This is a genomic window from Oceanobacillus sojae (assembly GCF_007991515.1).
GTDB lineage: Bacteria > Bacillota > Bacilli > Bacillales > Amphibacillaceae > Oceanobacillus > Oceanobacillus sojae.
In genome coordinates, this window is record NZ_BJYM01000017.1 from 1 (window position 1) to 109,856 (window position 109,856).

General features: G+C 37.0%; 101 protein-coding genes and 2 pseudogenes. 34 read left to right on the plus strand and 69 right to left on the minus strand.

The window, feature by feature from the left end; all coding sequences use genetic code 11:
- Positions 1-326: 326 nt before the first annotated feature.
- The 6 genes from OSO01_RS17890 to OSO01_RS17915 all read right to left on the minus strand — a co-directional run bounded on the left by OSO01_RS17890 (position 327) and on the right by OSO01_RS17915 (position 10,148).
- Positions 327-2,321, minus strand: a complete 1,995-nt coding sequence (locus OSO01_RS17890) for a methyl-accepting chemotaxis protein (RefSeq protein WP_147211819.1) — start codon at positions 2,319-2,321, stop codon at positions 327-329.
- Positions 2,322-2,562: 241 nt separating this feature from the next.
- Positions 2,563-4,002, minus strand: a complete 1,440-nt coding sequence (locus tag OSO01_RS17895) for a YfcC family protein (RefSeq protein WP_147211820.1) — start codon at positions 4,000-4,002, stop codon at positions 2,563-2,565.
- Positions 4,003-4,118: 116 nt separating this feature from the next.
- A complete protein-coding gene (locus OSO01_RS17900) occupies positions 4,119-5,270 on the minus strand; it encodes a M20 family metallopeptidase (protein ID WP_147211821.1) in 1,152 nt (383 codons plus the stop codon).
- A 221-nt stretch (positions 5,271-5,491) separates the two neighbouring features.
- Complete coding sequence (locus tag OSO01_RS17905; protein WP_147211906.1) at positions 5,492-7,399, minus strand: PTS fructose transporter subunit IIABC; 1,908 nt, start codon at positions 7,397-7,399, stop codon at positions 5,492-5,494.
- Positions 7,400-7,420: 21 nt separating this feature from the next.
- The gene (locus tag OSO01_RS17910) at positions 7,421-8,290 is read right to left on the minus strand and encodes a ketose-bisphosphate aldolase (protein ID WP_147211822.1); all 870 of its coding nucleotides are present in this window, start codon (positions 8,288-8,290) and stop codon (positions 7,421-7,423) included.
- Positions 8,291-8,306: 16 nt separating this feature from the next.
- Positions 8,307-10,148 (minus strand): BglG family transcription antiterminator, encoded by a 1,842-nt coding sequence (locus tag OSO01_RS17915; RefSeq protein ID WP_147211823.1) that lies wholly within the window; start codon positions 10,146-10,148, stop codon positions 8,307-8,309.
- Positions 10,149-10,523: 375 nt separating this feature from the next.
- Between OSO01_RS17915 and OSO01_RS17920 the strand changes: the two genes are divergently transcribed.
- Positions 10,524-11,111 carry a LysE family transporter gene (locus tag OSO01_RS17920; RefSeq protein ID WP_147211824.1) on the plus strand — a complete coding sequence of 196 codons (588 nt, stop codon included), beginning with the start codon at positions 10,524-10,526 and terminating at the stop codon, positions 11,109-11,111.
- A gap of 174 nt (positions 11,112-11,285) precedes the next feature.
- Here OSO01_RS17920 and OSO01_RS17925 read toward each other — a convergent pair whose 3' ends face one another.
- The 9 genes from OSO01_RS17925 to OSO01_RS17965 all read right to left on the minus strand — a co-directional run bounded on the left by OSO01_RS17925 (position 11,286) and on the right by OSO01_RS17965 (position 20,320).
- Positions 11,286-11,927, minus strand: a complete 642-nt coding sequence (locus tag OSO01_RS17925; protein WP_147211825.1) for a class II aldolase/adducin family protein — start codon at positions 11,925-11,927, stop codon at positions 11,286-11,288.
- A 22-nt stretch (positions 11,928-11,949) separates the two neighbouring features.
- Positions 11,950-13,224: a TRAP transporter large permease gene (locus OSO01_RS17930; protein WP_147211826.1), complete on the minus strand. Its 1,275-nt coding sequence runs from the start codon at positions 13,222-13,224 to the stop codon at positions 11,950-11,952.
- Positions 13,221-13,712 carry a TRAP transporter small permease gene (locus OSO01_RS17935; RefSeq protein WP_147211827.1) on the minus strand — a complete coding sequence of 164 codons (492 nt, stop codon included), beginning with the start codon at positions 13,710-13,712 and terminating at the stop codon, positions 13,221-13,223. The genes OSO01_RS17930 and OSO01_RS17935 overlap by 4 nt, the downstream gene beginning before the upstream one ends.
- 5 nt (positions 13,713-13,717) lie before the next feature.
- Positions 13,718-14,707, minus strand: coding sequence for a TRAP transporter substrate-binding protein (locus tag OSO01_RS17940; protein WP_147211828.1), 990 nt, complete (start codon positions 14,705-14,707; stop codon positions 13,718-13,720).
- 10 nt (positions 14,708-14,717) lie between these two features.
- Complete coding sequence (locus OSO01_RS17945; protein WP_147211829.1) at positions 14,718-15,746, minus strand: zinc-dependent alcohol dehydrogenase; 1,029 nt, start codon at positions 15,744-15,746, stop codon at positions 14,718-14,720.
- Between the two features lie 27 nt (positions 15,747-15,773).
- The gene (locus OSO01_RS17950) at positions 15,774-16,394 is read right to left on the minus strand and encodes a GntR family transcriptional regulator (protein ID WP_147211907.1); all 621 of its coding nucleotides are present in this window, start codon (positions 16,392-16,394) and stop codon (positions 15,774-15,776) included.
- 24 nt (positions 16,395-16,418) lie between these two features.
- The gene (locus OSO01_RS17955; protein ID WP_246145211.1) at positions 16,419-17,765 is read right to left on the minus strand and encodes a four-carbon acid sugar kinase family protein; all 1,347 of its coding nucleotides are present in this window, start codon (positions 17,763-17,765) and stop codon (positions 16,419-16,421) included.
- A gap of 499 nt (positions 17,766-18,264) precedes the next feature.
- Complete coding sequence (locus OSO01_RS17960) at positions 18,265-19,206, minus strand: nucleoside hydrolase (protein ID WP_147211831.1); 942 nt, start codon at positions 19,204-19,206, stop codon at positions 18,265-18,267.
- A 115-nt stretch (positions 19,207-19,321) separates the two neighbouring features.
- The gene (locus OSO01_RS17965) at positions 19,322-20,320 is read right to left on the minus strand and encodes a LacI family DNA-binding transcriptional regulator (protein ID WP_147211832.1); all 999 of its coding nucleotides are present in this window, start codon (positions 20,318-20,320) and stop codon (positions 19,322-19,324) included.
- Between the two features lie 369 nt (positions 20,321-20,689).
- On the opposite strand from OSO01_RS17965, the gene OSO01_RS17970 reads away from it, so the two are divergent.
- The gene (locus tag OSO01_RS17970; RefSeq protein WP_147211908.1) at positions 20,690-21,931 is read left to right on the plus strand and encodes an MFS transporter; all 1,242 of its coding nucleotides are present in this window, start codon (positions 20,690-20,692) and stop codon (positions 21,929-21,931) included.
- Positions 21,906-23,402, plus strand: coding sequence for a glycoside hydrolase family 32 protein (locus OSO01_RS17975; protein WP_186813696.1), 1,497 nt, complete (start codon positions 21,906-21,908; stop codon positions 23,400-23,402). Before OSO01_RS17970 ends, OSO01_RS17975 begins: the two co-directional genes overlap by 26 nt.
- A 227-nt stretch (positions 23,403-23,629) precedes the next feature.
- On the opposite strand, the gene OSO01_RS17980 is transcribed toward OSO01_RS17975, so the two are convergent.
- The 8 genes from OSO01_RS17980 to OSO01_RS18015 form a co-directional block, all read right to left on the minus strand.
- Positions 23,630-25,213, minus strand: coding sequence for a BCCT family transporter (locus tag OSO01_RS17980; RefSeq protein WP_147211834.1), 1,584 nt, complete (start codon positions 25,211-25,213; stop codon positions 23,630-23,632).
- 386 nt (positions 25,214-25,599) lie between these two features.
- Positions 25,600-26,316 (minus strand): GntR family transcriptional regulator, encoded by a 717-nt coding sequence (locus OSO01_RS17985; RefSeq protein WP_147211835.1) that lies wholly within the window; start codon positions 26,314-26,316, stop codon positions 25,600-25,602.
- Between the two features lie 222 nt (positions 26,317-26,538).
- Positions 26,539-27,903 carry a hypothetical protein gene (locus OSO01_RS17990; RefSeq protein ID WP_147211836.1) on the minus strand — a complete coding sequence of 455 codons (1,365 nt, stop codon included), beginning with the start codon at positions 27,901-27,903 and terminating at the stop codon, positions 26,539-26,541.
- A gap of 95 nt (positions 27,904-27,998) precedes the next feature.
- Positions 27,999-29,351, minus strand: coding sequence for a PTS ascorbate transporter subunit IIC (ulaA, locus tag OSO01_RS17995; RefSeq protein WP_147211837.1), 1,353 nt, complete (start codon positions 29,349-29,351; stop codon positions 27,999-28,001).
- A 62-nt stretch (positions 29,352-29,413) separates the two neighbouring features.
- On the minus strand, positions 29,414-29,689 hold the full coding sequence (locus OSO01_RS18000; RefSeq protein ID WP_147211838.1) for a PTS sugar transporter subunit IIB: 276 nt from the start codon (positions 29,687-29,689) through the stop codon (positions 29,414-29,416).
- A gap of 23 nt (positions 29,690-29,712) precedes the next feature.
- The gene (locus OSO01_RS18005) at positions 29,713-30,447 is read right to left on the minus strand and encodes a sugar isomerase domain-containing protein (protein ID WP_147211839.1); all 735 of its coding nucleotides are present in this window, start codon (positions 30,445-30,447) and stop codon (positions 29,713-29,715) included.
- Positions 30,448-30,450: 3 nt separating this feature from the next.
- Positions 30,451-30,903 carry a PTS sugar transporter subunit IIA gene (locus OSO01_RS18010; RefSeq protein WP_186813697.1) on the minus strand — a complete coding sequence of 151 codons (453 nt, stop codon included), beginning with the start codon at positions 30,901-30,903 and terminating at the stop codon, positions 30,451-30,453.
- Between the two features lie 365 nt (positions 30,904-31,268).
- Positions 31,269-32,132: an oxidoreductase gene (locus OSO01_RS18015; protein ID WP_147211841.1), complete on the minus strand. Its 864-nt coding sequence runs from the start codon at positions 32,130-32,132 to the stop codon at positions 31,269-31,271.
- Between the two features lie 124 nt (positions 32,133-32,256).
- On the opposite strand from OSO01_RS18015, the gene panB reads away from it, so the two are divergent.
- From panB to panD, 3 genes are read left to right on the plus strand one after another with little or no spacing between them, the layout of a single operon-like run.
- Positions 32,257-33,048, plus strand: a complete 792-nt coding sequence (gene panB, locus OSO01_RS18020) for a 3-methyl-2-oxobutanoate hydroxymethyltransferase (RefSeq protein WP_147211909.1) — start codon at positions 32,257-32,259, stop codon at positions 33,046-33,048.
- Complete coding sequence (panC, locus tag OSO01_RS18025) at positions 33,045-33,905, plus strand: pantoate--beta-alanine ligase (protein WP_147211842.1); 861 nt, start codon at positions 33,045-33,047, stop codon at positions 33,903-33,905. The genes panB and panC overlap by 4 nt, the downstream gene beginning before the upstream one ends.
- Positions 33,898-34,281 carry an aspartate 1-decarboxylase gene (gene panD, locus OSO01_RS18030; protein ID WP_147211843.1) on the plus strand — a complete coding sequence of 128 codons (384 nt, stop codon included), beginning with the start codon at positions 33,898-33,900 and terminating at the stop codon, positions 34,279-34,281. Before panC ends, panD begins: the two co-directional genes overlap by 8 nt.
- Before the next feature lie 97 nt (positions 34,282-34,378).
- On the opposite strand, the gene OSO01_RS18035 is transcribed toward panD, so the two are convergent.
- The 3 genes from OSO01_RS18035 to OSO01_RS18045 form a co-directional block, all read right to left on the minus strand.
- On the minus strand, positions 34,379-36,256 hold the full coding sequence (locus OSO01_RS18035; protein WP_147211844.1) for a beta-glucoside-specific PTS transporter subunit IIABC: 1,878 nt from the start codon (positions 36,254-36,256) through the stop codon (positions 34,379-34,381).
- Between the two features lie 36 nt (positions 36,257-36,292).
- Positions 36,293-37,708 (minus strand): glycoside hydrolase family 1 protein, encoded by a 1,416-nt coding sequence (locus OSO01_RS18040; RefSeq protein ID WP_147211845.1) that lies wholly within the window; start codon positions 37,706-37,708, stop codon positions 36,293-36,295.
- Positions 37,709-37,997: 289 nt separating this feature from the next.
- Positions 37,998-39,902: a BglG family transcription antiterminator gene (locus OSO01_RS18045; RefSeq protein WP_147211846.1), complete on the minus strand. Its 1,905-nt coding sequence runs from the start codon at positions 39,900-39,902 to the stop codon at positions 37,998-38,000.
- Positions 39,903-40,169: 267 nt separating this feature from the next.
- Between OSO01_RS18045 and OSO01_RS18050 the strand changes: the two genes are divergently transcribed.
- Together OSO01_RS18050 and OSO01_RS18055 are read left to right on the plus strand one after the other, a co-directional pair.
- Entirely contained in the window at positions 40,170-40,544 is a 375-nt protein-coding gene (locus tag OSO01_RS18050) for a YbaN family protein (RefSeq protein WP_147211847.1), read from the plus strand.
- 118 nt (positions 40,545-40,662) lie between these two features.
- Positions 40,663-41,115: pseudogene (locus OSO01_RS18055) on the plus strand (DUF2269 family protein).
- A gap of 75 nt (positions 41,116-41,190) precedes the next feature.
- Here the strand turns inward: OSO01_RS18055 and OSO01_RS18060 are convergent.
- Both OSO01_RS18060 and OSO01_RS18065 read right to left on the minus strand, forming a co-directional pair.
- Positions 41,191-41,931 carry a hypothetical protein gene (locus OSO01_RS18060; RefSeq protein ID WP_147211848.1) on the minus strand — a complete coding sequence of 247 codons (741 nt, stop codon included), beginning with the start codon at positions 41,929-41,931 and terminating at the stop codon, positions 41,191-41,193.
- A gap of 218 nt (positions 41,932-42,149) precedes the next feature.
- Entirely contained in the window at positions 42,150-42,458 is a 309-nt protein-coding gene (locus OSO01_RS18065) for a hypothetical protein (protein WP_147211849.1), read from the minus strand.
- A 336-nt stretch (positions 42,459-42,794) separates the two neighbouring features.
- On the opposite strand from OSO01_RS18065, the gene OSO01_RS18070 reads away from it, so the two are divergent.
- Positions 42,795-43,085, plus strand: a complete 291-nt coding sequence (locus OSO01_RS18070) for a hypothetical protein (protein WP_147211850.1) — start codon at positions 42,795-42,797, stop codon at positions 43,083-43,085.
- A 109-nt stretch (positions 43,086-43,194) separates the two neighbouring features.
- On the opposite strand, the pseudogene OSO01_RS18075 reads toward OSO01_RS18070, so the two are convergent.
- Both OSO01_RS18075 and OSO01_RS18080 read right to left on the minus strand, forming a co-directional pair.
- Positions 43,195-43,429: pseudogene (locus OSO01_RS18075) on the minus strand (cation:dicarboxylate symporter family transporter); the annotation flags it as partial.
- Positions 43,430-43,743: 314 nt separating this feature from the next.
- Positions 43,744-44,520 (minus strand): MurR/RpiR family transcriptional regulator, encoded by a 777-nt coding sequence (locus tag OSO01_RS18080; protein ID WP_147211851.1) that lies wholly within the window; start codon positions 44,518-44,520, stop codon positions 43,744-43,746.
- A 116-nt stretch (positions 44,521-44,636) separates the two neighbouring features.
- Between OSO01_RS18080 and pfkB the strand changes: the two genes are divergently transcribed.
- From pfkB to OSO01_RS18105, 5 genes are all read left to right on the plus strand, one after another.
- A complete protein-coding gene (pfkB, locus tag OSO01_RS18085; protein WP_147211852.1) occupies positions 44,637-45,557 on the plus strand; it encodes a 1-phosphofructokinase in 921 nt (306 codons plus the stop codon).
- A 17-nt stretch (positions 45,558-45,574) separates the two neighbouring features.
- Positions 45,575-47,473, plus strand: coding sequence for a fructose-specific PTS transporter subunit EIIC (locus OSO01_RS18090; RefSeq protein WP_186813698.1), 1,899 nt, complete (start codon positions 45,575-45,577; stop codon positions 47,471-47,473).
- Positions 47,470-48,408, plus strand: a complete 939-nt coding sequence (gene lacD, locus OSO01_RS18095; protein ID WP_147211853.1) for a tagatose-bisphosphate aldolase — start codon at positions 47,470-47,472, stop codon at positions 48,406-48,408. The genes OSO01_RS18090 and lacD overlap by 4 nt, the downstream gene beginning before the upstream one ends.
- Positions 48,409-48,538: 130 nt before the next feature.
- Entirely contained in the window at positions 48,539-49,036 is a 498-nt protein-coding gene (locus tag OSO01_RS18100) for a hypothetical protein (protein ID WP_147211854.1), read from the plus strand.
- Between the two features lie 90 nt (positions 49,037-49,126).
- Positions 49,127-49,558, plus strand: a complete 432-nt coding sequence (locus tag OSO01_RS18105) for a (deoxy)nucleoside triphosphate pyrophosphohydrolase (protein WP_147211855.1) — start codon at positions 49,127-49,129, stop codon at positions 49,556-49,558.
- Positions 49,559-49,651: 93 nt separating this feature from the next.
- On the opposite strand, the gene OSO01_RS18110 is transcribed toward OSO01_RS18105, so the two are convergent.
- From OSO01_RS18110 to OSO01_RS18145, 8 genes are all read right to left on the minus strand, one after another.
- The gene (locus OSO01_RS18110; RefSeq protein WP_147211856.1) at positions 49,652-50,530 is read right to left on the minus strand and encodes a hypothetical protein; all 879 of its coding nucleotides are present in this window, start codon (positions 50,528-50,530) and stop codon (positions 49,652-49,654) included.
- A 259-nt stretch (positions 50,531-50,789) separates the two neighbouring features.
- Positions 50,790-51,635 (minus strand): SDR family oxidoreductase, encoded by an 846-nt coding sequence (locus OSO01_RS18115; RefSeq protein WP_147211857.1) that lies wholly within the window; start codon positions 51,633-51,635, stop codon positions 50,790-50,792.
- Positions 51,636-51,638: 3 nt separating this feature from the next.
- Complete coding sequence (gene uxuA / locus OSO01_RS18120; RefSeq protein ID WP_147211858.1) at positions 51,639-52,712, minus strand: mannonate dehydratase; 1,074 nt, start codon at positions 52,710-52,712, stop codon at positions 51,639-51,641.
- 19 nt (positions 52,713-52,731) lie between these two features.
- Positions 52,732-53,748, minus strand: a complete 1,017-nt coding sequence (locus OSO01_RS18125; protein ID WP_147211859.1) for a zinc-binding alcohol dehydrogenase family protein — start codon at positions 53,746-53,748, stop codon at positions 52,732-52,734.
- Between the two features lie 16 nt (positions 53,749-53,764).
- On the minus strand, positions 53,765-55,039 hold the full coding sequence (locus OSO01_RS18130) for a TRAP transporter large permease (RefSeq protein WP_147211860.1): 1,275 nt from the start codon (positions 55,037-55,039) through the stop codon (positions 53,765-53,767).
- Complete coding sequence (locus OSO01_RS18135; protein ID WP_246145213.1) at positions 55,036-55,512, minus strand: TRAP transporter small permease; 477 nt, start codon at positions 55,510-55,512, stop codon at positions 55,036-55,038. Before OSO01_RS18135 ends, OSO01_RS18130 begins: the two co-directional genes overlap by 4 nt.
- Before the next feature lie 5 nt (positions 55,513-55,517).
- Positions 55,518-56,534 carry a TRAP transporter substrate-binding protein gene (locus OSO01_RS18140; RefSeq protein ID WP_147211862.1) on the minus strand — a complete coding sequence of 339 codons (1,017 nt, stop codon included), beginning with the start codon at positions 56,532-56,534 and terminating at the stop codon, positions 55,518-55,520.
- A gap of 28 nt (positions 56,535-56,562) precedes the next feature.
- A complete protein-coding gene (locus OSO01_RS18145) occupies positions 56,563-57,237 on the minus strand; it encodes a GntR family transcriptional regulator (RefSeq protein ID WP_147211863.1) in 675 nt (224 codons plus the stop codon).
- Positions 57,238-57,331: 94 nt separating this feature from the next.
- Here OSO01_RS18145 and allD point away from each other — a divergent pair, with 94 nt between their 5' ends.
- Positions 57,332-58,342: an ureidoglycolate dehydrogenase gene (allD, locus tag OSO01_RS18150; protein ID WP_147211864.1), complete on the plus strand. Its 1,011-nt coding sequence runs from the start codon at positions 57,332-57,334 to the stop codon at positions 58,340-58,342.
- 169 nt (positions 58,343-58,511) lie between these two features.
- Here the strand turns inward: allD and OSO01_RS23775 are convergent, their stop codons facing one another.
- From OSO01_RS23775 to OSO01_RS24170, 3 genes are all read right to left on the minus strand, one after another.
- Positions 58,512-58,955, minus strand: coding sequence for an MFS transporter (locus tag OSO01_RS23775; protein WP_246145215.1), 444 nt, complete (start codon positions 58,953-58,955; stop codon positions 58,512-58,514).
- An 8-nt stretch (positions 58,956-58,963) separates the two neighbouring features.
- Positions 58,964-59,533: an MFS transporter gene (locus OSO01_RS23780; protein ID WP_246145216.1), complete on the minus strand. Its 570-nt coding sequence runs from the start codon at positions 59,531-59,533 to the stop codon at positions 58,964-58,966.
- Positions 59,534-59,723: 190 nt separating this feature from the next.
- On the minus strand, positions 59,724-59,849 hold the full coding sequence (locus OSO01_RS24170; protein WP_443093869.1) for a hypothetical protein: 126 nt from the start codon (positions 59,847-59,849) through the stop codon (positions 59,724-59,726).
- Positions 59,850-60,141: 292 nt separating this feature from the next.
- On the opposite strand from OSO01_RS24170, the gene OSO01_RS18160 reads away from it, so the two are divergent.
- Complete coding sequence (locus OSO01_RS18160; protein ID WP_147211911.1) at positions 60,142-61,104, plus strand: L-lactate dehydrogenase; 963 nt, start codon at positions 60,142-60,144, stop codon at positions 61,102-61,104.
- A gap of 64 nt (positions 61,105-61,168) precedes the next feature.
- Here OSO01_RS18160 and OSO01_RS18165 read toward each other — a convergent pair whose 3' ends face one another.
- The 3 genes from OSO01_RS18165 to OSO01_RS18175 form a co-directional block, all read right to left on the minus strand.
- The gene (locus tag OSO01_RS18165) at positions 61,169-62,599 is read right to left on the minus strand and encodes a four-carbon acid sugar kinase family protein (protein WP_147211912.1); all 1,431 of its coding nucleotides are present in this window, start codon (positions 62,597-62,599) and stop codon (positions 61,169-61,171) included.
- 10 nt (positions 62,600-62,609) lie between these two features.
- Positions 62,610-63,512: a 2-hydroxy-3-oxopropionate reductase gene (gene garR, locus OSO01_RS18170; protein WP_147211865.1), complete on the minus strand. Its 903-nt coding sequence runs from the start codon at positions 63,510-63,512 to the stop codon at positions 62,610-62,612.
- A 72-nt stretch (positions 63,513-63,584) separates the two neighbouring features.
- On the minus strand, positions 63,585-64,961 hold the full coding sequence (locus tag OSO01_RS18175) for a GntP family permease (RefSeq protein ID WP_147211866.1): 1,377 nt from the start codon (positions 64,959-64,961) through the stop codon (positions 63,585-63,587).
- Positions 64,962-65,619: 658 nt separating this feature from the next.
- Here OSO01_RS18175 and OSO01_RS18180 point away from each other — a divergent pair.
- A complete protein-coding gene (locus OSO01_RS18180; RefSeq protein WP_147211867.1) occupies positions 65,620-67,413 on the plus strand; it encodes a discoidin domain-containing protein in 1,794 nt (597 codons plus the stop codon).
- A 249-nt stretch (positions 67,414-67,662) separates the two neighbouring features.
- Positions 67,663-68,280: a GntR family transcriptional regulator gene (locus OSO01_RS18185; protein WP_147211868.1), complete on the plus strand. Its 618-nt coding sequence runs from the start codon at positions 67,663-67,665 to the stop codon at positions 68,278-68,280.
- A gap of 101 nt (positions 68,281-68,381) precedes the next feature.
- Here OSO01_RS18185 and OSO01_RS18190 read toward each other — a convergent pair whose 3' ends face one another.
- From OSO01_RS18190 to OSO01_RS18250, 13 genes are all read right to left on the minus strand, one after another.
- Positions 68,382-69,149, minus strand: a complete 768-nt coding sequence (locus OSO01_RS18190) for a 2OG-Fe dioxygenase family protein (protein WP_147211869.1) — start codon at positions 69,147-69,149, stop codon at positions 68,382-68,384.
- Positions 69,150-69,420: 271 nt separating this feature from the next.
- Positions 69,421-70,044 carry a class II aldolase/adducin family protein gene (locus OSO01_RS18195; RefSeq protein WP_246145220.1) on the minus strand — a complete coding sequence of 208 codons (624 nt, stop codon included), beginning with the start codon at positions 70,042-70,044 and terminating at the stop codon, positions 69,421-69,423.
- A gap of 33 nt (positions 70,045-70,077) precedes the next feature.
- Positions 70,078-71,100 carry a zinc-dependent alcohol dehydrogenase gene (locus tag OSO01_RS18200; RefSeq protein WP_186813700.1) on the minus strand — a complete coding sequence of 341 codons (1,023 nt, stop codon included), beginning with the start codon at positions 71,098-71,100 and terminating at the stop codon, positions 70,078-70,080.
- A gap of 59 nt (positions 71,101-71,159) precedes the next feature.
- On the minus strand, positions 71,160-72,608 hold the full coding sequence (locus OSO01_RS18205) for a PTS galactitol transporter subunit IIC (RefSeq protein ID WP_147211871.1): 1,449 nt from the start codon (positions 72,606-72,608) through the stop codon (positions 71,160-71,162).
- Between the two features lie 6 nt (positions 72,609-72,614).
- On the minus strand, positions 72,615-72,902 hold the full coding sequence (locus OSO01_RS18210; RefSeq protein WP_186813701.1) for a PTS sugar transporter subunit IIB: 288 nt from the start codon (positions 72,900-72,902) through the stop codon (positions 72,615-72,617).
- A 20-nt stretch (positions 72,903-72,922) separates the two neighbouring features.
- Positions 72,923-73,384: a PTS sugar transporter subunit IIA gene (locus tag OSO01_RS18215; RefSeq protein ID WP_156986151.1), complete on the minus strand. Its 462-nt coding sequence runs from the start codon at positions 73,382-73,384 to the stop codon at positions 72,923-72,925.
- A gap of 84 nt (positions 73,385-73,468) precedes the next feature.
- A complete protein-coding gene (locus OSO01_RS18220) occupies positions 73,469-74,206 on the minus strand; it encodes a GntR family transcriptional regulator (protein ID WP_147211874.1) in 738 nt (245 codons plus the stop codon).
- A 225-nt stretch (positions 74,207-74,431) separates the two neighbouring features.
- The gene (locus tag OSO01_RS18225) at positions 74,432-74,785 is read right to left on the minus strand and encodes a PTS glucitol/sorbitol transporter subunit IIA (RefSeq protein WP_147211875.1); all 354 of its coding nucleotides are present in this window, start codon (positions 74,783-74,785) and stop codon (positions 74,432-74,434) included.
- 44 nt (positions 74,786-74,829) lie between these two features.
- Positions 74,830-75,864: a PTS glucitol/sorbitol transporter subunit IIB gene (gene srlE, locus OSO01_RS18230; RefSeq protein ID WP_147211876.1), complete on the minus strand. Its 1,035-nt coding sequence runs from the start codon at positions 75,862-75,864 to the stop codon at positions 74,830-74,832.
- Between the two features lie 9 nt (positions 75,865-75,873).
- Positions 75,874-76,425 (minus strand): PTS glucitol/sorbitol transporter subunit IIC, encoded by a 552-nt coding sequence (gene srlA, locus OSO01_RS18235; RefSeq protein WP_147211877.1) that lies wholly within the window; start codon positions 76,423-76,425, stop codon positions 75,874-75,876.
- Positions 76,409-76,882 (minus strand): transcriptional regulator GutM, encoded by a 474-nt coding sequence (locus tag OSO01_RS18240; protein ID WP_147211878.1) that lies wholly within the window; start codon positions 76,880-76,882, stop codon positions 76,409-76,411. Before OSO01_RS18240 ends, srlA begins: the two co-directional genes overlap by 17 nt.
- Before the next feature lie 3 nt (positions 76,883-76,885).
- Positions 76,886-78,769 (minus strand): BglG family transcription antiterminator, encoded by a 1,884-nt coding sequence (locus tag OSO01_RS18245; protein WP_147211879.1) that lies wholly within the window; start codon positions 78,767-78,769, stop codon positions 76,886-76,888.
- Positions 78,770-78,796: 27 nt separating this feature from the next.
- Positions 78,797-79,594, minus strand: coding sequence for an SDR family oxidoreductase (locus OSO01_RS18250; RefSeq protein WP_147211880.1), 798 nt, complete (start codon positions 79,592-79,594; stop codon positions 78,797-78,799).
- A gap of 176 nt (positions 79,595-79,770) precedes the next feature.
- On the opposite strand from OSO01_RS18250, the gene OSO01_RS18255 reads away from it, so the two are divergent.
- Positions 79,771-80,208: a pyridoxamine 5'-phosphate oxidase family protein gene (locus OSO01_RS18255; protein ID WP_147211881.1), complete on the plus strand. Its 438-nt coding sequence runs from the start codon at positions 79,771-79,773 to the stop codon at positions 80,206-80,208.
- A gap of 82 nt (positions 80,209-80,290) precedes the next feature.
- Here the strand turns inward: OSO01_RS18255 and OSO01_RS18260 are convergent, their stop codons facing one another.
- Together OSO01_RS18260 and OSO01_RS18265 are read right to left on the minus strand one after the other, a co-directional pair.
- Positions 80,291-80,623 (minus strand): YflT domain-containing protein, encoded by a 333-nt coding sequence (locus OSO01_RS18260; RefSeq protein ID WP_147211882.1) that lies wholly within the window; start codon positions 80,621-80,623, stop codon positions 80,291-80,293.
- 167 nt (positions 80,624-80,790) lie between these two features.
- Positions 80,791-81,633, minus strand: coding sequence for an aldo/keto reductase (locus tag OSO01_RS18265; protein ID WP_147211883.1), 843 nt, complete (start codon positions 81,631-81,633; stop codon positions 80,791-80,793).
- Positions 81,634-82,196: 563 nt separating this feature from the next.
- Between OSO01_RS18265 and OSO01_RS18270 the strand changes: the two genes are divergently transcribed.
- The 6 genes from OSO01_RS18270 to OSO01_RS18295 all read left to right on the plus strand — a co-directional run bounded on the left by OSO01_RS18270 (position 82,197) and on the right by OSO01_RS18295 (position 88,969).
- Positions 82,197-84,983 carry a sigma 54-interacting transcriptional regulator gene (locus OSO01_RS18270; protein WP_186813702.1) on the plus strand — a complete coding sequence of 929 codons (2,787 nt, stop codon included), beginning with the start codon at positions 82,197-82,199 and terminating at the stop codon, positions 84,981-84,983.
- Between the two features lie 113 nt (positions 84,984-85,096).
- On the plus strand, positions 85,097-85,510 hold the full coding sequence (locus OSO01_RS18275) for a PTS sugar transporter subunit IIA (RefSeq protein WP_147211885.1): 414 nt from the start codon (positions 85,097-85,099) through the stop codon (positions 85,508-85,510).
- Positions 85,511-85,619: 109 nt separating this feature from the next.
- Positions 85,620-86,120, plus strand: a complete 501-nt coding sequence (locus OSO01_RS18280; protein WP_147211886.1) for a PTS sugar transporter subunit IIB — start codon at positions 85,620-85,622, stop codon at positions 86,118-86,120.
- Positions 86,121-86,147: 27 nt separating this feature from the next.
- Complete coding sequence (locus OSO01_RS18285) at positions 86,148-86,897, plus strand: PTS mannose/fructose/sorbose/N-acetylgalactosamine transporter subunit IIC (protein ID WP_147211887.1); 750 nt, start codon at positions 86,148-86,150, stop codon at positions 86,895-86,897.
- Position 86,898: 1 nt separating this feature from the next.
- A complete protein-coding gene (locus tag OSO01_RS18290) occupies positions 86,899-87,756 on the plus strand; it encodes a PTS system mannose/fructose/sorbose family transporter subunit IID (RefSeq protein WP_147211888.1) in 858 nt (285 codons plus the stop codon).
- A gap of 25 nt (positions 87,757-87,781) precedes the next feature.
- Positions 87,782-88,969 (plus strand): amidohydrolase, encoded by a 1,188-nt coding sequence (locus tag OSO01_RS18295; protein ID WP_147211889.1) that lies wholly within the window; start codon positions 87,782-87,784, stop codon positions 88,967-88,969.
- A 156-nt stretch (positions 88,970-89,125) separates the two neighbouring features.
- Here OSO01_RS18295 and OSO01_RS18300 read toward each other — a convergent pair whose 3' ends face one another.
- The 8 genes from OSO01_RS18300 to OSO01_RS18335 form a co-directional block, all read right to left on the minus strand.
- A complete protein-coding gene (locus tag OSO01_RS18300) occupies positions 89,126-90,136 on the minus strand; it encodes a TolB family protein (RefSeq protein ID WP_147211890.1) in 1,011 nt (336 codons plus the stop codon).
- Positions 90,137-90,140: 4 nt separating this feature from the next.
- Positions 90,141-91,013: a permease prefix domain 1-containing protein gene (locus OSO01_RS18305; RefSeq protein ID WP_147211891.1), complete on the minus strand. Its 873-nt coding sequence runs from the start codon at positions 91,011-91,013 to the stop codon at positions 90,141-90,143.
- Positions 91,010-91,333 (minus strand): PadR family transcriptional regulator, encoded by a 324-nt coding sequence (locus OSO01_RS18310; protein WP_077602564.1) that lies wholly within the window; start codon positions 91,331-91,333, stop codon positions 91,010-91,012. Before OSO01_RS18310 ends, OSO01_RS18305 begins: the two co-directional genes overlap by 4 nt.
- Before the next feature lie 183 nt (positions 91,334-91,516).
- On the minus strand, positions 91,517-92,776 hold the full coding sequence (locus OSO01_RS18315; protein WP_147211892.1) for an NCS2 family permease: 1,260 nt from the start codon (positions 92,774-92,776) through the stop codon (positions 91,517-91,519).
- Between the two features lie 150 nt (positions 92,777-92,926).
- Entirely contained in the window at positions 92,927-94,246 is a 1,320-nt protein-coding gene (locus OSO01_RS18320) for a PTS sugar transporter subunit IIC (protein WP_147211893.1), read from the minus strand.
- Positions 94,247-94,248: 2 nt separating this feature from the next.
- Entirely contained in the window at positions 94,249-94,545 is a 297-nt protein-coding gene (locus OSO01_RS18325) for a PTS sugar transporter subunit IIB (protein WP_147211894.1), read from the minus strand.
- A 4-nt stretch (positions 94,546-94,549) separates the two neighbouring features.
- Complete coding sequence (locus OSO01_RS18330; protein ID WP_147211914.1) at positions 94,550-95,947, minus strand: glycoside hydrolase family 1 protein; 1,398 nt, start codon at positions 95,945-95,947, stop codon at positions 94,550-94,552.
- Positions 95,947-96,279, minus strand: coding sequence for a PTS sugar transporter subunit IIA (locus OSO01_RS18335; protein WP_147211895.1), 333 nt, complete (start codon positions 96,277-96,279; stop codon positions 95,947-95,949). Before OSO01_RS18335 ends, OSO01_RS18330 begins: the two co-directional genes overlap by 1 nt.
- A 372-nt stretch (positions 96,280-96,651) precedes the next feature.
- Here OSO01_RS18335 and OSO01_RS18340 point away from each other — a divergent pair, with 372 nt between their 5' ends.
- From OSO01_RS18340 to OSO01_RS18355, 4 genes are all read left to right on the plus strand, one after another.
- The gene (locus OSO01_RS18340; protein ID WP_186813703.1) at positions 96,652-98,550 is read left to right on the plus strand and encodes a BglG family transcription antiterminator; all 1,899 of its coding nucleotides are present in this window, start codon (positions 96,652-96,654) and stop codon (positions 98,548-98,550) included.
- Between the two features lie 182 nt (positions 98,551-98,732).
- A complete protein-coding gene (locus OSO01_RS18345) occupies positions 98,733-99,557 on the plus strand; it encodes a MurR/RpiR family transcriptional regulator (RefSeq protein ID WP_147211897.1) in 825 nt (274 codons plus the stop codon).
- A gap of 121 nt (positions 99,558-99,678) precedes the next feature.
- Complete coding sequence (locus OSO01_RS18350) at positions 99,679-100,701, plus strand: Gfo/Idh/MocA family oxidoreductase (RefSeq protein WP_246145219.1); 1,023 nt, start codon at positions 99,679-99,681, stop codon at positions 100,699-100,701.
- Between the two features lie 21 nt (positions 100,702-100,722).
- Positions 100,723-101,706 carry a Gfo/Idh/MocA family protein gene (locus OSO01_RS18355; protein WP_147211898.1) on the plus strand — a complete coding sequence of 328 codons (984 nt, stop codon included), beginning with the start codon at positions 100,723-100,725 and terminating at the stop codon, positions 101,704-101,706.
- Between the two features lie 53 nt (positions 101,707-101,759).
- Here the strand turns inward: OSO01_RS18355 and OSO01_RS18360 are convergent, their stop codons facing one another.
- Positions 101,760-103,652, minus strand: coding sequence for a BglG family transcription antiterminator (locus OSO01_RS18360; RefSeq protein ID WP_147211899.1), 1,893 nt, complete (start codon positions 103,650-103,652; stop codon positions 101,760-101,762).
- Positions 103,653-103,853: 201 nt separating this feature from the next.
- Here OSO01_RS18360 and OSO01_RS18365 point away from each other — a divergent pair, with 201 nt between their 5' ends.
- From OSO01_RS18365 to OSO01_RS18380, 4 genes are all read left to right on the plus strand, one after another.
- On the plus strand, positions 103,854-104,192 hold the full coding sequence (locus OSO01_RS18365) for a PTS sugar transporter subunit IIB (protein ID WP_147211900.1): 339 nt from the start codon (positions 103,854-103,856) through the stop codon (positions 104,190-104,192).
- A gap of 350 nt (positions 104,193-104,542) precedes the next feature.
- Complete coding sequence (locus OSO01_RS18370) at positions 104,543-105,787, plus strand: PTS transporter subunit EIIC (RefSeq protein ID WP_147211901.1); 1,245 nt, start codon at positions 104,543-104,545, stop codon at positions 105,785-105,787.
- A gap of 42 nt (positions 105,788-105,829) precedes the next feature.
- The gene (locus OSO01_RS18375) at positions 105,830-106,183 is read left to right on the plus strand and encodes a PTS sugar transporter subunit IIA (RefSeq protein WP_147211902.1); all 354 of its coding nucleotides are present in this window, start codon (positions 105,830-105,832) and stop codon (positions 106,181-106,183) included.
- A 49-nt stretch (positions 106,184-106,232) separates the two neighbouring features.
- Entirely contained in the window at positions 106,233-107,699 is a 1,467-nt protein-coding gene (locus tag OSO01_RS18380; protein ID WP_147211903.1) for a glycoside hydrolase family 1 protein, read from the plus strand.
- A 154-nt stretch (positions 107,700-107,853) separates the two neighbouring features.
- Here OSO01_RS18380 and OSO01_RS18385 read toward each other — a convergent pair whose 3' ends face one another.
- Positions 107,854-108,750, minus strand: a complete 897-nt coding sequence (locus OSO01_RS18385; protein ID WP_147211904.1) for a macrolide 2'-phosphotransferase — start codon at positions 108,748-108,750, stop codon at positions 107,854-107,856.
- Between the two features lie 348 nt (positions 108,751-109,098).
- Between OSO01_RS18385 and OSO01_RS18390 the strand changes: the two genes are divergently transcribed.
- The gene (locus tag OSO01_RS18390; RefSeq protein ID WP_147211905.1) at positions 109,099-109,473 is read left to right on the plus strand and encodes a DUF956 family protein; all 375 of its coding nucleotides are present in this window, start codon (positions 109,099-109,101) and stop codon (positions 109,471-109,473) included.
- The last annotated feature ends 383 nt before the right edge of the window (positions 109,474-109,856 follow it).

Sequence of the window (109,856 nt, forward strand, 5' to 3'; positions counted from 1 at the left end):
GTTGGTTTAAAATAAATTAGAAAAATATCGAATCGCTATTGAACTTTTCTTTTAATTTTTAGGTCTATTACTGGTACATAAACCTATCATTTAACGTGGGTGTTTGCAGAGGGAAGATAAAGAGATCCAAGCGAAAATTTTTGTTGCAATGTAACACTTGCTACGTAACAGTTCTTTTTTACAGCATCACTTTATCAGGTCCATCTGCCTAAACATCTTTTTACACAAATTAATCGGATAGAAAGGAAATCATTCTCCTCTCTATCCGATTAGAAATAAAAAGTTTTTAAAAGATGCAATCAATATTTCACTGCACGAATGGATTATTAACGATCAGACAGCTTAAAGTTTTCTACCAGCTGCTGTAGATCTTCTGCAACACTAGTCAGATCTGAAGCTGAGTTTGCAATCTCCTCCATGGAAGCAAGCTGCTGTTGTGTAGATGCAGAAACATTTTCTGTTTCCTGCGATACAGCATCCCCAATGGACCCCACCTCTTCAAATGTATTCGTAAAATGTTTTGTTGTAGCTGCGATTTCTTGAATTCCAGCATTAACCTGCATAATTTGATTTGTTATCGAATCTACATAGCCTGTTATATTCGTGAACGATTTATCTGCATTATTGGCGATACTGATTCCTTTTTCTACTTCATCCGTTGCAGCTTTCATGGCATTTACAGTATTCGTTGTTTCATTTTGAATTGCATTAATCATATCTTTTATCTGTTCTGCAGAATCAGAAGATTTCTCAGCTAATTTCCGAACTTCATCTGCCACAACAGCAAATCCTTTCCCATGCTCTCCCGCTCTTGCTGCTTCTATCGTCGCGTTTAAGGCAAGTAAATTCGTCTGCTCTGATATATCTGTAATAACGTCAATAATATTACTTATCTGAGCCGACTGGTTACCAAGCCCTTGAATATTATTGGACAGTTCATACGTATTTTTCTTGATGTACTCCATTTGATCAATAGTAGTACTTAATGCAGTGTTCCCTTCTTTTACCGCCGTCATCGCATCTGTTGCTGTATCTGAAACCTGATTAGAGCTGGATTCAATATTATAGATGGACTCCGTCATTTCCTGTGCCAGCTTTGAACTGTGTGTAATGCTGGTATTAAGACTATTCATTCCTTCAGCAGCTTCCTGCATGGAGGCAGAAATTTGTTCTGTAGCAGACGTGTTCTGGTCTGTGCTTGCATTTAGTTCCTCTGCAGAAGAAGCTAAATGATTTGATTTATCTCTAACCTGCTGAATGATCCCATTTAAATTCTCACGCATTTTATTAAACGAAAGCGCTAAAGTCCCTATTTCATCTTTTCGATCTAAATTCACGCTGACACTTAAGTCTCCCTGACTCATTGTATTACTTGCATCAGCTAAATGATTAATAGGTTTAGAAATAGAACGAATGATAAATACAATTAATACCGTACCTAAAATAAGAGCAATAATAATAACAAATACAGTCGTATTTAAAATTGGGCTGACATTTTCAGCTATCTCACTATCAAACATCGTTCCCGCAATTTTCCAACCTGTTATCTCACTGGTATCAAATGCTAATTGCTTTTGATCACCTTCGAAGCTGTAATTGGATTGCCCTGTCTCCGATTCATATAATTTATCAAAAAATGCTTCTGATGCTTCTGTCCCAGCCTCCATATCAGGATGACTAATATATTTATGATCTCCGTCCAACAGGAATAAATAACCATTTTTACCGATAGTGACTGAATTGATAATATCCGTAAGACTTCCGAGCTCCAGGTTAACCGCAACAACGCCGTTATTATCTGCGGCAGCTTTTGCGATGGTAACCACCACTTGATTAGAGGAGGCAGAAACATATGGATCCGTTACAATGATTTCACCTTTTTCTTCCATCGCCTGCTGATACCATGGTCTTTCTCTCGGATCATAGTCAGGTGGATTTTGAAATGATGTAGGATAATTCATAAATTCTCCTGTTTCCGTCCCTACATAGGTTTGTTCAAAAGCAACATCCTTAGCATTTTGTATATCTTCTAAAATTTTGCTTGTTGCTGCATCCTTATTATTTTCAATGTCGGTTGTTGAAATGGCTGTCGATAAATATTCAATGTTATCCATCTGATCATTCATAAATTGGTCGATCGTCTGTCGCATAATTTCTACATTTTTCTGAGTAGAATCCAGCATACTATCCTCTATATTAGATTTTGCACTTTGATAGGAAATAGTCCCAATAGCTATGCTAGGTAATAATAATATAATTAAAAATGATACAATTAGCCTATTTCTTAAACTTAATGATTTTGTTTTTTCTCTCTTTCCCAATCTTGTATCCTCCTAGTATGTATATAAATAGTCACAAATTTTATATCGGTCAAAAGTATCATTACTTTAAGAGAGAATCATAAAGTAAAAATAATCAAATAAATAAAATAATTTAAAAATACTGAGTTACCCTTTAGCTGAGGCTTCATTAATTTAATAAGAAATAACCTCCCGTTTTTCTCTGCAAACAAAAAAATTCCTTTCTGTAATCAGAAAGGAATTTTTTTGTTTGCTATTTTAGTTAAACCGTCCAAATAAACATATGGACAATCGTAAGAATAATGCCTCCAACAAGATAAGACAGAAGAATCAACGGAATAACCCACCGGAACCAGGTTGTCCATGGAATTTTAGCAATCGCTAAGGAAGCCATCAAAACTCCGGATGTTGGAGTAATCGCATTTGATATCCCATCACCCAACTGGAATGCCATTACCGCTGTCTGTCTGCTCACTCCCGTAAGATCTGATAATGGTGTCATAATTGGCATTGTTAAAGCAGCCTGTCCACTTCCAGACGGAACTAAAAAGTTAAGAGCACTCTGGAATGCATACATTCCTATTGCAGAAAAAGCAGTAGGAAGCTGGCTTACCAGACTGGATGCAGCAAATAAAATTGTATCAATTGTATTACTTTCCTCTAAAACAACAAGAATTCCATATGCAAAACCGACAACCAGCGCTCCGACAAGAAGCTCTTTACAGCCGTCAATAAAGGAACCGGCAATTTCATTTACACGCAGCTTACCGACAAAGCCGGCGATAATCCCCATAATTAAGAAAAGAGAAGCTATCTCCATAATAAACCAGTCAAAATAGATGACTCCAATTGCTAAAATAATAATTGTGGCTACCAATAATCCAATAATAATAGCTTGTCTGCCAGTCAATTTTGTATAATGTCCATCTAAGGAATCATCAAAATTTCTTTGCTTATCAATCTTGTACATTAAACTTTTCTCTGGGTTTTTCTTTACTTTTTTCGCATAAATCATGACAAACGCTATACTAAATGTAACAAAGATAGCCCACATCACAAGACGGACACCCATTCCAGAGAATGTCGGTAACTCGGCAATCCCTTGAGCTACTCCAACAGTAAATGGATTCATAAATGAAGCTGTAAATCCTGCACATGAACCGACAATAACCATCCCCGCACCAACTAAGGAATCAAACCCTAATTTCATCGCTAAAGGCACCAGAATCATAATAAATGGAATTGTCTCCTCTGACATTCCAAATGTTCCCCCGCCTAGAGCAAAGAGTGTCATTACTACAGGAATCAAGTAAATTTCCCGATTCGCCATTTTCATTGATAAATTCGCAAGTCCTGTTTCAATGGCTTTCGTTGCATTTAAAATTCCAAAAGCTCCGCCGACAATAAAGATAAAGAAAATAATATCAGCGCTTTGTGTCATCCCCTTATGAATCGTTTGAAAGATTTCAAAAAATCCAGTTGGACTTCCTTCTGCTTCATGATATGTATCGTTAATAACAACCGTTCTCTCTGTGTCATTGACAATGGTTGTTTCTCGTTCGTACTCTCCAGCTGGAATAAAGTATGTCAATATTGCTGTAATAATAATCAGTCCAAACATGAGAGCAAAAACATGCGGAAATTCCCATTTTTTCTTTTTCGGCTCTTGTGTACTTCCCGCTGTATTAACATTTTCGCTCATGGTAACATCTCCTTTTTCAGTTTTTGAAAAGCTTTTACAATAAAAAACAGGCAGTTTACAACTTTTAATTAAAGAAATAAACTACCTGTTACGATGAGATACCCTCTCGTTTTTACTTACTGATTTTCAAATTCTTCTTTAATCGCATGTAGTAAATCTTTGTTGACTATAATGTCGTATCCTGTATGTGCCAATGATAGAACTGCATCATGAATCGCTGCTTCTCCATCTGGCGTTATGGTTTTTTCTGCAAATTCTGTTGTGTGGAAAACAAGTCCCGGCTCATTTAAACCGGCATATGGATGAATAGATGGAACAACCTGACTAACATTTCCCATATCCGCAGATCCTGTTGCCGGAACAGCTGGATAAACAGGGTTGGCACTATACGACTTCATATGCCTGGTAAATGTATCTGATAGAGCCTGGTTGGTAATCATATTATCGTAGCTCAGCTCATAGTTGGAAATTTCTACAGAAGCCCCTGTCATCAAGCAGGCTCCTTCAGCAATATTTCTGACCTTCGCGCCCAGCTCATCCACTAATTTCCGCTCATTAGCACGAATGTAAAATTGTGCTGTAGCTTCTGCTGGTACAATTCCCGCTGCTTCTCCGCCTTTTGTAATAATCCCATGAATTCTCACATCATCTGGAACATGTTCACGAAGTGCATTTATTCCATTAAATAATTGAATCACTGCGTCTAATGCATTAATTCCTTTTTCTGGAGACGCTGCTGCATGCGCTGCCTTACCAGTAAAGTCAAATTGAAGAGCATCCATTGCCAGCATCGGACCACTTTCCGAAGATACGTCGGCACCATGCACCATCATTGCTACATCAATATCGTCAAAAGTACCCTGCTCGCTCATCGGTACTTTCGCACCGCTCGTTTCTTCTGCAGGTGTGCCTAAGACAACTACTTTCCCGCCAATTTCATCTACATGCTGACGCAGAATCACCCCTGCTCCAACAGCAAATGTAGCAATTAAATTATGTCCGCAGCCGTGTCCAATTCCTGGCAGCGCATCATACTCTGCCAAATAAGCAATAGTTGGCCCCGGCTTACCGCTTGTATACTCTGCACGAAAAGCAGTCGGGCGATCAACGATACCTGTTTCTACTTCAAAATCATAGGATTTTAAATATTTAACCAGTAACTTCATGGATTCAAATTCCTGATCTCCCAGTTCTGGATTTTCATATAATTGATTACTGATTTGAATCAGCTCATTCTGAATAGCTTCATAGTTTTTTTCTAATGACATTTGCTGATAAACCTCCTAATTCTGATATATCATTCTATCATAAATGTATTTTTATACTAAATTCATGCAAATTTATGCGTTGTTTTGAATTATAACATAGATTATTTAAGAATGGGAGAAGCATCACATCAGCTAAATTTATATTATATATTACCCCAAAACAAAAAAGTTAAGCAACTTATTCTAGACCAGCCGCTTAACTCTTTCTAAATATATTAATATTAAAAAATGGAGCTCATTTCTTTCCCTTTTTTTCTATCTTCCTCTGATAAAGGTTTCTTCAAAAATCCTAAAATACAACAGGTAATAATGGAACCTAATAAAATACATCCAATATACAATAAAGGTTTATTACTTGCTATCGGTATTACAAAAATACCTCCATGTGGCGCCTTTAAAGAGATATCCAGTGCCATACAGATGCCTCCACCTATAGCGGCTCCAATAATATTCGCTGGTATAACTCTTAAAGGATCTGCTGCAGCAAACGGTATGGCTCCTTCTGTGATAAAGCTGGCCCCAAGTACATAACTGGCTTTTCCTGCTTCTCTTTCCGGGCCGGTAAATCTATTTTTAAAAATCGTCGTTGCCAAAGCAATTCCAATTGGTGGAACCATTCCACCAACCATTAATGCAGCTGAAGGCTCAAAAATATTAGCTGCAAACATCGCTAAACCAAAAGCAGACGCAGTTTTATTGATGGGGCCTCCCATATCAGAAGCCATCATTCCTGCCAGCAGAGCACCCAGAATAGCAGCATTAACTCCTGTTAAACCTCTTAACCAGCCCTCTAAAAATTCATTTAGTGCTGACATCGGGGTATTTAAAACGAAAAACATAAAAGCTCCGACGATTAATGTACTTAGTAAAGGTACAACTAATATAGAAATCAATCCTTGGAATGATTTCGGAACTTTTCTCATAGACTTGGCAATAAATTTTGCAGCAAAGCCCCCTACAAAACCGGCGATCATTCCTCCAAGGAATCCCGCATCTCCTATATTCGCCATCATTCCACCAATCATTGCAGGTGCTAATCCCAGTTTACCTGCAATACTATAGCCAATGAATCCTGCTAAAATCGGAACCATTAATGCAAAGGCAGCGTCTCCTCCAACCTGGCTAAAGAAATGAGCAAATATGTTATACTGCTCACTTTCAGGGTCTGCGGCATAAATTCCAAACATAAAGGATATCGCTATAAATATTCCGCCTACAACCACGAATGGAATCATGTAAGAAACACCGCTCATAATATGTTTATAAAATTGCAGGCCGCCTTTTTCTTCAGAAGCTTCTTCTTTCTCTTCTTTTACTTCTGCAGAATCTCTGTTTATCTCTTTTATATTATAAGATAGCGCCTGATCAATTAGTTCGTCAGCGTGATTAATCGCTTTTTTCACAGGTACATCTACATATTTCTTCCCTTTGAATCCAGATGTGTCCACGTTCACGTCATGTGCAACCACAATAGCATCTGCATTTTGAATATCTTTGGCAGTCAACCTGTTTTCAGGACCATTTGCACCATTTGTTTGTATTTTTGCTTTCATTCCCCGTTTTCGGGCTGCCTCTTTTAACGCCTCTGCCGCCATATACGTATGTGCAATCCCTGTCATACACCCTGTAATTCCAATTAAATATTTATCGCTGTCATTTTTTTCTATATTTTCACTCTTTTTTTGTTTCTCATATTCCTCTATAACACTAACAATTTCATCGGTAGACAGAGCAACCAGCAGCTTCGCTCTAAAGGTTTCATCCATCAGGAAAGTTGAAAGTCTGGATAACAATTCCAGATGATCATCAGAAGCATTCTCAGGTGCTGCAATCATAAATATAAGATTAGTATGCTGCCCTCCATAATCAATTCCTTCTAATGTTCTTCCAAATATAATAGCAGGCTTTGAGATTGTTTTGCTTTTAGCATGAGGAATCGCAACACTATACCCAACAGCTGTAGAAATTTCACTTTCTCTTTTATAGATAGCCTGCTTAAATTCTTCCGGATTACTAGTAAGCTTGTTGTCAGCTAATCTTCCCACTAATTCATTGATCACTTCATCCTGATTTTTTCCTTTTAAATTTAAAATAATATTTTCTTTTGTGAGAATATCAATAAATTCCATTGCTCTCCCTCGCTCTGCCATTTATTTAAAATAAAGATGCGCATGATTTGTTGAATTAAATAAATCCATTTTTTTCTTTACCACTTCTTTTGCTGCGTTACGAGCACTCGGCATAATTACATCCGGTTCATATGCACCTTGATTTTCCGTTAAAAAGCTGCGCATTTCTTGGAAGAAGGCATTTTTCATATCGGTTGAAAGATTAATTTTTGAAACCCCGTGAAGATAGGTCTGCGAAATTTCCTCATCTTTATTGTCACTTCCTCCATGAAGAACCAAGGGAATATTAACTTGCTGATGAATTTCTTGAAGTAAATCTAATTTTAATTCTGGTTTACCAGCATGTTTATATTGCCCATGAGAAGTTCCAATAGCAACAGCCAGCGTATCGACTCCAGTCTCCTCAACAAATATCTTTGCATCCTGAGGATCGGTATATAAGATTTCGTCTGCACCGCCTTCTGAGCTGTTATCATTCGATCCGATAGTTCCTAATTCCGCCTCTACAGATACATTGACAGCATGCGCCAGCTGCACCACTTCTTTCGTAATCGCTATATTGTCTTCAAAGGAAGCATGAGAAGCATCTATCATCACAGAGGTAAAACCATTTCTGATAGCCCGCATGACATCTTGAACAGAAGCCCCGTGGTCTAAATGAATAGCTACCGGTATAGAGGTGCGCTGACAAATCTCTCTTACGTAAGCTGTAAATTCATCTCCCAGCAGTTCAATTTCGTTTGGATGAATCTGTATAATAGCAGGTGCATTCTTTTCTTCCGCCGCCTCAATCACTACTCTTACAAACTCACTATTGGCCACATTATAAGACCCTACTGCAAACTGATTTTCATATGCTGTTTTTAATAAATCTTTCATATTTAATAACATCATCATCACTCCTCATTTAAATTTGATTCCAACAATGTATGAATTCTTCCTTTGTTTCCATTTGAACTAGCTTCATAACATCTTTTATATTTTTCGTTTTCTGGAAAAATTCCGTAAAAATATATTCATTTCTTTCCACATCATCAGATGGTAAATAAATAATAATCAATTGAACCAGTTCATTTCCCCATTCAATCGCTTTCTGATTTATTCCAATAATGACTTCTTCTTTATATTCCTGCATTTCAAAATAGGGATGCGGAATAGCTACTAAATTCCCGATAGAGGTATAAGACATTTTTTCTCTTTTCATAACCGCTTCAATAAACTGTCCCCGTTGATTGCTTTGTAGAAGATTTTGGATCGCTTGCTCCGGGTTATTTTCGTTTATCCAAAAAATATTGGCACGTTCTATGATAGAGTGTTGAGATTCAAGAAAAAATCGGATCTTTTTTATTTCCCCATTATGAAGCCCGTTTTGAATCATAATAATGTCTTTTTTGGTCTTTGGAGTAAACGCTAAATCGATGCCGATATACAAACAATTTTCATGAAAAGTATAATCCTGAGAGCATTTCTCTATTTTATAAATTTCCAATTCATTAAAATAGGTTGCTATTTTGGATGAGAGCAGCTTTGTACGCTCATAATTTCTGCTATATAAAATGATTGTCTTTATTCTTTTCTTATCCTGAGCTTCGAAAATATTTTGAATATGATAAGCTAAATAAGCTATTTCACTGTCATGAATTTCAACATTAAATTCCTTTTCAATCTTCAATGCAATATTCGAAGCAATGCTAAATGAGAAAAAATACTCTGATTTCGTTTCCTTTACAAAAGGATTATAAATAAGCAGGTTATGGGATACCGGGTAAATAATTCGATAAATATGATTCAAAATATTACTTTTAAATTTCTTTTGAGAATAGGTTGGTACTTGGTAAGCTTGCTCTATATTCAATAAAATCTGCTCAATTTTCTTTACAGTCTGCAAATCTTTGTTTTCTACTCCAGGTTCTTCTAAATCTAAGTGCAGCGACATTAAATAATTGGTTAAGTAAATACGTTCACTTTCTGAAGCGATTACATATTGAAGAATGCCGTTACAAAAAGCACTTGCCACTTCAAATTCTTTAAAATCTTTAAAATCCATTTCCTCACTTAATTCAATAACAACATGATTGCCGCTTTCAATTCGTGAGATCATAATAATCAATTGGACTGACATTTTTTTATACATTAAAAATTCTAAGTTTAAGTCATATTTTATATTAATTTCCTCTACCAGGTTTAAAATGCTTTCTATTACATCCTCATCAACCCAATTACAGAAGTTCTTTGTTAAAAAGTCTTTATAGACCTCCTTCTTTATAGAAATAGAAGTGAAAAGATTCTCCAGTAAAACACGTTTTTGTATTTCTGTGCCCACCAGCATAATACCTTTAAATACCTTTGTATCTATTGAAACATCAATCCCCAGCTTATCCATATTCATTGTCAATTTCTGAATTCTGCTGCGAATGGTTTGAGGTGAATAAAAGAATTTATCCGCAATTTCATCGTAAGTAGTATAATCATCTCTAGTCATCAGAAATTGAACAATTTCAAAATCCAGCAATGTCTCTTCCAGCTCTGCTTCATTGACTATCAGCATATTTATATCTTCCGTTTGAAGCTTATAGCCTTCTGAGGAAGAGACAATAGAAATTTGATTAGACTTCTCATTAATCTCCTTGATATAATTTCGAATCGTTCGATCTGTCACCCCAATAGCCTCAGCAATTTGGACAGCAGGGACATACTCCTGTTCCTGATTTGATAGAAAGTTAATTAGTTGATTGTGTTTCTTACTCACCTTAATCCCAACCTTCCTATGCATCTAATTTATAATATAATTTAAGCAATCGCTATATTAGGTAAATTTCCTCCCCTATAGGAAATTTATTCTGTAGGCGCTTTCATACAGAAATGGATTTTGTTAGGATTTCATTATATTAAATATATTTACATATAAGAGAAAAATTCTAATATAAAAGAGATACTCTTTTGTATTTTATTTCCCATAATCCGAACCAGTCAGATACATAAGAAAAGCCAAGCCCCTGTAGAAAAGACTCGGCTTTTTTCTTATGTGTTTTTTCCTTACATGAATAAATAAAAGCTGCGTTCTCAGCTTTATTTCATGTATAATAAACGTTATTCTGAATTATTCAAAAGGAGATTTACACCAATGCCAATTTCTGCTTTCCTCACATTTGTTTTTATCAGCAGTTTTACACCTGGCCCAAATAATTTTATGGCTATTTCTTTTGCAAATCGCTATGGGTTTCGAAATACGCTTTCCTTTTGTATTGGTGTTGGCTCAGGTTTCTGTCTGATTGCTTTAATTTGCAGTTTTTTTAATCGGGCTTTAATTGAAATTTTGCCTTTCATTGAAACACCATTAAAATTTTTGGGTGTTTTCTACATGTTATACCTTGCCTTTAAAACATTCACCAGTTCAGGAAACAGCGGAGAGCCTCCCACAAAAGCACATAAGAATTTATTTGTCGTCGGCACATTGATGCAATTTATTAATCCAAAAGCAATTTTATATGGTATTGCAGTTGTATCTACGTTCCTGCTGCCTTATTACAGCTCCTATTCAAGCTATATACTCTTTTGCCTTTTTCTTGGCATTGTAGGTATTTTCAGTTCTGTTACTTGGAGCTTATTTGGCTCAGTACTTCAAAATTTTTTATCCCGTTATCAGACTATATTTAATATTGTTATGGGCTTATTACTTGTTTATAGTGCTTTTTCTATTTTGATGACTTGAGTAATTGATACACACGCAATAATTTTAAAACTAAGTAAATACTCAAGAATTGTTTCAATCGTTTATATCAGTGAATAGATCGTTATACAAAAAGACCATACCTCTATAGAAGTTTTTTAAAGCACGAGTTTCACTCCACCTTTAAAAGTTACTTCATAACGAGGTATGGTTATTTTATTGCCATTTACGAAGGGGTTTATAACCTGAATGATGAAGGAAGTCATACACTGTTTCTTCACTTAATCCATTCATGTTAATATTCTTTTCTAAAGCTGTAACATGCATTCGAGCTGTATACTCTAATGTCTGTAAAGCTGTACGGGCTTCTTTTAGACTTGTATCACAGACAATTATTCCATGATTCTCCAATAAGAATACATTGGAATCCTTTGCTCTTTCTTTAACTGCCTGTGCTAATTCTTTACTGCCCGGATGATAAAACGGAATCCTTACAATTCTTTCAAGATAATACATCGACTCCACAAAATAATTCGATGGTAAATTTAGATCAGAATTTGCAATTAATGTACTGTAAAAAGGAGAAGCATGTAAAACTGCATTTATTTCTGGCCTTTCTTCATAAATCCCTTCGTGCATCAGATACTCTTTGGAAGGCTTTTCTCCGGCTATCTGATTGCCATCTTTGCATAATGAAAAGCTGCCCATATCCAATTCTCCCAAGTACGTACCAGTAGCTGAAATGATATAACCATTTTCCTCCCTCGCACTGATATTTCCTGCTGTACCCCAAGCCAGATCTTTATCCATCATAAACTTTCCTGTCATTTGCAGTTCCTTTAATATTTGTTTATTCATTCTCTGTCATCCTCTCCTCTATTTATTTCATCCATTCCACAACACTCATTGTTAATCCAGGAATAAAAGTAACTATAAGTAAACAGATCAGTATAGCTATATAAAATGGCACAAGGCTTCTTGTTAATCTGTCTATACGAAGATGAGCTATCTTAGATACAACAAATAGGTTCAGTCCTAATGGTGGCGTAACCATCCCAATCGCAAGTGTGACAATCATTACAATACCGAAATGAACCGAATTAATTCCAAGCTCTGCAGCTACCGGAACAAGTATAGGCGCTAAAATAATAATAGAAGCATTTGTTTCCATAAACATTCCAACGATTAATAACAACAGGATAACAATTCCTAAGAATATCATTGGATTGTCAGAAATAGAGGTTATGAACCCAGCTACCTGCTGTGGAATATTTTCAATCGTTAAAATCCAGCTGAACAGTCCTGCTGTAGAAAGAATCAGCATAAGTGTAGCAGTAGTTAAAGACGCTTGTGTTAAGATTGCTTTAATATTCTCTTTCGTAATTGCCCGATAGAATACAACACTCACAATAAATGCATAAGCTACCGCTACCCCAGCGGCTTCCGTTGCAGTAAAAATACCACTATAAATTCCACCTAATATAATAACTGGCATAATTAAGGCCGGAATTGCTTCAACAAATGCTTTCCAAATTTCTTTTGCTGATTTTTTTGGTTCCTTTGAGTAATTTCTCTTTTTTGCAAGGATATATACTGTAATAACCAAGCCAATTCCAATTATTACCCCGGGAACCATTCCAGCAACAAATAGGTCTCCTATAGAAGCGCCTACAGCTGTACCATAAAGAATCAACGGAATACTTGGAGGCATAATAATGCCAAGTGTTCCTGAAATAGATTGAACGCCGCCAGCAAATTCTTTTTCGTAGCCTCTTTTTATCATCGCAGGGATTAAAATCGCACCGAGTGCAGCTGTTGCTGCTACACTTGATCCAGTAATGGCAGCAAAAAACATTGTGGTTACAACAGTTACAATAGCCAGACCGCCTGATACATGCCCTGTAGCAGCATTTGCCAAATTAATTAATCTTTGTGATATTCCCCCATGCTCCATCAAAGATCCAGCCAGTATAAATAGAGGAATGGCAAGTAATGGAAATGAGTCCAGAGAAACAAATGCTCTTTGTGCCAAGGCAAGTAATGGAATATCTCCCGCTACTAAAAGTGCTAAACTAGATGAAATCCCCAATGAAATGGCGACTGGAACGCCAATTAAAAATAACAAGAGTAAAGATACAACTAAAACAAAAATCATTGGACATCACCTTCCACGCTTTTTTTATCCGGATCTATTCCTGCTGCAATAATATTAAAGAACATCAAAAGTGAACCTATAGGCATAGCAGCATAAGCCCAAGCCATAGAATACTGTAAAGTTGGCGTAGACTGATCAATTACCAGATAAGTCAGATGTATCCCAAAGTACGCTAATGCTAAGCAAAAAATCGCACTTATCCATAAAACAAGTTTTTCCAGTTTTTCTCTTGTTTTTGGGCTTGAAACCTCTAAAAGAAAATCAATTGCAATATGCTGATTGTTACGAAAAGCAAGACCAGATCCTAAAAATACAATATAGATCATTAAATATTTTGCTAACTCTTCTGTCCAACTGAGAGGAATATTGATAATAAAACGAGTTGTTACCTGTAATACGACTAATATAGCCAGAATAATCAGCAATACTGCCACCAGATACTTCACACCACTATTTATTTTGTCTATTGTTTTAATATACTTATTCATAAGCTTTACTCCCTCATACTCTGTATGGTGTCATATAGCTCTCTCCCATACTTATCAGCTAATTTTTCGTTAATATCCTGCACTGCCTCTCTAAATAGCTCCTGATCAACTTCGATAATTTCTACATCGGCATCCAGCATGGCTTGAATAGCTGCTTCCTCCTCCTGAAAAACCAAATCATTTTGGTAGTTTCTAGCCTCTTCAGCTGCTTCCAAAACAGCTTCACTTTCTGCTTCCGTCAGTTCTTCAAATGTTTTATCGCTCATTAAAAGCTGCACATACCCAAATACATGATCTGTCATCACAAGATAATTTTGTACCTCTTGGATGCGGGCACTGGCAGTAAACTCTATTGGATTTTCTTGAGCATCTATTACTCCCGTTTGCAAAGAGGAATAGACTTCCCCAAAATTCATCGGCGTTGGACTGGCTCCCATTGCTTTCCATCCTTCTACAGATGCTTCAATGTTAGGTACACGAATTTTTTGTCCTCTTAAATCTTCCGGACTCTCTACCAATTTATTCGTGGTTAATTCTCTAGGTCCACGCAACCAAAATTCCAGTCCTCTGACTCCCGTCTCTTCTAACATATCATCCTGCAAACGCTTACCTTCATCGCCATAAACAAACTCTTCCAGGTGATCTAAATCGTGAAATAAATAAGGTAATTCCAAAATAGAATATGGTTCATAAAAATTGGACATAACCCCTGCTACTAATGCAAAATCTACTGTGCCTATCTGCATCCCTTCCACCAGGTCACGGTCTTCTCCCAAAGTAGAGCTTGGATAAACCTCTACTTTGACAGAGCCATTTGTTTTTTCTTCGACCAGCTCAGCAAATTTCAATGATCCTTTATGCCAAGCATTAGATTCATTTTGGATATGTCCAAGCCGTAATACTTTTGTTTCTTTTCCATCAGCAGTTCCCTGATTACAAGCAGCTAGAAAAAAGGCCGTTATTAATAAGAGTAAAAATACTATTTTTGATTTCATTTTCATCCTCCTATTCAAAAGAAATAAGAACTTTCACAGAATTATCCAGCTTTTTGTCGACCATCTTAAATCCTTTTCCAGCCTCTTCGTAATGTAATTTATGTGAAATAACCTTGTCGACACCAAATTCACCTTTTGTGATAATTTCCAGAGCCTTCTCCGAATCGGGACGATTGTATGTCATACAGCCGACTACTTCTTTTTCGTTTTGCTGCAGCTGCTCAATATCAATTTCCTGTTGACCATGAAACATAGCTACAGTTACTACACGGCCACCTTTTTTTAATAAATTCAACGCATCATTCACAATCCCGGGAACTCCGGCAGTAATGAAAACTTTATCAAATGAACCCTTATCCAGTACCTCTTTTGCTTCATTAACCCAGTTTTGTTTCTCTTTAATATTAATTACACTGGAAGCCCCCATTTCTTTTGCTTTTTCTAAAGAATATTCAAGTACATCCGTAACAACAACGTTTTCTACACCTCTATCTTTAACAGCAATAAGCGTTAAGAGGCCAATGGGACCAGCTCCTAAAATAGCGACTCTGTCTGTTTGCTGTACTTCTCCCTTATAGGCAGCATGCACACCAACTGCCAAAGGCTCTACAAGCACTCCTTCATCATACGTAACTGTATCAGGCAAAGGAAGAACCTGAGCTTCAGGCGCAATAAAGTACTCTGCCATTGTCCCCAGCCAATCTCCCATCCCCGGTGCTAAACGATTATCAGAGTAATTAACATTCCCTGTCATAATTCCTTCACTTTCTCCTGTGCCTATTTGAGGTTCAACAGTAACCCGGTCTCCCACCTTAAAACGAGTTACCTTCTCCCCTACTTCTACTACCTCTCCAGCAACTTCATGCCCAATAATAACTGGAGGCTTCCTAAAAGGATGCAACCCTTTATATGTGTGAATATCCGAGCCGCAAATTCCTGCTACCGATACTTTGATTTGAACCTCATTTTCCTTTAATTCTGGTAATGTTGCTTCTTTAACAACTACTTTCTCTGCATCATCTACAAATACCGCCTTCATGATTCTCTCTCCCTATTCCAAACTCATCTATTGGAAATAAATCATTTTTGAATCTATCAAATGATCTCTCATCAATTCTGAGCTTCGTTTATCTTTTGCTTTAAGTGCTTCCAGGATTTCCATATGCTCCTGATAGAACTTTCTTACTCTTCCTGGATCTTTCTTTAAATGACGTAACGTAATTCTTCGCAAATGGTCTTGATAGTTTAATAAAATCTTAGTAATCTCCGTATTGCCGGCAAATTCACTAATCGCTAAGTGAAATTCATGATCCAGTGTTGCGAATAAGCTGACATCCTCTTCTTCTGCCGCTTTCTCCGTAGCATAAACAATCTCTTCTAATTCATTACATTGTTCTTTTGTTATGCGTTTATAAATCTCATTACAATTAAAAGTTTCTAAAGCAACCCGCAGATTATAAATATCATTAATTCTTTCAATGGATATATCATTCACAATAATTCCTTGCTTTGAAGAAACTGTTACAAATCCTTCTGATTCTAATCGAACCAGCGCATTTTTTATAGGTGTTTTACTCATTCCCAAATCATCTATTAGTGTTCTTTCTGACAGAAATCTTCCGGGTTCATAGTTTTCTTCTAATATTCTTTCTTTAATTTTCTGATAAGCAACATCTTTTAATAACATAATTACGCTCATTCCCTTAGTTTATTAAGAGCCGGACTGATAGACTTTCTCAAAGAATTGCGGCCCGCCTAACTGACCACTCTTCAATGCAATCTCTAGTCCATCAAATTTAGGTCTCTCTGAATATGCTAAACATAAAGGGGCACCTGGCGCAATAGAATCCAGCACTTCCAGTCCAAAAATATCTAAATTAGATGTAACAAACCCTGAAGTATCGCCCCCAGATATAATTAACCTCTTAATCTCTATCTGGTCTAAAACCTTCTTGGTCCACTCTCCTAATTTCCTTCCGATGTAAATCCCTGTATCTTCGCTAGAAATACCTTCTTCCAGTAAATGCTGTTTTGTTTTTTCAATTATAGGATCATCTGGTCCTTTGGCTGTATAAATAATTACCTTTTTCTTAAGCTCTATTTTCTTCACTATATTCCCCATGAATTCTTCAGCTTTTTCCTCATCAGTAAATAATTCATAAGGTATTTGTTCTAAATGAAAGCCAGCCTCCTCTGCATTCTCCAGCTGCTGCTTTGTCACTTCAGATACACTGCCGGAAACAGAGAATATTTTCTCTATCTTGGAGGGTGCTATGTCCTTTTCTGCTCGAGAAGCTACTTGATTCCTTTTCATTGCATCTCCCAAAGCATATTCAATGCCTGAGGACCCTAATAGAAATTGTGTATCTGTTCCCTTCATTTTCCAAAGTACTTGAGATACCTTCTCCATATGAATATCGTTTAGTGCATCAAACAATACAATATTATCCTCTTCAGCATGCTTCTCAATGATTTCTGATACATTCTGCTCTTCCAAGTCTAAGATACTGACTTTATCTATCTGCTGCTCTGTCTGTTTCTGCAAATGCACAGCTAAATCAGCTTCATCCATCGGGGTTACTGGATGTCTGGACATTACTGGATGTCTGTCCAGGCGATATACTTTATCCTGAAAAGCAGCAAAATGGTTCCCAAATATTGTATATCTCCCTAACATTGGAGCTGCTACTAATAAAGGGAAATTGCCTTTATTAAAATAATTCCGGGCAAGATCACCGGCAAAACCGATACTTCCTACGTCTGGTGATGAATCAAAGGTAGAACAAACCTTATAATGAACAAAATACGGATTTATTTTTTGAAAAAAATCATAAACAGGAACTAATTCTTTTTCCATGCCATTTCTATTTTTCGCGCGGGCAGTCCCCGCTACTCCAACGCAATCAACACCCTGGAAACGCTCCATCATCTTTTCATTTGGTATTTTTAAAAATAAAATTGTTTTTAAGCCATATTGATCCAGTGCTTCCATTGCATCTGTTGATCCAGTAAAATCGTCTCCATAAAAACCTAATATCAATCTCTTCAAGTATTCCACCTCCTAAAATCTAACATAGATCTAAGTTGAATCTAAAAAAGATACTATCATTGCTATTTTATTTTGTCAACGCTTTCTTCAAATATATTTTATAACTATTAGAAGCAAACTTGATAAAGACTAAATTTTATTCTATAAAACCTCACTTTTTTCTTTATCAGACTATATTATATAATTCTAATTATTTGAAGATATTATAAGATAATAGAAATATCATGCGTATTATGCTAATTAAGTATATTTCTTAAATTATATGAACATTTTTTATATCTTTAATGTCCGGAATTGCATCGTCTTCTCTCTTTAGTACAATAACAAGTAAGACAATACATAAGAGCGAGGAGAGTTATTATGAAAAGAGGGATTCTATTTATTTTAGGCTTCTTACTTGGAGCGTTGATTTATGTCTGGTTTCTTTATTAGAGTGAAATTTTTTCTGACACACAAAAAACCAAGTCTTCCTAAAAAAAAGACTTGGTTTTTATCATACATATTTACTTTATTTCTCCTGTCTTGCCAAATTCGTAATGTAATCAAAAAAATCATCACGATTAACTTCATAAACAAATTGTACAGGGCGTCCGGACTCTGAAATCTCGGTTTTCCCCTGACTGGCTCCGTTTGGATGCACAATGCTTTTGACCTCTTGCTTCTTTACCAGTTCCGGCTTTCCAACTGTCGCTGTTGTCAATACATCCCATAAAAAGTAAGTGGAGTTCGTTTGAAAATGCACAAGCGGAGGAACCATTGCATAGCACTGTCCAAGAAAATCTATTCCGATATCGCGGCGTTCAGCAGCCCATCTGTCTCTGACATCGATTGTCAATGGAACCATATTCGTGCTTTCCAAAGCAATTAAATCAATTTCAATCGAACTATCCCAAACGGTTTTCACTGCTTCCGGGTCCCAAAAAGCATTCCATTCCGCAGTCCCATCATGCTCCGGCTCCTCAACATTGCCATTTTCCAGAAATGTTCCACCCATCCAGATAAGCTTTTCAATTTTCTGTTCAATATCCGGGGCGATTTCCAATGCTCTTGCCAGGTCTGTTAAGGGGCCGACAAATACAAGTGTTATTTTCTCATCACTCTTACGAAGAACCTTTACCAGGTGCTCGTGTGCAGCTTCTTCCGCAAGCTTTGCTTCTATCTTTCCAGACTCATTTAGTATAGGCAGAGCATCTACAAAGAAAGCGTGCATCCGCCAATCTTTTGGAAATGGATTTTTCCCGCGGGAAGTGGATGCAGCAACCTCTATATTCTGCCCTTTTCCAAAACGGTCAATAATTTTACGGCTTGCATAAACAGCCGGCTCCAAATAACAGTCTGCTGGAATAACCCCGACCCCTGCTAAATTGATATCCTCCATTTGCAACAACAAAAACAGCGAGATTAAATCATCTACACCGCCATCATGGTTTAAATATACTTTCTTTTTCATGGATAAACTCCTCTTTTCTTTTAAAATCGCCATACACAGGGCGCTTCATATATTTATAACTCTCAAAAGATTATTGAATGTTGGCCCCACATTCCTTTACTAACAACCATCAAGCTTATGATTTTTTATAATTAGAGCTTGTCCGTTCAATTAATACAGGATCTAACTTGATATTAACTTTTTCTGTGGATACTTCATTTTCAATACGATTGAGAAGAACCTCAAGCGTCGTCTTCACCATATCTTCAATCGGTTGATGAATACTGGAAATTCCCATTATTTTTGAAAGGTATGTATCATCAAAACCAATTAAACTGATATCTTCAGGTATTCGAATCTTTCTTTCCTGGGCCATTTCTAAAAATTCCAAAGCCACCAGATCATTCCCGGCAAAAATACACGTGAAATCAAGCTGCTCTTTCTTCTCTTTTAAGTATGATTCAATATCCTGCCGGATTAAATAATTGTTTGTAGAAGCCTCTTCAACGCGGATAAAATTGTTCAAATCAAAATCGAAACCATTTTCGTACAATACACTTTTATACCCTAAAAATTTATCATCGAGTGCAGTGCCAATAAACCCAAATTTTGTATGACCTGCATGTATAAATTTCTCAGCAGCAATTTTCCCTGCCTGCATATGATCAAGGCCAACGCTATCCAAAGATTGATGGTTCTGTGTAATGATTACTGTTGGGATACCAAGTTTATTCATTCGTTGTAAGTTGTACTCACCCGTAGGTATACAAATTACTCCATCCGCCTGACGAGCTATAAAATTTTGAATACTTTCCCATTCTGTGATTGGGTTATGTTTAGAGTTATGCAGGAGAATACTATATCCTAGTTTTCTCGCTTCGGATTCCAGCACATCAACCAGCTCTACAAAATAAGGATTGTACGTTTCTGTAACGCACACACCAATAATTTTGGATTGGCTTCTTTTCAAAGTTTGTGCAGCACTATTCGGAATATACCCTACATCTTCTATAACCTTAAGGACCCGTTTTGCTGCATCTTCATTAACTTTTTCATTCCCGTTAATAACACGCGAGACAGTAGATTGTGAAACTTTTGCCAGTTTAGCAATTTCTTTCATTGTCAATTTAGCCATAGCAGACTCCTTCCCTTTTCGTGAATTCGTATTCTCGTAAATGAATTATTTATTCGTATAGAGTCTTCAAAATAAAATCTTTTTATAATAATAAATCCCTAAATCATTCCTCTCTAATATAGCAACACAAGGCAGTTAAGCTCAATGAAAACACAAATTCAAGCGAGAAATCGTTTTCTAAAATCATTGACTTACTATTTTTCGAGGAATATAATAAATAACATCGTTTATGAATACGTATTCTCGTTATATTCACAAAGGAGGTTATAAAGACGTTTTAACTTTATTTGTTTCGCTTTTCCAATTCATAAACCATCCCTTTTACAATATTATTTTACTACATTTAGAGAATAGGTGATAACAATGCATATGTTTAAAAATAAAAATTACTGGTTTTCATCCGGCTATTTATTTCTTTTCTTTATTACATGGTCAGTTTGGTGGTCTTTTTATTCCATTTGGTTAAACGGGACGCTCGGTTTAACGGGGTCTCAGACAGGCACCGTTTTTTCAATCAATTCCTTTCTGTCATTGATATTTATGCTCCTATACGGTGTTATTCAGGATAAAATCGGCACCAAGAAACATTTAATCTGGTTTCAGAGTATTTTTCTAATCGGAACAGGGCCGTTTATCATTTATGTATACGAACCGCTCCTGCAGTCAAACTTTACGCTCGGTGCTATTCTAGGCGGTATTTATTTTGGAGCCGGTTTCATTGCAGGGGTTGCGTTCCTTGAATCATACGCCGAGAAACTAAGCCGGAAATTCAAATTCGAATATGGGACATCAAGAATGTGGGGATCCATTGGATACGCATGTGCTACTCTAACTGCTGGATTATTGCTCAGCATTAACCCTCATCTTAATTTCTGGATTGCTTCTGTTGCAGGGATTGGCTTCTTTCTTCTAAACTGCTTCTTTAAAGTCGATGTAAATGAAGTAGAGGAAGATAAAACAGCAAGCTTACGCATAAAGGATATTGTTTCCATTGTTAAAGTGAAAAAGTTCTGGTATTTTGTTTTATTTCTTTTTGGAACTGCTTGTATTTACACGATTTATGATGTTCAGCTGTTTCCAGTTTATTTCACACAGCATTTCACCGATACAGAAATCGGATATCAAGTATTTGGGTATTTAAATTCATTCCAGGTTTTTCTTGAATCAGCCATGCTGTTTGCAGCACCCTTTATTGTTAATAAAGTCGGAGCGAAGCAATCATTGATTTTAGCTGGTGTTATTATGGGTACTCGTATTATAGGCTCTGCACTTGTCGACAGTACTATTGCTATTTCTTTGATCAAGCTTCTTCACGGGATTGAACTGCCTATCCTGCTCATTGCTATTTTTAAATATATTGCACTCAATTTTGATCAAAGGCTTTCTGCTACAATTTACCTGATTGGTTTTAAAATATCAGGTGAAATCGGTGTTATTGCTTTTTCGTCTGTAATTGGCAAGCTTTACGACAGCACTGGTTTTATAACGACATTTTTTGTCCTTGGCACAATTGTTTATATTTTCACAGTTGCTGCTATCTTCTTCTTAAGTAATCACAAATCAAAACGAAATGAGGTTATTCCATATGAAACAGCCGAAGACACACAATGAACAGCTTTTACTCGCTAATCAATCAGTAGCAAATTCAAAAGACGAGTTAAAAGATGCTTCATATCGTCTCAACTATCATTTTATGGCTCCTGTAGGTTGGTTAAATGACCCTAACGGCCTTATCCAACATAATGGGATTTACCATTTATTTTACCAGTTCAACCCGTATAGCTTTCACTGGGGGCCGATGCACTGGGGACATGCCACAAGCACAGATCTTGTTCACTGGAACCATGAACCAGTTGCCTTAGCCCCATCTGAAGCCTATGAGTATGATGAAACCAAAAGCGAAATGGGGTGTTTCTCCGGCTCTGCAGTAATGAACGGCGATGTCATGACGCTGTTTTACACAGGTCATCTAGAAGGAAAAGAAAATAAGGAAGTACAGGCTATTGCAACTTCAACAGACGGGATACATTTCACAAAACATCCTGCAAATCCAGTTATCAGTGAAAGTCCTGAAGGTTTAAGCAATGAATTCCGGGACCCGAAAGTATGGAAACACGGAAAATTCTGGTATATGGTTGTGGGAACAGCCATAGATAAGGATGGAGCAATTGTACTATACAAATCCAGCAATCTTACGGAATGGGAATATGTAGGCATTGCTGCGAAAAGTGACGGCACTCAGGGTGATATGTGGGAATGTCCAGATCTATTTCCGCTTGGCAATAAGTATGTATTGATTACATCTCCAATGAATATGGATAATGGAAAAAGTACAGTTATGACAGGCAGTATGGATTATGAAAAAGGAATTTTCACACCCGAATCACAGCGGGAAATTGACTATGGAATTGACTTCTATGCTGCACAGACTTTTGAGGACGAGAAAGGACGGCGTATCCTTATTTCCTGGATGGATTTTCCTTTTACAGAATTCCCATCCAAAGCTGATAAGTGGTCCGGCGCAATGACAATCCCTCGCGAGCTCACATTGGGTGAGGACGGATTCGTACGCTCCCATCCGGTTCAGGAACTAAATACACTCCGGGATATCCATAAACATTATGATAAACTTATGCTATCAAAGGATGATACTTATAATCTTAATTCCAATGTTTATTTCAAACACAGCTATGAGCTGAAATGCAAATGGACATTACCAGAAATTGAAAAAGGCGGAAAAGTCGGCTTGCGTCTACGTCAATCAAAGGATGGATCTGAGCAGACAAATGTTTTCTATGACTCAGCAACGAATGAAATAATTGTCGATACAACAAATGCAGGAGAACTTTCACATAAAGCTGTTAATAAAGCACCCTTGCGTACTAAAAATAACGAAATTGCACTTCATGTGTTTGTCGATACATGCTCTGTTGAGGTATTTGTAAACGATGGTGAAGCAACTCTCTCCACAAGAATTTATCCAGATCTCGCAAGCAATGGCATAGAGTTATATACAGAAGAAATGGAAGCGATGGTAGAATATACTGATATTTGGTCGCTTAAAAATACCGGGATTTCATAAGATGAAATTTAAATCAATAAATGAGGTTTTATGGACCATTATCTATGCTAAAAATAGCTATGTATTATTGTAAGAAAAAAGCAGAATAACTGATTTACTTGATACTAAAAAAATGAAACGGATCTTTCATAACGGGCGAACTAATTTCGCTCCCGCTTATGAAAGATCCGTATTATTATAACAAGCATAATTTTATGCGCCCTGTCTTTCTTTACAATTCACGCTTATCAATCGGTCTGCTTTTCAGCAGAATACCTTGCTTTCCGAACATTTTTTACCCAGGCCCGATCTTCGTCCATCATTTTTTTAGCAGCATAAACCGTTAGAACCTGAATAATAATAATTGGTATCCCCATTAATCCCGATAGCACTTCCAGCGGAGAAAGGCCTCCTACACTCATAAGCGTCAGAGCAAGCACTGTAATCAAAACTGCCACTAAGATCCTTAACGATTTATAAGGGGCAGATTTCGTCATATCCTGATTAGACATATAGGTTGCTACGGTATAAGTTGTTGAATCTAATGTAGTAATTAAGAAAACCGTCGCAATAATCGTAAATAAGATGATAGTTAATGCCGGTAATGGCAACGAACTCAAAATAGCAGGAATCGATTGCTCCAAGCCTTGATTTTGAACAATATCCAGAACCGGCACTGCATCTGTCACCTGCCTGTGAACACTTAGTCCTCCAAGGACACCTGTCGCAATCCAGGATAATAGTGTAGGCGCCAATAGATACGTTAAAATCATTTCTTTAATCGTTCTGCCTTTGGATACGATCGCTGCAAAAACACCGTGAAGCATCGCCCAGGTTGCATTGTAAGCAAACCAAAAGACGGTATGGCTTTCAATATGTGTACTGCCCTCCATATCAAGTGAATTAGTATACAGAGAAAAGTTCATATAATTAGTGATTAAATAACGTACGGAATCAGAAAAGAAATTCATAATAAAGATTCCTGGCCCAATTACAAGAATAAGGAGAGCAAAAGCTCCTGCAAGATACATATTCAATGTACTTAACCGTTTGATTCCTTTATCAATCCCCACATAAGCACTGATGGAAAACCCTAAAACCCACACTAATGTAACAATCACAGTAAATGGAAATGTCACCTCAATATTCAATATATCCGCCAGATTATACGTAACAATCGGTGTACCAAGACCTAAGGTCACTGCGGCTCCAGCTAAAATACTGACTAAGAAAAGGATATCAAGAATAACCCCGCCTATTCCGTCTGTAAACTTGTCACCGAATATAACGCGGCACGCCTCTGAAATACGCATTTTTGGTTTCTTTCGGACATACAAAAGATATCCCATCGCCGGAGCTACCATAACAAAGACGGCAAAGGTCTGAAAGGTCCATAAAAACATGCTGTAGGAATTCCCGGCAAGAATTGCTTCCATTGATCCTGCTTCCAATCCAAATGGCGGATCATTTGCAACCTCACTCCATTGCGTCAGACCCGTCCGCATGATAGTTGAACCAAGGCCCATCGCAACTAAAATAGATGCATATTCAAACAAGTTGTACCTTGGTTTCTTTGCCGGATCTCCTAAAACTACTTTCCCATACTTAGAAAATGAGAAATACACTGCGGCTATAACGATTAAAAGGGCATACCATAAATAACCCCATTTAAAGGAATCTACTAATGTATTAAAAATACTGTCCAATAATTCCTTAGATTCACTTGTATACACTGCAAATAGAGCACTAAAGATTGCTATAATCACAATAGAAGGAATAACAATGCTTTTCTCCACCAAGCTTTTTTTCTTCTGTCGTCCTGGCGCTTCCATTTTAAGCTCTCCTTTCTCTACTACCTGATTAAAAAAATAGATATTAATATTACACATGTTTTTTACACCTACTAATACCACAGAAGAAAAGTTATAAAACATCGGAGAGATAGAAGCACACTGCAATCAACATATTTTTATGGATGGCTATCTGTGATTAAATTTTACATTTATCTTCCATATTAAATGTTATTTACGAAAATATGTACCAGCTCACTATAGTCAGACAATATAGAAATCATTTTACAATCAGGCGTCCTTAAAGATAAATAATAAAAAAGGATTCAGACAAATATCAAATCTTTAACTTGATATTTGTCTGAATCTCCTTTTAACGTCATGTTCTTATATAATTTATTTCTTTATATTATTCTAATTTAAAAATGTTATGTCAATTCTACTATATAGTCAAACTTATCTCCACGCGCAATACCCAGTGTATATCCAATCAGATACTCATTATGATAAGCATATCGTTTAATCATCATTGCTGACTGATTAGAAGGTAATTGAAAATGCTTCGCTTCTTCTTCACGTAATGTAGTGGCTTTAAAGCTTTCAATTGCCTTTGTAACTCCAAGCGAATAGTCCTCTATAAAAATTTGGTACATCGATCTTGACTCTAAATCTTCTTTTGAGAGGTTTGGAAAAAACTTTTTCGGCAAATAAGTTGTCTCATAAAGCAAGGGCTCATCATCGGCAAGTTGCAGCCGGACCACTTTAATAACTATTTCGAAGGGAGAAATTTTTAATTTACTTGCCAGCCGGTCATCTACGACTGTCTCTTCAAAATTCAAGACAACTGTAGAGGGAACCTTTCCATTCTTTTTCATCTCTTCTGTGAAACTATAAAGTTTTACAAGATGCTGATTATAGCGTTTTGATGATACAAACGTTCCTGCACCATGCACCTTATAAATATATCCTTCTCTTTCCAATTCTTGCAAGGCCTGACGCACAGTGATTCTGCTCAGCTTATAAATTTCACATAGCTCCCGTTCCGGAGGCAGTCTTTCTCCTTCAAGATAATAACTTTCATCTATTTTTTTTATTAAATCCTCCATTAATTGTAAATAAAGAGGCAATCTATTATTTTTATCCATTACTTCATATCTTCCCTGCACATATATTCTTTATCCATGAAATACATACATGAATAAAGGAGGTTAATAAAATACTGCTAAATTACTGCGATTATATCATAGGAAAGAATAGATATATATGGCTTATTCCAGAACCAGCAATAAAAATTCGCAGTTATTAAATCCAGAACCAGCACACTGCCTATAACCAACTACTATTTCCTTCTCTCTAAAACAGTCTTGTTATTCAGATTCATCCTGCCCAGGAACAAATAGCTTTACATCGTCTATTACCGCAGAACCTTCATAATAATTAATATGAGGTATACCCAACAGAAAATAATCTGGATAAGCAGAATCCTCGGGCCATTGTTCAACAGAATAGCTGCCATGAGGACCTTCAAAAGTTAATGTAGAATTGAACTCTCCATTATATTCTTCTGACGTATTATTGTAGTGCCAAATTGGCCTTCCATCTTCAATAAAATCTCTTTCATATCTAAATGTTTGCTGACCAACATGCTTGAAGTTGCCGGACATCTCCATTACATAGCTGTTATCTGTACGTTCTATTGCGAATGTATAAGATTCTTCCGGCATAAGCTCAGGCTGTATTTCTGCATTGGAAATAATAGAGTATTCTGTATCACTATCATAGAAAGAACCACATTCTGTTTCAAACATAAACGAATTATAGCCAATAGATTCATCTCTAAACGTATCACCTGCAAAAAAGATTCCATTAATTGCATTATTGGAACTTTGTTCATCTGCCTGACTGTATAATTCACCGTTTTTGGGATTACAAACAGCATAATCACTATTCCAGGATGAACTAACATTATATGCATCCATTCCAACTTTACGATGATTATGGATAAAAACATTATTATGTGGAGCCGGATTCTCATAATCCATAATGGACAAGAAATAATATCCATTTTCTTTCGTAACATCTCCAAAGTTCGTATTAAGATGACTGGATTCTCCCGAGAAATCTCCTTGACGCTTCCATGGGAAATTCGATTTTCTCTCATCGATTGTATATCCATTGTGTTTATCATCATAATCAAAGGTTCCGTCTCGCTTTCCTCCATAATCTATTCCTTTTAAAATATATTCGACACGATATTGAGATGGCAGTGCTTCTGTTGATCGAATAATCAAACCAGAATCAAAGCTGGTAGACAGTTCAGCAGCTTGTTGGCCGTCCTTACTTACATTAGTCAATGAAGCTTCCGTATCGGGCTGACCATCTCTATCATAATCCCGAACAGCAAATTCAGCTGTCAGCCACCCATCTTTACCAAAGCTGACCCTTTTCCTCAATAAATCAAAGCTTTCCAGCTGCTTCTCAAAATCAACTCCACCTTGAATTTGAAAAAATTCCCCATCGTCATCTAAATGATCTACATGCCAAGGGCTATTATCTCCATAATTGTCTATTTCCCATGGTATGTCATCAAATGATAATAAATCTTGAAAATCTTCATGGTACATCAACTTCCATCCATCTTTTTCTTCTGCAGCTGCAATTTTGCTATCTATAAAAGTAAAAAACAGCAAAAATACCAACCCTGTAAAGAAAATCTTTCGTTTACGAATCATGTAAGTTGTTCCTCCTTTAAAAAGTTTTTACTTACTATAAGGGAGCACTCTTAATTAAAGATTAATTCTGTATATTGAAATCACATTGAACTTATTTATTTAATAGATGCCTGCTTCTTTTTATAAAAAATACTTAACAGGACTAATGCAATCACCGCTAATATAAATCCTGGAATCGGTATTTTCAAAGTAAAGAACAATTTAATTAGTGCGAGGACAATAATACCATCTGGAACCAGGAAGGCCAGACCTTCTACTCCATAAATATCTAATCCAAATAAAGGATAGAAAAGTGCAACTGGTATTGTCAGGATGATACCATATACACATCCAGATACCATTGCTCCTCTTCTGCCTCCCATGGCATTCCCAAATATACCTGCAATACCTCCTGTAAAGAATCCACCAATAATTGATGGCAGAGGAACAATTGTGCCAAATAGTATGGAAATAAACATTCCAATGACCATACCTATGATAGAAAAGATGAACCCTAACATCAGCGCATTCGGTGCATATGGAAAGAAAATAGGTACATCCAGAGCAGGCTTAGCTCCAGGGACAAGCTTTAAAGCAATCCCTCTAAAAGCAGGAACAATTTCACCAAGAAACATTCTGACACCTTGTAATAGAACAAGTACTCCCGCAGCAAATCCTAGAGCATTTAGTGTACTAAACACAAGATAGTTCTGTCCGTCAGATAATGGATTCACTATTTCCGGTCCTGCAAATAAAGCAGTAATAATATAAATCACAAACATAACAATTGATACGGAAACTGCTGTATCTTTAAAAAAGCTTAATTTCTCCGGCATCTTAATCGATTCACTATCATGCGCTTTATTCCCTGCCGCTTTCCCAACCAAAGCGGATAACACGACCCCAGTTGTTGTCAGATGTCCATAGGCTACTTTATCATTACCTGTGATTTTTCGGACAATGGGTTGTGCAATTGCCGGCAATAATACTAATGTCATTCCATGAATCAATGATCCAAAAATAATTCCATTTGTTTCAGATACACCTAGGTCGTAGAAAGCCCAAGCCAGCGCCCCTGCCAAAATCCACATCATATGTCCGGTTAAAAAAATATACTTAAAAGGTGTAATACGAGCCAACAACACATTTGTTAAAAAACCAAATAATAAAATAAAAGATGTCATTCTCCCAATAGCTGTTACGGAGTCAACAAGAGCTGCTACAATAGCTTCATCTACTGGAACAACTCCCTTTAAATTAAATGCTTCCTCAAACATTGCTGCAAAAGGAGCTAAATTTGTAACGATTAATGATGAGCCTGCTCCTAAAATGAGTATACCTAAAATCGTTTTTATCGTGCCTTTTACAACTTCTGTCACTTCTTTCCGTTGCAGTAATAAGCCGAGCAATGCTACAAGACCTAGAGTAATGGCTGGGACTGTTAAAGTTTCTGCTATTGCCCTTAACATTTTTGGACCTCCTTATATTGGCAAATCAATTATTTCAGCATTGTTTAAAAACGAGTCCTTCATTACTCTTTTTGGTTTAAATATCCAAGTAGTTTTTTCTCTATTTCGTCATCATCTGTAAGGTTATGAATATATATTTTATCTATCTCTACTCCTTCCAGCGCTGATTCTAAATCCGCTGAAGCCATAATTAAATCTGCTGTTCTTCCTTTTGCTGATCCGGCGTCAAGTGCACTTACTTCCGCTTTTATCCCTTCTTTTGCCAATATATCGTCAACTGTCATTTTAAGCATTAAACTCGTTCCAAATCCCATCCCGCATACTGTAATAATTTCCATAATGAATCCCTCCGTTTATAAGTTTATAAGCAAGTTATCCTATTTCGATACTTTTCTATATGCTGCCTATTTATTTGATCACCTTGATCTAAATTAGAACTGACATATACAGGAGGCGCTTCTCCACTCTTTACAAGATTATCAATTACTTGGACAACAACACTTTGCAGGATAGTGAATCCAATAATTGATGAAGTCGGTCCGAATTTTGCTTCCAGTCCATGAACTTCCATAATTGCGTCCCCGGCATTGCCGTGATTATCCAATACAACATCAGCTAATTGATAGAGTTTTTTACCGTCTTTATGTCTGGATTCCACTTCTTCTGTAAACGCCATTGATGTCAATACAATGACTCTCATTCCTTTTTCTTTCGCTTCAAATGCCATTTCAATCGGGACAGCATTTCTTCCGGATGTAGATACAATTAACATTACATCTTGAGATGCCACATTTTCGTTATTAAGTACCACCTTGGCCAGCCCCTCCTGTCTTTCTGAGAAAGTGCTTAACGGAGCCGACGGAGCCAATGATAACGGCGGTGATAAAATTGCATTAATCGGCACCAAACCTCCCGCACGATAAAATAGCTCCATGGCATACATCTGTGAATGACCGCACCCAAATACATGTAATACACCATTATCTTTTATCGATGTTTCAATAATTTTAGCTGCTTCCAAAATGTTCTTTTCTTCTTTCTGTGAAACTTCTTTTAAGATATCTTCTACTTTTGAAAAAAATTGTTTGTATAACATAAACTACTCCTCCAATTTCTTTTTAATCATTTCTAATACTTTCTTTACATCCGTTGCCGTTCTGATTCTCTCGACCAGTTGCCCATCCTTCAATATTTTCATTAGCTCCGCCATTAATTGCAGATGAGAATCATGATCTACAGCCCCCAGAGCAAATAATAAGTCAACCGGGTCTTTATCACCTGCTCCAAATTCAATTGGCTTTTCAAGCGTAAGTAAACTTAAACAAATCTCGTTCACGTTTCCTTCAGGTCGCGCATGAAATAATGCAATGCCCGGAGCAATTACAATATAAGGGCCAAACTCATGCACAGACGCTATCATGTCTGCTATATACTCCTTTTTAATAGATTGATTATCCAATAATAGTCCGCCGGCTTTTTTTGCTGCCTCCCCCCAATCGATAGCGCTTTCATTTAATAGAATCGTGTTTTGGCTTAAAGCTTGATAAATCATCTTTTCCCCGCTTTCTTGTATAAAATATAAAATCTCCATCCAAATTGGTTATGTTGACATAACCAATTTGGATATTTATAAAAGGTCTTCTAGATTTATAGTAGACCTTTATCCTTACAAGCTATGTCATTATCACTATTGGTTATAACCAATTTAAATACATTCTAAATGAAAACGCTTTATTTGTAAACCCTTATTTTTGAATTTTTATGAGATTACGCGTCAAAAACATATGTAATTTTTGATTCTTTTTTATATCATAAAAATGGTGACTGCTATAATAACGATACTTTTCAGCAAAATAAACAGTCTCTCTTTATACTGTCATTCATGAACAAAGAGAAACTGTAAATACCATCTATATGCTAACCCTTCATCTCACTTGCCAAAAGCAAGCTGTACACGGTATCCAAACAAGGTGTATTAAGGTCATGCTCTCTGCTCTTCTCATATAAAAAACCTTGAATATACTCCACTTCCATTGATTGCCCATTTATCATATCGTAATACATACTTGTTCCCATCTGAGAAGGATATCCAGCGTAAATCTTCATAATTTCCTCCAGCACCTTTTCCTGGAAATAAACACCTTCTGCTGCTGCAATTTCAACTCCTTCTTGAATTAATCTTTTACACAGGCTCTGTACTTTTTCCTCCTGCAAAATAAGTGCTGTATTTCTGCTGAGTGCGGTTACAGAATTAATTGCTACATTAACGATCAGTTTATACCAAACCTCATTACGATAGTCAGATTGTAATTGGATATCGAGATTACTTGCAGCAATCACTTTCTTTAATTTTTTGGTTACGGTATTCTCCGGTAAAATCAGGGTTCGGTCACGAAAATGCATGACTACATTTCCTTTCTTTTGCCCGCTAATATAAACAACAGCCTGATAAGTATTGCCCGGGAGCTGGAATTTTCCCAACTGTCCATAGCCATTCTGACAAAGAATACAAACAGTATCTGCATGCATCAGCTTATCCAAGTGTGGCATAATCCCTTCCAATTGTGTTCCTTTCACTGCGATAAATAAATAATCAAAAACAGTTTCCACTTCAGAAATAGCCTCTACAGGAAAAGTGGTACTTTCTGGATCTTCTACGCGTTCAATACACACTTTCCCCTCTTTTCTACCCAGAAATGTCACATGATAATCGCTGTTTTGTAATGATTCGCCGATGACAGCACCGACTGCACCTGGTCCAATAACTCCAAACTTATACATTTTTACCTCTCCTCCTTTTCCTCAAGCTAATAACTTGCCATTGTGAATCTATACAGATAATTTTATAATAAGAAAAAGAATAAAAATAGTAGGTGATCCAAAAGTGAAACTTCTTAAAGATTTCATGGAAATGAAAAATAACGGAGAGAAGATAACAATGCTCACGGCATATGACTTCCCAAGCAGCAAGCAGGCAGAACAGGCCGGGCTGGATATCATCCTTGTCGGAGACTCACTCGGCATGACGGTACTTGGTTATGAAAGCACCGTTCAGGTGACACTAGATGATATGAAACATCATGGCAAAGCTGCACGCCGGGGAGCAAATGATACATTCATGGTCGTTGATATGCCCTTTGGAGCAGCTGGTGTAGACGAAAAAATAGATATGCAGCATGCAATTGAATTATATCGGGAAACAAAAGCCAATGCACTAAAAATTGAGGGGGCACATACCGCTCCTTTAATTAAAAAATGCACACAGAATGGAATTCCGGTCGTCGCTCATCTGGGCTTGACCCCGCAAAGCTTTGGCATTACCGGCTATAAGCTTCAAGCAGCATCTAAAGAAGAAGCTGAGACGTTAATTGAAGAAGCAAAGCTGGTCCAGCAAAGTGGAGCTGTCATGCTTGTGCTGGAAGCAATCCCCAGTGACCTTGCAGCAACCATCTCAAGAAATTTATCCATTCCCGTCATTGGTATCGGGGCTGGGGCAGATACCGATGGGCAAGTACTTGTTTATCACGATGTGTTAAACTATGGTGTGGACCGTAAGCCGAAGTTCGTAAAACGCTACGGAGACTTTACAACTGGTGTGGATGCATTAAAAGCTTACCACGAAGAAGTTAAAGCAGGCATCTTCCCTTCGCCTGAATTTACGTATAAGAAACAAATTATGGATGAGGTAGACGCATGACCCAACGAATAACAACAGTACAAGAAATGAAAGATATTGTAAGAGCATTAAAAAAAGAACAAAAGCAAATCGGCTTCGTTCCTACGATGGGAGCCTTACATGACGGTCATTTAACAATGGTTAAGACCTCATTGAAAAAAAATGACATCACTGTTGTCAGCGTATTTGTAAATCCGCTTCAATTTGGCCCGAATGAAGATTTCGATGCTTATCCAAGAGATATTGAGAGCGATCAGGAAAAATTGGACGCACTTGGAACCGATTATGTTTTCTATCCAAGTGTGGAGGAAATGTATCCAAAGCCATTAGCTCTTTCGGTAAAAGTAAACCGCATGGCTGAGGTACTGGAAGGAGCCAAACGCCCCGGCCATTTTGACGGTGTTGTTACAGTTGTAAATAAACTATTTAATATCATTCGTCCCGATTTTGCTTATTTTGGAAAAAAGGATGCACAGCAGCTCGCAATTATCGAAAGAATGGTTGCAGAGTTTAACCATTCAATTGAAATTATCGGGGTTGATACGATCAGGGAAGCAGATGGTTTGGCCAAAAGTTCACGCAATGTATATTTAACTGTACAGGAGCGGCAGGAGGCAGTCCATTTATACCAAAGCCTGATCAAAGCACAAAAGCGATACGATGCCGGGGAAAGAAACAGTGCTGTTCTGATTAATGTAATCAATGAGCACCTTACCAAAAACACCTCTGGAAGTGTAGAGGATATAGCCATTTACAGCTACCCGGAGCTCGTGGAACAGCCACAGATTACCGGTCAAATTTTTATATCTCTGGCTGTGAAATTTTCCAAAGCCAGACTGATTGATAATATTATTATTAAAGGAGACAATCATGATTAGAACAATGATGAACGGCAAGATTCACCGAGCGAGAGTGACAGAAGCCAACTTAAATTATGTCGGCAGCATCACGATTGATGCCGATATTTTAGATGCCGTCGATATATTGCCCAATGAAAAGGTTGCTATCGTGAATAACAACAATGGTGCACGCTTGGAGACCTATGTGATTGCGGGAGAACGCGGGAGCGGTAAAATTTGTCTAAATGGGGCAGCTGCCCGATTGGTACAGATTGATGATGTGATTATTATTATTTCTTATGTACAGCTAAATCAGGAAGAAGTTAAAAAGCATGTGCCAAAAGTTGCTGTGATGAATGAGAAAAATGAAATTGTAGAATTGATTCAGGAGAAGGAAAACCAGCTGGTTTTTTAGACTTTCCGGAAATAAAATAAGCAGAAACGTGCTGCTCTATAAAAAAGAGCAGCACGTTTTATTTAATTCTATTTATTATTGAAGACAAACTCCTGAATTATTCCTTTACTGCTTTTAAAATCCATTCGTCCTGCTTCACTTGTCCGGCTTGATCATTAGGGAGTATCTCCTGATAATCAGAGCTGTTTGTTACAATAACAGGAGTAACTGTCGGATATCCAGCATCTTTAATTTTATCGATATCAAACGTAATAAGCAGTTCTCCCTGCTTGACAGCTTGTCCCTGTTCTACATGCGCTTCGAAGTGCTTCCCTTCCAGATTTACGGTATCCAGACCAATATGGATTAATAACTCCAAACCTTGTTCTGAACGTAAACCAATCGCATGCTTGGTTTGAAATAGTGATTCAATAGACCCGTTAAAAGGAGCAATAACTTCTCCATTCGTTGGTTCAACTGCTATTCCTTTCCCTAAAAGACCTTCTGCAAAAGTTGGATCACTTACCTCTTGAAGCGGTATAACCTTCCCTTCCAACGGACTGTTTACAACTGTCTCTTTGTTTGCAATCTGCTGTCCATCTTCAACAGCTGCAGCTTCTGTCTTTTCTTTTTTAGTTTCCATGTCTTTAAATCCTAGTAAAAATGTTAGCACCATCGTAACTGCTATCGTAATGATTAATCCAATAATTAGATAGATAAATTTCGGTCCACTAAACACAGGCAGACTTGTTAAACCCGGTAACACGAAAGCAGATGCAGTTACACCGAATCCAGTTATAAAAGCTCCTCCAATACCGGAACCAATTAATGCTGCAATAAATGGTTTCTTCAGCCGCAGATTTACCCCGTACATAGCAGGTTCCGTTATTCCAAGGAATGCGGAAACCGTAGAGGAAGCAGCTATTGTTTTCAAATCTTTATTTTTAGTCTTAATAAATACTGCAAGAGCAGCAGCTGCCTGTCCCATATTAGCCATTAGAAATACCGGTACTAAATAATCAAAACCAAGAACAGCAATATTTTGAATGGCAATTGGCATTAATCCGTAGTGCATTCCAACAATAACTAATAGTGGGCGTGTTGCTCCCAGAATTCCTCCTGCAAGAATACCAGCGTGCTCAAACAGCCAGGTAATTCCATCTGCTAACCCTATACCAAGATATGATCCCAGCGGTCCAATAGCCACCAGCTGGAAAGGAATCATAATGAGTAAAACAATGGTCGGTGTAAAAATAACTCGAAGTGCGTTTGGCATAATGGCATCTACCCATCTGTGCACATAGCTTAACAGCCATATGGAAATGATGATAGGAATAACCGTCGAGCTATAATTTATAAACGGCAACGGGATACCAAATAACGATAACCCTTCCGCCCCGCCTTCAGCAATTGCTTTAGCTCCTTCAATTAATGTTGGATACATCAATCCGCCAGCTAATGCAAGCGCAATAAATTCATTTGTTTTAAACTTCCTTGCAGCGGATACAGCAAGAAAGAAAGGCAGAAAGTAGAACACGGCATCCGCAACAATATTTAATACAGTTACAATATCACTATCTGCAGGAGCCCAATTAAATGTCGTGACTAAGCCTAAAATCCCTTTAACTAATCCTGCCCCGGCAATTGCCGGAATAATCGGTGTGAAAATAGAAGCAATTACTTCAAAGAAACGGCCGATAATATTTCCCTTTTTTTCTTCCTGAACAGTTTCGTCATTCTCTCCACTCTGGAAGTCACCTTGTTTCTCCAGCTCTTTGTATACTTTCCCTACTTCGTTACCGATAACCACTTGAAATTGTCCACTCTGAATTTGGACACGTATAACACCATCAAGTGATTCAATCTTGTCTTTATCGGCTAAATCATTGTTTTTTAAATTAAAGCGTAATCTTGTATAACAGTGGGTAACACTCCCCACGTTTTCTTCTCCTCCAACAAGAGAAAGAATATCCTTTGCCAGCTTCTGCTGATTCATCCCAAATCCTCCTTTATTTGTATGATTTATAAAAAATTACAAATCCTCTCCATTAGAGGCAATGACCTTTTGGTACCAATAAAAACTATCCTTCTTAATTCTCCGCATATCCTTAAAATCGAAATCTTCCCGGTTAATGTAAACAAAACCGTAGCGCTTCTCCATACCATTCCGGCCGCTGACCAGATCCATAAATGACCATGCACAGTAGCCTAACATTGGCACGCCATCATTAATAGCGAGCTTTACCTGTTTAATGTGCTCTCTCAAATAAGAGATCCGGTAATCATCCCGGACAATGTCTTCATCCTCCAATTTATCGTAAGCTCCAATGCCGTTTTCTGTAATAATCATTGGCAGCTTATAGCGGTCGTAAAGCTCCCGCAATGTCAATCGCAGCCCGACAGGATCAATTTCCCAGCCCCAATCTGTTGCAGCCAGATTTTCGTTCTTAACAACCTCGAAAACTCCAGCCTCTGCTTCTGGAAGAAGAGATTTTTTTTGATAACCAATCGGAAATTCTTCTGTAGCAGGAAAAGCACGAACTGCTTCAGAGAAGTAGTAGTTTACTCCCAGCATGGTAGGCGGATATTTTTTCATTAATTCCAAATCACCATCTTCAATAGCCGGAGTAAAATTCCTCTCTTCCAGGTATCTTTGAAAGCTATAGCTATATTCTCCATGGCAATGCAAATCCATTAAATAATTGTGTTTAATTAACATCGCATCTTTACTCGCAAGAATGTCATCTGGATGGGAGCTTGCAGGATGAACCATAGAATAAGAAACGGCAGGACCAATCTTTCCTTCCATACCTAATTCATGGAATGTTTTAATGGTAATTGCGGTTGCCACACACATATGGTGATTTGCCTGATATCCGAGTCTCAGCTGTTCATAATGATCCTCGCCGGTTAACCCTAGCCGCGACGGAATACGAACCACATGATCCTGTTCATTAATAGTCAGCCAGTATTTGACGCGGTCCCCATATGTTTTAAATAAGAACTCTGCATAGGCCCGGTAATCCTCAATACTTTCTCTTGAAATCCATCCTCCGTATTGCTCGACAAGACTTTGCGGATAATCAAAATGGTATATAGTCACTAATGGCTCAATTTGATGTTTTACCAAGGCGTCAATTAATCGATTGTAAAAATCTACTCCAGCTTGATTGACCTCACCATTTCCTTTTGGGAAAATACGTGTCCAGGCAATGGAGAAACGGTAAACTTTCAAACCCAGCTCTGCCATGAGGGCAACGTCTTCCTCTATATGATGATAATGATCGGCAGCAACAGAGAAATCTGTTATAGCAGGATTCTTTGGCATTACATCGATAACCGAGAGTCCTTTTCCATCTTCTTTAACTGCTCCTTCCACCTGAAAGGATGCTGTCGCAGCTCCCCATAGAAAACCCGGATCAAAAGAAGTATATGCTTTATGTTCCATTGATAAATTCCTCCCTATTGTGAATAAGTATTATATTGATTTAGAAGCTTTCAGCAAATAAAAATAGACCAGGAAAGATGAATCTAGCTATTACAAATTGCTATTTTTTAGCATGTACGATTAACCCCATAACATACTGGCTTTATCCGCTTTCAAAACACCAAAAATCATTAAATTATATGGATGTTTCTGGCTAAGCTTCTTTATAGTTCTAAGATAATAGTAAGAACGCAAAAAGACCATTTAGTTTTTTTAACTGAAAATCGGTAAAAAAACTAAATGGTCTCTATTAATTAAATATCTTCTTGAATTCAAGGTAGCCCTTAACCCTTCCTAATTGATTACTCTGATTTGGCTCCATTAAAAAACGAATAAACTGGTAGTAGGAATGAGATAAAGCATAATCATTTTTATAGTAGAACGAGATAACAATGGTGTGAAGTGTTTTATTCCTATATGTTATACTCTTTGGCAATTTACCAATGATGATCCTTGACCGGCCTGGGCGCTCTTCCATAAAAGAAATATATGCTGTTTTCGTATCATTAGGTATAAAATGATTACCCATCATCACCCCATTATCCAGCATTTTCTCATATCCGAACTGTTCAAGAAGATAATGTACGCAGTCATCGAACTCCTTCAAACTTTCAGGAATCTGAAGAAAATGATTTTGCCCAACAGCTATACTTTCCATCTCTCTCAGTCTTTTCATTTTAGACTGATTTAAGTAATCATTCAGAAGCGACTGTAAAAAATTCTGCTCTGTTTTCCCAAACAAAGACTGAATGAAAACAATATTCCAACCACGACTTACATTAATTTGCTCGGTTGTTAAAATCACATCCACATCATTTAAAAATAATTCATCTTTTTCTTCAAATAAGTAAGTTGGTATTGCATTTACAATCCGGACAGATGCTCCCATCAGACGCACAACTTCAGACACAATCCAATTTACAAGTGCTGTATGTTCATCTGAAATAAGTAATAGCTTTAAAGGGGGGTCTTCCGTTTCCAATAAGTTGCCCAGGAAAAGCGTGATATAAGCCAGTTCTGCATCTGAGTACGTCGTTTCCATATCCTGCAAGCAAGGCTGACAAAAAGCTACAATGCTGGCCGACATCGGAAACATTCGGTTAATTTGCCGCTTATTAAAATTGGTATAGTCATGACCATTTTTTGCCCGTTGATTTAACTGGTTAATATAGAACAGAAAATTTTTCTCAAAGTCAGGATACTTTATGAGATCAACCTGAAAGAATTCTTTTACTACATGAGTGAACAGCGATACAATTTTTTGGTCCGCTGCATCCCAATTCTCATTTGTATAAGGATAAAGATGGTTTTGTTCCATGATAAATTGTTGTATATAGACCAAATCTGCATTTGTAAAAGCTGTTGTCCCCATCTCCGATTTCAGGTGCTCCTCTAACCCCTTCATCATTGATGAAAGCGGCACTTCTGTTTGATTATCCGCAAAATGATACCCTAACTGATTCCGAATGGCAGTTATTAAAAGACCCGCGCTTACCAATCCAAATGCTTTTCCAGAAATGATAAACTGATATTTCACGATAGCTTCTTTTAACATTTTATTCATTTGAAAATATATCTCAAATATACAAAAATCCTTTTCCGGGAATACATGCTGTAGCGTCTTCTCCAAATTCAATCCTTGAAGGACCATCTTAGCCAAAAAGTAACGGATTCCCTCTTCACTTCCTTCAAATTTCAGACCCTTCGTGCTGGAAACGGTAAAACGGATACCGGACATTCTGCTAATCAGCTTCTTAATCTCCGTTACATCCAAGTTAATCGTTGATTTGGAGACATAGAGCCTGTCAGCAAGTTCTTCCATACTTACATAATCTGATTCAAAGCAAAGCATCCCCATGATTGTGTAAATCCTATCCCAAATGACATGATTCTCTATATTGTTTTTGTCCACAAATATTGGATTTACTAATAACTTTTTAATCGTTTCTTCTTCCCCTTGCTCTATATAACATTGACTCTTCTTTGAAATGTGTACCTGTGTTCCCGTTTCAGAAAGAAGGAGATTTATATTTTCCAGTTCCATCCGGATGGTGCGAATAGAAGCCTGCAGCATGTCAGCGAGCAGATCAAGTTTTATCGGCATATCGGTATACATAATATAGGACAAGATAATTTTTTGCCGTTTACTGAACATCTTCTAACCCTTCTTTCCTTTCTGCTTTTAGAATAATATAGCCTTATTATACTCCTTCTATAGCTTTTCATCTGTTGTAAAAGCCTATGATATATACGCAGGATCCCAAGGCAGTTCATTTCATTAAGCTGTTAACAGCGTCCAAAAACTACACAAATTAGTCATTTTATTTTCATTTACGAGTAGCAAATATATAGTAAAATAGAAGTAATTTCTTACAGAAAATACTCTGGATGCATTTCATTCTAAGCTGAAGTTGGTGTTGAAATGAAAAAGGCGATTTTGGTCAGCTGCGGCTCTCTTTCACTTGGTCTTGGGATAATTGGTATTATTTTACCACTGTTACCTACGACGCCATTTTTGTTATTATCTGCAGCGTGCTATGCAAAAAGCTCAGAAAGACTATACAATTGGCTGCTTGAAAATAAATACTTTGGTTCTTATATTAAAAATTACCGCGCAGGAAAAGGGATTCCGTTAAAAGTGAAAATTACTGCTGTATCCGTTCTATGGCTCTCCTTATCATTTACCATCTTTTTTGTGATTCCGCTGGTTGCCGTGAAGCTTCTGCTTGCGGTGATAGGCTCCTACTTTACTTGGTTTATCCTGAAACAAAAAACACTTAAAAAGCATGCTTTCTAACCATGGTTTTTGCCATGAAGGGCAGAGACTAAGTACGCAACGTCGTGTCGCAACGCCTTTGTGACCAGCACCCTGTAGGCCCGAACATGCTATTTGATTTTGGGGGTAGCTTTCAATAATGACATTTTATGAAATTCTCGTATTTATACATATATTTTCTGCTATTTTAGGGATGGGGCCTGGTTTTGTAATGACTCCAATTGCAAAATAAGCTTCCAATATGACAGAGCTGAGGCATGCGTATGCATTGCGAAACAAGCTGCATCAATTTGTTATGATTGGCGGCACGTTGCTGTTGGTAACCGGATTATGGATGGGATTTTTAAATATGTATCTTTTCCAGCAAGGGTGGTATATTACAAGTTTAATTCTTTTCTTACTTGCTCTGGCTTCCGGTCCTACTGTATTAGTTTCCAGCTCCAAGCCGATTAAAGCTTTATTGAAGGAGCATAAAGGAGAAGACATTCCTGCTGAATATTTCACATTGTCTAAGCGTTTATTTTTCTATGAAAATCTGATTAATACGCTGTTTTTAATTATTATTGCTTTAATGATTACAAAGCCTTTTTGAGTTTAAGGATATACGCTACTACAAACATCATGTGTTGCGGGTTTGAAAACCATCACAACACACGATGCTTTTGTACTAAGGTATTTGAAATGTCTCAGAAACCCGTTCAACCATTGTCTCGTATTCTTCTTGTAAATCTGCAGGATACTCAATTAATAGATTAGCTATATAATCATCGGCTAAGATTGATTTTTTATAAATATTATTGGTTCCGTCAAAATAGGAAATGACATACCAATCGTCTTCCAGTCTTTCATAGCTTACCGATTCACTCTCTTCTTCCGCCTCTGCAACATCATACTCATAATAAGATTCGATTGATCCTTTATCACTGGCAAGGGTACTTCCCTCTTCCGTAAGTCCAAAATGACTTCCCGACGCGATAATGGTAGCTGTATCATCATGGACTTCAATGCCATCGCCGTTGTCTGGCATGTAGTCTGCTTCAAAGGTGGATGGATATTCAACAGAAAAGCCGAATCTTGCATTTGCGTAGGATTCATAAGCTTCCTCGGCAGCACTTTCATTATCTTCTTCATTTGCTTCCGTACCCCCGCCGGTTTCTGACGGGTCCTCGTTATCAGCATTCTGATCTTGTGTGTTGTCCTCATCAGCCTCTTCGGAGTTGTCACCATTCTCATTTACATTTTCCTGATCTTCGTTGTTTTGGTCATCACCTTCATTTTGTGATTCATTATTGTTCTCGTCTATAATTTCCTGATTATCATTTGCTTTTTCATTATTATCACTATTACAAGCTATTAGCAGGATACTGCATACTAAAAGAATGCTTATCGACAGCATAAATCTCTTCATTCATTTTCTCTCCCCTCATTGTTTTGATTATTCAGAAAAATATTCCGAATAGATAGCCATAAAAGAAAGAAGCCCTAAAATACTAGACCCAATTCCTACGATATATATACTCACCTTTTCAATAATTTCATATAATAATCTATTACCTTATATCTACTTGTTAAAACATATAACTATCATTTAACATTGTAAGAATATATATTTCTTCCCTTAACATGTTACATCCCTCCCCCGCCAGAGCTTCTTATTACTCTTTTCACATACCCACATCGCTGGCAACGATAAATAAGACGAAATGAAACTTCATCATCCCAGCCAATATGCTCAAACTTATGGAATCCTATTCTGCAAAGCAGATTCTTTTCACTCCTGGTTGTTAAATAATAAATCAAAAGAACAACTACACCAACAACGATAGCAACATAATGAATATAATACATATTAAACATCGCATCAGCATCTGCAATAATAAACGCCGCTCCGAGAAAAATGAGGGAGTAACCTATTAAAGGAGCTTTATTCTTCATATGGCACCTCCTCGGATTTTAAAATTTGTCCTTTATATTATTTAGAAGTCATTTTCCCTGACACAGGATTATTAAACAAAAAGACAGAGACCAGTAAAACAGAAAAAACAACTTTCTATTCAGCAAATGAAACACCTGTACAAGCAAGGAGATCTTGACATGATTGCAAATTATATTTCGACCGGCTCCACCAGCTTTATATTGATTAAGTATAATTTTGAATGAAATGCAATCAATTTACAGAGAATATTCAGAGGGTATACAATTAAAGATAGGAAAGCATTTAACTTCTTGCACAAAGATTTAATTAATTACTTGAATAGGAGAGGATTTCTCATGAAGTCAACTTCTGAAAATAAATTAAGAGGAAACAACAATCGTTCCTCCCTGCTTTATTTCATCATAACAGGATTTATCACCATCATCTTATCTTTCTTTTTCACGGGAAGAGCTATTGCTGAGGGAGCTAATGATGATTTTGGTCTGGACTTCTTTTTACTTATTGCAGTCTGGGCTTTTGGAGCAACTTTTTACTATTTATTTCAATTAAAAAAGATTGGTGCCCTTATTTCAATCCTTCCCATCATTTTCTATATATGCTGGTTTATAGTATCTTTTTTCATGTAAAGGAAAAGCAGCATAATCCTTATTTGGATTATGCTGCTGTCATTAGGATGCTTTTCTTTATAAGCCCTAAAAAGATACGGACAAGAGAAGAAAATTCAATTCTTTATTCCTATTCATTCAACTGCTTTTTATCCTTCCGCTTTTCCCGCTCAGATAAAATATAGGCACATGCCGCATCACCAGAGATATTGTGAGGCGTTCTTAACACATCAAGAGGTCAATACCAATAATTAATGCGATACCTTCAACAGGGAGACCAACTTGATTCAGCACCATGCCAGCATAATCAATCCAACACTAAGCACACCCGCAGTACCAACACTTGCCAAGGTGGCAACAAGCACACCCAACATAACAAGCCAGCCTAAAATATCGTTTGCTCGTTCAAATAAGTTAAAAATACCTTTCAAATTTAAACCACACAAAAGATAGTACTGTCATAAGATAAGAAAACAAATAGCACTATGTTGTAGTGACTGAAAAGTCTATAAAAAAGATGCAGACACACTTACAATTACAAGTGTTTCTACATTTTTATAAATATGCTAGATCGTATATTCCAATTTCAAAATTAGCACGCAGAAAAATTATTTCTTTAATATTTCCACTGGGATTTATTTACTTAGGTTATAAAGCATAATACTTTCTCTCCTAAAAACTACTTAAATCGAATCACATATGCATCCAGAAATATCCGCGCCAGCACCTGCAGCGGCAACCGCGAACGCACCTCATAATCAGGAAAAAAGCTTTGCTTCGACTTATAACCTAACAAATTAATATCACACAGCCGAAACAGACTGCTCTCCTTATTCGTTGTAAGCAGAATCGTTTTCACATTATTTTGCTTACAAAATTGTGCAGCCTCCACCAGCTCCTCTGTCTCTCCATTCAACGAGACAAAGATAACTAAATCATCCCTTGTAAACTTTCTCGATTTAATACGGATAATATTCGGATCTGTATGCTCTTCACAATGCTTATCAAGCAGCTGCAGCTTTACCGTCATTTCATTGGAAATATGCTCTGAAAATCCCCTGGCAAATATTGTAATCTTTTTACTATATTTCACAGCAACTAAAGCGTCTTCAATCAGCGAGGAATCCAGATAATTTAACGTATTTATCACTTCCTCCTGATTCTTGAAGATAGCCGACTGAATTTGCGAATCAATATTTTTAATTTTTTCCAGCGCTCCCGGAAACTGCTGTGATTTTTCGGAGATAAATTGAAATTTAAAATCCGTAAATCCCCGGTAGTGGAGTTTTTTCATACATCGGACAATCGTGGAAGTGGAGACGTTCGCCTCCTCACTCAACTGCGTAATCGAAATATCGCCCATCGTCGAATAGTGCGATTCTATATAATTTAATAAATGCTTGTCGCTGCTGCTTAATTCATTATAGTAATGCTGAATCCTCTGTTGGAAATTCATACTAAACACCCGCTTATCTTGAAATCTTTTTCATCTATTTTCTAACTATAACACATATAATGCAAACATTTTCATTTCCCACTGTGCCATACTTTAAGAAGGAAAGGATGAATGCCATGATTTATACATGCACATTAAATACAGCAATTGATATGTTCATCGAAATGGAGGATTTTCTTCCTGACAAGGTGAACCGAAGCATATACGATGAATTCCAGCCAAACGGCAAGGGAGTTAATATATCCATTATTTTAAATAAGCTTGGTACCCCTTCTACAGCTTTAGGTTATATAGCCGGCTTCAGCGGGCATTATATTCAGGATGAGTTGAAAAAAATGGGCATCAACACGGATTTTACAGAAGTAGATGGCGTCACAAGAATTAATGGGTTTGTAAAATCTAATCAGGGCGAGTATAAAATCGTCAATAGCGGCCCGGAAATAACGGATATAAAAATAGATGAATTATTAAATAAAATTGCCGGATTTACAAAGGAAGATGTTTTATTTGTATCAGGCAGCCTGCCCAAAGGCGTGGAACCATCCATCCTGGTAGCAATAGCAAAGCATGCTGCTGATATCGGATTTCGATTAATTTTAGATATAAGTCATCCTATCTTAAGTGAATTAGTTCACTATCAGCCTTATTTAATCAAACCGAATGATGAAGAGCTCCAAAACCTGTTTCCAGAGGATAACCTGGATTCAGAACAGGCAATCATTCATGCAGCCCGAAAATTATTAGATAAAGGCTGTCAAAATATCTTAGTCTCTATGGGCGGCCAAGGTGCTTACTTTGTCAATAAAGAGTCAACACTCTACTGTCCTGCACCGAAAGGAGAGGTAGTGAATACAGCTTGCGCCGGAGACACAACATTAGCTACTTTTTACATTACTTTACAGACTAATACAGCTGAAGCGGCATTAAAGAAAGCTGTGGCAGCTGGTTCCTCTACTGCTTTCCGCTCCGGATTAACGGATTTTGAGGATGTTGAAGATCTGATGAAAGACTTGAACGTAAAAACATTAACCGTATAAATGAAAGGGTGAAAATCATGACATATCGTTTTTTAGGCGTTACTGGTTGTCCCACAGGTATTGCACATACGTTTATGGCTGCAGAAGCACTTGAGAAAACTGCTGAAGAAAAAGGCGTTTCCATCAAAGTCGAAACCCATGGACAAAGAGGTACAGAAAACCAGTTTACTGCTCAGGAAATTAAAGATGCAGAGGTCATTATTATTGCTGCTGATAAAAACGTGGACATTGACCGTTTCCATGGAAAAAAAGTGATTAACGTTTCTGTTTCAAAAGGAATTAAAAACCCTGAGGAATTAATCGACAGAGCTATCTCAGGAGATGTCGCTGTTTACAAAGGATCCGGTGAAGCGGCATCCTCAAATAACGAAAAAAGTGATCAGGGATCAGCCAATATCTGGCACCAGCTCTATGTGCATTTGATGAATGGTGTCAGCCATATGCTTCCTTTAGTTGTTGCCGGCGGGGTGATGATTGCTGTTTCCTTTATGTTTGGAATTTATTCAGCTGATCCTGAATCATCCCAGTATAATGTCATTGCCGAACAAATGAATACCATCGGCGGACTGGCTATGGGGCTGATGGTTCCTGTATTAAGTGCTTATATCGCCCAATCCATTGGTAACAGGCCCGGCCTTATCATCGGTTTTATTGTCGGTATGATTGCCGATACAAACGGTACAGGATTTTTAGGCGGAATTGTTGGTGGTTTCTTAGCTGGTGGTCTTGTTTTACTGCTGATGAAAGCATTAAAGAATCTGCCAAAATCACTTGACGGTTTAAAAGCAATTTTCTTAATTCCGGTTCTCGGTATCTTTATCGGCGGATTTGCCATGTGGTATCTGTCCGTTCCTATGGAAGCAATTAATCAGGGAATGATGAACTTCCTAAGCAGCTTCCAGGATTCTAATCCGCTCTTATTAGGGTTGATTGTAGGTGTTATGAGTGCATTTGATATGGGCGGCCCGGTCAACAAGGCTGCTTATGTAACAGGAACAGCGCTACTTGCACAAGGTAACTTCTTATTTATGGCAGGTGTTTCTGCTGCATGTATCGTTCCACCTTTAGCAACAGGTTTCTCTGTATTGTTCGCCCGTCGTCAATACAGTCAGGCTGAAGCAAGTGCCGGTTATGTCAATTTCCTATTAGGTTCTACACACATTACAGAAGGTGCAATTCCTTTTGCAGCTAAAAGACCTTTTACCATTATCCCGATTATTATGGTAGGTTCTTCTATCGCTGCCATGCTGACCTATATGTTTAAAGTAGAAGTACCCGCACCACATGGAGGATTTATTGTTCTTCCTGTTGTAACCCATGCATTCTTATGGGTATTGGCAATTCTAATTGGTGCTGTTATTTCAGGATTCCTAATGGCATTAGAACAAAAAAGACATCAACGGAAAAACAATGCTGAACAAGCAACTGCACCAGCGCCAAAAGAACAGCCTGCTTCCAAAAAGCAGGGCAGTCTTTTAGAAACAAATCAAATTCACCTGCAGCAAAAGCTGGGTTCCAAAGATGAAGTTCTGACATTTATAGCAGAAAAAGCGAAAGAATTAAATATTACAACAGATGCAAAAAAAGTAGTAAGTGGATTGCAAAAAAGAGAATCAGAAGGCTCAACAGGTATGGAGAACGGAATTGCTATTCCGCATGTGAAGAGCGATGCAATTCAACAGGCAAAATTAATGGTTGTGCAATTGGCAGAAGGTATCGATTGGCCTGCAATGGACGGAAAACCAACAGATTTTGTCATCAGTATTCTGGTGCCAGATGGAAGCAGCAACGAACACTTAGATATCCTATCGGCTCTTTCCAGAAAACTGATGAATCAGGAGTTTATTGACCAATTAAAGGCTTCTCAATCAGAAGCTGAAATAAAAGAATTATTACTTGGAGGCGTTAAAAAATGAAAAATTTAGATAAACTAATGAATGACCAGGGTATTATTTCCGCACTTGCTATTGATCAGCGTGGTGCACTAAGAAGAATGATGGGCGATGATATTTCCGGTGAGCAGATCTCTGCTTTCAAACAGCTTGTATCTGAAAAGCTTACTCCTTATGCTTCTTCTATCCTGCTTGATCCTGAATATGGACTAGCAGCAGCGAAGAAAAGAGATACAAACTGCGGATTAATCCTGGCCTATGAACAAACAGGCTATGATAAGCAGGAGCCTGGACGTTTTCCGGATTTAATTCCAAATTGCTCCGTGAAAAATCTGAAAGCAGAAGGCGCTGATGCCATTAAATTGCTCATCTATATTGACGTAGATGAAAGCAAAGAAATTAATGAAGTCAAAGAAGCCTTTGTAGAGCGTGTCGGCAGTGAGTGTGTTGCAGAAGACATTCCATTGTTCTTAGAAATCCTTACCTATGACGATTCAATTGGCAATGAAAAAGGATTAGAATTTGCCAAAGTAAAACCAAAAAAAGTGATCGAAGCAATGAAACGCTACAGTGAACCAAGATTTAATGTGGATGTATTAAAGGTTGAGGTTCCTGTAAATATGAATTTTGTGGAAGGCTATGCAGAAGGTGAAACAGCTCAAACCCAAGCAGAAGCAAAAGCTGTTTTCAAAGAACAATCTGAGGCAACTGACCTGCCATTTATCTTTTTAAGTGCAGGAGTTACACCGGAATTATTCCAAGAAACATTGCGTTTTGCCAAAGAAGCAGAATCTACCTTTAATGGTGTCCTCTGTGGCAGAGCAACCTGGAGCGGTGCAACATCCGAATTTAAAAATGTTGATGGAGAAGCTGCTGCTAAGTGGCTGCAAACAGAAGGCGTTAAAAATATTCAAGAATTGGATAAAGTAGTTCAAGAAACAGCAACATCTATTTCTTAATAAATACAGAAAAAGCTCAGTGACCGTATTGGGCTTTTTCTGCATATCCTTTCTACTTCTTATTCATAGTATGTTATTATTCATTTTGTTACATGCTAATCATGGGACTATGTTATAAGGAGAGAAACCCATGCCTAAAAAATACATAATTATCGGAAGCACCCTTGCTTTCATTATCATTATTTTGCTCGTTTCTATTTTCTACTTTAAAATCTCCTTCACCTCCCTGCCGACAAATCTGCCAATTGTTCTGGCTGATGAGCTTACCAGTGACGGAGAGCGGAGACATATTAATTCGATTACTATTATGAAGTCTGATTCCAGTCACATGAATAGTGATGAACCTGTACTTCCCGAAAGTGAGGAAGAAATTGTATTAAATCAATCAAATGACATCACCAGAATGCTTATTGAAGATGTCCGAATTTACAACGGCGGAAGAATCACCAATGATAGTCAGGAATATACCGTCGAAATGAGCCTGTCTGATGACACCCATCTATATCTCTATATCACTAACGAATATATCCGGATTGTTCCTCCTGACCAAAATGGAAAGTTATACAAAGTCCTGGATAAAGAAAATGCAGTTTATGTATACTTCCATTCTTTCTTTGAAGAAAAATAAAGCTCGTTTGCCAGCCTGTATCGTTCCAGAAACCATATAAACATGCTATCCTAGAGAGAGAGCATTATTAGAGGCAGGAGGGGTTTCAGGTTGAAGAAAACGGTACAGGTTGTTGCAGCGGTTATAGAGAATGAGCGCCGTGAGATATTATGTGCACTACGATCCGGCCAGATGTCTCTTTCAAACATGTGGGAATTCCCTGGAGGAAAGGTAAAAGAAGGAGAAAACCTATTTACTGCATTAGAGCGTGAAGTATATGAAGAAATGTCCTGCAGGATTCAAGCTCAGGAGGTTTTCCATGAGAATGTCCACGAATATCATACCTTTATTATTCAGCTTATTGTCATTAAAGCAGAATTAGTTCAAGGCGTCCCTCAAACAAATGAACATGCCAAGCTTATCTGGCTGCAGAGAGAAAATTTGCCTTCTTTACATTGGGCACCTGCTGATATGCCGGCTGTTGAGGCACTTATGAATGAACCTTTAAAAGAACAATCTGCCTCTTTTAGACGACAAAAATGAGAACTTCCGTTTTAGGAATCCAGAATGAAATGCCGGAAAACTTGCATAAGCGCTCTGATTGCTTGTGCAGGTTTCTTTTTTCATAATCAATGCTTACTTGAGTATATATGAATTCCAAGACTCCTTCTTATTTAATTCCAAAAAATCAAATAAACGCATCACAACAGGATTAGTAGAATCAACTTCTATCTCTACTGTCTTCACATCATTATCTTTGAGCGACTGCAATTGTCTGAATAGCAGCTGCTTCAATAGATCGATATCCTGTTTTTTTTGATCTAAGCCAACCCAGCCGATTTCATAATGATTTTCTGTATCACCAGGATGAAGCATGATATATGCGGCGATTTCTTCCTCTATAAATAAAACAGAACTCCTACTTTCATCCGGACAATCATTTCTTAAAATTTCTTCCCATTCAGTAAGTGTAAAGCATCCAACAGGGTTATCTGCATGTGTCTGTTCATAATCTGTTTTTATTTTGGATAAGAACTGCTGCTTCTTTTTCAAATCGGACATCACTTCTTTTAGAGGAGTTATCTTTTCATCTATAGTCTGGCTATCTAAATGCTGCAGCATCCATGTCACTCCAACTGTTTCTTCAAACGTCCTCCGGAATAGATGAAATCCTTTTTCTTCAACGATGGCAATGTTATCTTTTTCATTGGAGCAGCAGGAGTAGATCCACTTATCCTGGGTGGATCTACTCCCAAGCAGTGGAGTAAGAAGCTCATATATATACACATTTCTATCTTGCTCCTTCCCTGCAAAGAAGCGGATATATTTTGCTGATGGATGAAAAGAATTTAACCAGCTGAGTGCCAGTGCAATTGCATTTCCATCTTTTTCAGCAATAAATAATTCATGATACTTCTCAGATTGAAGGATTGATTGTACTGCCTTCAGCTTATCTTTTAAAGAAGGATGTATATCTATATGGGGAAAGTTTTTTACTTTTTTTATTTCTGCCACGGTTATCACCACGTTTTCTATGTTATTTTCAGTATAGCATTGTATTTGGAAGCAGGAGATTTATAGACAGTTAACTTTGATAAAATCATGCCTGCGCTTTCATTGTTTTATACAATTTTCTTCTAATGTGGATAAATTGAAATAAGACTTCTGCGTAAACATATCGTTGTTTGTTTATGCAGAAGTCTTATATTACTACTCTAGTGCCTTTGAAACAAATATTTTACCTTCATTCTTTTTATAAGTTCTGTACAATAATCTAAACACCTGAATAAGCCATAAATCCACCATCTACAGGTACGGTAATCCCTGTTACAAAGCCAGACATATTGTCGTCTGCCAGCCAAAGCAATGTTCCTAATAAATCTTCCGGCTTTCCAAATCGGCCTTGTGGAGTATGATTGATAATTTTCTCTGCGCGCTCGGATAAAGAACCATCCTCATCAAGCAAAAGTCCCCGATTTTGTTCTGTTAAAAAGAACCCAGGCGCAATCGCATTAATACGAATACCAGCATCAGCAAAATGAACAGATAACCACTTGGTAAGATTATCAATGCCTGCTTTGGCAGCACTATAGGCTGGAACTTTCGTCATTGGGGCTGGAGCTGCCATGGATGAGATATTAATAATATTCCCACCGTATTCAGTCATTTTTTTCGCAAATACTTGTGTTGGTATGAGTGAACCAATTAAATTCAACCGAAAAACATGATCAAAGCCACTCAACTGCAAATCAAAAAAAGATTTTAAAGAAGTATTTTCGATATCCCCTGCTTCAAATATTTCTTTATCCGTAATGGCATCCGGATGATTTCCTCCAGCTCCATTAATCAGCAAATCACATTCTCCTAATTCCTGCTTCACAACCTCATACGCTTCCTTCACATTTTCTTCATTTAATACATCACAAGATACTGCAATCGCCATACCGCCCTGCTCTTTTATTTCATCTGCTACCTTCTGTCCTTTTTCCACATTTCGATTTAATATTGCTACTTTCATCCCTTGGCGGGCTAGCTCCTTTGCCATAACTTGACAAAGAACGCCGCTTCCGCCTGTAACAACCGCTGTTTTTCCAGCTAGATCTTCATGAGTTGGTAACACTGTTTATGCACGCTCCTTTCTCTTCACTAATTCATAAGCATCCCAAAGACCCCAGAGATGCATGATGCCTAAAGCACGGTCATATAAACCATAACCCGGCCGGCATTGTTCATTCCATAAATGTCTACCATGATCTGGACGGGCATATCCTTTAAAACCTGTCTCATGATAAGCTTTGACAATATCATCAATTGGTACTGATCCATCCTTTGTTCGGTGAGATGTTTCGATAAAATCACCATTTTCATAGATTCGTACATTGCGAATATGAGCAAAAGCAATACGATTATGAAACCTGCGGATGATAGCCGGAATATCATTATTCGGATTAGCTCCCAATGATCCGCTGCACAAGGTCAAGCAATGTGAGGGGCTGTCTGAAATAGACAGATACCTTTCAATGGCCTGCTCACTCGTAATAATTCGGGGAAGATTAAACACTGGCCAAGGCGGATCATCTGGATGTATAGCCAGTTTAATATCCTCCTCTTCAGCAACAGGAAGAACTTCCTTCAAGAAATACTCTAAGTTCTTCCATAATTGATCCTCGTCTACTTCTTCATACGACTTAAAAGATTCTTTAATTGTTTTCAGGCGTTCTGGTTCCCATCCAGGCATTGTATAGCCCGAATTGGTTATTTGCTCAATCAAATCATTGGGATTCATATCATTCACTTTTGATGTTTCATAAAATAATGCGGTGGAGCCATCCTCTAATTTTTTATATAAGTCTGTTCGTGTCCAATCAAATACGGGCATAAAATTAAAACAAACTACCTTCGCGCCTATTTTGGCAACATTCCTTAGACTCGTTTTATAATTTTCTATATATTCATTTCTTGTTTCCTTGCCTAATTTTATGTCTTCATGTACGTTAATACTTTCTACTACATCTAAATGAAAACCATATGCATCGGCTTGTTTTTTCACTTCCAATACTTCCTCTTCCGGCCAAACTTCACCTGCTGCACGATGGTGTAATGCCCATACCAATCCTTCTACACCAGGAATCTGCTTTATTTGTTCCAGTGAAACAGAATCGTTATTTTCACCATACCACCTAAATGTCATTCTCATATCCTACCCACTCCTGCTGCTAAAATGTCAACACAATTTTTCTTACTTCCTCAGGTTTGTTTTCCAATAGATCGAATGCATCCTTAACTTGTTCCATCGGAAAACGATGCGAGATAATCTGACTTGGATCCAGTTTCCCTTTTTCCACTTTTTCAATAACGCCTTTAAATTGATGCGTCTGCAGTCTCGAACCTACAACTTTCAATTCCTTTTTTGTTAATAGCAGCGAAGGTATCGCAGAAGGTTGTTCGTTGAAACCTAATGTAACCACTGTCCCTGCAATAGATGCCAATTCAACTGCCTGCTGAAATGTTTGTGGAAGACCTACTGCATCAATCACCACATTTGCAAGTTCTCCGTCTGTTAATCTCTCTATTTCTTTTGCTACATCTGTTTCTTTCGGTTGAATGGTAACATCTGCACCAATTGAAGCAGCGTAATCTAATCTTGTTTGATTGAAATCAGAGATAATCACTTTCGCCCCATGTTCTTTAGCCAGCAAGAGGCAAGCAATTCCAGTTGGTCCGGCCCCGATAATAAATACCGTATCACCTTCCCTGACTTCTCCTCTATAGGTTGCTTGGGCACCGATCGTTAGCGGTTCAATTAAAGACGTTGCTTCTTCGGAAACACAATCCGAGACCTTATGCCAATTCTTTTCTTCAGCCTTAAGCCATTCACTCATACCACCGTCCCGATGGACACCGAAAACCTCTAATGATTTACAGACATTCGGCTGTCCTTTTCGGCAAGCATAGCATTCTCCACAGTAAAGGATTGGCTCTAGAGCCACTAAATCTCCTACCCTTACAGAAGATACTTCTTCACCAACCTCCTCCACAATTCCTGAAACTTCGTGGCCAATAATCCGAGGATAGACAGTAAAAGGGTTGCTGCCATGATAAATATGGACGTCTGAACCACATATACCGACATTTTTCACCTTAACAATAACATCCTGTAAACCTTCCAACTTCGGTTTTTCTATTTCTACAATTTCCAATTCACCAGGGTTTTCCACCTGTATAGCTTTCATAATGTATACACATCCTTTATTCAAATAAACTTGGTAAGAACAACGATAATGAAGGAACATAAGCTACAATAATTAATACCACCATTGCCACTGCCAAAAATGGGAGCAACTCTTTTACGGTTCTGGTGATCGGCACTTTAGCGAATGTCGATGCTACAAATAGACAGACTCCTACTGGAGGAGTAGATAATCCAATCATTAGAGATAATACCATTACCACTCCAAAGTGAATTGGATCCATTCCCACACTTTGTGCAACAGGCAGTAAAACTGGGAATAGAATAACCAATGCTGCAATTGTCTCCATAAACATTCCTACAAGTAAAAGTAATATAATTATTAATAAAATAACAATTATTGGATTTTCTGAAATAGATAAAATTCCGTCCGCAATAAGAAGTGGAACACCTTCACTAACTAAAATCCACCCGAATGTATTTGCAAAACCCACAAGTAAAAGGATAGAAGCAGTAGATCGTAAAGTAGTCAATAAAATACCAGGTATTTCTTTTAACTTCAGTTCTTTATAGACAAATTTGCCAACAATAAAAGCATACACAACACAAACTACTGCCGCTTCAGTTGGAGTAAAATAGCCGCCAAGAATTCCCCACAAGATAATAACAACCATTAACAGTGCCCAAAATGCACCAAAAAATGTCTTTCCAATTACAGAAAATGACTGTTTTTCTCCCTTAGGATACTGACGCTTTACAGAAATGGCATATGTAACAATTAAAAAGCCAATAGCTAGCAGGACACCGGGAATTGCTCCAGCTAAAAATAAGTCCCCAATAGAAATACTCGCCAATGTTCCGATGATAATCATTGGAAGTGAAGGTGGAAGCATTGGTCCAACTGTAGAAGATATGGATGTAACCGCAGCAGAAAACCCGGCGCCATATCCTTGTTTTTTCATTGCTGGAATCATGACAGATCCTATACTCGCTGTATCCGATAAGGCTGTTCCAGAAATTCCTGCAAAGCCTAAGGAGGAAGCCACGTTTGTTAAGCCTAGTCCACCTCTAATATGACCAACAACAGCATTTGCAAAATCAATAATACGATTAGTAATTCCTCCGGCGTTCATCAAATTACCGGCAAGAATAAAAGCAGGGATTGCCAGCATAACAAATGAATCTAGTCCGGCAAACATGGTTTGCGGAATGACTGTCAACGGCACTCCGGCTACAAGCAAATAAACCAAGGATGATATACTTAAACTAAAGGCTATTGGCACGCCGAAAGCGATTAATAACAGGAATAGTCCAAAAAGCAATAAAGCCATCATATTTGCTCACCCTCCTCGTCCTGATTCTTTCCAGTAAATTGATCAATAATGTAAACAACAGAATATATCATTAATAAAATCGCCAGTAAGGGAACCGCTGCATACGTGTAAGACATTGAAAATCCTAACGTGGGAGCATAAAAATCAGAACCTAGACTGACAAGCTGTATTCCATAGATAAATAATACGATAGAAAACAATAAAATCATTGTAGAAATAACACTTTCATATATTTTTCGGACACGGTCAGACAATCGTTCAATCAATAAATCTACCCGGATAAACTCTTGTTTTCTCAATGCCAGCGGAGCTGCTGTAACAATAGAATACACAAATAAATAGCGGGAAAGCTCTTCTGTCCACATAAAGTCATATGGGAAATAGCGACTTAAAATCTGAATAATAACTACTAGCAACAGAGCAGTAAATAACAGCATTGTCACTATTCCAAGAGTCTTATCAACTTTTTTCATTATATTCATTCTTCATCACCGCTTTCTTCCGCTGCATCTAAAATCTCAAGATACAATTCTAACTGCTCCTCATCAAAATACTCTTCTAACGCAGGCAGCATTGCTTCACGAAAAGCGTCTTGATCCACGTCTTCATTAATTTCCATTCCATTATCCAGCAATCTTTGGAGAACCGCTTCTGTTTCTTCTTCCAATAGACCTTGTGCATATTGCTCTGCTTCTGTTGCAGCTTCTTTTACCGCCTCCTGCTGTTCTTCAGGCAGCGCTTCCAATTGTTCTGTACCTACCACTACATAAATCCAGGAACGTACATGTTCTGTTAAATTCAAATAGTTTTGTACTTCATAGAACCCATTACTTTCAATAAGATCATTCGGATTCTCCTGACCATCAATGACACCTTGCTGTAAGCCGGTAAATACTTCATTTAAACTGATTACTTGAGGTTGAGCTCCTGCTGATGACCAGGAATCTAAAAATAATGGCACATTGGGCACACGCATACTAAATCCTCTTAAATCCTCAGGTGTTGAAATTGGATAATTAGATGTTAAATTTCTCGGAGCGCGCTCCATATAAAATAACGGTGTTAATCCAACATCTCTCTCAATATCCTGTTCGATTCTCTCTCCAATCTCTCCCTCAATCACATTACGCATATGCTCCTCACTTTCAAACGCATATGGAACCGCTAACATTACAGCATTAGGAGTCCATACTTCTAATGTCTCACCTGTAATTGTTAGATCCGTTGCTCCAAAACGAATGGAGTTAATATTATCTACCTCACTGCCCAACTGACTGTTGGGAAAAATCTCAATTACTACTTTTCCATTTGTTTTTTCTTCTACCCGATTAGCAAATTCAACAGCTGTACGATGCCAGAGATGACTTGCATCAGAGATATGTGTCATCTTCCAATGTGTAACATCATCTTCCTTTGCGGAACTCTCCTTTGCTGAAGAGCACCCGCTTAGAATAAGGAGAGTCAGCAAGCTGAATACAAACATTCTCTTTAACATGATGTTTAACCCCTTTATAACATTTTATTTAATTAAAATAGTCAGGATACCTATCCTTTAGTGCCTTTTGATCATATATAAGCAATGCCAGGTGCGCCCGAATCAAATCCTCCGCTTTTTTTTGATTCTTTTCCTTTATAGCCTCAACCATTGCCTCATGCTGTTCAACTAACTTCTTCCAGTTCAATTTTAACTCGATACTCAATTTACGAAGCCGCATAGAATGCGTGTCCATTTTTTGAATTGTTTTCCATACACGTCGCTTGTCTGCTCCCTCTGCAAGCAGCCTATGAAATTCTTTATCTAATATATATAAGGTATTTTCATCATCATCATCTCTTGCTTTTTTCTGTTCTATTACATTCATTTCTAATTTATTCAGACATTCATCAGAAAACTGTTCACATGCTAAACGAATAATTCCTGCTTCCGCCTGCTCTCGTAAAAAACGCGCTTCTTCCACATGATCTAAATCAATTAATGCCACAAATGATCCTCTTTGCGGAAGCACCGTTAAAAGTTCATCTTCTTTTAATCTTAGAAAAGCTTCTCTGACAGGGGTCCGGCTAACCTCCAGCTCTTCAGAAATTTCTTTCTCAGAAATAGCCGCACCAGGAGGCAACTCCAAATCCATAATAGATTCTCTCAATGAATCATAAACAAAATCTCTCGTTGAATGTTTAAATTTAGTTCGATTTAACATCTTCTTATCTCCTTTCTGAAATTTATTCTACCACACTACCATACAAGTATGCTAGTATAAATTTAAACGTTTTCAAGGGAAAGGAGAAATTTCTATGATTCCAAAAAAGGAGCTCCAAGATATAACAAAGAAAATATTTTTAAAGTATGGTGTAACAGAAGAGGCTGCCGAAGCAATTGCTGATGTTCTGGTGCACGCAAATTTAAGAGGTGTCGATTCTCACGGTGTTCTAAGGGTAGAACATTATATTAAACGAATTCAATCGGGAGGTATTAATCCTGCTGCTCAACCACGAGTAACCGAGACCTCCGCCTCAACTAGTGTTTTAGATGGGGATAATGGATTTGGACATTACATCTCTAAATCAGCAATGGATATAGCAATTAAACAAGCGGAAGAAGCAGGAGCCGGAGCTGTAGCGGTCAAAAATAGCAGTCACTGTGGCGCACTTTCTTACTTCGTTGAACAAGCTGCTCAAAATAATTTAATTGGTATAGCGATGACTCACACAGATAAAATTGTAGTTCCTTTCGGCGGATCAGAACCCTTCTTCGGTACTAATCCAATCGCTTTTGGCTTTCCAGCAAATAAGGAAGAACCTGTCATATTAGATTTCGCTACAAGCACCGTTGCCTTAGGTAAAATTTTAAATGCAAAAGAAAAAAAAGAAAGTATTCCCCACGGTTGGGGAGTGGACGAAAATGGTGAAGCTACACACGATCCGAATAAAGTAGTTGCATTATCACCTTTTGGCGGTCCAAAAGGATATGGATTAGCAATGGTAGTTGAAATATTCTCTGCTATGCTGACTGGAGCAGCTTTTGGCCCGCATGTCTCTAAAATGTATGGAGAATATGATAAAAATCGAGAACTAGGACACTTTTTTATGGCAATCGATCCAGCAAAATTTGTTTCCATTGATACATTTACATCTCGACTTGATCAAATGATTCAGGAATTAAGAGAAACTACCCCTGGTCCAAATATAGACAAAGTTTATATTCCTGGTGAGCTGGAGATGCTCAATGCCAAAAAAAGAGGGAAAGAAGGGATTCCATTGCCTGATTCAGTCCTTGCATTTTTGAAACAGGAAATTGTAAAATAAGGTTCAAGATTATAAACAAATAGTAGCTTAATCATCTGATAGAGGGAATTAACATAACCTTTCCCTCTATCTTCATTTAAATGATTCAATTTTTAATAGTTTTAATTAGCTTGATAACCCTTTCTTTGATACTTCTTTTGTATCAAAAAATTAAAACCAATTCCCAACCCTAAAAATAAGAAAGAGCCCCCAATCTAATTTCAATCAATTCAGCTGCTATTCCGATCGCCAAAGTAAATAAAACAATGAAAGCTGCTTCCACCAATCCAAAAACAGTAAAGAAACGCCCCATAATCTCCACTGGTATATTATTTTGATAAAAGGTCAGAAAGCCTGTGTTGGCAAAAGAAAGTGCAAATGTCAGCAGAAAGAATCCTGTTGCAGCTGCCATAAAATTTGTGGAGAAGGCAAAAATTAAATAACCAATGGGCGTAAATATAACCCCGAATCCCATCAGTACATTAATTTTTAAAAGCTTAGCAAACAACGCATTAATCAAGGAACCAGCTACAATTCCTGCTCCTGCAATACTGACTAAAAATCCATAGGCGCTTTCATCCAGAAGCAGAACCTCTACTGCAAAAGCAGCCTCCATCGAATCAAGCCCTGTCATAAAAACAGTCACTCCACCAAACAAATATAAATCAAGATAATATATTTATGGTCAGCTCCATACTTTAGAATCTTCTTCCAATCCTGAATAACAGACTGCATATTAATCCTGCCATTTATTTGAGATTGCTCATGCAGATTAGGCAGAAAAAGAATAATTATGGCAGAAATACACAATGCTCCTGCATTCGTAAATATAGCAAGCGCAGGACTCCCAACCATAAATAATGCTCCAGCAATAGATGGCCCCAATATAAAAACGCAGGAATTAATAAAATTACGTAAGGCATTAAATCGCTGGCGATTTCCTTTTGGGACTAACTTAGTCATATAGACAACAGACGTCGGCTCGAACATGGCACTTGCAACATTTATTCCAAACACAATAATATAGATTACCAGTAATGAATCCAAAAAAGGAAGAACAAAAATAAGTCCTGTCCGGAATAAGTCCAGTCCAATCATCAGATGCTTTTGATTCAAATGATCAATAAATGAACCTGCCCAAAAGTTAGTGAACATTGCAGCTAATGGCATTAGAATATACAGTATAGAAACCGCAAGCGGGGATCCTGTCATTTCTAAAATAATTAAATTTAATGCAATCAGGTATATCCAGGCTCCTTAGATACGCCTATCCCCGTTAAAAGTAATGAGGTGTTTTTCCACCCTCCCCAATTTTCTTCCATAAAAAAGCCCGCGTCCTAAAAGTTATTTAAACTTTGAGGACGGGACTTCTTATATCACAGAAGATCGTGGTGCCACCTCATTATGTTTCTGCATCTCTGCAAAAACCTCTATAAGCAACAGAATCAATCATTGCTTCTCCCGATAACGGGAGAACCGGCACATCAACATCTGACAATCCTATGTGCAGCTTCGAGGCTTGGTTCAATATAATTTCGCACGCTCCTTCTCAGCTTCTGGAGTTCTCTGTAATGCTTTTCTTATATTTGCTCTTCTCTTCATCGCTTTTTTTTATAATTTTTATCAGCTTTGATTTTGTTTAGAAATACTATACACATTTCCAGTTAAAATTCAATAGGAAATCCTATTTACTTTTCTACTTCCTTCAAGTATTCTGAGCCTAAGAGAAAACTTATTAAAATACTATTGACTTATATTGTGAAATGATTCACAATATAAGAGTGGAGTATTAATTATAAAACCAAGGGGTGGGCAGAATGATGGAAACAAAATATCAAAAAGTAGATAGAGTTGTTTTAATCGGATCAGGGGCAGTTGGAATCAGTTACGCATTTGCTTTAATGAACCAAGGGGTAACGGAAGAGATAGCAATTATTGACTTAAATGCAGATAAAGCACTTGGAGATGTATGGGATTTAAACCATGGCAAGACTTTTGCGCCTTCTCTTACAAATATCTGGCAAGGGGACTACGAAGACTGTAAAGATGCGGATATCGTCTGTCTCTGTGCAGGAGCAAACCAGAAACCAGGTGAAACACGCTTAGATCTCGTTGAAAAAAACATGAAAATCTTTAAAAAAATTGTGGATGACGTCATGGCTTCAGGCTTTGATGGAATTTTCTTAATTGCAACGAATCCTGTGGATGTTCTAACACAGGCAGTAATTGAGTTTAGCGGTCTTCCTGCACATCGTGTTATTGGAAGCGGCACAACATTAGATACAGCACGGCTCCGTTATAAACTGGGAGAGTATTTTAAAATTTCACCTAAAGCTGTCCATGCATACATCATTGGTGAACATGGAGATACAGAGCTGCCGTTATGGAGCAGAGCAACGATTGGTCCTGTGCCGCTTCATACTTATCTTGAAACGCATGAAAACCACAAAGCTGAGGATCTTGATCAAATTTTTGTGGAAGTGCGTGACGCAGCTTATCATATCATTGAGAAAAAAGGAGCTACTTTTTATGGCATTGCCATGAGCCTCGTACGGATTACAGAAGCTATTTTAAAGAACGAGCATACTGTGTTAACTACAAGCAGCTATTTACAAGGGCAATATGGTGTGAAGGATGTATGTATTGGTGTCCCAACTATCATCAGCCGTAAAGGAGTTCAAGAAATCATTGAAGTACCAATGAACGAGGATGAACAGAAGAAATTCATGCATAGTGTACAGACTTTAAAGGACATTTATGAGCCTGCAATCAAGCGTCTATAAATTTTAGATAAATATTAAAAAGTAATAGGAAGCAGATCATTCTGCTTCCTATTACTTTTTTCACCTACTCTTTATCTTCCAGCACTGCCACAACGTCTTTTAACGTTTCCGGCTGTCCGACATTTCCCGGGAAAATAATATAAGCAGCATTTGGAAATTTGCTCTCCGGTCCAGTCTTCCAAACAGGAATACCTGGTTTCACCTGTCCTGCTACTTCTGCACGTTTTACAGACAAGCCTTCTGTTCCGATACTGCTGGAAGTAATCCCTCCCTTAGCAACGACATAACTTGGCTGTACTGCCAAATCCTTCACAATACTCGTTACCGCATCTGAAATTTTTACAGATTGCTTTAATTCTTCCTCTTTCTTATTTTCTCCAAGATCCAGACGTTCTCTGCGCGTATAATAAACAACGGATTGACCATTTTTAATCGCTTCTTCACAAGCTAAACGAACCCGTTCTGTTTCTTTTTTAAACTTCTCTTCATCCTGAACAAGATGTACATCAAATTCAATTCCCTGTACCAGCCCGCTATCCAGCAGATGCTGTAATTGTTCTGTTGTTTTTTTCACATGAGAGCCGACTGCAATCAATCCACCATTTTCCCTGCTTTTAGAAATAAGCATTTCTTCTCTGGTTAATAAAGGTTTATCACTGATATCTCCAAGTACTTTCGTTAAAGAAGCGGCGCTGCGGCAAATAAAATACTTCCCGGCACGAATAGCTTTGATTAATGCCGTAGCAAAAACCTCTACATCCTCATAGCCGACTGCGTTCACTACGATTTTTTGAAAATCCTTAGCCAGCAGCAGCTGTTCTTTAATTTTATCTACTTTTTGATCACGTAAATCCTCTAAAGAGATATAAATGGTATTTTCTTTTGTATATCGGCCATTCGTTTTTTCCTCCACCCATTCACCAAGATCAGAAGCAGTAAATCCAAATGTTCTATCCTTCGCAAATTCTGTATCCCCGGCAGGAACCAGGACATCACCATCCTGAACATAATGGATATTATTTATGGTGAATCTTCCGCCCTCTTTAAAAAACGGGATAATAACCTCTCCATCAAAGGAAGCCGCTCCCTTTTCTTCGATAGTTTCTTTCAGAATCTCTGTTTCCAGCGGGTAATGCCCGCGCATCGTAGAGTCTGAACGGCTAATTAAGATATATGGAATGTTTTTTTCCTCAGATACTGCCTGCACACGTTCAGCAATGTCTATATGACAGCGAATCGTTTCCTGTTCGGTAAATCCGCGTGAATTTGTTAAAATAAAAAACATGCTTTCTTTTTCTGCAAAACCTGCTTCAATGGAGGCTTTATCCCAATTTGTATATACTGATACACCATGCACCGTCTGAATTCCTGTGGGATCATCATCAAGGACAACAATTTTATACGGAGAATCTGCTAATTCTGCTTGCAGAGCGGATAGCGTTTGCTGTCTATCAACTGCTTTGATGCTTCTCAAAATCTCTTTCGCATTTAGCATTTCTGCCATATTACTCCACCTCTTCTCTTTTCACAGTCACATTTGCTAATTTTTCATAATGCTGCACAATACTTGCGTGGTCTAATGTTTCTTTTCCATCACTTGCTAATGAATGGAAGATTTCTAATAGCTGACTGGATAAAGGAAGCGGTACATGCAAATCATGTGCTGTATTCATTACATTGGTAATATCCTTCATATTAATATCGACGCGGCCGCCAGCTGTAAAATTACGATCCAGCATCATCGGAACTTTTGCATCTAATACCGCACTTCCAGCCAAGCCGCCCCGAATCGCCTGATACATTTTCTCTATATCAATCCCCGCTTTTGTAGCAAGTGTAACCGCCTCTGATACAGCAGCAATATTTAAATTAACAATAATCTGGTTAGCTAATTTTGCTGTGGATCCGCAACCCGAATCACCAACTAAGACCACATTATTCCCCATTGCTTTTAGAACAGATTTTACATTTTCAAAATTTGCCGAATTTCCTCCGACCATAATAGCAAGTGTTCCATCAACTGCTCCTGTCTCTCCGCCACTTACCGGAGCATCTAAGAAGGCCACGCCTTGTTCTTTTGCATCAAGAGCTAATTGCTTGGACTCTGTTGGTAATACAGAGCTCATATCCACGATAACAGTATCTTCATTAGCACCTTCGATAACACCATTCAGACCAAAAATAGCTGCTCGGACATGATCTCCTTTTGGAAGCATGGTAATAACTACATCACTATTTTCAGCTACTTCTTTTCCAGTTGCTGCAGGTATTGCTCCTTCTGCCGAAACTGCTTTCACAGCCTCTGGATTCAAATCAAAAGCAGTCACTCTGAAGCCAGCTTTTAATAAATTCTTTGTCATTGGCATTCCCATAATTCCTAATCCAATAAATCCAACACTTTGTTTCATTTTTTCTCCACCTTTTCTTCGTATAGATTAAATATGTAAGGGGTATTGAACAACCCCTCTTATTTCTTATTATTAAAGACCTGGCAAGAAACCAGAAATAGCGTTCAATAGGTGTACCATCACCAGTGCTGTCACGCCAGCTGCAAATCCTCCTAAACTCCATATACGAATCGTTTCCGTTACAGATAATCGCCCGAATTTATTTACCACCCAGAACCCAGAATCATTTGGCAAGGATAGTCCAATACCACCTGCCGCTATTGCAAGTCCTAATAGAACTGGAGATGCACCTAAGTCTGCGGCTAGTGGCCCTAAAATCGTAGAAGTTGTAACTAGAGCTACTGTTGCACTTCCTAAAGAAGCCCTTAAAATTTGCGCAAAAACAAAGCCTAAAATCAACGCTGGCATATTAAACCCTGTCATCAAATTTACAAGTAAATCTCCTAGACCAGTTTGCTGAACAACTTGTCCAAAAGCTCCGCCAGCACCAGTAATTAACAATACCATCCCTGAAGATTCAAATGCTTCTTTCATGACCACTTCTGTTTTTTCTTTAATATATGGCTTTAATACGAACATTGCAACAATTACACTGATAAGCAATGCACTATTTTTATCTCCAACAACTGCAAAAATTTTACCAAGTATTGTTTCGGAAGAGTCTTGCAAAATAACATTATTAACGACTGTATTTGATAGAATTAATACAATTGGTAAAGCAAGCATAGCGTAGGCCAGCCATGTTGGCATTTCTTTGCGATTGGGACCTCTTTCCGCTTGCTCAACTGTTTGTAATTCCTCTTTCACATCTTCTAAACGGTTACCATTAGGAATACGTTTCCCAATTATTTTCCCATAAATCACTCCTCCAACTAATGTGGCAGGAATAGCTACGAGTAATCCATATATGAAGAAAACACCAATATCCACACCCATCTGGTCCGCTACTACTAACGGTCCTGGCGTAGGGATGATTAAGCTATGTGAAACAATCAATCCAATCGCAAGAATAGCTACAAATGTTGCTAAAGAAATTTTCGTACGCAACGACAAACTATAAATCAACTTATGTAAGATGATAAAAGCGGCATCAAAAAATACTGGAATAGCAACTGTTGTCGATGTAGCAGCTATAGCATATGGTGAATTTTTCACTCCAAACGTCTTCAACATTGAACTTGCAATCTTTTCTATTGCACCTGAAGCAGCTAAAAATTGTCCAAATATAATTCCTAAACCAATCAGAATTCCCACACCGGCCAGTGTATTACCAAAGCCTTCAGCAATCACCGCGGGTACTTCATTTGCCGGAATAGCAGAGACAATCCCAATACCAATTGCCACCACTAATAATGCAATAAAAGCATCCCATTTAAAACGTATAATAAGTACAAAAAGAATAATTAAAGCAACAACAAAACCAATAATTAATCCATTACCTGTTAACATAATTTATCTTCCCCTTTATGGTTTGCCCATGTACTTCTCCATCCTTGTCACAACTGAACAAAATTACTTTATTATAACTGCATTTGAAACGCTTTCATTAAAATATGTTCTTTCTTTTTGAAATCAATCTGCCCATTGTTTCAAAAACTAAATTTTTATCATTGTATTCCTGTTCCTCATTTTTACCCTGGTTCCTTTTGCTCCTTACCAGATAGCAAGAAATACTTCTCATCCAGCTTTCTAATGTTAAGGATTTTTTTAGTAAGCGATTTCTTTTTGTCAATTAAATATTTTTATCATCTGTACCCCCTCTCCAGTTTCATTACGGCAGTGATATGGTCACAACATAATGTCATATTTTTATTACTTTAAAGTCCTGCCCCATGAAAAATATTCTTTAAAGAACATGATCTTCGCAAATCACTTAAAAATTATTCTAGCATGATAATTAGCCATTGACAACAAATTGTATACAATTTATCATTTTTGGTATACATTATTAGAAAGCGATTACAAAATGGTTCTCTAAAATTTATAAATAAAAATATAGAAGGAGATTGATACAAATACACATTCATTCCAATATATACAGGAAAATAAGTTACTAATCAGAAAGTCTATTCACTTTACTTATGTCTTTTTTAAAAGGAGCATTTACATGAAAAATATTTCGAATTATAAAATTATTATGCCGGTGTTAGTTATACTCGTTGCCCTCATTGTGGTACTAATTACAAATAACCAAAATGACGAAACCATTGACAGTGATTCAGAAATTTCTACAGTGAATTTACAAGATGCCCCTGCATTTGATGAACAAAAGATTGATGATATTTCTTACCTTTTATCCCTTCCGGACACTGTTGATGAAGAACTCGTTCCACTAATAATTATTTCCAGCAATAACCAACAGCAAGTTTTAAATGCGTTAGCGGACTCTTCTATTCAGACGGAGAAAAAAGCTGTACTTATCAATATCAGTACCTCCATTAGCAAAGATGATCTTAAAACGGTTGTTGATGAAATAAGAAGCACTTATTCTATAGAAGACTCAAAAGTATTTGGTATCAACATGGGAGATTCTTCAGCAATAACAGATCTAGAAGCTGATTTTAAAAAACTTTTCACCAACGTCATTACCATCTCTCCAGATAATATAGAAACAGAAAAAATTATTGCAGAAGTAGATAACCTGTTAGAACAAAGCAGAGGTATTATTTATAACAGTACTGTAAAACATCAGCATGTCTCAACAAACAGTAATACACCTGTTGTAGATGCCCTGGACGAGTCTCCTGATACAGTATGGGTCCCGGAAGAAAATGGAGAAAAGGAAGTTATTATTGCATTTGATAATGAAATAGTAGTTAGCCGATGGCAAGTAGAAGCCAATCAGCCAATTACATCCATGACTCTGCAAACGAGTTTAGATGGAGAAAAGTGGACAGACATCGACGTAATTCAAAGCAATAATCACAACAGAGTTGATCGAATATTACCTGCAACAAACGCACAATATGTGCGATTTACAACAGATGAAGATGATATTGAAATAGCTGAATTGGAAATATACGCAGAATATGCTGTTGCTGCATCATTTTCCTTTGAAGAATATACGAATGCAGCAGGAAATACCATGCCTTACCGTCTCTTTGTTCCCGATAATATTGACCAGCTAACAGATATACCCGTTATTTTGTCTCTTCATGGAAGTGGACAACGAGGTACTGATAACAATCAGCATTTAGGTATTACAAAAGGGGAGGGCACTATTTTATGGACATTGCCAGAAATTCAAAAAGAACATCCGGCTCTCGTAGTTGCGCCTCAAATTAGTCCTGATCAATTATGGCGTGATGAAGAAGTGATGAACTCCATAGAACATATATTAGAAAGCCTCAAGAAAACATACCCTGATATAGACACAAATAGAATTTACGCTACAGGGGTGTCTATCGGGGCAGAAGGCATCTATAATCTAGCTATTAAAAATCCCGATTTATACGCTGCCTTGCTTCCTGTGGCAGGCGGACCGAATAATCCGGTAGGTGATGCTCCACCAGTAGAAGAAACTGTCATCCCTAATATTTCAAAGTATGCTGACATCCCTGCCTGGCTTATGCAATCTTATGATGATAGTGTAAGAGCTCACACACTTACTAACGAATTAGTAAACGCCTACAGAGAACTAGGCTATAACCCAAAATATACAGTTTATTTACCAGGTGAAACAGAAAAAGTAGCCACAAGCACGCATAGCTCCTGGATATACGCTTATCAAGATGAACGAATTATTGATTGGTTATTCTCTCAATATAAAACAGATCGTGTTGTTCCGGAAAATAAAGCTTATCAGCCTGTAGAAGAATATTCCGAAGAAGAAATCACCCAGTTGGAAACAGACAGAAGACACTATATTGATCTTGACGAATTTACCGAACTTGTGGAATGAAATGATATATTATTCTCTTAGAGAGTTATCTATATCTAAACGAAAGTTAATTAAAAAATAACTTTAATGCAATACACTTAAGTTTGTAAATAGGATGTAGAAAGTATGTGCTTTAAAACCTCTTTTGATATAATTATGAAAAGAGGTTTTTTTATTATAGATAAAGTTTCCTCTTTTTATAATTTACAAAGGATAAATGAACCTATACATAACAACACATTTTATTTGATTTAATAAGGAGAACGCGAAATGACAAACAAGAAAGCCAAAACTGCACAAATTTATGCTTATGAAACAGTTAGAGATCGTATCTTACAAGGTAAATACGAAGGACAGACAAAATTAATAGAAGATAAGTTGGCGAAAGAACTACAGATTAGTCGTACACCTGTCAGAGAGGCTATTCGTCGATTGGAGCAAGAAGGATTAATAAAAAATAAACGTATTATCAAACCTTCTCCAACAGATATTCGCCATATGTTTGAAATGCGTATCGTTATTGAGGGTTATGCTGCTTCAAAAGCTGCGAAATTCATGATACCTGATAATATTGCTATCATACGTTCAGCTATTGAAAAAGCAAAGCAATCCGAAGATCCTGAAGAAATTATTAACTTCAATAAACAATTTCATGACTATATCGTCAAAGAATCGCGTAATCCAATTATGATTGAGACAGTCGACCGGATGCAAGCCATTATCTATATGTTCAGCCATGCAGTCGTTTTTTATAACAGACCTTTTTTATTGGATGAACACAGCAACATTTGTGATGCTATTGAAAAACATGATCCAGTAGAAGCAAATAGGCTGATGCAGGAGCATTTACAGGCTGATTTGGAGTTTGTATTGAATATAACCGACTGACCAGCAATACAAACTTGATAATTTTTTGTAAGGACATTGTCTATATAAAAGAAATCTCTTCTTCCCGCTTGAATCCAGGTTGAAGAGTCTTCTTTTCTCGCTTATGATTCATCTACATCGGCTACAACAGTTTGCTGATAATCAATTAAGATTACAGAACGTACACCAGCTTCGTCACCGTCGCCTTTTTCAATAGGGCTGACATAATGCGAAACTGCCGAATCCGCTACACCATAGGATTCTAATGGCTTTGTGATTTCAAAAATCTCTTTCACATCTTCCTGATCAACCGTATCAAAAATCTCTCCTGCTGCTTTTGGAACACCAATGGCGTTGGTACCGCCTTTCACATTCTCTCTTTTAATTAAATGAGCAAAAGTAAACGGCTCTCCATCCTGATGAAAGCAGTTTGGTGAAGAAACAGCTTTATCTGTATCATTTTCCACATAGAGCTTTACAAAATGCACACCAACATGAATCGGCATAATGCGGTCTTCTTCCTTCCAAAATGTTTCATGATAATCAAACAGGATAATTTTTTCTAATAATTTATTTGCTTGTATTTCTTTATCAATGCAAGCAAATTCACGATAAGATCCTGGATACTCCGGATTAAATTTACCTTGGAAGTACGCAGAGTACTCCTCTCCGTCTTTTGTCAGTGTTGGAAGCCATTCAATCTGACTAGAGGATGGCAGTACAAGTGCACGTGAATATCTTCTGTAGCGATTTAATCCTTTAGCATATTCATCGGCAGGAAGGTCCTCAAAATAATTTAATAATGTCTGGTAGTCTGCTTCTATACCTTCATAGTTTAATTGCTGCATTAAATCATACCGCGCATAGCCATTGTTTTTTAAATTGCTCATCTATATTACTCCTTTATTGTGTAAACTTCTTGTTATTCAGGTAAGTTGGGTCTAAAAAATTATAGTCCCAACTTATAATTTTAGATGATTAGAACTGAAAAAACAAATGGGATAGTAGCTAAGTTAAGCAATATAATGATAGCAAATAAAAAGGTCTAAAAGCTATTCACGAATTAAAACACATGCTTACTAAAAAAGAGATAGTACTTTCATTTTTCAAGTAATAAACCGAATGAAATTAACTTACAAACTGATTTCATTCGGTCTATTTTTACCCACTCACATACGTTTTAAACCCTTCTAAAGTATTATCTAAATCCTGTTCAGTCAGAGGGTTCACGCTATTTAACGTGTAACTTCCATATGCCAGCAGCGCAACTTCCTCAATTACTTCTGCTCTACGATATGCATCCTTCAAATTACTTCCAACGGCTACTACACCATGATTAGCCAACAGGACTCCTTGATTATCTCCTAACGTCTCCACTGCATAGTTTGCCAGCTGCTCCGACCCATAAGTAGCATATGGAGCTACCGGAATTTCTCTTCCAATATCAGCAATCATATAATGAACTGGCGGTATCGGCTTATGCGCGCAGGCAAACATCGTAGCATATGTTGAATGTGTGTGGACAATTGCTTTAATCTCTGGACTTTTCGCATAAATATGGCTATGCATTGGTGTTTCTGATGATGGCTTTCGATGGCCATGTACGACTTCACCGCTTCGCAAATCCACCTCAAGTACATCCTCTTCTTTCATCTCATCATACGGTAATGCAGAAGGAGTGATATACATCATATCCCCATGTCTAATACTTACATTTCCCGATGTACCAACTGTCAGCCCGCTATTGGAACACATTTTTGCGTATTTAACTACTTCCTGTTTCATATTCAAGAGATATTCCTCCATTCTATTTTTAAATTACAATAACACCGCATTTTTTATAACTTTTCCTTCCTTATGGTTAATAATCGCCTGCTCCACTTCATCCAGTCCATATTCCCCATTCACAAAAATATCAGCTGTAATTGTTCCTTGTGTAATCAGATCAAAGGCTGCTTTTACATGCCGGGGTGTTGTATGGAATATCCCTTTTAAGGTCAACTGAGAGTAATGCAGTAAATTCGTTTGTGTTGTAATCGTTGTATTCGATTTTGGTCCGCCAAATAAATTAACCAGTCCCCCTTTTCGTGCCATAAGGATGGTATTTTCCCACACTTCAGGCATCCCTACTGCCTCAATGGCCACATCTACACCACGATTATTTTCTGTAAGACTTTTTACTGCTTCTACAATATCCTCTACCTTACTTATATTAATAGTTGCAGATGCCCCCAGCTCCTTTGCAACTTCTAATCTTTCGGAGTTCATATCCGTTGCTATGACATATGCTCCTTTTAAAGATGCTAATTTAATAAAAAACAATCCAATCGGTCCTGCTCCATTAACTACCACTCTATCTCCCAGTTTAATATTCGACTCTTCGATGCCATATACCGCGCATGATAAAGGTTCTGTTAATGCAGCACTTTTAAATGAAACTGAATCAGGTATTAAAAATGTGTTTTGATCTACGATTCGTTTAGGTATTCGTTGATATTCTGCATAAGCACCCCAGTTAATTAGTAAATCCTCACACATTGAATGCTGCCCTTGTTTACAGTAATAGCATTGATTACAAGGTGCAGAATTATGAGCTACTACTCTATCTCCTACTTTGAACTTAATTACATTTTCTCCAACAGCTTCTACCACTCCTGCTGCCTCATGCCCAAATAGTATAGGCGGCTCTAAAAGCGGATACCCTCTCACATACGTTTTTACATCTGTTCCACAGGTAAGAGCTACCTTATTTCTAACAATAATTTCTCCTTCATTTGGAGATGGTTTATCTACTTCTTCAATTCTTATATCCTCTGGTCCGTAAAAAGATGCTGCCTTCATTATATCTCTCCTCATTAGTTTTAAGTTATTGGGTTGTTGGGTCAAGTTATGATGAACTTTCACCCTGTTTTCTTCTCTTGTGACTTATTATCCTCATTTTTTTCAAATTCTTTTTTTCGTAACTTCGGTATAAAAAAGTAAATATAAGAAAAGATGGATACTGCTACTAAGATGACGATTCCAATCACAATTCCTAAAGTCCACTCTGAGCCACTGATAAATGGAAGCATCAATAACCATGGAAGTAAAAATGAGCCGCCTCCCAGACTCGATATTAGAGAAGCATTTTCAGGTATATTAAAGCTTGCCGCCTCTGCCAATTGTGTTTGCAACGGTGCAATAAATGTAGCAATTAATAAAATCCCTGCCATAAAGAATGAGCCGATGAGCACACCCCTAATTAAATTCCCTCTGCTCCAGACTACTGCCCAAACAGCAAAGAATGGCAGTACAGCTAAATCTGTAAAAGGCAAAAGCTGATTAATTCCGGAAAAGCTTAATACTACAGCAAGTATTAGAGTAATAGGGACTAATAATAATCCGGTTGCTACTACACTGGGATTCCCTACAACAGTAGCTACATCCAGGCCAATAAGAAGCTCTCTTCCTGGAAATTTCTTATTCAGAAACTTCTTTGCTCCATCAGATATAGGGAGCAGCCCCTCCATAAGTAACCGGACCATCCTTGGAAAAATCATCATTACTGCACCTAAAGTTATAGCAGTGGTCAGTAATTGACTAATGCCACTTTCTAATTCTCCCGCCATAATTTGTGGAAAAAAGGCAAGTGCTCCAATTAATGCCCCCAGAACCGTTCCAATAAACAAAGGCTCTCCTAAAATTCCGTATTTCTTTTGAATCTTATCTGGATCAGCATTTAATTTATTTAATCCCGGTATTTTATCTAAAACTTTATCTAGGACCATCCCTACAGGTGCCCAAGCCATTGTTTGCATATGTGGCAATGAAACTCCAGGCAGTCCGAAAAATTCCTGTACCTTTGGTGCTGTCATGTCTGCCAGCTTTAATGTAATGACTAAAGCTACCAGTCCAATGACAATTGATAAAATAAAATTATTCGTAGCTGCGTAGATAAATGCAGCTCCAAAAATAAACTGCCAATAATTCCACATATCGATATTTAATGTTTTAGTGAACTTAGTAATAATCAGTAAAATATTTAACAGGATGCCTAAACCAAAAATCCACGGAAGTATCGTAGTGGCTGAAAATGCTGCCGCAGCAGCGGTCGGCCAGCCTGTATCAAGTATTGTTAAATTTATATTCAAATTACTTACCATTGCTTCAGCTGCCGGTCCCAGCGTTTCCACCATCAAACCAATCACCAGGTTAATCCCTATAAAACCTATACCTACCGTCAATCCCGCTCTTATTGCCTTCCCAATTGGTACTTGAAAAATCATTGCCATAATAAAAATAATAAACGGCATAATAATGCTTGGTCCAAGATTTAAAATAAAATCGATAACCTCGCGAACAGCTCCCATAATTGTTTACCCCCTTTGGAGATAGCTTTTTATTTCTTCATTTACTTCTTCTACACCAAGCCCTGTTAAAAAAGGTACCCCGCGGAGCACTGGAATATCGGTATCTAAATTTACTTCTGCTGTACTGACAATTACATCTGGATTCACCGATTGAATTTGTGAAGCTATTTCAGAAGTGCGGCACTGATAAAATTCAGCCTGATATCCATTAGACTCTAAATATTCTCTTATCTGTTCTATCACCGATGTAGACGTTGCAACTCCTGTACCACAAGCTACGATAATCTTATTCATGATTTTTCTCCCCTTTTCTATTAATTCCATGTGTCTATCAGTGAAACAATTTCTTTTGCCGACTGCGCCTTTAATACCAAATTTTTCTTTTGATTATCCCTGAAAAGCTCCATCACCCCTTTCAATACATTCAAATGTGCTGAACTATCTTTTAAAGCTAATACAAAAACGATATCAGGATATATTGACTTTTGTTTATTTTCCATTAGTTGAAACGTAATATCACTATTTAACTTAATCACGCTAATAATAGAATGATTGATATGTTCTGTTTCTGTATGCGGTATAGCGATAGAACAATCTTCCATCAATAATCCCGTTGGATGTTCCTGCTCTCTTTCTATTAAAGCTTGTTTAAAGGAATCTTTGACATATCCCCCTTGTATCAGTTCATTACTAATACATCCAAATAATTCCTGTTGACTTGAAGCCCCCTCAATATTGCTGGCTATAAATTTATAACTCAGGCCTAGGCTGCTCATTACAATACCACCCCTCAAAATGATTGCGCTTTCATTTCTTTTGTTAAGTATATAGTCAATGGGTTGTTGGGTCAAGTTATTTTTTTATTTAATTAATTCCGTATAAAATCTGCATCTGTCTCCTCGTACAATCGAACGCAGATAGCTTACCGGACGCTTGTCCAAGTCATAATCCACTCTATCCAGTAATAATCCTGGCATTCCTGGCTTAACATCCAAATGCTTACTTTCATAATCACGAATCAGGACTGGTTCAAATACCTCTTTCGATGAAACGACACTTATATTATACTTCTGCTCCATGAAAGTAAATAACGTATTCTTTTCTACATCCTCTTTTGTTAAATGAGGTACAATTTTTTTAGGCAGGAAAGTAGTTTCAAAAATTAAAGGCTCATTATTAGCACATCTGACACGAACTAGTTGAATCACTTTTTCCTCCGTATCAATCTGTAATTGCTTTGCAACACTTTTTTTAGGGGTGACTTCATCAATATCCAAAATAATATCATATGGATTCAGCCCTTTATCCTTCATCACCTTGCTGAAGATATAAAAACTGGTTAAAGACTGTTCCACTTTAGGCTGAGCCACAAAAGTACCCCGTCCCTGCTGACGATAAATCAAGCCTTCATGAACCAAATCGTCAACTGCCTTTTGTACAGTATTTCTGCTGACTTGATATTTTTCCATAAACTGATGCTCCGATGGGATTTTATCATTCGGTCTCCAATTCCCGGAATCTATTTCTTCGCGAATCGTTTCTTTCAGCTGATGATAAAGAGGTACAAATTCTTTATTTAAATCTGGATTATTTTTCATCACATTCACTCCCCAATAAATTATTTGTATAATTTATTATAGAATACTTATTCCAAATAGGAAAATATTACTCTTTTAAAGCAGGTTGTTTTCATCCTTATCTAATAAGTTTATATTATCTTTTTTTAATAGTGGGCAGGGAATATTATTTAAGTGGTTAAAAAATCCCCATAAGCCACAGTTCTTCCTGCTCGCTTACGGGGCATCTTATTTTAAAACTATCTCTTACTTTTCAATCCTAATTGTACTACCTGGCTTCACATCAGCCATCTCTTTCTCTTCTAAATAAAGGGAACCAGATTGTCCTGCCGTAGTACTTCCATCAAATTTCAATGTGATATGACCTAAGTCGTTTAAGTTCTTTCTTACTGCATCACCAACACTTGTGATCTGATAAGAAACATCATCTAATTTTAATGTGTCCCCTGCTGCAATGTCCTCATCCACAGATACTAAATCAATCACGTAGCAGAAATCCGCTAATTCACTTGGTGCATTATCTCCGAATAAAATCATCATTTTTTCTGCTTCAAATGCTTTTGCATCTTTTCCGATACTTTTAATTGTTGTTTGATACATGTTAAAACACTCCTAAATTTATTAATCTCTTTTCTTTTCCTCTATTATTTGTACAGCCCAAAGCTTGCCAGCCAGGCGACAAATACCCTTGGCACACCATTTAAGAATCTGGAATACAGAACAGATGGCACACCGACTTCAATTGTTTTTGTTTCTGCTTCTGCAAGACCTAAACCTACAGGGATAAAGTCCGCAGCATTTTGAGTATTAATTGCAAATAATGCTGGTAATGCCAGATTTGGCGGGATGTTCCCTTTACCAATCTCTACACCAATTAATGTTCCTAATACTTGTCCAATAACTCCGCCAGGTCCGAGTAACGGGCTTAAGAATGGTAAAGAACATACAAAACCGATAACCATTAGTCCCCAAATATTTCCTGCCAGCGGAGACATGATATTAGCAAATAAATCGCCGATTCCAGAACCTTGGATAATACCAATTAACAGGGCAACAAACCCCATAAAAGGGATCACAGTATGCAGCATGGTTTCTACAGCATCACGGGAAGCCTGATAGAAAGTGTTAATTACCTTCCCTGCTCCTAAACCAATTTTAGTAAGTAAGCTTTTATTTTCTTGCTCTGCTCTGGTTTCCATTATCTTCTTATCTTTAGAATAGGTTGCTTCGGACTCTGTCTTTTCTTTCTTTTCTGTTTCTTCAGAAGAAGCCTGCTGAACTGTCTCAGAAGCTTGTTCAGCTCCTTCATCTTCACCAGCAACACTTACTTGATCCACATCTACATTCGATACATAAATTTCTTCTGTAATATACTGTCTTAATGGACCACTTTTCCCTGTCGCCATAATATTAATTGTCGGGATACCTTTTTGAGGATAGATACCACAGCGTAATGTCCCTCCACAATCAATAACAGCAGCCATAATTTCATCTTCTGGAACGGATGTTTCAAAGCCGTTTACCGCGGAGGCGCCGGTAATTTCACAAATTTTATCTACAATGGCAGGCTTATGACCGCCTGTCACATACATTACTTTATCTTTTTTACCATTTATACCGATTACTAAAGGACCACCGAAACCGCCAGAGCCTTTAACTATTTTAACTTTTTTACTCATGGTCTCCACCTACCCTTCTATGTTAACTTTTTTACTTAATTTTACTTTTTGCTGTTTTTCTACATAGCTTGTTGTAAAGTCAGTTACCCAGCCGCCAACAAAGTTCATTACTAAACCAACTAGTAAATAACGAATTGCTAAATCTGTCATAGGTAATCCTAATTGTTGAATCCCGCTTGCAATACCTAAGAAAATAAATAATTCCGCCGGGTTAATATGAGGGAAGATACCATTACTTGTATGTGCGAACTGCCCTGCAGCTGCAAAATAACTTGGCTTGTACTTTTCCGGTAAGAATCTTCCTAATGAATGGAGCATTGGATTTGCCAGCATAAATGATCCTAAGAAAGGTAACACCATATATCTTAATAATGGGTTCCCTGCTGATTTTTGGGCAATTTTATTAATACGATTTTCCCCAATTAATTGAATTAAGGTATTCATTGCAATAAGTAACATAAGAACTAATGGTACAATGGATCCCATCCAGTCAATAAACGTATCTGCACCTGTTTGGAATAGGTTGATAAACCCTTCTGCTAATTTAACTATGAAGTCCATGTTTCTTGACCCCTTTCTTTGTGAACATTTTATTTACTTTATTTACAGCCTTCATCATTGGTGAAGGGATTCGTTCGATCTCTCCGCCTGCCTGCACCACATTAAATGTATGCTGTGCATCGATAATGGCCCGTGTTAAAAGCTTATTATAACCTGTGAAATCTTCTTCCTTGAGCTTATTCATCTTCTTGCCTTCTAAGCCCTTCAGCTGCTTAAATCTGGAAAACACGGTTACCCCTTGCATATAACGTGCTTCCTCGATTTCGTTTTTATTATTTAATTGAAATAAGACAAGTGTTCCTGATCTGATAATTGCCGGACGTCTTCCAATAGCTACACGGCCCTTTTCCCTGAGCTCTGTGTAATGCTTTGTGAAATGCTTGATTTGTACAAAGCCAAATAAATATTGGACAATAAAACCTACAGCTAAAATAATAATCAGCATGATAAAAAACATAAGCTATTTCCTCATTTCTTGATTCAAAGTATATGCAAACGAAGTATAATCCGTATCCTTTGTTAATTTATTTAGCAGATAACCATTGGTCGTCATTGCCAACACTTCTTCGTACACTCTGATTAAAATGGCTTCATTTCCAGCCTGATCTGGTGTAGCCAGCATAATAACGATATGAACATCCTGATAATCGCGTAACGGTTTATCTAATAAAGCAATCTTCATAAAAATTCCGTTCTGATGATGGCTCACATGAGGAAAGGCTAATTTCCCCGTAACGGTTGACTTCATTTGTTCCCGAGCAATAATACGTTCTGTGAAATCCTCGTCAACTTCTCCCTCCTCGATCAGCTCATCAGATAAAAAGCGAATAACATCTTCGTAGTAATCAAATGTATCGACATGATAAAAATCTTTCTCCTCAATAAAATCTACAAGGACACTTTGATTGAATAGCTTTTTATTCTTCACATCTTTATAAACCAGGAATTGCTCGATTTTTAATTTCAGCAATTGTGTATCCAGTATATTCTCGATATAGACTACCTTATTAAATAGACGGTTTGTCCAAACAGTAGAGACAATCAAATCAAATTGTTTAATATCCTCTGTTTCGAGCACCTCTTCATTAAATACCTCAATGTCAATTTGATTACTAAAGATCTTCTGTAAATTTGTTGTTAACAGCTTCGATGCACTTAAGCCCTGGTTAGTAATAATAGCAACTGATTTAATATCCCGGATTTTCTGTTCTAACTGCTCCAGGTACACACTAAAATATAATGAAAGAAAACCAAGCTCATTAATTGGCACTTTCAATTTTATTTCTTTTTTTATATTTTCAGCTAAAACATTCGATAGCTCATAGGCGAACGGAAAACGCTGCTGCACATCCTCCATCAAGTTGTTATTTACCTTCACACCGAAAATCAAACGATTAATTAAATGTTTGATGTGAAGCTGAATATCTTTACTAAACATTGATTCATCAATTTTAATTGTGTAGTAATAATTGATGTCTTTAATCGTATTCTTTATAATACGCTCAAGCATTGAATGCTCATTTTCATTAATTATTTCATCTATAATGGAAGCTCTGCGTCCAAGGAGCTGCAGAACAATAACGAAAATTTCCTCATTTGGCTTTTCTAAAGCATACTTATCGGTAATTGCTTTTTTTAATGCTGCAAAGCTTGTAAAATCTTCTGATTCAAATACCTGCTGATCCATATCTAAATCTGTCTCAATAAAGTATCCTTTTTCAAGCCTTCCCAGTGTCACTTGAACAGCTAATTTTAATCTGTCATAAGAAGACTCATCTAACCTGTATTTCTTTTTCAAATCTAATAAATGCTGTTCGATTTGGTCAGAAATCTGCTGCTCCTGATAACTATCAGGAAACTGTTCAATAATCACCTTGCGAATGGCAATTTCATTACCTTCCAGCTTTAACCCGACATTTTGCGTTCCTTTAATATCCACTGGATAAGATTGCAGTTTGTCTTTTAATTCTGTCACAATATTATTGACAACACTTTTGCTTAAGAATAGCTCTTCAGCAATCTCATCAATTGTGCTCTTCTGATGATCTAATAAATGATGAAAAACAGCGCCAAGTCTATCCTTCAATTCATTCTCATTGCTGCTTATTTCCTGTCGCAAAATTGCCAGCCGGTCAAAAAATTGATTTTCATCGCGGATAAGCATCGACAGAATATTATGCTCTTTCATAATTTGAGAAGTGCCTTCAAAATAATCATTAACTTGCGCTACATAATTGGACAACGTTCGTTGTGATATATTCATTAGATGGGAAAGTTTTTCAGCTGAAATATGATCCGATATAAGCACTTCTACGATTTTCAGATGCTTCTTATTAAGCTCCATAACCTCTCCCCTATTCTAATTTGGGGATTAACCTCTTGATTTACCCCCAGAGATATTGATTGTTGTTCCAGTAATATAGCTTGACTTCTCAGAACCTAAGTAGCATACCAAATCAGCAACCTCTGTTAATTGACCAACACGGCGGATTGGAATTGACTTAGAATAATCTCCATTTAGTTGATCTACTGTGATATTTCTTGTATAAGCAAGCGCCTCTTCATATTGCTGCGTTCTTAATCCTGTTTCTTCCAAGATTCCTGGTGCAATCGCAACAACACGGATATTGTGTTTCCCTAATTCTTTTGCCCAGCTTCTTGTAAAGCCGATTAATGCTGCCTTCGTTGCTGAATAGATACTTTGTCCCTCAGATCCTTCTTGTCCAGCTTCACTGGCGATGTTGATAATAACACCTTTTTGTGCTTGGATAAAATAACGTGAAACCTCCTGACTAAAAAGGACAGGCCCTTTCAGGTTAACCCCAAGCATAAGATCGAGATCCTTCATATTAATTTCATACTCAGGCTTCTCTCCTTTTGCATCCACTAATAGTCTTGGTAAATTAATACCTGCATTATTCACCAATACATCAATTTGAGACCGCTCTTTTAAAATAGAATCGACCGTTCCGCGAACTGCTTTTTCATCTGCTACATTTGTTTCTTTAAAATGATAGTGCGGATGATCAATCGGATTGTCACGTAAATCCGTGTTGTATACAATAGCATCATTATCCAGGAATGACTGAACAATTTGTCTGCCGATGCCAGATGACCCGCCTGTTACAATGACTACTTTATTCTCTATATCTAACCAATTATTTGCCATTATTATGCCTCCTCTTGTTCTTCTCATTTCATTATATTGCTAACCGTTTTCAAAATTAATTTGTTGTTTTGTGCAGATTGGGGAAAAAGGGAAAATAATTATACGGGAAATGGAGAAACTACAAGCTGACGTTATATTTAAACACTGCAGGAATAAGAACAAGATGAGGTGACAACATGGATAAAGCAAAAATATCAGAAGAAATTCAAAAGATTTTAGATGTTTCAAAAGTCGGTGTCTTATCAACTTCATATAATAACGTGCCCAATAGCCGTTATATGGTTTTTTATCATGATGAAGCAATATTGTACACAAAAACAGACGAGGACTCCCCGAAAGTAGAGGAAGTGGAGAGTAATCCGCAAGCGCATATTTTACTAGGATATGAAGAAACAAAAAATAAAAGCTTCGTGGAAATCAGAGCAAAGGCAGAGATTATCGATGATCAGGAAATTATTAACTGGTTATGGGAAACACAGGATAAGACCTACTTTGACTCAAAAAAAGATCCGGATTTAACTGTCCTCAAACTGACTCCAGTTCAAATTAAAATTATGAATAGCGATAAACTTGATACACCTATGACGATTGAAATGAAGGATATTTTAGAATAAGACAACAAAAATCCGGGCAACCTCACTTTGGTCAAGAAAGGGTTGTCCGGATTTTCATCTACCAGCTTATCATGGTTGAAAGTTAACTCAACACACCTTTTGCTGTATCATTTTTTACAATCAGAAATACTTTTCCTTCATCCATATCTTCTTCATATTCATGCGCATCTGCATCAGCTATTCCCAGTTCCCGCAATTTTTCTCTTAATTCATCACCTGGTTTTTCAAAGTTCTGTCCAATATCTTTCTTATTATAATCAATACCAGAGGCTTCCGTATTCTTCACAATACGTGCAGTCCGGTCATCATCATGTGAAAGGATAAAAATATCATTTGAACTGATATTATTATCTTTCAACAGGTTAACATCTTTTTCTAACATTTCATCGTTTGTATAAGATTTTACAAAAGTCATCTCTTATTACCTCCTTAAAATGTTACATTAATTGTTTTCCCGGTTCACATAAAACAAAACTTCCTTTAACGAAAGATTAATATCATAAGGTCATGCGCCTAAAAATATGACTAAAAAACTGCCTCCCTTCGGGGCTCTCCTGGATAAATCAAAACAAAATTTAAAAGCTAAATAATATCCAATGGTTTCTTTTGTTTTGGTGCAGGAAATTCTTTTTCAATCAGCTGCAGTTCTTCTTCTGAAAGTTGGATCGTTTGAGCATCTATATTTTCCTGAATATGCTTTTTATCACTGGATTGCGGGATAGCCAGTACATCATGATGCCGAATTGTCCATGCTAGCATAACCTGAAATACCGTTACATTATGCAGCTCTGCAATTTTTTGAAGTACTTTGTTACCTTTGATGTTATCTCCTCTTGTATCCCCTTGGGCAATTGGAGAATAAGCAATAGTTGGAAGTGCGTTCTCTCTCTGCAATGGCAGTAAATCATATTCAATACCTCTGCTGGCTATATTATATAATACTTGATTCGCAGTACAATTCTCTCCACCTTGCAGCTTCCACATTCCTTTCACATCTGCAATATCAAAATTGGAAACACCCCAATTTCGAATTCTGCCACCCTTCACATACTTTTCTAATGATTCAATGGTTTCTTCCAGTGGTATACTGCTTTTCCAATGCAGCAAGTACAGGTCCAGATAATCTGTACCTAATCGTTCCAGAGAATTCTCAAGCGAACGTTCCAGCTCTGGCTCCTGTGCATGGAACGGATAGAATTTGGAGATCAAGTAAATATCTTCCCTTTTTATATCCTGGATAGCCTCACCGATGAGATTTTCTGAATTTCCTTCTCCGTACATTTCAGCAGTATCAATCACTTCAATCCCATTTTCCAGTCCGTACCTCAGAGCTTCTATTTCCTTATTTCGTTTTGAAGGGTCCTCCCCCATATGCCAGGTTCCCATACCAATCGGGAATAGATTTCTCCCGCCTAATTGAACCATTCTGCAGCACCTCTTTCAAATTTCGTTTATTTTTTACTATTCCCTTGAGAGAATGTAGATAAACGATTGGCTTGAGAGCTTCTAACTGTCTGTTTATTGGAACAGTCATCACAGACTTTAAGACATCAAAAAGTATTATTGACAGTTTACGAATCCATGGTGTTGACGTAATTACTGTTGAATAAATAATATTCCTTCTGCTTCCCTTATAATAGAATGGTAAATTCATCCTTCTGGTATCAAAATGGATTTGCCATTCTCTTTTTATTCACTTAAAAATCACCAATTATCTTCTTACGGATTTACAGTATATCCCTTAATTAATTCCTTCAAATGACATTTTTGCCTCCTGTCCTAAATTTCTATCGAGAACACTACCAAAATAAAAATATTTCAGATACTATAAGTTTAAACTCCTGTTAAATAGTTTGTAACTCTTAATATACAAACGCTCCCACAAAATGTAAGCCCTTCAGCGTGGGGCAATAACTCCTAAGATTGAAGCAGAAAGGCGGTCATCGTATATGCGCAGAATAGATAGAGTGGCTAGAGAGCTTAAAAGAATGTCAAAAAGTATATCCAAAAGTGAATTAATAGAAGGATCCTTTTCAGGATTCACAGCAAAAGAACTTAGTCAAAGCTTGCAAATTGCCAGAAACTCTGTCAGTGAAGATTTAAATGAACTGGTTAAAGAAGGACGGGCAATCAAAATAAAGAGCCGCCCTGTATACTTTTTTGACCTTCAAATATTAGAGTATCGATCCGGGCAGAAAATAGAGGTTCCATCTGATCAGTATTTAAAAATAAAAGACTACTTTAAGTCATCGGAAAATCAGGTAGATACAGTGAAATATTCTCTAGGTGATAATAGTAATCATATTTTCAATGAAATTATTGGCAGTAATGAAAGTATGGAGAAGGTTATTGCCAAGCTCAAAGCAGCGATGCTCTATCCGCCGTTTGGCTTAAATGTATTACTCACAGGTGAAGCCGGTGTGGGGAAAAATAAAGTTGCAGAAACTGTTCATAAATATATGGAAAGCTATCAGCAGCAATCGATCCCTTTTATCTATTTTAATTGCTCCGAATACCATAGCAATCCAGAGCTGCTTACTTCTCATTTATTTGGCCATGTAAAGGGAGCTTTTACTGGAGCTGACGCTGATAAAGCAGGATTGATTGAGAAGGCAAATAATGGATTCCTTTTTCTGGATGAAGTACATCGATTAACATCTGAAGGGCAGGAGAAATTGTTTACTGTTTTAGATCGCAGAAGCTACTCACGAATGGGCGAATCTCTCTATCATCCAGTAAATATACGCATTATCTGCGCAACAACGGAAGATGTCCAATCTGCTCTGCTGCAGACTTTCTTGCGCAGGATCCAAGTAGTTGCACAGATTCCTTCTCTTGCTGAACGGACAGAAAAAGAAAGGTTGGAATTAGCACTGTCCTTCTTCCAGCAAGAAAGTAATCAAATAAAGAAGTCATTAAAGGTTTCTGAAGAAATCTTAAAATTTATTGCCAATCAGAATTACCCGGGGAATGTCGGTCAGATGAAAAGTGATATTCAATTGATTTGTGCAGAAGGGTACCTGCACAGTATGACCAAAAATCTAAAAACCATCTCTATTGATTATAATTTAATAGAAGATAAAAAACTTCTCCCTGCATCAGCAGATGCTGACGAACAACGGGAAGAAATCTTTTTTATTCCCGGGGACCCTTCTATCCCGGCAGACTCATTATTACAGCTGCCGAAATCAAGCAAGCAATTAGACCCTTTCTACTCATTATTGCTCAAGGAATATAAAGAATTACAAAGCAGTAACCTGTCTCATCAGGATATTTCAGCATTTTTACGGGAGAAAATTCAATCTCATTTTGACTATACGTTTCAACAGAAAAACGTAGCCAGAATCCTAGAGTACGACAACCCGATGCATTATAAAATAGATAATGTTGTCTCACATATTGAAAAGTCATTGCAGCTGTCTTTTACAAAGCTAAAGAAAAATATCTTAATCAACCATATTTATTCTCTTATTTCTATTGTAAAGAATACACCGGCAGACAGCTTATTCTTGTTTGATAAAGGGCTCGTTATTAATAAGCTTGATTATTTTGAGGAGGTAAAAAATATATGTACACATATAGAGGAAACCTTTCAACTAAACTGTCCACCGGTGGAATTATCATTTATGTCTTTATTTTTACAAAGGTTATTACATGAAGACAATACGACTGAAAGGAAATATGATAATGACATTATTATTATCGCTCATGGCGAATCCACAGCCTCCAGTTTAGCTGGTTATACAAATAAACTGTTCCAGAAAAATGTTATCCAGGCAATTGATATTCCTTTTGAACAGCCTGTAAATGAAACACTGAATCTTCTTAAGCAATTAGTGGATAAACAAAACATAAAAAAACTGGTGCTTCTCGTTGACGTCGGTTCTCCGATGTATTTTGGCAATATTATATCCAAAGAATTTCAAATCGATGTTTTGATGATTAAAGACATTAATCTATTGTCTATCATTGAGCTGATGAATGTCATCATGTATGAATCTACTGATTTTAATTATCTGCTCTCAGCCATGCATGACAGGGATTTAAAGGTCGTTCTCTATCAAAAAGAGCTGTCCTACGATAGTCAGGTCATTATCATAACCTGTGCCACAGGCATTGGGGCAGCAATAAAAATTAGAAATTTATTACAGGGTACCTTTGGAGATTATTTGCCTTCAAATCTGCGATTACTGACCTTAAGCTATGAAGAAACAAAAAGCATTGATAAACTATCCAGTTATTTGGAAGAGCATGAATACCCATTGGCAATGATCGGCACCTTTGAAACAGATCTTCTCGATGTGCCTTTTATTCCATTGGATATCCTTTTTTCCGAAAAAGGAATTGAAAATTTAATGGTTGTACTTGGATATAATATGGATAGTAAGTCGAGCAAAGTTATTCAGGAAGAAATTTCATCTAATTATATCCAAAATGTATCCTTAGAGGCTATCGCTAATTACATCGATGTTCTAAATCCTCAAAAACTGTTAATAGAAATGAAATCAGTGTATGAACACATTTGCAGGCAATTGGATATACAGCCTTCCATGCTTATTATGCTGCGTTTCTTAATTCATTGCTGTTGTACAGTAGAAAGACTCGTATCAGATGATAGTACTATTCTTAAATCGAAAAACTTCGATCCAGGTTCTTTGGATAACCAAAAAGAAATAAGTGTCATCAAACTGTCACTGCGTCCAATTGAACTGTCATATGATATAAAATTTCCTGCTATTGAAATAAAATATATCTATGAGGTTTTATTTTATTAACTCTATAAAATCTATGCTGCCAGCTATTATCTGGCAGTTTTTTTATGGAATTTAAAAATACGACAGATTATTGGCATGATTTTTGCTAATAAATTGGCAAGGAGGTGAAATGAATGGTAGAAAGGCCAAAAACATACGAGATTTTACTATTAACACATGGCGGCTGGGGAATGACGCTGAAGGAAAAACTGACCATGATCATTGGAGAAATACACGGCGTCAGTGAGGTAGCTTTAGAACCATCTGATACTACAGAAACCTTTCTCCAAAAGGTAAAAGAAAAGGTAACGAAAATGCCTGCTGATTCGCTTATTCTTACTGATATTGCTGGAGGGACAACCTCTAATATCGCATTAACATTCAGTAAAGACTATCAAATAAATATTTTATCCGGATTGAACTCCATGATGTTAATGGAAGCTATTATGCGGCAAAAGCAGCCCTTTACAGCAGAAAGCGTGGCACAAATAAGAGAAGCTGCTTTATTAAGCTGCCAGCACCTGCGGCTGCCTGACCTTAAAAATTAAAAGAAACTTTTTTACCTTTAATTGTAATCGCTTACTTAAATGCAGAAAATAATATTTTTTAAATTACTTAGGATTGCCAATCAAAAATAAACTTTAGGGGGAAATAAAAATGGCAGAAATTCAATTAGTGCGTGTTGATTTCAGATTAATTCATGGGCAGGTAATTACGAAATGGCTCAGACAAACATCTGCAAACCGTATAGTAATCATCAATGATGTTTTAGCTGCAGACGACTTTATGAAAAATATTTATGTAATGGCAGCACCGCCAAGCATTGCAGTAGATGTCTTTTCTGTAGACACTGCTATCGATTTATGGAACAAGGACCAAATGGGCAGCGGTAACTTATTTGTCCTTTTCAAGGATATTGAAACAGTCTACCGTTCTATCCAGAAAGGCCTGCCTATTAAGGATATCCAAATTGGTGGATTGGGAGCAGGACCGGGAAGGGTTGCAGTTTTTGGTCCTATCACATTAAACGAAGAGGATTCCGTTATGTTAAAGGAATTAGACGAGGAAGGCTGTAACATTTACCTGCATCAAGTACCCGATGAACCGAAAATGGAAATTAAAAAGGCTTTAGAAAAATTTCAATCTATTAAAAAATAGACATCCTATAAGAAAGGAGCTGTCCAAATGAATTTATTGGTTTCTATATTATGCGGTTTTTTATACTTTATCGGTACAAGCCGAATCGGATATGGCTTATCAACTGCAACAGGATCTCCACTTTTTTATGGATTAATTCTGGGTCTGGTATATGGAAAGCTGACAGAAGGATTAATTATCGGGGCTACGATACAGTTGATTTATATCGGTATTATCAATACAGGCGGAAATATGCCTGCTGACCAGTCACTTGCAGGAATTATCGCTATTCCAATTGCATTACAGACCGACTTATCGACAGAACTTGCTGTTGGACTTGCAGTTCCCTTTGGTGTACTCGGCGTGTTTTTAGACCAGATAAGAAGGATTTCAAACTCTTACTGGATTTCTCAAGCCGAAAAACATGCTGAAAATTTAAATCAGAGAGGAATTTTCAACTGTGCGATTACTTATCCAACAATCTTGCTCTTTTTTATTACTTTTATACCTGTATTTATTATCACACTGGTCGGCGCAGATACGGTTACCTTTATCATGGACGCTATGCCACAGGGAATCATTGATGGATTTAGTGTAGCAGGCGGTATTCTTCCTGCACTCGGGTTTGCCATTATCCTCTTAATTATTGGAAAAAGAGAGCTTATGCCCTACTTTTTCATCGGCTTTTTTGCGGTAGCTTATCTGGGAATAAATACAATGGCAGCCGCTGTATTCGGTACCTGTGTAGCAGCTATCGTTCTCTTTAATTCTATCAATCAAAAAAAGGAGTTGAGCTAGAATGACTTCAAAGCCTGCAGATCCAATTAAGGAAGCTGAAAAAAGAGCTTTATCGAATAAAGATTTATTTAAAACATTTGCACGCTGGTATTCGGCGGTTGAAGTAAGTAACTCTTATGAACGATTACAAGCCTTATCCTTTTGCTTTGCTTTATCCGGCAGCCTCCGGAAATTATACAAAGGAGATGATGAAGGCTATCGGGAAGCTCTAAAAAGACATATACAGTTTTATAATTCAGAAGGAACATTCGGCTCTATGATTCATGGTGTTACTTTATCTATGGAAGAAGAAAAAGCAAAAGGAAACGAAATTACAGAAGAAGTTGTAACAGGCTTCAAAACGGGTTTAATGGGTCCTATTGCAGGTATTGGCGATACATTAATCTGGGGGACGCTGAAACCTATTATTCTGGCATTAGCCTGTTCCCTTGCGTTAAATGGAGTTTTTGTCGGGGGACTCATTCCTTTCCTCTTTCCGATGGCGATTGTTCTTATTGGATTTGGAATGTTGAAATCAGGATATCTATTAGGTAAAGAATCTGTTATGAAGCTGATGCAAACAGGTTTAATTAATAATATTATTACGAGTGCCAGTATTCTGGGACTGTTCATGATGGGAGCATTATCATCAACCTATATCAAAATTTCTACTCCTATCCAATTTTCCGTTATGGATTCCGATCCAATTGTCTTACAGGATATTTTAGATCAAATTCTAGCAGGGGTATTACCGCTCTGTGCAGTTTTCTCAATTTATTTCTACTTTAAATATAAAGGGCAAAATTATAATAAATTAATTATTATGCTGATTGTTATTTCATTGGTTACTGGGTTCTTCGGGATACTTTCAAGCTCATAAACTATTTATATAAAGGAGTTTTTACATGGTTATTGATAAAAAAAGCTACGATTCTTATTTAGATTCCAGATTAGAAGAGCTCTGGGATATGGCTCAATATATACATGCACGTCCAGAGCTTGCATTTGAAGAAAAAGAAGCTTGTCGTGTACAATGTGAATTTTTGGAGGAAAATGGTTTTGAAGTAGAAAGAAATCTGGGCGGCCTGGAAACTGCTTATAAAGCTACTTTTCAACATAAGCCTGGTGATTTAACTCTGGCTGTTGTGTCAGAATATGATGCCTTGCCAGAAATCGGCCATGCATGCGGCCACAACTTAATTTGCACCTCCGCTTTAGGTACTGCATTAGAAACAAAAAAATTTATGGAAGACAATGAAATTGCCGGTACATTTATCGTCATGGGTACGCCTGCAGAAGAATCCGGCGGTGGGAAAATAAAACTGCTGGAGCAAAATGCTTTTGATGGTATTGATGCAATCGTGTTTATGCACCCCACCAGCGATACAACCAGATTAGCGGGAGAATGCATGTCCTCCAATTCTATCCGGATTGAGTTTGAAGGGAAGTCAGCTCATGCTTCTTCCCATCCTGCTAAAGGGATTAATGCTTTGAACGCGGCCAACTTATATTTTGTAGCGACCGGACTGATGAGACAGCATTGTAATTCTGATCTCCGCTTATCAGGCATTATTGAAGATGGCGGAAAGAGCACTGGTCAAATTCCTGACTTTGTTTCTATTAAAGCATCATTGAGCTGTTTTAAAGCAAAGGATTTAGAGGATTATACAGAAAGAGTCCGTAATTGCGCAGAAGGAGCAGCACTTGCTACTGGGTGTAAAGTAAATATCAAGATTAAACCAGGCTACTTAGGCAGAGTTCCTAATGAAATATTGTCCGAAGTTTGCAGAAAAGAACTCATTGATATTGATGAACCTGTCATGGATGGAATGCCTTTTGATTATGGCGGTGAGGATCTTGGAAACGTATCAAGGGTTATCCCTATTTGTAATCCTTATGTGACCATTTTTCCTGACTATAAAATTTCAAACCATACAGAACAGTTTAGAGATTTAGCTGATTCTCCTGCCGGGAAACGCTGTATACAGGTAAGCAGTAAAGCAATGGCAAGAACGGCAATGGAGTTATTTATGAACCCTGAAATTGTGAACAAGGCAAAAGAAGAATTAAAAGAACGGATGAAGGATGAGTAATGGATTAACCCTATAATTATCTCTTCAGTTAAAATAGCCACCCTCATTCTTAAGGGTGGCTAAAAAAGTATTATTAAGTCAAAATAACTATCACCACAACTATAAGAACACCGGCTACAATGATAGAAAGCCAATCATCCATACAAAAACCTCCGTTTAAGGAATCTCTATCTGAATACGCTCCCGTCCTTCACCATCTGCATTAATCACCCAATAGCTGTAGTCCGGCTCAGAAGTAGCAAACGCCTTATCTACTGTGACAATCAGTTTATCCTGATGATTAAAAAAGACTGGTTTTGTAACATGCTCACCAAATGATGTAATCTGCTCTGCCTGCTTCGACTCTAAGTCCATTCGATATCCTTCGTAAATATAGGTGCCATTTTCACTTGTTCTGGCTACGTCAGAGAAAGCGATATAATTCCCGTCCGATGACAACACAGGGGAATATATCATGGGTACACCGGTAGCAAAATCCCCTATTGGTGTAACAGTTGTTTCGTATCCATCTTCAAGATTATAAAACACTAGCTGATCTCCCCCATCATAGCTTCGATACATTAATGCTTCTCCATCTGGCGTTGAATCTAAGTCAGACATATCATAAGCCGCTTCGTCTGTGATCTGCTCAATCTCTTCTGTATTCAAATCAATGCGGTGAATATCGAAATCATGAGGCTGCTCTGACGCAATTGGCGAGTAATTTGTGTACACACCTGCTTTTAAAAAATATAAAGACTGCCCATCTGGTGAAAAAGCTGCCTCTGTCACTAATCCTTCCTCGTCTGTCAGTTCTTTTACCTCTCCATTTGCACGATTGAGGAGCATTAGTTTTCCAAGCGGGTGTTCCTCCTCTGTTTCCCATTGCTCTACATAGGCAATTTTCTCACCATCCGGGGAGAACGTTGGATTAAGAAGGTAGTTCCCTTCATCCGCTTTCGTTACCAGCTCTGCATTTCCACCGCTGACAGGTGCTGTATAAATTGCGGATTCACCTTTATGTGCATAAACGAAGGTAATCTCTTCATCATCCGGTGAAATATCTGCAGACTCACCGAAACCGGTGTAACCTTCCGGACCTCCTGCTAAATATCCCGTCCCCCATAAAATGAGAAATAACAGGATTATAACAGCGATGAAGCTTATATTTTTTATTGTTAGTGACATTATTTCACCCTCCGTTAGAAAATCTCAGAATGATAAAGGCCAATACAAGAGCCGCTACAGAAACCAATAAACCTGTCGCCAGAGATAAAGCCGGCTTTTTTGCGATAAAATTCATTTGGAATTTATAAAAAATCAACCAGATAAGAATTGGAATCAGCGTAATAAAGGCATCTATACCTATGCCGCCGAAGAAAAGAAATGACCATAGAAAGAACAAGCTCAAAATAATAACAATAACTCCATACAACAGATTCATAATATAACTAAACTTCACAAGCCCCTGTTTTTGGTGTTTACCATCTATCCGGCTGGTGGAATAATAAGAATTTCGAAAAACAAATACGAAACCCATCCCAACCAGAATAAGCAAATAAGCACTGAAAAGTATAGCCTGCCACTGTGATAAACCTTGCATTGACACTATATTGATGCCATTCCAGATAATATTGATTAAAAGCAGAGCATTAAGTAAATAAAAATAGCGCCCGACAATTGAAATATTAATGGCTGCCAACGTAACGATAGTGCCTGACAGCAATTGAACAACCAGCCAGACTGGAGATGGTTCATGAATAACAAAGGAAAGATGCAAATAAAAAAGAACTCCGAATACAATAGTGCAGATACCTATTAAGTACAATAATCCCCGTTGAAATGGATACATCGATTCCTGCAGCTCTTGTCCTATCCGATTCGATTCCCCAAACGCTGCTATTACTTTTTTCTCTGCCTGCTTTTCAGAGAGGCCCTCGCTGATATAATCACTTTTCGCCTCGTGTAAATGACTGAGCAGCTCTTCCCTTATTTCCTCACGTTCGCATTCTGTGCTTTGCATTTGTATCAAGACCTCTTCTACGTACTTTTCAATCCGGTTCATGATAAATCTCCAGACGTTTTCGTGATTAATTTATGGATACTATTCCATTCCTCCAGTTTTTTTTCTAAAATAGCGCTGCCTTCATCTGTTATCTGGTAATACTTCCTTCTGCCCTGCTCCACTTCTGACCAATAAGAATGAAGCCACTGCTTTTTCTCCATTCGCTTTAAAGCAGGATAAAGTGTACCTTCTCCCATGTTGTACAGCTGATCACTTTTATCTTTCAGTACCTTTACCATTTCGTAACCGTACATATCCTTTTCGGATAGCAGGTTTAACAACAAAATATCAATACTGCCCTTCATTATTTCCCGGTCCATTTTGATATCACCTCTTTCCATCATTGTAATACGATGTACATCGTAATGCAATGTAAGAGAGTGAAATATTTGGAAGGAGGAGACTATTACAATCTCCATGAGATCCGTTAGATCGGCTACCTTCAGCATTTTCACTTAATTTCTTTGAACAAAAAAACCGGACAGAGTTTGTCCGGATTCTTTTCACGATACACCAATTACCTTCAATACAAATTCTATAAAGAACAGCATAGATACAGTAAGCAGCGGTATAGATATTTCTTTTCGTTTTCCCAAAGCTATTTTAACAATGGGATATGCAATAAATCCAAATGCCATACCGTCGCCGATGCTATATGTAAATGGAATCATTACAATAATCAACAGCGCAGGTATACATTCAGCAAATTGCTCCCAGGGCAAGTATTTAATATTTTGGGCCATTAGAAAACCAACGATGATTAATATCGGACTGATTGCAGTTGCCGGAACCATTGATATCCAAGGAATAATAAAAATAGTAGCTAAGAATAATATTCCTGCTGTTATGGCCGCTTTGCCCGTACGTCCGCCAGAAGCAATAACCGCAGCGTTTTCTGCTCCTGATACAGTAGGTGATGTCCCGAATATACCGGATAACAGAGCGGATGTTGCTGTGATACGATAAGACCTGCTATAAGCCTCTGTTTTCTTCAGCATATCTAACTGGCTCGATAAAATACCCATATTCTCAAATATCAGAATCAATGCCAGTGAAAACACAGAAACCCAAAAGGATATTTCAGCAGCGGCTGAAAATGATGGCATAAACAGCATTTCACTAAACTTGAAATGAACCGAAGCTGCTTCTTCTGTCGACACTCCGAACAACACGGCAATAACAGTCCCAATAATCATGGTAAGAAGGAAATTCGCGGGCACCCCTTTTACAAATAAGTAAATGGCAATAAATAAAGTGATTATCCCGGCGATAACGCTTGGTGAGGTAAAATCCCCTATAGCAATGACAGATTGCTCACCTGCAGTTATAATCCCGCTTTTTTCTACACCGATCAGGATGAGAAAAAAGCCTAGCCCGATTGTTATCCCATGTTTTAAGGATTCTGGAATAGCTTCTCTTAAAACGACTCCCATTTTTGTAAATGCTGTCAGCATAAATAAAATTCCTGCCATCCAAACTACAGCCAGACCCTCATTAAAGCTGAACCCATTATTTCCAATAATGGAATAGGCGAATAAAGCATTTATCCCCATACCAGGTATCAGGATAAGAGGAAGTTTTCCAAAAAACCCCATAAGCATTGTTCCTGCAAAGCTCGCCAATATCGTCGCAATCATACCAGCTTCCAAAGAAAGACCTGCCTCATTTAAAATAGAACCGTTCACGACAACAATATAAACCATTGTCAGATAGCCGATTATTCCTGCAACAATGTCTTTTTTTAATTCATTATTTTGCTGCATTACAAACCTCTATAAATTCATATCCCTCTCCCACCCGACAAAGCATAATCACTTTATCCACAAATGCATTATTTAGTATACCCTGATAAACCATCATCAATAAGTGTCCCGTACTCAAGCAGTTTATCGCTGATGGTTTATGGTTTGATATCAGGACTTTGTATCTGTTTCAGCCATGCTCTCCAGCTCTCTTTTAGTAAGCTGGCGATCATACGCTTTCACAAATGGGTAGTATAGAATTGCATCTAAAATCATTAACAGAATAACCAGGACAAATGCTTTCCAATCTAATGTTGAGAAGAAAGCTCCTATAAAAGGCGGCATTTGCCAAGATAACATCGAAAAAGTTTTCCCTACCAGTCCTATGGACATACAAATATAACTAATCGTAGCATTCAATGTCGATGTCAGCAAGAACGGAATAAGGAACATCGGATTCAGCATTAAAGGTATCCCGAAAATTAATGGCTCCGAGATATTAAATAGTGCCGGTACAACACCTACTTTTCCAACATTCTTTAATTGTTTTGATTTAGCTAAGAATATTAATAGAAACGCTAAACCAATAACAGAGCCCGCACCGCCAATGGCTGTGAAATACGTCCAAAATGACGTAGTAAATATATGTGGCAGTTGTTCTCCCGCCATTTGTGCAGCTGCATTGATAGATATATTCCCATCACGGATTGGCCCCATAACTCCTCCAAGAGCAGCATCATGAATACCAAAGAACCAGAATATATGTGTCAGGATGGTAATAAAAATAACAAATGCTAAGCTGTCTGCCGATTTAAAGGTTGGTGATAAGAAATCAAACATTGCTTGTGCCATATTTGTATCAAAAGAGTTGAAGATGGCGTAAACAATCGTATAACCTACAATGATAACTATCCCAGGAATCAAGGATGCAAACACATCACTTAAACTGGCTGGAACACTTGGCGGCATTTTTATTTTACCAAATTCTTTTTGCTGCATAATCCGATAGAGTTCTGTCGTTCCAATGCCGATTAGAATAGCTGACAGCAGTCCTTTGCCGTCAATAAAACTAAATTCTAATGTTTTTGCATCAAATCCCAATTCTTGGGGCTGAGTAACAAGTAAGAAAAAGCCCATGGTGGAAAATAAAATCGGAATAAACGAATTAACTTTATAAAAACGGCATAGAAAGTGTGTAATTCCGATACAAACATATAAAGACATGGCACCCAATGTAAACGCAAACACCCAGTTCAATACTTCTGCATTATTTAATGCAAATTTTTCCCATGCAAGCAAGAAACCATTCGTTGTTTCCTCAGTTACAGGAGGAGAGCTTATAATGGCTACAAGCCCTCCTGCTAATGTAATCGGTAAGAGACTGATAAAGGCATCACGAATAGCTGCAAGATGACGCTGCTGTCCAAATTTATTAGCAATCGGCATGACTTTATTTTCCATCACCGCCGTTACCGAGTTAAATTTACTCATGGCTATTTCTCTCCTTCATAAAATTCGAATGCATCTTTCAGTATTCCTTCCGCATCCATAATGCCATATTTTGATAAATCTATTGTCATTACCGGGACTACAGCGTTCGCTTTTATTTCATTTAATTGAAATCGAATTTGCGGTCCTACCAGAATAATATCCACATTTTCTAATTTATCCTGATATTCACTGACTCCCACTGCCCGTACTGTCGCTTTCCCGCCTGACGCATCTTCCATTTTACGTGCCAGTATTCCTGAAGACATCCCCGCATTACAAACGATTAATATGTTTACCATTGTATTAACTCCTCTCGATAGCAGTCCCATTGGACTCACAAACTTTTTTATACCAGTAGTAGGATGCTTTTGGCTTTCTTTCAAAGTTGTTTTCAAAATCTACTCCAACTAACCCGTACCGTTTTTCATGACCATTCTTCCAAGAATAAAGGTCCATCGTTGACCAGATAAAATAGCCCAATACCTCAGCTCCGTCATCAATTGCATTTAGAATAGCGTTAATATGCTCATTTAAGAAATGTATACGGCCTTGGTCATCAACGGATTTCTCATTTGGCACATCTTCATAGAAAGCTACTCCGTTTTCCGTAATAAAGATTGGCACCTTGTATTTCTCATATGCCCGTATAATTCCATGGTATAAGCCTTGAGGATAAATTTCTGTATCCCATTCGGTATAAGTGGAATCCGGATTGTCAAACACCTGTTCAAACCAGCCTTTTACAACCACTTTGCTGGATCCTTTTGCTTCTGATCCTTTATTATTGATACGTAAAATACTCTCTCCTCCGGTATATGGTTTAATAAGTGCTCTTGCATAATAGTTCAACCCGGCAAAATCAACGGTGTTGTTCTTTATAGCTTCAAAATCCGCTTCTTTCATAAAGCTTAAATCATACTTTTCATTCAGCATACCCAGCATATCAATTGGAATCTCACCTTTAATGGCAGTGTCTAAAATCCAATTATTGAAATAGTTATCAGCTTTACGCATAGCAATTTTTGTTTCCAGACTGTCATCAACACCAAAAATAGGAGCATAGCTATGAACAATTCCAATTTGACCTTTCATTTTCATCTCCCGGAATACTCCTACTGTTAAAGCATTGGCAAGCATCATATAAAAAGAGGCTTGAATCGTTTTTTGTGTATCATCTATCCCAGGAGGATAATTCCCTATTTTATAGCCGCTGAAGACGTAGTATCGCGGTTCATTAAATGTAGACCAGTAGGTTACTTTGTCTCCATATTCCTTGAAGCAGACCTTTGCATACTCTACATAGGCATCACAAATTTCACGTTCAGCCCATCCACCCTTGTCTTCCAGATATTGAGGCAAATCCCAATGAAACAATGTTACAAATGGCTCAATCCCATTTTTCAAACATTCATCAATAATATTATGATAAAACTGAACCCCTTCCGGATTTACTTCACCCTTATCATTTATGATAATTCTGGGCCAGGCAATGGAGAAACGGTATGCTTTATGCCCTCCTTCTTTCATTAAGCGAATATCTTCTTTGTATTTATGGTAATGATCAGAAGCATCATTCCCATTCTCTAAATTATTTTCATGCAAATATACATCCCATAAAGAAGGTACCCGTCCTCCTTCATTCCATCCTCCTTCACATTGATAGGATGCCGTCGCTGTTCCCCATAAAAAATTTTTATTAATCATTTTTTTACCTCACCTTCTAATTTTTTATAGATATCTATGACCTCATTAGCCAAATCAATTGTAAGTTGTCCCATCATAAAATGATCTTCACTATGCATTAGTAACAGGGATATTTCTGTTTTGTCCCCTCCAGCTTCCTTTTGAATCATGTCTGTATGCGTTTTTTGTGCAAGAAGTAATTCCTCTTTTCCTTTTTCAACGCATTCGCTTGCTTTTTCCCACTCACCAGACTTCGCGAAAGCAATCGCTTCCATTCCATAACTGCGAGCATTTCCACTATGCAGAATCAGTCCAAATGACACTGCTTCTGTTTCTTCACTTAAACTCATCGTAATGACACCTCTCTATCTGTTCTCTACGTAAACAATCATAACTTCAATAGATATGTGCAGTGAAATAATTATTTGCCTATCGCGTTAGGAAAAACATGACACACCCGTATAGGACGCCTGCTGCCGGTTAAGCTATAAATAAGTTTTCCATGGTATTTTCCTCACTTGAATGATAATTAAATAAATGGCAGATTTTCTTTTAATAGAGAAATTATAAGACTAGATTGATTAATCTATTGCTTTTCAAAATAAGAGTGATTATGATTAAATATAAGAAATTTATCTACAAAAGACTCCTCTCTCTATAGTCAATATTCTCTACAAAATAATTGGTTTATAAATCATTTTTTAATGATAAGGGAGGACACTATGAATAAGCGGCAAACCAAGCTAGTACAGTATCTTATCAGCCACAATGATTGGGTAAAAGGGAATCAATTAGCAGCTTACTTAAATGTAAGCTCGCGTACGATACGTAATGATATTCAAACTCTGCAGTTGACCGGGTTTAAAATAAGTTCTTCTAAAACTTACGGGTACCGTATAGAGGAATTGCCCGAAGCCGTGCAGAATTTAGAAAAAAAGAATGAATTTCCTGAAAGCGCATATGACCGCATGGTATATATTTTAAAAAGGCTTCTCCATGTTTCCGAACAGCAAAATATATTTGATTTAGCTGATGAATTATTTGTAAGCGAGTCCACAATTGAAAAAGACTTATATCGCTTGAAAGATTTTATTACAAATACAGAAAGTAAAGTAAGGCTGGAAAGAGTAGAAAACAGCATTTTGCTTGAAGGAAGCACGCGTGCTAAAAGAACACTATGGTCCAAACTGATCTTCAATGAAATTAAAGAAGATTTGTTTGATATTTATGAGCTCGAAAACCATTTTAACGAAATAAATCTAAAAGATATTAAGGATATCCTCTCTGAGGTGCTCTCTGAATACAAAATATATTTAAATGACTTATCCATGATCAACATGGTTATTCATGTGGCAATTATACTCGATACCATCATGCGTAAGGAACAGACAATCCCTTCGACGGAGGTTGATTATATCAGTTCCAAAGAAGAGCTGGCAGCCTCTGAAAAAATTTGTAATAAGCTGGGGGAATTGTACGGCATAACCATTCCCCGCCCAGAAATTAGATATATAGCCATATTAATTGGCGGAAAGAAAAGCTACTATAACGATACTTTAAAACAGCCCAAAAATATGGTGGAAAATCGCTTTTCAAAGCTTGCAGAAGAGTTAATTCAATCTATCAGTAATAAATTTTTAATCGATTTAAGTGAAGATGAAAAATTACACATTGATCTTTCCATGCATTTGAAATCACTTTACAACCGTAATCAACGCGGAGTTGAAATTCATAATCCTGTTTTAATGGAAACACAAAGAAAATTTCCGTTAATTTATGATTTGGGTATATTTATGGGGCTGGAGTATGAATTAAAAACAAAACAAAAATTAAACGAAGATGAAATTGGTCTGTTGACATTGCACCTGTGCATTGCCTTTGAACGCCTGGCAAAAAAAAGACAAACGAGTAACAGGATTGCCATTCTTTGCCCAACAGGCTTTACAACCAGCCGCTTATTGAAGGCAAAGCTAGAAAATATTTATGGTGAAAAAATCGGCCAATTGGAGTTATTCTCTCTTTCCGACAGCTGGGATGCGATTGCTCAATTCAACCCTGACCTTGTTCTTACAACAGCAAGGGTTCCTGAAGATTTTCCTTTTTCTACGTTAGAAGTGACACCATTTCTGTCTGAAAAAGAAATAGAAAAAATTGACGCGTATCTTCAGCCAAAAGAAGAAAATTTAAATAACCAGAATGTGGCATCATACTTTAGTGAAAATTTATTCTTTCCAGACATAACAAAACAAACACCGGATGAGGTGATTGCATTTCTCTCATCCGAATTAGAGAGACAAGGAATAGTCCCGCCAAAATATAACGAATTAATTTTAGCCCGGGAAGCAATCTCATCCACTGCCTATGGAAACTTAATTGCTTTGCCGCATCCTATTGAGAAAGTGGCCAGTAAAACAATTATCGCGGTTTGTACACTAAGTCAGCCGATTCAGTGGAACAATCAAAAAGTGCAGCTGGTTCTGTTATTTGCCCTTGCAAATGATAAAAGAGAACTGATGGATAGTTTGTTTAGAGAGATTATTGATATGCTGGACAATCCTAAAAAGGTTAAAAAAATATTACAAGCCAAGGACTTTGAATCCTTTGCTGAGTTAATCAGATAATATAATAGCTGCTTATAAATAAGAAGCAGCTATTACTAAACAGAAAGGAGCTAGAACACGGACTAGCCCCTTTTTTGTTATAAGAGCCATACTTTCTCAGGAAAAGCATTCAAGTATCTATCCTGTCTCTATACTCCTAATTTTCAATCTGTAATATACAATCAAAAGAAGGAGGTGTCTCTTTGCTGATTCATAAAATGAAATATATTAATAATTTAACAGTTCAGGAACAGCATATTATAGATTATATTCTGGAGCATCCGGGCCAGCTATTTGATTTAACTGCAAATGAATTAGCAAAAGCCACTTTTACCAGTTCTTCCACGATAATCAGACTTTGTAAAAAGCTTGGAGCAAAAGGATTTCCAGACTTTCAAATAAAATTTGCTTTGGAATATAAAGACCTTCACATGGAGAAATATCAAATGAGCAGTCATAATTCTCTAAATGATGATAAAGAGATTCATAAAAGCATCCATTCACTGCCCTTTATTTATGAAGAAGCTATATATGAAACACAGAAGATGCTTGATTATGAACGGATTACAAAGATAATAAAATGGATTAGCAATGCTGATCGGGTGAACATCTATGGGGTAGATGCAAATTATTATATTGCTCAGCAGATTTGCGCAAGGTGGAATGAATTTAGGACCAATGCTTTAGCATTTAATAGCATAAATAAACATTATCTAGTCAATATCAACCAAAAAGAGAAGCATATTTCTTTTGTTATTTCACATAGCGGGAATAACAAAGCGATTATTGATATTGCTCAAACGATAAGGTTGTACAATCAAAAAGTCATTGCTGTTACAGGAAATGAGAAAAGTGAACTTATCTCCATAACGGATGATTATATTAAAAGCTATACTTCAACAGAACAATTTGCTTTATCTAAAATTATTAACAATACATCGACACAATATATTTTTGATATTTTGTATCTTAATTTACTGGATAATATTCATTCAGTCAGCAAAAAAAAGCTGATGGATGAAATTTAAATTCATTAATCAGCTTCTTTTTACAAGAAACAGCGAAAGCGATTACCAAAAACGTAAAAACCTGTTCTCCATTGAAAAATGCTGTGCTAAGATAAGGCTAAATTACAGGAGAATAGGAGAGATGAATATGTTGTCTATTGCTTTTATTGGTTATGGTAATTCAGTAACTAATTATCATTTACCTTATTTAGAAAAAAGAGAAAGTATAAATGTGAAGTATATATACAGAAGAGCTGAAGATCGTATACACGAAGGCATAGAACACGAGAATTGGTATCCTGATATCAACTTTACGAGTGATTTAGATGAGATCCTGAATGATAAAGAGATTGAATTAATAGTGGTATGTACACACGCAGATAGTCATGCAGAATATGCCAGGACAGCGCTGCAAAATAACAAAAACGTATTAGTAGAAAAGCCCTTCGCTTCCACTCTGGACGAGGCAAAGGAGATTTTTGAGCTTGCTAAATCCAAAGGTCTTATTGCGATGGCAAACCAAAATAGAAGGTTTGATGGAGACTTCTTAACATTGAAGAAAGTGCTTGACAGTGGAGTACTCGGGAACATTATTGAAATTCAATCGCATTATGATTATTTTCGACCGGAAAAAATTCAAAAAGGCTTTAAAACACTTCATCTTCTGGCTGTTCATACCATTGACCAGATTATATCATTATATGGAAACCCTGATAGAATCTATTACGATGTAAGAAGTATTTATTGTCCCGGGGAAAGTGATGATTTTACAGATATCGATTTTTATTATGGTACACAAATGAAAGCAACAGTTAAATGCAGCAACAGTGTCAAAATAGAGCATCCTAAATTTACAGTTCATGGGGACCGGGGAAGTTTTATAAAGTATAGCAGCGGTCACCAGAAGAAAAATCCTGACGGAGCAACAAAAGTATCCTTCATACAAGAACCTGAAAATAATTGGGGAAAGATTTCCTACTTCGATGAAAATGGAAAAGAAGTAAATAAGAGCATCCCTTCAGAAATAACCGATTATGCAATTTTGTATGAGAAGCTGTTTGACAGTATCCGGAACGGAACTGAAAAACCTGTAAAAGATGATGAAGTGCTAACAGTGATGGAGATTTTGAATAATGGAATAAAAGAAGCTTCCAAGAATCACTAATTTGACGAGGAGGGTTACAAAATGAAGATAGCAACGATTGGTTCAGGTTTTATTGTAGACTGGTTTTTGACAGCATTAAATGAAATTGAAGGAGCAAGCTGTGTGGCAGTTTATTCCCGTAAAGAAGAAACCGCGAAACCTTTGGCAGATAAGTATCAAATAGATAAAATTTATACAGATTTAGATCAAATGGTTGCCGATTCAAGTATTGAGTTTATATATGTTGCTTCACCAAACAGCCTGCATTTTGAGCATGCTTTTCAAGCGTTAAAACATGGGAAACATGTCATTTGTGAGAAGCCGTTTACCTCAACTGCAAAGGAAGCAAAAGCATTAATAGAATTAGCTAAACAAAACCAATTAATGCTCTTTGAAGCTATTTCAAACATTCATTTACCTAATTATCAAGCAGTCAAAGAAGAAGTTAAAAAGCTGGGGAAACTAAAATTCGTGCAATGTAACTACAGTCAATATTCAAGCCGTTATAATAAGCTGTTAGATGGTGAAAACCCAAATGTCTTTAATCCCGCTTTTTCCGGCGGAGCACTAGCCGATATTAATATTTATAATTTGCATTTTGTTATGAATCTATTTGGTGTTCCGGATTCTGTAAGCTATACGGCAAATATACATGGAAACGGCATTGACACATCCGGTGTACTCGTGATGAAATACCCTGATTTCATAGCAGAGTGTGTTGGGGCAAAGGACTCAAACAGTATGAACTTTGGGTTAATTCAAGGAGAGAAAGGATACATTCATGTTAAGGATGGAGCGAATGTATGTAAACAAGTGATAACCTATATAAATGATGAAGTAACCGAAATAAACAGCCAGACAAAAAGCAACTGGTTAATATACGAATTAGCAGTCTTTAACGATATATTTAACAGCAGCAATTTCTCCAAATGCTATGAATTACTAGACTATTCTTATGAGGTAATAAAAGTCTTCGAACAGGCACGAAAAAAAGGCGGAATTTATTATCCCGCCGATCAAAAATAACTGATTTATATAATTCTATTCTTCCTGGCTCCTCTATTATAGAGGGGCCTGAATCATATATTCAAAAAAACAACATCTTTAAAATCCAATAGATTTGATGCATTCTTCATCATTTCAAAAACATCTTGATTCTCAAATAAGGATAATATAGAGTCATTTATAGTTAAAAATATTTGCTTATCAAGTTTATTAATAGCTATCAGTAAAACAACATTTACCGTATTATCACCCCAAATAATACCTCTTTTACTGACTACGATACCAATTTTTGTTTGCAACGCATTCATATGAACAGAATGCGGTATAGCAACTTGTCCAAAGGATGTTGAAGAAGCATTCTCTCTTTCAAATACATCTTCTTGAAAGGAGTGCGAAACAAAGCCCATGTCTTCCATCTTATCACATACAATTTCAATAACCTCATCTTTCGAAACACTTTCCAGTTTAAAGAATAACTCTTCATGAAAATACTTATCAAAATTATTGAAGATAAGTTCTCTTTTCTTCGATTGCTGTATTTCATATATTTTTTCGTGAATTTCCCTCTTTTGATTATCTAGATGGAACGGAGAAATTAACACAGACGGATAATAATTATTTCTCTCGTCTTCAATAACTGTAATCAATAAATCAAAAGAATATTTCTCCACTTCTTCATAGCTGGACAGTATTGCTTCAATGGAAATATCATTAGAAAACTCCAGTAATAATTGATTGTATATCTTTTTTTCAAGACCTAAATAATCTGAACACAGAAGGATACATTTTAATTTATCCGTTGTTGAATTTTGTCTGTCAATTTCCGTCCCGACATGGAGAAAAATAAAAGCGACTTCATCCTCTTTTATTTCGATATTATATATATCTGAAAGTCTTAATGATACGAAGATTGCTATATCATAAATAATAGGCCAATCACGCTTTATTTTTTCTAAAAAAGGGTTCTTATTATATTTTTTTAAAGAAGCCCTCGTTACTAACGACTTAACATGCAAGCCAAATGGAACAATAAAGCTTTCATGATTTAAATCAATAGAATACAACTCCGAAACTTCTTCAATTATTCCATAAACTGTATCCAAATACTCTGAGCCAATTACCTTTTTCAATTTATTGTAATTGGAATCAATAAGATAATTCACATTTGTTTTAAAGAGAATGTAAATTTCATTTCTTTCATAGGAATTTAAATTAATTGAAAAATCATTTTCAATCCTTTCTGATAATTTTTCAATTAATGCCAGTTCAGCATCATTTTTCGTAATAATTTCACGAATTTCTGAAAGAGAGTATCCTTTTTTAACCCTTTCAATAAGAATAGAAAAATGTAACAGCAAATTCATAAAGGAAAAATTATTTAAACTGTAATTATTTTTTTTGAAAAAATCACTGATAATATTAGATATTTTCCCTATATCCTCTTCATCAAATGATTGTTTTAATGTATTTAAATCAAGAATACGATTATTTGTTTCTTTAAAAATAACATCTGATAATAAAGAGCGCTTATCCTTCTCAGCACCTTTTATTTGTACAATATCATTCTGAGTGGAGAATCGGACATTAAACATCTGAAAAGTAGTGTTCATCTTTGCAAGATCACCTTTGAGCGTTGAATAGCCGATAAACAACTCATTACAAAGATCAAATACATTTGGGTTTTTATGTTCTACTAATATTTTTTTGATAATATAAAACGCTCTTTCCGAGTAGTTTTGCGGTAAAGAGTGTTGTTTATCCAAGAAAGACAGCGCATCCTGTTTATTAATTAAATAACCTTTATTAGAGGAGTGAATAATCTTCTTATCAGTCATCAAATTAATATCTTTAATATATGTTTTAACCGTCCGGACAGAAATGTCTAAAAGTTTCGCTAATTCGGCAGCAGCGCAGGGAGAATGTTGCTCCATCAAATAAAACATTAATTTTTTCTTCTTGTTTGTCATCGTATCACCCCCACTTTAAAATATATCTTTAACTTCATTATAATGAAATCAGTTGTTCCCAGTTCAACTTCTCAATTGCACGATAGGGTGCAATTTTTTAATTTTATTTTCCTGTTTGCACCCTATCGTGCAAAAGTGAAGTGGAGGCGCTTCACTTTTTGAATCATAATAAAGACATCATAAAAAAAGGAGAGGTTCACTATGGAAAACTTAAAAATCCTACTATGCTGCGGAGCGGGGTTATCAAGTGGATTCTTAGCTCAAAAAGCACGAAAAGCTGCAAAAAAGAAAGGTTTAAATATACAAATAGAAGCGAAAAGCGAAACAGAAGCAATTTCACACCTGCCAACAATAGATGTTTTGCTTTTAGGCCCTCACTACGAGGCTTATAGAGAAAAATTCACAGAATTAGGTAAACCGTTAAATGTATCGGTAGAAGTTATTCCCCAAAAAATTTACGGTACCTTAGACGGCGAAAAGTTATTAGACTTCGCCTTTAAGCTTCGGGAAAAGAATGATGCTTCTTCCAGCGCAGAATAGATGAATATTTTCGTTTAAAACGATTAGCAATTTCATCTAAACGAGCTGATATACTCCTGGTCAAGAATTAAACTTGTGATAAGTACCAGCAATAAATACTTTTATATTTGAAATAACAATATGCAGCAGTGCATATAATCAAGATTTTCTTTAGTGCCGTACATTTGATATTCAATCTTATTCAAATACTTTTGTAAGATCTTTAATGAAATGATTATAGCACTGCTGATGAATAAGCACCTGAATGAACATTGTTCAAGAAAAATTTACCATAGTTAACTTTTTAACATGTGGAAGGTATGTCGAAGAACAAATATCACCATTCAAAAAACAAAAAGGAGGTAAAAAAAATGAAACGTTTTATGAATTGGCTGAGCAATTCATTTGCTCCAACAATGAATAAATTCTCACAAAAACCTTGGGTTGCAGCTTTATCAAGTACGATGCAAAAAATTATTCCGTTTATTTTAACCGGGTCTGTTATTTTCCTATATAACGTTGTACGTTCTTATATAACTGTTTTGCCTGATCTAGGCAGAATCGCTAATTTCACTTTCGGAATGTTGGGGCTGTTAACCGCATTTATGCTGGCGAACCAGGCTATGGAAAAATTAGGACGGACAAATTACACGGTGAATGCAGGTCTGACTGCTATTCCAGTATTCCTCATGTTTATTAAACCAATCATTAGCGATGACGGTATGCTGACGGTGGAATTTGGACGATTTGGTCCCACAGGGATTATAGTGGGAATTTTCGCAGGTTATCTGGTTGCCATTATTTTTAATCTGATTGGAAAAATGAACCTATTAAGCAAATCAAGTTTACCGGATTTTGTAATAGGATGGGTTCGCAACATTATCCCGATTTTTCTTTCCATTGGATTATCTGCATTATTAAGCTTCAAATTTAACTTAGATATTTTTGCTTTGATTCTTAAGGCATTTTCACCGATTCAAAACTTTGGTCAGACTTTACCAGGATTTGTCTTGCTCATATTTATAATGACTTTCTTCTACACCCTGGGAATTTCCCATTGGTTGTGGAACGGTGTTAAAACACCAATTTTCATGGCAGGTATAGCAGCCAACGTTACAGCTGTATCAGAAGGCTTGCCAGCAACAAATATTGCCACCAACGAAGCTGTATTTACAGCCGGTCTGATTACAATGGGAGGCGTCGGAGCTACCTTAACATTAAATTTATTAATGCTATTCTCTAAGTCCAAAGGGTTAAAAACCATTGGCAAGCTCACTATCGTACCTTCTATCTTTAATATTAATGAACCTATTATGTATAGTGCACCTGTTGTTATGAATCCGCTCCTGATGGTACCAATGTGGATAAACGCCATTACCGGACCGACAATCGTTTATCTTGCAATGTATACCGACCTTTTGAATATTCCATCTAAGATGATTCAAGTAGGACAAATTCCTGCACCTTTTTCAAGTGTCATGATTACAGAGGATTTACGTGCAATACTCGTTTACATTCTCCTATTTGGAGTCTATCTTGCAACTTGGTATCCGTTCTTTAAAGTTTTTGAAAGACAAAGAATGAAAGAAGAAAAAGCTGAAGAACTGGCAGAATAAATAAAGTATAGAAACATAAATTCAGAGGATTGGTGGATAAATATGTCAAATTCAAATGAAAAACAGGCAGATCAAGAAAACGAAGTTACTACTGTTGCTATGCAAATTATTTTACATGCAGGAAATGCAAGAGCATTAGCAGACGAAGCATTTCAATTAGCAAAAGAAGAGAACTTCACGGCAGCTCATGAAAAAATAAATGAAGCAAATGCAAATGGAATTTTAAAAGCGCATCAATCACAAACACAGATCATCCAGGATGAAGCGCGTGGAGTAATACATGAACCTTCTTTATTGTTGAATCATGCCCAGGATCATTTGATGACAATTATGTCTGAGGTACGTATGACAAAGCAAATGATTGAATTATATGAACTGACGGTAAATCGTAAATAATGGACACAGAAAACTAGAAATAGTATTAAAAAATGAGGAGGCATTTGCAATGAACAGCACTAATTTTACTTTTCCAAAGGATTTTCTATGGGGGGGCGCGACTGCTGCCTGTCAAATAGAAGGCGCCTATGATGTAGACGGCAGAGGGCTTTCAACATCAGATATTCATAAATTTGATCCCAGTCTGGATCGAAAAAAATACAGAAGTAAATTAGTAGAAAATGAGCATACTACTGCAACTTTGGAAAAAGCAGTATCTGATAAGACCGGCTATTATCCTAAGAGACATGGAAACGGATTTTATTACAGGTATAAAGAAGATATTGCTCTAATGAAAGAAATGGGATTTAATAGTTTCCGATTTTCGATTGCTTGGCCAAGGGTTTTTCCAAATGGAGACGAGCTTGAGCCGAATGAAAAAGGACTTGAGTTTTATGACAAGGTCATTGAAGAAGTAATAAACGCTGGTATGGAACCGATTGTGACTATGTTTCACTATGATATTCCACTTCATTTATTAACTGAATATGGCGGATTCCGTAACCCTAAACTTATCGAGTTTATGACCCGTTATGGAAAAACATTGCTAGATAGATATGGAGATAAAGTAAAGTATTGGATTCCTTTTAACCAGACAAATTTAATTCAATATTGTTCATTTAAATCTTTGGGAATTTTAAGAGATAAAACGGAGAATCTTGCAGAGGATCAATATCAGGCCATTCATCATCAATTTCTCATCAATGCAAAATTAAAAGAATATGCAAAAACACTCAATTCAGAGATTCAAATTGGAATTATGCTGGCTGACTGTACATATTATCCACGTACTTGTAAGCCGGAGGATATCGTTTTTGCAATGAAGAGAATCCGTATGCAATATTTCTATGCAGATGTCCCGTTAAGAGGAGAATATCCTGGGCATATGTTGAGATACTTTAAAGAAAATAATATCAATATTAACATCAGTGAAGAGGATAAAGTTCTTTTAAGAGAAAACACGTTAGATTTCTTAGCGTTTTCTTACTACTATTCCAGAACGCTCGATTCAGAGAAAAATACGATGGACCCTGAAACTATTACTGAAAATCCTTATTTAACAGGAAACGACTGGGGATGGACGATCGATCCGTTAGGTTTTTATAACGCTATAAGCCAATATTGGGATCGCTATCAAAAACCAATCATGGTTGCCGAAAACGGATTTGGTTATGAGGATGTTTTTGAGGATGGGACAGTTCATGATGATTATCGAATTGATTATTTGAGACAGCATATTCAAGCAATCGGTGAGGCTGTTAAGGATGGAGTAGATATATTTGCTTACTTGCCTTGGGGACCAATTGATTTAATAAGTTCTGGTACAGCAGAAATGAGTAAAAGATATGGTTTTGTTTATGTAGATTTGGATGATTTAGGCAATGGAACAGGCGACCGTTTTAAAAAAGATTCATTCTATTGGTATCAAAAAGTGATTGCAACCAATGGCGCAGACTTAGGCCTGGATGACAAGTAAACAGTCACCTGCTCTAATGAGTTAAGGTTTTCAATACACCAATGTTTAAAGAATACTATATAGCCAATTTAATAAAATATAGTATAAGAAAGCCGCCTTTGCAATGAGGCGGCTTACCTTCATACATATTTCATTCTAATTTCTTAAAAAGAGCTTATTTCGTTACTCCCAATGCTCCCCTGGCCATCTGTTCATATTCTTCCATACCGGAAATCATCGCAAATTCTGCAATAGCTACAGCATATGCGGCATCCAGTTCAATAATATGTTCCTTCATCTTCGGCCAATAAATTCCACCGGCTTGTTTATAATAATGAATAAGCTTATCAAGCGCCTCTTCACCAAAAGCTTTATATTGGAAGACAAAATCATTGGAAACATCCGTTACCTTTGCTTCTGTCCAATCAATTAGCCCGATAACTTTTGTATCGTCATCAATCATCATATGACCGGCGTGCACGTCTCCATGCATCAACCCTGTTTCCTTTGGCCATAATTCTTCATTATTTAGCCAGTTTTGCCAGCGATTCCAAAGGTCATCCGCAACACCAAAACGTTTCTTTACCTTCTCCATCCGTTCTTTCATCGATACATGTGCTTCTTTTGCTGTATATGCAGGAATACCTGCTTTTTCAGCTTCTTTTTTCGGCACATTGTGCAAAGATGCCAAAACCTCTCCCTGGCTCTGGTGAAATTGTTCTGGTATGTTTTCTATATCCATTTCCCATACATAATTTTGAATTTCCGGATCAATTGTACCAGCAGGAACACCCTTCAGTTTTTTATATGCAATTAAATCGTTTTCGTAAATAGACCAGACAGGAACTTGAAAAGATGCATGCTGATGAACAACTTTTAATACCTTCTGTTCATCAATTGTCCTGTCCATTACATCATCACGTCTCGGTATTCTTAATACCCATTCCTCTCCGTCTGTATCCTTCGCAAAAGCAACCAGAAAATCCAATCCGGATTCATTAAAACGGATAGCGTCTCCCTCCAAATTCAGTCCATATTTACGAGCTAATTCTGACACAGTTTGTTTATCCAAATCTGCCACATCCTTCTTTATTTATTCTGCTTTTATACGCGCAGCCAGTAAAGGATACGTTTAGGATTAAAAAGCAGAGACAAATAAACTCCCCCTCCGCTTATACTTTTCAACCGTATAGGGATTCAAAAATGATAGACCAATCCTTTATCTGGGCACATATCGTGTCTGAAACGTCCGCATTAACGCAAAGATTGGTTATCGATCAACAGAATCCCTCCTCCCTTATAATTACACTCATCCTAGCATAATGGTATTTTATTCGCAACATCACCTTTGTTCCCGTATTTTTTACTTGAAGTGATCAACCGTGTATAATAATAATTAACAGAAATGGGGGTAGATAAAATGGTACAATCAATCAATACCAAAGTTGATTTAGTTATTGATGGAACCTCACATATAAGAATTTCGGATTATGGCAAGATTATGATTGGAGATAAAGGGTTTGAATTTTATAATAAACGAGATGTCCACAAATATATTCAAATTCCTTGGGAGGAAGTTGAATACGTGATTGCTTCTGTCTTGTTCAAGGGTAAATGGATTCCCCGTTATGCTATCCAGACCAAGAAGAATGGAACATATACGTTTTCTTCCAAAGATCCTAAAAAGGTTTTTCGGGCAATTCGTGAATATGTTGATCCGGATCGGATGGTAAAATCATTAACTGTCTTTGATGTAATGAAACGCAATTTGAAGAAGAAATCTAGAAAAGGATAGTTTTTATATACAAGCCAGGGTTAGGACCTTCCTTTTCCTCTTGTAAGGGAAAAATTGGTGTGCTATAATATCTTATGGAAGCTCATTAAAGTAAGCTGATTAATAACTGGTTTAGTAAGTAAAGCGGTTTCATACCAAATTTAAATAACTATTGCAATTATTTTTTACGTGTTACTGATTCGATCAGGCATGAGTGAAAAGTAGTGATTAAAACGAAGTATATGGGTTCATCTATACTCTGCCTTCATTTTACCTACTTTTTTCTCATGCCTTTTTTTATTGTTTTCACCAGGGGGAAAACGCTTTCCATAAACAAAAAACACTTTAGGAGCTTACCATGTTTATCTAAGCCTTACCAATAAAATAAGAGGAGGTAAAAAGAT

Coding starts and splice junctions, on each gene's coding strand:
- OSO01_RS18305 (WP_147211891.1), bottom strand. CDS start 91,013: ATGAACCGGATTGAAAAGTACGTAGAAGAGGTCTTGATACAAATGCAA.
- OSO01_RS18200 (WP_186813700.1), bottom strand. CDS start 71,100: ATGAAGGCAGCATCTTTTTACGGACCAGAGGATATAAGAATTGAAGAA.
- OSO01_RS18135 (WP_246145213.1), bottom strand. CDS start 55,512: ATGAAAAAAGTTGATAAGACTCTTGGAATAGTGACAATGCTGTTATTT.
- OSO01_RS17925 (WP_147211825.1), bottom strand. CDS start 11,927: ATGAATAAACAAATATTAAAGGAACTGCAAATGACAGGAAAGTTTATG.
- OSO01_RS17965 (WP_147211832.1), bottom strand. CDS start 20,320: ATGGCTAAATTGACAATGAAAGAAATTGCTAAACTGGCAAAAGTTTCA.
- OSO01_RS17970 (WP_147211908.1), top strand. CDS start 20,690: ATGTTTAAAAATAAAAATTACTGGTTTTCATCCGGCTATTTATTTCTT.
- OSO01_RS18255 (WP_147211881.1), top strand. CDS start 79,771: ATGGATAAAGCAAAAATATCAGAAGAAATTCAAAAGATTTTAGATGTT.
- OSO01_RS18180 (WP_147211867.1), top strand. CDS start 65,620: ATGAAAAATATTTCGAATTATAAAATTATTATGCCGGTGTTAGTTATA.
- garR (WP_147211865.1), bottom strand. CDS start 63,512: ATGAAACAAAGTGTTGGATTTATTGGATTAGGAATTATGGGAATGCCA.
- OSO01_RS18125 (WP_147211859.1), bottom strand. CDS start 53,748: ATGAAAGCTATACAGGTGGAAAACCCTGGTGAATTGGAAATTGTAGAA.
- OSO01_RS18290 (WP_147211888.1), top strand. CDS start 86,899: ATGACTTCAAAGCCTGCAGATCCAATTAAGGAAGCTGAAAAAAGAGCT.
- ulaA (WP_147211837.1), bottom strand. CDS start 29,351: ATGTTAAGGGCAATAGCAGAAACTTTAACAGTCCCAGCCATTACTCTA.
- OSO01_RS18270 (WP_186813702.1), top strand. CDS start 82,197: ATGTCAAAAAGTATATCCAAAAGTGAATTAATAGAAGGATCCTTTTCA.
- OSO01_RS18240 (WP_147211878.1), bottom strand. CDS start 76,882: ATGTTTTTTATCATGCTGATTATTATTTTAGCTGTAGGTTTTATTGTC.
- OSO01_RS18065 (WP_147211849.1), bottom strand. CDS start 42,458: ATGAAGAATAAAGCTCCTTTAATAGGTTACTCCCTCATTTTTCTCGGA.
- OSO01_RS18005 (WP_147211839.1), bottom strand. CDS start 30,447: ATGTTATACAAACAATTTTTTTCAAAAGTAGAAGATATCTTAAAAGAA.
- OSO01_RS18040 (WP_147211845.1), bottom strand. CDS start 37,708: ATGGAACATAAAGCATATACTTCTTTTGATCCGGGTTTTCTATGGGGA.
- OSO01_RS18250 (WP_147211880.1), bottom strand. CDS start 79,594: ATGGCAAATAATTGGTTAGATATAGAGAATAAAGTAGTCATTGTAACA.
- OSO01_RS18195 (WP_246145220.1), bottom strand. CDS start 70,044: ATGAAACAGGAAGTAGTTAAATACGCAAAAATGTGTTCCAATAGCGGG.
- OSO01_RS17960 (WP_147211831.1), bottom strand. CDS start 19,206: ATGAAAAAGAAAGTATATTTAAACCATGATGGCGGTGTAGATGATTTA.
- OSO01_RS18360 (WP_147211899.1), bottom strand. CDS start 103,652: ATGACAAACAAGAAGAAAAAATTAATGTTTTATTTGATGGAGCAACAT.
- OSO01_RS18035 (WP_147211844.1), bottom strand. CDS start 36,256: ATGAATCAGCAGAAGCTGGCAAAGGATATTCTTTCTCTTGTTGGAGGA.
- OSO01_RS17905 (WP_147211906.1), bottom strand. CDS start 7,399: ATGGAATTTATTGATATTCTCACAAAAGAAAATATTATTTTAAATTTA.
- srlA (WP_147211877.1), bottom strand. CDS start 76,425: ATGGACTTCATAGTTAAATTAGCAGAAGGGTTTATCAACCTATTCCAA.
- OSO01_RS17940 (WP_147211828.1), bottom strand. CDS start 14,707: ATGAAATCAAAAATAGTATTTTTACTCTTATTAATAACGGCCTTTTTT.
- OSO01_RS18215 (WP_156986151.1), bottom strand. CDS start 73,384: ATGAGCAGCCTAGGCCTGAGTTATAAATTTATAGCCAGCAATATTGAG.
- OSO01_RS18275 (WP_147211885.1), top strand. CDS start 85,097: ATGGTAGAAAGGCCAAAAACATACGAGATTTTACTATTAACACATGGC.
- uxuA (WP_147211858.1), bottom strand. CDS start 52,712: ATGAGAATGACATTTAGGTGGTATGGTGAAAATAACGATTCTGTTTCA.
- OSO01_RS18380 (WP_147211903.1), top strand. CDS start 106,233: ATGAACAGCACTAATTTTACTTTTCCAAAGGATTTTCTATGGGGGGGC.
- OSO01_RS18185 (WP_147211868.1), top strand. CDS start 67,663: ATGACAAACAAGAAAGCCAAAACTGCACAAATTTATGCTTATGAAACA.
- OSO01_RS18375 (WP_147211902.1), top strand. CDS start 105,830: ATGTCAAATTCAAATGAAAAACAGGCAGATCAAGAAAACGAAGTTACT.
- OSO01_RS18355 (WP_147211898.1), top strand. CDS start 100,723: ATGAAGATAGCAACGATTGGTTCAGGTTTTATTGTAGACTGGTTTTTG.
- OSO01_RS18265 (WP_147211883.1), bottom strand. CDS start 81,633: ATGGTTCAATTAGGCGGGAGAAATCTATTCCCGATTGGTATGGGAACC.
- OSO01_RS17975 (WP_186813696.1), top strand. CDS start 21,906: ATGAAACAGCCGAAGACACACAATGAACAGCTTTTACTCGCTAATCAA.
- OSO01_RS18245 (WP_147211879.1), bottom strand. CDS start 78,769: ATGGAGCTTAATAAGAAGCATCTGAAAATCGTAGAAGTGCTTATATCG.
- OSO01_RS18070 (WP_147211850.1), top strand. CDS start 42,795: ATGAAGTCAACTTCTGAAAATAAATTAAGAGGAAACAACAATCGTTCC.
- lacD (WP_147211853.1), top strand. CDS start 47,470: ATGAAAAATTTAGATAAACTAATGAATGACCAGGGTATTATTTCCGCA.
- allD (WP_147211864.1), top strand. CDS start 57,332: ATGATTCCAAAAAAGGAGCTCCAAGATATAACAAAGAAAATATTTTTA.
- OSO01_RS18000 (WP_147211838.1), bottom strand. CDS start 29,689: ATGGAAATTATTACAGTATGCGGGATGGGATTTGGAACGAGTTTAATG.
- OSO01_RS18045 (WP_147211846.1), bottom strand. CDS start 39,902: ATGTTCAGTAAACGGCAAAAAATTATCTTGTCCTATATTATGTATACC.
- OSO01_RS18390 (WP_147211905.1), top strand. CDS start 109,099: ATGGTACAATCAATCAATACCAAAGTTGATTTAGTTATTGATGGAACC.
- panC (WP_147211842.1), top strand. CDS start 33,045: ATGACCCAACGAATAACAACAGTACAAGAAATGAAAGATATTGTAAGA.
- OSO01_RS18165 (WP_147211912.1), bottom strand. CDS start 62,599: ATGCTAAATGCGAAAGAGATTTTGAGAAGCATCAAAGCAGTTGATAGA.
- OSO01_RS18295 (WP_147211889.1), top strand. CDS start 87,782: ATGGTTATTGATAAAAAAAGCTACGATTCTTATTTAGATTCCAGATTA.
- OSO01_RS18350 (WP_246145219.1), top strand. CDS start 99,679: ATGAATATGTTGTCTATTGCTTTTATTGGTTATGGTAATTCAGTAACT.
- OSO01_RS18100 (WP_147211854.1), top strand. CDS start 48,539: ATGCCTAAAAAATACATAATTATCGGAAGCACCCTTGCTTTCATTATC.
- OSO01_RS17895 (WP_147211820.1), bottom strand. CDS start 4,002: ATGAGCGAAAATGTTAATACAGCGGGAAGTACACAAGAGCCGAAAAAG.
- OSO01_RS18320 (WP_147211893.1), bottom strand. CDS start 94,246: ATGAGTAAATTTAACTCGGTAACGGCGGTGATGGAAAATAAAGTCATG.
- OSO01_RS23780 (WP_246145216.1), bottom strand. CDS start 59,533: ATGACAGGATCCCCGCTTGCGGTTTCTATACTGTATATTCTAATGCCA.
- OSO01_RS18010 (WP_186813697.1), bottom strand. CDS start 30,903: ATGATTTATCAAGCTTTAAGCCAAAACACGATTCTATTAAATGAAAGC.
- pfkB (WP_147211852.1), top strand. CDS start 44,637: ATGATTTATACATGCACATTAAATACAGCAATTGATATGTTCATCGAA.
- OSO01_RS18220 (WP_147211874.1), bottom strand. CDS start 74,206: ATGAAAAATAATCCAGATTTAAATAAAGAATTTGTACCTCTTTATCAT.
- OSO01_RS17950 (WP_147211907.1), bottom strand. CDS start 16,394: ATGTTATTAAAAGATGTTGCTTATCAGAAAATTAAAGAAAGAATATTA.
- OSO01_RS17900 (WP_147211821.1), bottom strand. CDS start 5,270: ATGTCATTAGAAAAAAACTATGAAGCTATTCAGAATGAGCTGATTCAA.
- OSO01_RS18370 (WP_147211901.1), top strand. CDS start 104,543: ATGAAACGTTTTATGAATTGGCTGAGCAATTCATTTGCTCCAACAATG.
- OSO01_RS18260 (WP_147211882.1), bottom strand. CDS start 80,623: ATGACTTTTGTAAAATCTTATACAAACGATGAAATGTTAGAAAAAGAT.
- OSO01_RS18310 (WP_077602564.1), bottom strand. CDS start 91,333: ATGGACCGGGAAATAATGAAGGGCAGTATTGATATTTTGTTGTTAAAC.
- OSO01_RS18325 (WP_147211894.1), bottom strand. CDS start 94,545: ATGGTAAACATATTAATCGTTTGTAATGCGGGGATGTCTTCAGGAATA.
- OSO01_RS18080 (WP_147211851.1), bottom strand. CDS start 44,520: ATGAATTTCCAACAGAGGATTCAGCATTACTATAATGAATTAAGCAGC.
- OSO01_RS18050 (WP_147211847.1), top strand. CDS start 40,170: ATGAAAAAGGCGATTTTGGTCAGCTGCGGCTCTCTTTCACTTGGTCTT.
- OSO01_RS18335 (WP_147211895.1), bottom strand. CDS start 96,279: ATGAGTTTAAGTGAAGAAACAGAAGCAGTGTCATTTGGACTGATTCTG.
- OSO01_RS18160 (WP_147211911.1), top strand. CDS start 60,142: ATGGAAACAAAATATCAAAAAGTAGATAGAGTTGTTTTAATCGGATCA.
- OSO01_RS17920 (WP_147211824.1), top strand. CDS start 10,524: ATGCCAATTTCTGCTTTCCTCACATTTGTTTTTATCAGCAGTTTTACA.
- OSO01_RS17935 (WP_147211827.1), bottom strand. CDS start 13,712: ATGAATAAGTATATTAAAACAATAGACAAAATAAATAGTGGTGTGAAG.
- OSO01_RS17945 (WP_147211829.1), bottom strand. CDS start 15,746: ATGAAGGCGGTATTTGTAGATGATGCAGAGAAAGTAGTTGTTAAAGAA.
- OSO01_RS18340 (WP_186813703.1), top strand. CDS start 96,652: ATGAATAAGCGGCAAACCAAGCTAGTACAGTATCTTATCAGCCACAAT.
- OSO01_RS18205 (WP_147211871.1), bottom strand. CDS start 72,608: ATGGGAGCTGTTCGCGAGGTTATCGATTTTATTTTAAATCTTGGACCA.
- panB (WP_147211909.1), top strand. CDS start 32,257: ATGGAAATGAAAAATAACGGAGAGAAGATAACAATGCTCACGGCATAT.
- OSO01_RS18175 (WP_147211866.1), bottom strand. CDS start 64,961: ATGTTAACAGGTAATGGATTAATTATTGGTTTTGTTGTTGCTTTAATT.
- OSO01_RS18090 (WP_186813698.1), top strand. CDS start 45,575: ATGACATATCGTTTTTTAGGCGTTACTGGTTGTCCCACAGGTATTGCA.
- OSO01_RS18145 (WP_147211863.1), bottom strand. CDS start 57,237: ATGTTAAATCGAACTAAATTTAAACATTCAACGAGAGATTTTGTTTAT.
- OSO01_RS17985 (WP_147211835.1), bottom strand. CDS start 26,316: ATGGATAAAAATAATAGATTGCCTCTTTATTTACAATTAATGGAGGAT.
- OSO01_RS18140 (WP_147211862.1), bottom strand. CDS start 56,534: ATGTTAAAGAGAATGTTTGTATTCAGCTTGCTGACTCTCCTTATTCTA.
- OSO01_RS18190 (WP_147211869.1), bottom strand. CDS start 69,149: ATGAGCAATTTAAAAAACAATGGCTATGCGCGGTATGATTTAATGCAG.
- OSO01_RS18300 (WP_147211890.1), bottom strand. CDS start 90,136: ATGTCACTAACAATAAAAAATATAAGCTTCATCGCTGTTATAATCCTG.
- OSO01_RS18285 (WP_147211887.1), top strand. CDS start 86,148: ATGAATTTATTGGTTTCTATATTATGCGGTTTTTTATACTTTATCGGT.
- OSO01_RS18315 (WP_147211892.1), bottom strand. CDS start 92,776: ATGCAGCAAAATAATGAATTAAAAAAAGACATTGTTGCAGGAATAATC.
- OSO01_RS17910 (WP_147211822.1), bottom strand. CDS start 8,290: ATGTTATTAAATATGAAAGATTTATTAAAAACAGCATATGAAAATCAG.
- OSO01_RS17990 (WP_147211836.1), bottom strand. CDS start 27,903: ATGATTCGTAAACGAAAGATTTTCTTTACAGGGTTGGTATTTTTGCTG.
- OSO01_RS18060 (WP_147211848.1), bottom strand. CDS start 41,931: ATGAAGAGATTTATGCTGTCGATAAGCATTCTTTTAGTATGCAGTATC.
- OSO01_RS17930 (WP_147211826.1), bottom strand. CDS start 13,224: ATGATTTTTGTTTTAGTTGTATCTTTACTCTTGTTATTTTTAATTGGC.
- OSO01_RS18225 (WP_147211875.1), bottom strand. CDS start 74,785: ATGTATCAAACAACAATTAAAAGTATCGGAAAAGATGCAAAAGCATTT.
- OSO01_RS18015 (WP_147211841.1), bottom strand. CDS start 32,132: ATGTATAAGTTTGGAGTTATTGGACCAGGTGCAGTCGGTGCTGTCATC.
- srlE (WP_147211876.1), bottom strand. CDS start 75,864: ATGAGTAAAAAAGTTAAAATAGTTAAAGGCTCTGGCGGTTTCGGTGGT.
- OSO01_RS17980 (WP_147211834.1), bottom strand. CDS start 25,213: ATGGAAGCGCCAGGACGACAGAAGAAAAAAAGCTTGGTGGAGAAAAGC.
- OSO01_RS18130 (WP_147211860.1), bottom strand. CDS start 55,039: ATGATGGCTTTATTGCTTTTTGGACTATTCCTGTTATTAATCGCTTTC.
- OSO01_RS18280 (WP_147211886.1), top strand. CDS start 85,620: ATGGCAGAAATTCAATTAGTGCGTGTTGATTTCAGATTAATTCATGGG.
- OSO01_RS23775 (WP_246145215.1), bottom strand. CDS start 58,955: ATGACAGGGCTTGATTCGATGGAGGCTGCTTTTGCAGTAGAGGTTCTG.
- panD (WP_147211843.1), top strand. CDS start 33,898: ATGATTAGAACAATGATGAACGGCAAGATTCACCGAGCGAGAGTGACA.
- OSO01_RS18365 (WP_147211900.1), top strand. CDS start 103,854: ATGGAAAACTTAAAAATCCTACTATGCTGCGGAGCGGGGTTATCAAGT.
- OSO01_RS18210 (WP_186813701.1), bottom strand. CDS start 72,902: ATGAATAAGATTATCGTAGCTTGTGGTACAGGAGTTGCAACGTCTACA.